Consider the following 91,498-nt stretch of genomic DNA (forward strand, 5'->3'; position numbering starts at 1 on the left):
ACTTGTCACGCCCGATCAACCTGGCCATCTCGACCTGGGTGACCCGTTGACCCTCACGCCGACGCTGCAGACACGAGGCGATCACGGCGCGGTCCTCACTCGTCAACTGCCGCCGACCCACCACGCCCGGATCTACGCCCAGATCTACGCCCGGAACCACACCCGGATCCACGCCCGCACGCAGCGTGAGACCACCGCTCCTGCCCTGAGTCAGCTCCAACGTCACCGGAGCAGACTGACCCCACCACTCCCACGCCGATTGCTTCGCCACGCCAACCTCGACCGCCGCCGCAGCCAACGACGACCCCGCACACACCAGATCGAAGAACCTCGACCGGACCACGTCCGGCACACGCTTCCTCGGCACCACAACACCTCCATCAGTCGGTGTTGCTTCGACCAGCTGAATCCGCCTTCCGGTGCCTGCAGGCTATGTCAGGGTTCTGACTTCGTCCGCTTGCGCCGCCTCAGGAGAAGAAGGCCGCTGGCCAAGGCGATCCCTGCGACTCCCGCGAAGCCCGCTCGACGCCAGGAGCGGCGTGGGTCGGTCGTTCCGGTCGGCTCGGCGGCGGTGGCCCGGCCTGGATCGGATGCAGCGGTCGGTCGAGAAGCTGCACGCCGTCAGCGGCGAACCGCGCGCACGACCTTCTTCAGGACGGTCTTGCCCGCGTCGACAAGACGAGGGATCAGACGGTGCGGCTTGCGGTTCGCCAGATCGACGACGGAATCGGCGATCCCCCAGGTGAGCTTGCCCTCGGACATCTCCACCAAGGTCTCCAGCGGAAGGCCGACGGTGAGGTCCTCCAATGCCTGCCGCTCCTCCTCGGTGGCTACCGGCGGGAGCTGGCGCACGATCACCGCCTTGAACGCGCGCCCGGGCAGTGTCGAGGCCAGGTCGAGCACGGTGGACTGGCGGGTGAAGGGCCGGACGATGGTCGACTGGCTCGGGTCGTGGGACATGAGGTCTCCTACTCAGGGCATGAAAACGCGGAGCGGCACCGCAACATACCGCGGGTATGCCCGGCGATTCCGCAAAATGGGCCGCGGCTGACACAACGGGGCCTACCGAGGAGCGGTCAGTCGGCTGACCGCGAGGTGGCGCGTCAGACTGGCCCGTCGATCAGGTGGGTGCCGGTGTGGTCGACGAGGCGTTGTAGTCCGTGGGGTGTGGTCCACAAGTAGGTCGTGCGGTCGAGCTGGTCGACGGTGTAGCCCAGGTGGGTCTTGGCGCGGTGATGTCGCCGGGCCAGTGGGGCGACGTTGTGGTCACCGGTCTGGCCGGGTGGTCCGCCGGGGTCGTACGGGACGGGATGGTCGAGGTCGACGCGTCGGGTCAGGGTCGTGGAGTGCGGGAACGCATCGGCCGGGACGAGGACGGCGGTGCGGTCGCGGACGCTGGCGGGGTGCTCGTAGGCGTCGACCGCGACAGTGTTGGCGAGGTCGAGGACCGGGCGGAGGGTGACGTTCGTGTGGGCGAGGAGCCGGGCGACCTGGTCGAGGAGCAGCGGGCCGAGCTCCTCCACCCGGGCCACGCCGATGCCGGCGTCCAGGGCGGCCTGGTGCAGATGGACGTGCAGCACCGCACCCGGACGACGGCGCTTCCGCTCCGCGCCCGATGCGTCCTCCGTCTCGGCGGCGTCGAGGAGGCCGAGGAGCTCGGCCAGGTCGTGGGGGCGGGCCAACCAGCCCAACGCCACCGCCCGCAGCTCGTCCTTGCCCACCTCGGCGGGCAGGTCGGGGTGGTGGGTGGCGCGCAGCTCGTCATCGCCGGCGAGGAGGTCCGCGACCCGGTCGATCATGGCGTCGACCCAGACCGCGTCGGCGGTCTCCAACCGGGCGATCAGCACCCGCAGACCGTGCTCGTCAGCGGGCGTCATCACGACACCGCGCGTGCGGCGCTGCTCGGCGACCCGCTCGGCGTGCGCCTGGGTGTCGGCCTCGATGATCTTGGCCTCGGCGATCCGCAGCACCCGCCCCGGCGCACACGCCACCGCGGCGGCGACCGCGGCGTCCACGACCGCGACCCGGCGGCGGTCCAGGCCGCGGGTCATCGAGGCGACCTTGCAGGCCACCCAGGTCTCGCAGGCCAGCTGCTGGACCTTCGCCCAGGTCAGCGGGAGCCGGTGGCGCAGGTCGAGCGCGTCGGCCATGACCGACCGGGTCGACAGCACGTGGGCCTGACGGGCGATGGCCAGCTCGCCCAGGCACAGGTCCTGCACCCACGGCGTCCCGTCACCACCGATCTCGACCAGCTGGTCGCCGCCGAACCGGACCGGCACCGCGCCGGGGGTCTGTTGCGGGTCGTGACCGTGGAGGTCGGCCCAGGCCAGCACCAGTGACAGGTCGTCGACCTGGGCCTGGCGGCGTTCCCGCACGGTCGTCTCGGCGGCCGCCAGAACGGCGGCGGCGTCGAGGATCTCGGGCGGGTTCATGCACCGATTCTACTCGAACTGGTGTTCGATTCGGGTGGGTCGGTGGGATCTGTGGATAGGCGTTGGGCGGGCTGGTGGGCGACTTCTGCTTGCTTGTCGGGTCGCCGGGTTTCGAGGCTCGGCGCTGGAGCGCCTCACACCTCAACCGGCGGTCGGCACCTGCAGGGACAGTCGACCGGCAGCCATCGACCGCTCCCCCAGGTGTACGCCGAAGCCCGCGAGCTCGAAGCACTCCGGCACCTCGGTGAGCAGCAGTACGTCGCAGTCCATGGTCGTCAGCAGGTCGCGATGGCGATCGCTCGGCGCCGCTTCTCGGCTCGCCGGGTTTCGAGGCTCGGCGCTGGGGCGCCTCGCACCTCAACCAGCGTGTAGCACCACCGCCGAGGCGCCTCACCCGACGCCGGTTGAGGTGCGAGCGAAGCGAGCCTCGAAACCCCCGCAGCCCGACAAGCACACCCGACCGACGCCACCGTACCGCTCACCGGGTTTCGAGGCTCGGCGCTGGAGCGCCTCACACCTCAACCAGCGTCAACCAGCGGTCGGGCTGTTTGTGACTCACGTCACAGGGAAGGGGACGTGATGGCCCGCATCGCCGGTGCGAGCGACTCGCAAGTGCGGAGGCAGACAAGTGAAGAGAATCGTGAGTGCAGCGATGGTCGCCGGGGCGTTGGCGGCCGGGACCCTGACGGCCACGAACGTGCTGGCCGACGGCGGAGGGGCGTCCGACGAGCGGGCGCTGGCGCCGGTCCGCGGCGCACCGGACAGGTCGGTCGAGCGGCGGGTGGACCGGCTGCTGGCGCGGATGACGACCGAGGAGAAGCTGCAGCAGGTGCAGCTGCTGTCCGACGGGCAGATCACCGACGAGGACGCGCGGGCCGGGGTGGGTGGCGTCTTCAGCCTCACCGACCCCGCGCGGATCGACGAGCTCCAACGGATCGCGATGACCGAGTCGCGGCTGAAGATCCCGATCCTGTTCGCCTTCGACACCATCCACGGCTACCGCACGATCTTCCCGGTGCCCCTCGGCGCGGCCAGCTCGTTCGACCCCGACGTGGCCCGGACCGACGCCAAGATCGGCGCCCGCGAGTCGACGACCGTGGGCATCAAGCAGATCTACAGCCCGATGGTCGACCTCTCCCACGAGCCCCGCTGGGGCCGGATCGTCGAGGGGAACGGCGAGGACCCCTACCTCGGCTCGGTCTTCGCGGCGGCCCGAGTGAAGGGCGCGCAGGGCGACGACTACAGCCGGCCCGACCGGGCGATCACCAGCGTCAAGCACTTCGTCGCGTACGGCGAGCCCGAGGGCGGTCGTGACTACGACACCACCGACCTCTCGGAGCAGCGGCTGCGCAACCTCTACCTGCCGCCGTTCAAGGCCGCGATCGAGGCGGGCGCCGACACGGTGATGTGCTCGTTCAACGCCATCAACGGCGTGCCGGGCTGCGCGAACCCGTACACCGAGACCGACATCCTGAAGAAGGAGTGGGGCTTCGACGGGTTCGTCGAGAGCGACTACACCGCGGTCACCGAGACCATCAACCACGGCACCGCCGCCGACGACGCCGAGGCGGGCGCGAACGCGCTGATGGCCGGCACCGACTCCGAGATGGTCAGCACGACGATCCGCGACCACGGCGAGGAGCTGCTCGCCGACGGCCGGATCACGATGAAGCGCCTCGACGACGCCGTACGGCGGATCTTGCGGGTCAAGTTCCGCGCCGGCCTGTTCGAGCGGCCGTACGTCGACCAGGCCAAGGCCGTCGATCCCGCCAGCTTCCTCACCCCCGCCGACCGCGAGGCAGCGCGCACCGCCGCCGGCCGCTCGATGGTGCTGCTGCAGAACGACGACCGGACCCTCCCCCTCGACCCCGCCAAGAACACCGCCGTCATCGGGCCGCTCGCCGACAGCCAGCACGACCTGCTCGGCCCCTGGTGGGGTCGCGGCGAGGACGCCGACGTCGTCAGCGTGCTGAGCGGCATCACGGCCGGCTCGACCGGGACCACGACGTACGCCCAGGGCTGTGCGCTGAGCAACGAGGAGCCGGCGGACTACGACCCGGCCGAGGACTGCCCGTCCGATGCGGGCTTCGCCGAGGCGGTGGCGGCCGCGAACGCCGCCGACCAGGTGGTGCTCGCCGTCGGCGAGACCCGCGAGATGAGCGGCGAGGCCGCGACCCGCTCGACCCTCGACCTGCCCGGACGGCAGGAGGAGCTGATCGACGCGATCGCGGCGACGGGCAAGCCGGTCGTGGTCGTGCTCCTCAACGGCCGTCCGCTCACCCTCGGCGACGTGGTCGACAGCGCGCCCGCCGTGCTCGAGGCGTGGTTCCCCGGCGTCGAGGGCGGCAACGCGGTCGCTGACGTCGTCTTCGGCGAGGTCAACCCGGGCGGCAAGCTCCCGGTGTCCTTCCCGCAGCGGCTCGGCCAGGTGCCGATCTACTACAACCACGAGCCGACCGGCCGGCCCTGCGACGTCACGCAGAAGTACAACTCGCGCTACCGCGACCTGCGCTCCTGCGACCCGCTCTTCCCGTTCGGCTTCGGGCTGAGCTACACGACGTTCGACATCTCCGACCTGCGGCTGAGCCGGAGCACCGTCTCCCGCAAGGGCCGGGTGGTCGCGTCGATGACGGTCACCAACACCGGCGACGTCGCCGGTGACGAGGTCGCCCAGCTCTACCTGCGCGACCCCGTCGCCAGCATCTCCCAACCGGTACGCCGCCTGCGCGGCTTCGAGCGGGTCACGCTCGAGCCGGGCGCATCGACCACGGTGCGGTTCACCCTCGATGCGAGCGACTTCGGCTTCTACGACAACCGCGGGAGGTTCGTGGTGGAGCCCGGGGAGATCCAGGTGTACGCCGGCGCCGACTCGACGGCGACGCTCACGAAGTCCTTCCAGGTGACCCGCTGAGGCGCCTGGGTCGGGGGCTCAGCGGAAGGTGTGCTCCATCTCGCCGATGCCCTCGACCCAGGTCCGCAGCGTCTCCCCCGACCGCACGTAGCGCGGCGGCTCCATCCCGAAGCCCACCCCGTCCGGGGTGCCGGTGAAGATGACGTCGCCGGGCTGCAGCGTGAGCACCTCGGTCAGCTTCGCGATCGTGCGCGGGATCGAGAAGATCAGCTTGGACGTGCGTCCGTCCTGCACCGTCTCGCCGTCGATGGCGCAGCCCAGGGCCAGGTCGTCGCGGTCCAGCCCGGCGGCCTCGAGCTCGTCGAGGGTGACCAGCCAGGGGCCGATCGGGGCGAACTTCGGGTACGACTTGGCGAACCCGAACTGCGGCGCCTGACCCACGAACTGCAGCACCCGCTCGGACAGGTCCTGTCCGATCGACAGCCCGGCGACGTACGACCAGGCGTCGGCCTCGGCGACCCGGTGCGCCGTACGCCCGATGACCGCGACGACCTCGACCTCCCAGTCGGTGTTGCCACCGGGCGGCAGGTCGATCTCCCCGAAGGCGCCCGTGATCGACGAGGCGAACTTCGTGAAGACCGGGGGCAGCTCCTGGGGCGCCTCGTAGCCGGTCTCGGCGGCGTGGTCGGCGTAGTTGAGGCCGATCGCGACCACCTGGGACGGGCGCGGGGACGGCGACTCCAGGGCGGCCCGCTCGAGGGTGACGTCCGCCACGGGATCGACGGTGGCCGCCCAGGCCGTGAACTCCTCCCACCGCTCGTAGATGCCGGGGAGGTCGGGGCCGAAGGCGCCCTCGGAGACGGTGGCGATGTCGGCGGCCTGGTCGTCGCCGAGGACGAGCACGGCCCGGCCGGCGTGGTTGGCGATGCGCATGGATCTACTCTCTCCGGTGGTCAGCGGTGGCCGTCGACGAGGCCCACCAGGAGCCGCTCGAAGGCCTCCGGGTGCTCGATCTGGGTCCAGTGCCCGCACTGCCCGAGGACGTAGAGGTCGGCGTTGGGCAGGTGCTCGGCGAAGTAGCGGCTCGCCTCCACCGGGATGATCCGGTCCTCGCGGCCGTGCACGCAGAGCACGTCGACGTCGATCGTCGCGAGCTCCTCCGGCGTGAAGAACCGCCGGGGCGGGGCCATGTCGAACGACGCCTCGTGCGAGCGGCGTACGTCGTCGCGCTCGACGTACGCCATCCGCTCGCCGACGACGCGGTCGACGGTGCCCTTCAGCGAGTCGACGTCGTACACGAACTCGGTGAGCAGGCCCTCCAGGGACGCGGCCGTCGGGTCGGCGTAGAAGCTGCGCAGGTGGGTCAGTCCGGGGCTGGCCGGCAGGTCGGGCGCGCCGCCGCTGCCCATCAGCAGCATCGTCGCGGCGAGGCCCGGGCGGTCCAGCGCCATGATCAGCGCCAGCTGGCCGCCCATCGAGTTGCCGACCAGGTGCACCCGCTCGAGCCCGAGCTCGTCGACGAGCGCGAGCAGCGCCTCGGCCCGCAGCTCGTTGAAGGGCGCCATCCCCCGCGGCGGGTCGAGCGGGTGCGTGGAGTCGCCGAACCCGATCTGGTCCGGCGCCAGGCACCAGTACCGGTCGCCCAGGTCGGCGATGACCCGCTCCCAGTTCGAGAGGCCGGTGGCTCCCGGGCCGGAGCCGTGCAGGAAGAGGATCGCCTCTCCCCCGCGCTCGCCCGACTCGTGCAGCCGGAAGGTCAGCTCCTGGCCCCGCACGCTCACCGCGACATCGCCGGAGCGCACGCTCACAGGTGCACCGCCTCGAGCCGCTCGGCGCCGAGGTGGCGCCCGCCCCAGGCCTTCGCGAGCACGTCGTCGAAGAGGAAGGCGTGGCTGCTGGCGGCCATCACGTCCTGGAACTTCGCCTGCAGTGGGTGGTCGAGGAACGCCGAGCGGCCCGACGAGACCCGCATCAGGTCCTGGACGGCGTCGACGGCGGCGTTAGCCGAGCGCGCGACGTCCCAGCGCCAGAACGCGCGCTGCTCCTGGGTGGGGATCTCGCGGAGCTCGGCGTGCTCCATCAGCTCGTCGGCCGCACGCTTGATCTTCAGCACGGCGGCGTCGAGCTGCCAGGCCGCCTCGGCCAGGTGGTTCTGGACCACCGGCTCCTCGCGGAGCAGCTGGCCGTAGTTGGTCCGGCGGCTGCGCGTCTCGTCGACCCAGCGGTCGTAGAAGCCGAGCGCGGCACCGACCGCGCCCGCGGCGATGATCAGGTTGAAGGTGACCGCCCACGGCGCCCGGAAGAGCGGCCCGTCGTTGAGCTCCTGGCCGGGCAGCGGCGTACCGAGGCCGTGGGTGTAGAGCAGGTGCGACTGGCCGCGACGCTCGGGGACGAAGACGTCGTCGACGACGATGTCGTTCGACCCGGTGCCGCGCAGGCCCGCGACGTCCCAGGTGTCCTCGATGCGGTAGTCGGAGTCGTCGAGGATCACCGAGGTGAAGTCGGGGTACTCCGTGCCGTTCACCTCGGCCGAGCCGGCGATGCCGCCGAGGATCACACCGGAGCAGATCCCGCTGCCCGAGGAGAAGCGCCAGCGCCCGGAGACCCGGAACCCGCCGGGGACCTTCTCGATCCGCCCCGTCGGGGTGTACGACGACGCGATCCGCCGCGCCGGGTCGTCCCCCCAGAGCTCGGCCTGGGTCTCCTCGGGGAACAGCGCGATCTGCCAGGGGTGCACGCCGACGACCGACGCGACCCAGCCGGCGGAGGCCGAGGCCCGCCCGACCTCCATCACGGTCTCGGCGTACTCGGCGAGGTGGACCTCGCCCCCGCCCCAGCGCTGCGGCTGCAGGCCGCGCAGCACGCCGATCGAGTCGAGCGCGGCGACCGCCTCGTCGGTGAGCCGGCCCGCGGCCGCGCTCTCCGGGTCGCTGGCCGCCAGGACCGGAGCGGCCGCGCGCGCCCGCTCCACCATGCTCGTGCTCATCGCACTCGTCCTTCCACGAAGTCGCGCAGCACCGACGAGAACCGCTCGGCCTGCTCGATCTGGGTCCAGTGACCGCACTTGTTGATGACGTACAGGTCGGCCTGCGGCAGGTGCTCGCTCAGGTAGTGGCTGCACTCCAGCGGCACGATGACGTCGTTGCGCCCGTGCACGACGAGCGCCGGCACGTCCAGCCGCGCGAGGTCGGCGGGCTCGAAGCTCAGCATCTCCGGGGCGAACATCGCCCGGTGCCCGGCCTCGATCCACGGCCGCCGCACGACCGGCATCCGCTCCGCGGCGACGTCGGCGACCCGGTCGCCGAACGCCTCCTTGTCGTGGACGAACTCCAGGAGCAGCTCGGCCATGGCCTCCACGGTCGGGTCGTCGAAGTACGTGACCAGCTTGACCAGGCCGGGGGTCGGCTCCAGGCCGGGCATGCCGCCCGAGCCCATCAGCACCAGGCCGGCGACCAGCTCGGGGCGCAGCTGGGCCATGCGCAGGGAGTACATCCCGCCCATCGAGTTGCCGACCAGCACGACCCGCTCCAGACCGAGGGTGTCGATCAGCGCGAAGAGCGCGTCGATGCGGACCTCGGCCTGGGCCTTGAAGCCCTGCGGCTGCGGGTCGGGGTACGACGAGTCGCCGAAGCCGAGGATGTCCGGGGCGATGCCGTGGTAGCCCTCGCCGAGCGCGTCGAGGACGCCGCGCCAGTTGCTGCCCGCGGTGACGCCGGGGCCGGAGCCGTGCAGGAACAGCAGCGCCGGCTGGCCCGGCTCGCCGGTCTGCAGGACCCGCAGGTGGCGGCCGGCGCCGATGGCGACGTCCTCCTCGCGGATCCGGGAGGCGGTAGTCACGGTCACCGGCCGTCCTCCGGCACGTCGAGCATGCGGAAGATTCCGGGAGGACCGTCGAGGTAGGCCTGCGAGCGGTGGTGACCCCAGATGCTCGGGAGGTCGTGGGTGCCGGCGACCCAGGTGAGGTCGTCGACGTGGATGCCGCCGTGGCCGTACTCGATCTGCATCGACGACGGGGTCTGCACGTAGATCGAGGTCATCAGGTCGTTGGTGTGGCGGCCGAGGGAGAGCAGGATCTCGCGGTCCGCGTCCTCGGCGAAGAGGTCCACCGCCGTCCCGAGGTCGTCGAAGCTCTCGACCTCCAGCATCAGGTGGTTGATCCCGGTCATGCCCGGGATCTCGGCGACGGCGAGCGAGTGGTGCCGGCCGTTGCAGTGGTAGAAGCGCAGGTTGAAGATGTCGCTCTTGACCCGGTCGGAGAGCTTGAAGCCCAGCTTCTCGGCGTAGAAGGCGTCGGCCTCCTCCAGGTTCGGCACGATCATCACGATGTGGCCGAGGCCGAGGTCGCCGGTGACGAAGCGGCCGCGCATCGGGCGGCCCGGGAAGAACGAGTTGGGGTGGGCGTACTGGCCCCAGACGAACTCGTGCCGGTTGCCCCACGGGTCCTGGGTCCAGTAGAGCTCGGCGACCTGGCGCTCCTTGAGCTCCTCCTCGGTGCCCTCGTGGACGTCGAGACCCTGAGCGCGCAGGTGCGCGACGTACTCACGCAGCTCGGTCTCGTTGTGGCAGGCCCAGCCGGCGTAGCGGAACTCGTCGTTCTCGCTGGGGTGGATCGCGATCCGGTAGCCCTTGTCGTCCACCTTGACCCGGACGGCGCCGTCGGGGCCGTCCTCCGCGATCACGGCGCCGAGCAGGCGGGTGGAGTAGTCGCGCCACTCCTCGGAGCGGGGCGACGCGATGCCGAGGTAGGCGAGTTGGGTGATCACAGCATGACCTCCGGTGCTGAGGAGTTGAGGAGAGAGGCGCCGTAGTACTGACCGACGGCGTCGGAGACGAGGAAGGCGTGGCCGAGCTCGGCGGCCACGTCCTGGTAGATCCGGTGGAGCGGGTGGTCGACGAAGACCGTGCGGCCGGAGGCGACGCGCATCAGCTTGTTGACGGCGAAGCCGACCTCCTGGCAGCCCTTGGTGATGTTCCAGCGCATCCGCGCGCGGGCCTGTTTGTCGAGGAACACCCCGGCCTCGGCGGCCTCGGTGATCGTGTCGATCGCGTCGTACATCTTCATGACGGCGGCGTCGTGGACCCACTCGGCCTCGGCGAGGTGCATCTGCATCAGCGCGTCGTCGGCGTACGAGCCGCCCCAGTTGGCCTTGCGGGTCGCGGTGTCCGCGGTCCAGTCGTCGAGGAAGCGGCGGCCGAGGCCGAGCATCGGTGCGACCAGGACGAGGTTGAACATGACCGCCCACGGCAGCCGGTAGAGCGCGCCGGGGTTGGTCAGCTGGCCCGGGGCGGGCCGCTCGGGGTTGTACTCGTGGAGCGGGCTGGAGAGGAACCGGCGGGCGGGGATGAAGGCGCCGTCCACGACGACGTCCTTGCTGCCCGTGCCGCGCGAGCCGCGCACGTGCCAGGTGTCCTCGATGACGTACTGGTCGCGGAACAGCAGCGCGGAGCCGTAGTTCGGCACCTCGACGCCCGGCGCGACCTCGACCGCGCCGGCGAAGCCGCCCAGGATGACGCCCTGCGCGTGGTCGCAGCCGGAGGAGAAGGACCAGCGTCCGGAGACCCGGTAGCCGCCGTCGACCGGCTCGATCTTCCCGGTCGGGGCGTACGACGAGGACGCGTTCCAGGACGGGTCCTCGGCCCAGATCTCCTGCTGCGTCTCCTCGTCGTACAGCGCGAGCTGCCAGGGGTGCGAGCCGACGACGCCGGCGACCCAGCCCGCGGACGGGGCGATCCGGCCGAGCTCGTAGACGCCGGCCAGGTGCTCGCGCAGGCTCAGCTCGCCGCCGCCCCAGCGCTGCGGCTGCAGACCGCGCATCAGCCCGGTCTCCTGCATGTACTTGAAGGTCCGGTCGGTCAGCGAGCGCTGCTCGGCCGACAGGTCCTCCTCGGCTCGGAACTCGGGTTCCAGCCGGCGGATCTCGTCCAGGACGGTCATCGGGCGTAGTCCTTCGGTGAGGCGGCACGGGTGCGGATGTGGCTGCCATCTCTGTAGCGACCACTACAGCGACCATAGAGCGGTCACTCCGGAGATCGCAAGGGTTCCGCCGAGAAAGTTGTGACTGCCGCCACCGGGTTGCGTGAGACCGATGGCCGGTGTCACAGTTCGACCTGTAGCGATCACTACATGGACGAAGGAGCGATCGATGGCGTCACCTCCCGCCTCCGGCATCACCGACGTGCTTGCCGGTGCCGGTGCGAGCCCGCACGAGAAGCGGCTCGCGCTGCGCGCCGCCCTGGCCCGCACGGTCAGTGGCGCGGCTCCGATCGAGCCGCTGGTGCTGCCCGGGGCCACCGACGCGATGGGGGCCCGACTCGTGCAGCAGGCCGGGTTCGGCGCGGTCTACGCGACCGGGGCCGGGCTGGCCAACGCCGGCTACGGCATCCCCGACCTCGGTCTCGTCTCCCAGACCGAGGTGGTCGAGCACGCGGCCCGGCTGGCCGACGCCGTCGACCTCCCGCTGATCACCGACGCCGACACCGGGTACGGCGGCCCGCTGGCCGCGATGCGCACGGTGCGGCTCCTGGAGCGCGCCGGCGTCGCCGGCCTGCAGCTGGAGGACCAGGAGATGCCGAAGCGCTGCGGGCACTTCGACTCCCACGCGCTGATCCCGGCCGGGCACATGCAGACCAAGATCGCGGCCGCGTGCGAGGCCCGGACCGACGAGTCCCTGGTCATCGTCGCGCGCACCGACGCGCGGTCGGCGTACGGCATCGAGGAGGCGATCGAGCGCGGCCGCGCCTACGTCGAGGCGGGGGCCGACATGCTGTTCGTCGAGGCGCCCCGCACGGTCGAGGAGCTCGAGCTCGTGGGCCGCGAGCTGGCCGGCGTACCCCTGGTCGTGAACGTGGTCGAAGGCGGCAAGACGCCCCAGCTCGGCCTGCAGGAGTACGTCGACCTCGGGTTCGGCGTGGTGCTCTTCGCCAACTACCTGATGCGCTCGATGCACCTGGCCGGCCGCGAGGCACTCGCCCACCTGCGCGAGCACGGGGAGACGGCCAGCCGGGCGGACCGGATGGCCAGCTGGACCGAGCGGCAGACCCTCTTCCGGCTCCCGGAGTTCAGTGCCGCCGAGACCCTGCTGGACCGACCGTTCGGGGACCTCCGGTGAGCGAGACGCTGCCCAGCGGCCTGCCGGTCGACACCGAGCTGCCCGACCAGGTCGGCGTCCTCGTCCTCGGCGCCGGGCTCGCCGGCTGCGCGGCGCTGCTGGCCGCCGCCGAGGCGGGCCAGTACGCCGTCCTGCTGGAGAAGACCGGCACGATCGGCGGCTCGACGGTGAAGTCCGCGGGGCTCTCGGCCTTCGCCGGCACCGACGAGCAAGCAGCGCAGGGCATCGCCGACTCGGTGGACCTGCTGCGCCAGGACCTCCTCGAGGTCGGGAAGCACCGCAACGAGCCCGCGCTGGTGGACCTCTACTGCGAGCACCAGCTGGAGACCTACCGGTGGCTGAAGGGCCACGGCGCCGAGTACGGCGAGATCCACGCCGCCTCCGGCCAGTCGGCGCCGCGCAGCCACCCCTCCGACACCACCGCGATGCTGGTGCACCTGCTGAAGGCCGCCGGTCGGCTGGGCGCGCGGATCGTCCTCGACACCGCGGCCGAGCGGCTGGTGCACGACGGCACCCGGGTCACCGGCGTGGACGTCCTCCGGGCCGACGGCACCCGGCACCGGATCGAGGCCGACGCGGTCGTGCTCGGCACCGGCGGGTTCTCGATGAGCCCCGACCTGCTCGCCCGCTTCGCCCCGCAGATGGAGCACGCGCTGCGCCAGGGCGGGGCCGGCAACACCGGCGACGGCCTGCTGATGGCCCTGGCGCACGGAGCGGGCCTGCGGGACACGCCGTACGTCAAGGGGACCTACGGGCACTTCCACACCGAGCACCCCGACGAGGACGGCACCGGGATCCTCGCCGTCTACAAGGGCGCGATCGCCGTCAACCGCGAGGGCCGCCGCTTCGTCGACGAGTCGCGCAACTACAAGGAGATCGGCGACGCCGCCCTGGTCCAGCCGGGCGTGACGACCTGGCAGGTCTTCGACAGCCGCACCATGGCCGCCTCGAACGACGAGGTGCCGATCTACGAGTTCGCCGGCCGTCGGCGCGCGGGGATGCTGCTGGAGGCCGAGACCATCGCCGAGCTGGAGCGCCGGATCGGGCTGCCCGAGGGGTCGCTGCAGGGCACGGTGGAGGAGTACAACGCCGCGATCCGCGAGGGCCGGCCCGACCCTCTCGGACGCGAGCACCTCTCCGGCGCGGTCGGTGAGCGGTCCGCGATCGCCGAGCCGCCGTTCTTCGCCCACCCGTCCGGCACGGTCGTGCTGGCGACGTACTGCGGGCTCACCGTCGACACCCGGATGCGGGTCCTCGACTGGTGGGGCGCCCCGATCGAGCGGCTGTACGCCGCCGGCGAGGTCGTCGGCGGCTTCCACGGAGCCGGCTACATGACCGGCACGTCCATCGGCAAGGCCGGCATCTTCGGCCGCCTCGCCGGCACCCACGCCGCCGCCGAGGAGAGTGCGCTGACATGGTGACCGCCCTGTTCGACCTGACCGGGCAGGTCGCCCTGGTCGTCGGCGCCGCCGCCGGCGGTCTCGGCGAGCGCGCCGCCACCGCCCTGGCCGCGGCCGGCGCCACGGTCGCCGTCGCCGACGTACCCGCGCGCACCGACGACCTCGCCACCACGGCCGCGGCGGCGAGCGCCAGCGTCCACGAGGTCGACGTCACCGACGAGGCCGCGGTCGGCGCCCTCGTCGAGGGCGTGATCGCCCGGCACGGTCGGCTCGACGTGGTCGTCAACGCCGCCGGGATCATGCTGCGCAAGGCGTACGACGAGACCACGGTCGAGGAGTTCGAGCGGGTCGTCCGGGTGAACCTCACCGGGTGCTGGCTCGTGGGCCGCGAGGCCGGCAAGGCGCTGACCCGGCAGGGCACCGGCGGCCGGATCGTCAACCTCACCACCGTGTACGCCGAGCGCGTCGGCCCGGTCCCGGAGTCGGCGTACTACGCGTCGAAGGCGGGCGTCGTGAACGTGACCCGCTCGCTGGCCAGCGAGCTGGGCCGGCACGGCGTCACCGTGAACTGCCTCGCCCCCGGCGTCTTCTACCCCACCCAGATGACCGCCGCGCTCGGCGCCGACCCCGAGCGGCTGCGCTGGTTCGGCGAGCGCACCATGCTCGGCCGGCTCGGCGACCCCGACGCCGACTTCGCCGGCCCCCTCCTGCTCCTGGCGAGCCCCGCGTCGTCGTACATGACCGGCCAGGTCGTGTACGTCGACGGCGGCTGGTCCGCCTGGTAGTTCAAGCGACTCGGACTCCGCGAGGCACGAGCGGAGACCGAACGGAGACGAGGTCGAGCGAGCGCACGGCCGAGCTCGCGAGGCCGTGACCGCGTGTCGAGACCCACCGACCTATCCACCCACACCCGAAGGAACACGATGACCAAGCAGGCACTGCTCATGCTCGACTACCAGGTCGGCCTCTGCGAGGACGGCCCGCACCTGAAGGCGCCGCCGCTGCAGGCGCAGATCGCCGAGCGCGACGTGCTCGCCACCGCCGAGCGGGTGCTGACCCGGGCGCGCGAGGCCGGCGTCCTGGTCGTGCACGTGCGGCTGGCGTTCGACCCGTCGTACAAGCTGCGCACGAACCGGCTGCCGCGCTTCGACCCCTACGAGACCAACCGGGTCATGCTGGCCGACTCCCCCGAGGCGCAGTTCGTGAAGGCGCTCGCGCCCGTCGACGGCGAGCCCGTGGTCGACAAGGGCTGCGTGGACCCGTTCGTCGGCACCGCGCTGCGCACCATGCTGGCGGCCGAGGGCGTCACCGAGGTCGTCCTCGGCGGCGTCGCGACCAACCTGGTCGTCGAGTCGGCCGCGCGGCACGCCTCCGACGCCGGCCTGCAGGTCACGATCGTCGAGGACATGTGCGCCTCGCTCGCGCCCGACCTGCACACCTTCGCCATGGAGCGGGTGCTGCCCCTGTTCGGCACCGTCACCACCTCCGCCGACCTGACCTTCTGACCCGGGCTGCGAGAGAGGACCTGCGATGAGCGAGAAGACGTACGACGTGGTGGTGGTCGGCGGCGGCGTCGCCGGCCTCGCCGCCGCGGTCTCGGCGGCGGAGGCGGGCGCGCGGGTGGCCGTGCTGGAGCGGTCCACGGAGGCCGAGACCGGCGGGAACACGCGCTACACCGAGGCGTTCCTGCGGATGCGGTCGATCGAGGAGGTGGCCGAGGGCTTCGAGGAGATCCTGGTCGACGACTTCATGGGCCACCCCGACCCGTCGGTGGTCAACGACGCCGCGCTCCCCGCCGGCCGCCAGGGTCCGCTGTGGCGGGCCACGCACACGGTGAACCCCGACTACGTCGCGACCCTCGCCGAGCAGGCGCCGCAGGCGCTGCAGTGGATGGCCGAGCACGGCGTGCGCTTCGACTTCGTCCCGACGCCGTTCCTGACCCAGTCGACCACGCGGATGGCGCCGGTCGGCGGCGGGCTGGCGATCATCGAGACGATGGGCCGCGCGGCCCGGGACCTCGGCGTGGAGTTCCACTTCCGTACGACGGCCCGGCGGCTGACCCACTCCCCGTCGGGCATCGACGGTGTCCTCGCGCACACCCCCGACGGGCCGGTGACCTTCACCGGTGCCGTGGTCCTCGCCTGCGGTGGCTACCAGGGCAACTTCGAGCTGATGGCCCGCTACCACGGCCCGAACGCGATGACCTCGCGCCCGGTCGCCCAGGGCGGCAACTACAACAAGGGCGAGGGGCTGGAGATGGCCCTCGCCCTGGGCGCGGCCACCGCCGGGAACTTCTCGCTCTTCCACGCCGAGCCGGTCGACCCGCGCAGCGGCGAGCCGGAGGCGGCGATCTTCTGCTTCCCGTACGGCGTCCTGGTCAACGCCGAGGGGCAGCGGTTCGTCGACGAGGCCCGCGGCACCGTCGACGCCTGGTACGAGCGCACCACCCGGGCGATCCAGGCCCAGACCGACGGGATCGCCTGGGTGGTCCTGGACCAGCATGGCCTCGCGGTGCCGAACATCATGGCCGGGGTGCGCACCGACATCGCACCGGTCACCGCTCCCACGATCGGCGCGCTCGCGACCCGGCTGGGACTGCCGGTGGCGGCGCTCGAGGCCACGGTGGCGGCGTACAACGCGGCCTGCCCGGGGCCCGAGGGCTTCGACCCGCTGGTCGTGGACGGGCTGGCCACCACCGGCCTCGTGCCGCCGAAGTCGAACTGGTCGCGCCCGCTGACGCAGGGGCCGTTCACGGCGTACCCGATCATGGCGGCCAACGTGTTCACCTTCGGAGGCCTCAAGACCACGCCCGAGGCCGAGGTCGTCGACCGCGACGGGAACCCCATGACCGGCCTGTACGCCGCGGGCGAGATGACCGGGCTGTACTACTCCAACTACACCGGGTCGACCTCGGTGCTGCGGGGCGCGACGTTCGGCCGGATCGCGGGCCGGAACGCGGCCCGGGTGCGGGCGGGGGTCTGAGCATGCGGATCTGGCACCAGTCGTTCACCGTGCTCGACGACGTCCCGCACTACCGCGACGCGCTGGCCCGGCACCTGCGGGCGCAGGCACGGCCCGACACGGTCGTGGACCTGCACGGGATGAAGGCGGGCACCTACCCGTCGGACTACCCCGGCACCCACATCGGCTACGCCTACCTCGCCGGGCTGCACAAGGAGCAGTTCGTGCAGGCCGCGCTGTGCGCCCAGGATGAGGGGTACGACGCGTTCCTCATCGCGACCATCCCCGACACCGGCTTCGAGGAGGTCCGCACCCTGGTCGACATCCCCGTCGTCACCTTCGGGCAGACCTCCGTGCTGGCCGCCGCGCAGCTCGGCGACCGGGTCGGCATCGTCAACTTCATCGCCGCGCTCGAGCCGCAGCTGCGCCGCAACCTGCGCAACTACCGGCTCGAGGACCTGGTCGGCCCGATCGTGCAGGTCGAGGCCGAGTTCCACGACGTGATGGCGGCGTACGCCTCGCCGAGCGGGCTGGTCGAGGCCTTCGAGCGGGCCGCGCGCCGGGCGATCGCCGCGGGCGCGACGGTGATCGTGCCCGGCGAGGGACCGCTCAACGTGTTCCTCGCCGACCAGGGGATCTCCCGGGTCGACGACGTGCCGGTCCTGGACTCGCTCGGCACCTGCGTGCGGACGGCCGAGCTGCGGGCCGCGCAGTTCCGCGCGACCGGGCTGCGGCCGTCCCGGGTCGGGTTCTACGGCGCCGGGCCGGAGCGCGCGCTGGTCGACGCGGCCCGGGCGTTCTACGGGGTTCCCGAGGCACTCCGGTGACCGGCTGGGACGACGAGGTCGACGTCGCGGTCGTGGGCGGCGGGGCGTGCGGCCTGATGACCGCGCTCCGCGCCGCCCGAGACCCCGACCTGGTCGTGGCCGTCTTCGAGAAGTCCGACCGGGAGGGCTGCAACGCGGCGATCTCGTCGGGCTCGCTGGCCGCGGGCGGCACCCGCTTCCAGGCCGCGGCGGGCATCGCCGACTCCCCGCAGGCCCACGCCGACGACATCCTGCGCGCCACCGGCGACGAGGGGTGGCGACCCGTGGTCGAGGCGCTGTGCGCGGCCGCCCCGGCGTACGTCGAGTGGATCGCCGACAGCGGCTACCCGATCGAGATCGGCGCGGACATGCCCCGCGCCGGCATGTCGGTGCCGCGGCTGCACACCGACACCGGACGGCTCGGCGGCGCGCGGCTGATGCGCCACCTGCGCGACCTGCTCGACGGCTGCGAGAACGTCGCGTTCGTCGACGAGGCGCCCGTCGTCGACCTGGTCGTCGAGGACGGCACGGTCGCCGGCGTGGTCGTCTCCCAGAACGGCTCGCTGCTACGGGTGCGGGCCGGCAGCGTCGTGCTGGCCGCCGACGGGTTCGCCAACAACCCCGCCCTCGTGAAGGAGCACCTCGCCCACCTGGGCAACCCGTTCTACGGCGGCGTGTCGACCTCGACCGGCGACGCGCTCGCGTGGGTGCTGCCGCTCGGCGCACAGCTGCGCAACATGGGCGCCGGGCTTCGCTCGGGCCTGGTCGTGGTCGACCACGGCACCCGGGTCTCCCCCGCCCTGCAGTTCAACGGCGCCGTGCTCGTGGACCGCACCGGCAGGAGGTTCGTCGACGAGGAGTCCAAGGGCTACTCGTCGCTGGCCGGGATCCTGCAGGCCCAGGACGGCGAGCGGGCCGTGATGATCTGGGACGCCGCCGCGATGGCCGCCACCCGCGAGTCCGAGATGATGCGCGAGTGCCTCGACGCCGGGGCGATCCGCGACGCGGACTCCGTCGAGGAGCTCGCGGACGCTCTCGGTCTCTCGGTCGAGGCGACCCGCATGGCGATCGCTCCGCTGCCCGGCCGCCGCGCGCTCGAGGCGCCGTACCACCTCGCCTGGGTGACGCACGGGCTGCTCACCACCCAGGGCGGCCTGGTCGTCTCCCCCGCCGGTGAGGTGCTCGACGGCTCGGGCACCCCGATCCCGCACCTGTACGCCGGCGGCGGCACCGCCTGCGGCCTCGCCGGGGAGTCCTCCGACGGCTACCTGTCCGGCAACGGGCTGCTCACCGCGCTCGGCATGGGCTGGATCATCGGCAACCGGCTGGCCGGCGGTCTGGACCACCCCTCCGGGTGAGCGTCGTTTTCAGGACAGGCACTCAGAGCGGCGTTTAAAGTAGTCCTCGAAGCCCGCTGGTGACCCGAGACACCAGCGGGCTTCTTCCATTTCTCCCGGCTCCGCTACGGCTGGTCGAGGGTCTCGAAGCGGATCCCCGCCGCGCGCAGCCTGGTCAGCAGGTTCGGGCCCATCGCCTGGGCGGTGGTCACCGAGCCCGCGGTCGGCGGGTTGTCGTCGAAGGCCAGGCAGAGCGCGGACTCGGCGAGCATCTTCGCCGTCTCGTCGTAGCCTGGGTCGCCGCCGGAGACCCGGGTGTGGACCGTGCGGCCGTCGCCCTCGCCCACGAGGTCGACGGTGAACCAGGCGCGCTCGCGGCGCCGCTCGTCCGGACCCTCCCCGCGCGGCAGCCGGTCGAGCAGCAGGTTGCGCAGCGGCCCGACCTGGGCGGCCAGCGCGATCGCGCCCGCGCCGAGCGCCCCGCCCGCGGCGTACCGCAACGTCTTGGTGCCGGCGTAGTGGGAGTAGCGGAACTCCGGGCCGTACGACGGCAGCGCGGCTCCGCTGCGCGCCACGACCATCGGGTCGATCGTGGGCAGCGGCACCAGCCAGAACCCCAGCAGCGGGTCCCGGTGCGGCGTGCCGCGCACCGCCCGCGACGAGCGGCCGTCGGGCCGCGGCTCGACCCGGCGGCGGGCCGCGACCGCCTCACGCATCTGGCGGGCGCGCGCGAACTGGTTGAGGGCGGAGTGGAAGGTGCCACCGGAGAAGGTGCCGCCGGCCCGGACGACCCCGCGCACGGTGACCGGTCCGCCCGCGGCGAGCTCCTGCACGGTGTGCAGCACGCCGAGGTCGTGCGGGATCGAGTCGAAGCCGCACGCGTGCACGATCCGGGCGCCGGTGCGCTCGGCGGTGGCGTGGTGGGCGACGTACATCCGGTCCACGAACTCGGGCTCACCGGTGAGGTCGACGTAGTCGGTGCCGGCCTCCGCGCAGGCCGCGACCAGCGGCTCGCCGTACTCCAGGTAGGGGCCGACGGTGGTGATCACGACCTTGGTGCGCGCGGCGAGGTCGGCCAGCGACGCCGGGTCCGTCACGTCGGCGTGCAGGAGCTCCACCTCGAGACCGAGCCGGTCGCGCACCGCGGCCAGCTTCTCGGGGTTCCGTCCCGCGATCGCCCAGCGGAGTCCGGTAGGGGCGTTCTCGGCGAAGTACGCGGCGGTGAGCGCGCCGGTGAAGCCGGTGGCGCCGAACAGCACCAGGTCCAGGTCGGGGGCAGCCATGGCCGCCATGCTGCCAGCCGCCCCCGAACCCGGGCGGGAACCGCTCGGGCGGTCCCGACGTCCGAGGTCCCATGCCTCGCTCGCGCCCGCTCCTCATTCTCGGTGCCACCGCCGCCCTCGTCGGCGCCTTCCTCGCCGGGACGGCGGTGAACGGATCCGACACCTCACGGGGACAGAGCGTCGCCGCCGGCCCCGGGCCGGTGCCCGCCGCCGCCACGGGCGCGCCGGTGGACTTCGCCGACGACTGCGGCGAGCTGCTGGACGCCTACGTCGACCGGGCGGTCGACCTGGTCGGACCGTGGGGCTGGGGCGGCGGGGAGCTGATGCGCGGGTTCGGCATCGCCGCCGACGGCGCGATGGCGTTCTCGGCGAACCTCTCCGCCACCACCTCCCGGGCGCTCAAGGCTCCCTCCGCGCAGCGCGCCACCAGCGAGGAGAGCGGCACCAACGTCCAGGAGTCGGGGGTCGACGAGCCCGACGTGGTCAAGACCGACGGGGAGCTGCTCGTGCGGCTCGACGACGGCGTGCTGACGACGTACGACGTCAGCGGCGGGAGCGCCCCGGTCACGCTGGGACGTCTCGTCGTGGCCAGGTCACGCGCCGGGGAGCTGCTGCTCTCCGAGAGCACCGCCACGATCCTCGCCGGACGCGACGACGGGTCCACCGTCGTCCACACCGTCGACCTGACCGACCCGGCCGAGCCCGTCCTCACCGCGACGACCGAGTACGACGCCCGGCTGGTCGCCGCGCGCCTGCACGGCAGCGTGGTCCGGGTCGTGCTCGCGGCCGGGCTGCCCGAGCTGCCGTTCGTCGAGCCGCGCCGCGGCCGGACCACGCGGGCGGCGACCCGGGCGAACCGGAAGCTGGTCCGGGCGACGACGATCGAGGACTGGCTGCCGACCGTCGCCGACGGGGACGGCGCGGCGGAACCGCTCCTCGACTGCTCCGACGTCGCGCTGCCCGAGGAGTCCGCCGGGCTCGACACCCTGGCCGTCGTCGGCTTCGAGTCGGGCGCGTCAGGCGATCCGGACGCGCGGAGCGTCCAGGGCCTGGCCGCTACCGCCGACGTCGCGTACTTCTCGACCGACCACCTCTACCTCGCGGCCGGCCACAGCACCGGCCCGTGGGGCTGCTGCTTCTGGGCCGACGACCGGATCCGACCGGAGCCGGCGTACGACGACGAGCTCGCCGGCACCACGACGGTGCACGACCTGGCCCTCGACGGCACCGGCACGACGTACCTCGCCAGCGGACGCGTCGACGGGCAGGTCGCCGACCGCTGGGCGATGGACGAGCAGGACGGCGTGCTCCGGCTCGCGGTCGGCCCGAGCGAGCGGACCGGCAACTTCAACTCGGTCGTCACCCTGGAGCAGGACGGTCCGGCCCTGGTCGAGACCGGCCGCCTCGACAAGCTCGGCGTCGGCGAGCAGATCCGGTCCGTGCGCTGGTTCGACGGGCTGGCGATCGTGGTGACCTTCCGGCAGGTCGACCCGCTGTACGCCGTCGACCTGACCACCGAGCGCCCGACGCTGATCGGCGAGCTGAAGATCCCCGGGTTCTCGGAGTACCTCCACCCGCTCGGCAAGAACCGGATGATCGGCATCGGTCAGGGACCCGCGAACGACGGGCGGCGGGGCTGGGGCGCCCAGGTCGGCTTCTTCAACGTCACGGACCTCGCCGACGTCCAGCGTCTCGACGTGCTCTCCTACGGCCGCAACACCCAGGCGCTGGCCGGCACGGACCCACGGCAGCTGACCTGGCTGCCGGAGCAGCGCACCGCCCTCACCGTGGTGGAGCGATGGGGCCGCGCCGGCCGCACCGGCTACGTCTCCGTGCTGAACTTCGCGCACCGGCGGATCGCCAACCGGATGGTCGAGGTCGAGCACGGCTCCGACGTCGACCAGGTCCGCACCGTCCCCCTCCCCGACGGCCGGGTGGTGCTGGTGACCGGGTCCGAGGTGTCGTACTTCGCGCTGTGAGGGGAGCTCGACCCGCTCCCGGCGTACGCTCGAACCATGTGCCGCAACATCCGTCCGCTCAACAACTTCGAGCCGCCGGCGACCCGCAGCGAGGTCACGGCGGCGGCGCTCCAGTACGTCCGCAAGGTCAGCGGTACGACGAAGCCGTCGCAGGCCAACCAGGCCGCGTTCGACCGGGCCGTCGCGGAGATCGCGCACCTGACCGAGCACCTGCTGGACTCGCTGGTGACGACCGCGCCGCCGAAGAACCGGGAGGTCGAGGCGGAGAAGGCGCGCGCCCGGGCCGCCCTCCGGTACGCACGTTGACGGTCTCGGCCGGCTCGACCGCCGACGCGGCCCTCGCGCTGCTGGCCGACCGCCCGCTGGTGGTGCTCACCGGCGCGGGGCTCTCGACCGACTCCGGCATCCCCGACTACCGCAGCCCGGGATCGCCGGCGCGGATGCCGATGACGTACGGCGAGTTCGTCTCCGGCGAGCCCGCCCGCCGGCGCTACTGGGCGCGCAGCCACCTGGGCTGGAGCCGGATGCGCCGGGCCGACCCGAACGCCGGTCACCGGGCGCTGGCCGCCCTCGACCCCGGGCTGCTGATCACCCAGAACGTCGACGGCCTGCACGAGCGCGCGGGCAGCCGGAGCCTGGTGGCGCTGCACGGCCGGATCGCCGACGTCGTCTGCCTGGACTGCCGGACCACCTCGACGCGCACCGCACTGCAGGAGCGCCTGGCCGCGGCGAACCCCGGTTGGCTCGACCGGCACGCGACGGTCGAGGTGCGCCCCGACGGCGACGTCGACCTCGAGGAGACGGCCGGGTTCGTGGTCCCCGGCTGCGAGACGTGCGACGGGGTGCTCAAACCGGACGTGGTCTTCTTCGGCGAGAACGTCCCGGCCGAGCGGGTCGCGCGGTGCTACGCCGCGGTCGACGGGCTGGCGGAGACCGGCGGGGTGCTACTGGTGGCGGGTTCGAGCCTGACGGTGATGAGCGGGTTCCGGTTCGTCCGGCGGGCGGCCAAGGCGGGCATCCCCGTGGTGATCGTCAACCGCGGGACGACGCGAGGCGACGAGCTGGCGACGTACCGGCTCGACGTGGGGTGCAGCGAGTTCCTCAGCGCGCTCGCGTCATGATCGCCGCGAGCTCGCGGAGCATCTCGACGACGTCGTCGACCTCCACGGGTCGGGCGGACGCGGGCGGGGCGGGGACGAGCGACAGGTGCATGCCCCCTCAACGGGGCCGTGGCGAGGAGGTCACCCGCAGGCCTCGACCGGTCTGGACCGGTCCAGACCGGCGAGGGCAGGTCACATCCGCTTGACGAAGATGTGGTCGGCCGCCTCGGGCACGATCTCGGCGGTCTCGCCGCCGGAGCCGACCAGCACGCCCTCGGGCGTCGAGACGACGGTGACGGTCTTGTCCGGCAGCGCGCCGACCCGCCGCATCGCGCTCATCAGGACCTCGTCCTTCTGCATCTCCTCGGAGATGCGGCGGACCAGCACCCGACCCTCCATCGAGCCCGCGGCCTTCGACAGCGGCTCGACGTCGGCCATGAACTCCTCGGCCACCTCGCGCTGACCGAGCTCGTCGAGCCCCGGGATCGGGTTGCCGTACGGCGACTCCGTCGGGTGGTCGAGCAGCTCGAGCAGACGCCGCTCGACGGTCTCGGACATGACGTGCTCCCCGCGGCACGCCTCCTCGTGGACCAGCTCCCAGTCGAGGCCGATGACGTCGGTGAGCAGGCGCTCGGCGAGCCGGTGCTTGCGCATCACCCGGGTCGCGAGCCGGTTTCCCTGCTCGGTGAGTTCGAGGTGCCGGTCGCCCTCGACGGTGAGCAGGCCGTCGCGCTCCATCCGGGCCACGGTCTGGGAGACCGTCGGTCCGCTCTGGTGGAGCCGCTCGGCGATCCGGGCACGCAGCGGGACGATCCCCTCCTCGACCAGCTCGTAGATGGTCCGCAGGTACATCTCGGTGGTGTCGATCAGGTCGCTCACCCGGCCATTCTGTCCTATCGGAGGACCCCCGCACAATTGACTCGTTCAAGATTGAGTCCGTCACCACCGTGCTGGCATCGTGAACACGATGGCCGAGACGACGAGTGCCGTGATGTGGTTCCGCCGCGACCTGCGGCTCGCGGACAACCCCGCCCTCGTCGAGGCCGCGGGCGCGGGCGCGGTGCTGCCACTGTTCGTGCTCGACCCGGCGCTGTGGGTGCCCGCCGGCCCGAGCCGCCGCGCCTACCTCGGCGCCTCGCTCCGCTCGCTCGACGCGTCCCTGCGCCAGCGCGGCGCCGGACTGAGCGTCGTGCGCGGCGACCCGGTCCGCCGCGTCGTGCTGGCCGCGCGGGCCGTCGGCGCCACCCGGGTGCACGTCGCCGCCGACTTCGGCCCGTACGGCCGCCGGCGGGACGCCGCGGTCGAGGAGGCGCTCGGCGAGGCGGGGATCGAGCTCGTGCGCACCGGCTCGCCGTACGCCGTGGCGCCGGGCCGGGTCACCAAGGGCGACGGGTCGCCGTACCAGGTGTTCACGCCGTTCTCGAAGGCCTGGGCCGACCACGGCTGGCGGCCCCCGGTCGAGGCGCCGACCGGCGCGACCTGGCTCGCGCTCGACGAGGGCACGACCGAGATCCCGGAGCCGGCGGTGCCCGCCGGGCTGACCCTGCCCGAGGCCGGCGAGCGCGCGGCACTGCGCCGGTGGGCGGACTTCCTCGACCACGTCGACGCGTACGCCGACGAGCGCGACCGGCCCGGCGTCGACGGGACCTCGAGGATGTCGGTGCACCTGAAGTACGGCGAGGTGCACCCCCGCACACTCCTCGCCGACCTGGCCCGGCGGCGCAGCCAGGGAGCCCGGACCTACCGCGCCGAGCTGGCCTGGCGGGAGTTCTACGCCGACGTGCTCGGCCACCGGCCCGAGACCGCGCGGGAGTACCTCCGCCCCGAGCACGCCCGGATGCCGTACGACGACCCGGGCGAGCAGCTCGAGGACTGGAAGCACGGCCGCACCGGCTTCCCGATCGTCGACGCCGGGATGCGCCAGCTGCGCGAGGTCGGCTGGATGCACAACCGGGTCCGGATGATCGTCGCGAGCTTCCTGGTCAAGGACCTGCACGTCGAGTGGCAGCACGGCGCCCGGCACTTCATGCACTGGCTGGTCGACGGCGACCTCGCCTCCAACCAGCACGGCTGGCAGTGGACGGCCGGCTGCGGCACCGACGCGGCGCCGTACTTCCGGGTCTTCAACCCGACCTCGCAGGGGCGGAAGTTCGACCCCGCCGGCGACTACGTGCGGCGCTTCGTCCCCGAGCTGGCCGACGTCTCCGACCCGCACGACCCGTCGGCCGACGACCGCGACCGGGTCGGCTACCCGCTGCCGATCGTCGACCACGCCGAGGAGCGGCGCGAGGCGCTGGCGCGATGGGAGACGATCAGGCGATGAGCACCCTCACCGTCCCGGCCCGGTTCTGCGGCCCGGCCCGCTCCGGCAACGGCGGCTGGAGCGCCGGCGCGCTCGCGGCCCACCTCGACGCGCCGGTCGTGACCGTGCGCCTGCAGCGACCGCCGCCGCTCGACGCGTCCCTGCGGATCGACGAGCACGACGGCTGGACCCGGGCGCTCGACGGGGACACGACCGTGCTGCAGGCCCGCCCGGCCGAGGACGACCTCACCCCGGTCGCACCGGTCGACGCGGCGACCGCCCGGGCCGCGGAGGCGACGTACGCCGGCCTGGCGAGCCACCCGTTCCCGACCTGCTTCACCTGCGGCACCGGGCGCGAGCCGGGCGACGCGCTCCGGATCTTCTCCGGGCCGGTCGGCCCCGACCGGGTCGCCGCCACCTGGACCCCGGCCCCCTCGGTCGGCGAGGACGGCCTCGCGACGCTGCCGGTCACCTGGGCCGCCCTGGACTGCCCGGGCGCCTGGGCGGCGGGGGTCGCGGACCGGCCGATGGTGCTCGGGCAGATCACCGCGCGGGTCGACCGGCGCCCCGTCGTCGGCGAGGAGCACGTCGTGCTGGGCGAGCTGCGCGGCACCGAGGGGCGCAAGGTGTTCACGGCGACATCGGCGTACGCCGCGGACGGCGGGCTGGTCGGCACCGCCGAGGCGACCTGGATCGTCGTCGACCCCGACGCCTTCAACTGACCCATCGACCGCCTGGTTACCTGGGAGCCATGACTTCCCCCGAGTGGTGGCGGCACGCCGTCACCTACCAGGTCTACGTCCGCAGCTTCGCCGACAGCGACGGCGACGGCGTCGGCGACCTGCCCGGCATCACCGGGCGCCTCCCCCACCTGCGCGACCTCGGCGTCGACGCGCTGTGGATCACGCCGTTCTACACCTCGCCGCAGAAGGACCACGGGTACGACGTCGCCGACTACACCGACGTCGACCCGCTCTTCGGCAGCCTGGCGGACGCCGACGCGCTCACGACCCGCGCACACGAGCTGGGGCTGAAGGTGATCGTCGACCTGGTGCCCAACCACACCTCGTCGGAGCACGCGTGGTTCGCCGCGGCCCTGGCCGCCGGGCCGGGCAGCCCCGAGCGCGCCCGCTACCTGTTCCGCGACGGCCGCGGCCCCGACGGCGCCGAGCCGCCGAACAACTGGCAGTCGGTCTTCGGCGGGCCGGCCTGGACCCGCGTGGACGACGGGCAGTGGTACCTCCACCTCTTCGACTCCACCCAGCCCGACCTCGACTGGCGCCACCCGGAGGTCGGCGACCTGTTCGAGGGCGTGCTGCGCTTCTGGCTCGACCGCGGCGTCGACGGCTTCCGCATCGACGTCGCCCACGGGCTCGTCAAGGAGGAGTCGCTGCGCGACCAGGTGGTCGGCGAGGGCGAGTCGCTCGGCAGCGGGGCGCCGACCGGCGAGTCGATGGTCGAGCGCACCCTGCGCGACGAGCCGATGTGGGACCAGCCCGAGGTGCACGACGTCTACCGCCGCTGGCGCCGGGTGCTGGACTCCTACGACGGCGACCGGATGCTCGTCGCGGAGGCCTGGACCCAGACCGCGGAGTCGATGGCACGGTTCGTCCGGCCCGACGAGATGCACCAGGCGTTCAACTTCTCCTGGCTGCTCGCCCCCTGGTCGGCCAAGGCGTTCGCCGACGTCGTCACCGGCACCCTGGAGGCCGTCGCGCCCGTCGGCGCCTCCCCCACGTGGGTGCTGTCCAACCACGACGTCGTCCGGCACCCCACCCGGTACGGCGGTGGCCCGGTCGGGCTCGCGCGCGCCCGGGCGGCGACGCTGACCATGCTGGCGCTGCCCGGGTCGGCGTACCTCTACCAGGGCGAGGAGCTGGGCCTGGAGCAGGTCGACGTGGCGCCGGAGCACCGCCAGGACCCCTCCTGGTTCCGGACCGGAGAGGTGGGCCGGGACGGCTGCCGGGTGCCGATGCCGTGGGGCGGCACGCGGCCGCCGTACGACTTCGGGCCGAGTGGTGAGCCGTGGATCCCGCAGCCCGCGGACTGGGCGCCGCTCACCGTGGCCGCCCAGAGCGGCGACCCGGACTCGACGCTGGAGTTCTACCGGGCCGCGCTCGCGGCCCGGCGGACCTTCGCGACCACCGCCGGCGAGGACGTCGAGGTGATCGGCAGCGACGCCGACGTGCTCGTCCTGCGCCGCGGACCGGTGACGGTGGTGCTCAACTGCGGCACCGAGTCGGTCCCGCTGCCCGCCGGCGAGGTGATCATCGCCAGCGGGCCGCTGGCCGGCGGGCTGCCGCCCGACACCGCGGTCTGGCTGGGCTGAGCCGCCGACCGGGGAAGCTCAGTTGCCGAGCGTCTCGTTGTAGCGCCGCAGCATCGCGGCGAACTCGCCGAGCTCGCTCTCGGTCCAGTCGCCGAGCCGCTCGTCGAGCCAGCGACGACGATCCGCCGCGACCTCGTCGAAGCGGCGGGTCGCCTCGGCGCTGGCCGAGACGAGCGACGCGCGGCCGTCAGCGGGGTCGGGGGTGCGGTCGACCAGCCCCAGCTCCTCCAGGTGCTGGATCTGGCGGCTGATCGCCCCCTTGTCGATGTCGAAGACCTCGGCCAACGCGGACGCCCGCAGCGGCCCGTGGTTGATCAGGTAGCCGAGCATCAGGTACGCGCCGTACTGCAGCTGCGGGTGCACCAGCTCGGAGCGCTGGCCGATCACCCGTCGTACACGACGGATCAGCACCCCGACCTCCTGCTCCAGGCTGTGCAGGTGCTCGACGCGTCGGGTGTCCTGCTCGGTGGCGATCATCGTGTGTGAAGCTCCTCCGTCGCCTCGGGGGCGACCTCCTCGGCCAGGGACACCGTAGTCCGCAGGGGGACCTCCTTGATGAACAGCACGCACAGGAACGCCAGGAGGGCAGCCGGGGCGGCGATGAGGTACAGCTCGCCGATCGAGGCGCCGAAGCCGTGCTCCCAGATCTGTGCCTCCCACGGAGCCAGGCTCGCCAGGTCGGGGATCGCGTGCGACCCGAAGTCCCCGCTCGGCATCTGCTGCGCGGCCTGGTAGCCGGCGGCCACCTTGTCGGCGACCTGGGTGCCCAGGATCGCGCCCAGCACCGAGACGCCCGCGGAGCCGCCCATCGAGCGGAAGAAGGCGACCACGGAGCTCGCCGCCCCGAGCTCGCTCAGGGGGACGTTGTTCTGCACGGCCAGCACGAGGTTCTGCATCGTGGCGCCCATGCCGAAGCCGAGCAGCGCCATGAACACACCGACCAGGACCAGGTGCGTGCTCTCGTCGATGGTGCCGAGCAGGGCGAGCGCCGCGACGACGAGGGCCATGCCACCGACCAGCCAGCGCTTCCACACGCCGGTGCGGGTGATGATCTTGCCGCTGACCAGGCTGGAGAGCATCAGCGGGACGACCATGGCGACCGTCATCAGCCCGGCCTTCGTCGGGGACATGCCCCGGGCGAGCTGGAAGTACTGGCTCAGGTAGACCGTGGAGCCGAACATCGCGACGCCGACCAGCGCCGAGGCCACGGTCGCGAGGCTCATCGTGCGGTCGCGGAACAGGTACATCGGGATCACCGGCTCGGCGGCGACCTTGGCCTCGTAGACGACCGCAGCGGCGGTCACGAGGACGCCCACCGCGACCAGGACGAAGCTGGTGGTCGAGGCCCAGTCGTACTGGTTGCCGGCCAGCGAGACCCAGACCAGCAGGATCGAGACGCCCGCCATGATCAGCGTGGCGCCGACGTAGTCGATCTTGACCTCGCGCTTGATCACCGGCAGCTTCAGGGTCTTCTGCAGCAGCACGAACGCCGCGACCGCGAACGGGAGCCCGAGGGCGAAGCAGCCGCGCCAGCCGGCGGGGCTGTCCACGATCAGGCCGCCGATGAGCGGGCCGCTGACGGTGGCGGCCGCGAAGGTGGCGCCGATGTAGCCGGAGTAGCGGCCGCGCTCGCGCGGGCTCACCATGCTGGCGATGACGACCTGCACCAGCGCGGTCAGGCCGCCGACGCCGAGGCCCTGGACGACCCGGGCACCGATCAGCACCTCCATGCTGGTGGCGAAGGTGGCGATCACGGACCCGACCGAGAAGATGACCAGCGCCGTCTGGACGAGCAGCTTCTTGCTGAACAGGTCGGCGAGCTTGCCCCAGATCGGGGTGGTCGCGGTCATGGCCAGCAGGGTCGAGACGACGACCCAGGTGTAGCCGGTCTGGCTGCCCTCGAGGTCGGTGACGATGCGGGGCAGCGCGTTGCTGACGACGGTGCTGGACAGCATCGCCACGAACATCGCCAGCAGGAGGCCGCTGAGGGCCTCCATGATCTGGCGGTGGGACATCTGGCCCGGCTGCTCGACAGCCGGGGTGGTCGCGGGTTCGACCTGGGTCACGGAGGGAGCTCGATTCATATCCGACTAAAGGTTGCTTTCCGCAACTTTATTCCGGACTCGTTGCCGTGGTCAACCAAACGTGACCGCGCCCACCACAACGCGAAAGTCCCTGACGTTCGGCACGGTCGAGTCGTGCGGAACGTCAGGGACTATCGGGTACGGCGGAGGGTCAGTCCTCGGTGGAGCGGTCCTTCAGCGCCTGGGTCAGCGACGCCACGGTCTCCTCGCTGGGCGAGGCGGCGGTGCGGTTGCTGTCCTCGAGCTCGCGCAGCAGCTCGGCCCGGTTGACGGACACCGACCGCGGCGCGTCGATACCGATCCGGACGACGTCGCCACGGACCTCGAGCACCGTGATCGTGACGTCGTCGCCCACCACGACGCTCTCGCCGACTCGGCGACTGAGGACCAACATGGGGTCAACGCTACGCGACGAGCGGAGCGCTCACCGACAGAGTGGGGTCATCCAAGATGACCTGGGCCGCTCGACGGGTGCGCCGGTTGACCACCACGGGCGCCAGCAGGTTCGCCGTGGTGGCCGCGAGGGAGTCCCCGGCCTTCAGCACGAGCAGCACCAGCGCCTCCTCCGCGGAGCCGATCTCCAGCTCGCTCACCACGCTGTCGCCGACCTCCGGGGCGTAGTCCGGGAAGAACGGAGCGGGCGGGACGACGAGGAAGCGCAGCTCCGGGTCGTCCAGCGAGCGGAGGGCACACAGCAGGCTGTCGTCGTCCAGGGTGACCAGGGCGAACTGCCGGCGGTCCGGGAAGCCCGGCATGGGATGCACGAGCTCGATGACCGGGAGGTCGACCGACTCGTCCACCGTCTCCACGAGCGTGGCGCTCATCGCAGGAAGTCCACGAGGCTCGGCTGCATGACGCGCGACGTCGCGGCCAGGGCCGCCTGGTAGGCGACCTCCTGCAGCTGCAGGTCGACGATCGTCTGGGGCAGGTCGGCGTTCTCGATGGTCGACAGCTCCGTGGTCAGGGTCAGCATCGAGGCGGCGCCCGCGTCGACGGCCTTCTCCGCGCGCAGGTAGCGGGTACCCACGTCGGCCTGCACGTTGCTGACCGTCTCCAGCCGGCCGGAGAGCTTGCCGAGGCTGGCCTGGACGGTGGCCTCGTCCCCCGTGCGCAGCGCGGTGGAGAGCGCCGTGAGGTGGTCGAAGAGCGAGTCGCCGTTCGGGCCGAAGACGTCCGTCCCGGCCACGTCGACGCGGATCTCGACGTTGGTCGCGATGGTGCGGGTCACCTCGCCGGTCGTGGACCCGATGTAGGCACCCGTGGCGGGGTCGAACGCCTGGTTGCCGGCGGTGATGCCACCGAAGAGCGGGCGGTTCAGGTAGGTCCCGTTCGCGTTGGCGATCAGCCCGTCGCGGATCTGGTCGATCTCGGTGGCCAGCGCCTCGCGGGAGCTCGTCGACATGCTGCCGGTGCTGGCGCCCTGCAGCGCCAGGTCGTGCGCCCGACGTACGTCGGCCGTCACGGTGGACAGCGTCGTGTCGATGGTCCCGAGCCAGGCCAGGCCGTCCTGGGCGTTGCGGGTGAACTGCTTCTGGTCGGCCATCTGCTCGCGCAGCCGCATCGCGATGGTGCTGTCGGTCGGCGAGTCGGAGGGCCGGTTCAGGATCCGGCCGGTCGTCAGGTGCTCCTGGGTCGCGGCGAGCCGCGCCAGGCCGGTCTGCACGCCGGCCAGCGAGCGCTGGCTGAGCATGCTCTGGGTCACACGTACGGAAGACATCAGCGCAGCAGTCCTGTCCGGTTGATGAGGGTGTCGAGCACGGAGTCCACGACGGTCATGACCCGCGAGGCGGCCTCGTAGGCACGCTGCGAGGCGAGCATGCCGACCATCTCCTCGTCGAGGCTGACGCCGGAGATCTGGTCGCGGGCACCGTCGACCTGGCTGGTCAGCAGGCGCTGGGTGGCCGCGAGGCCCTTGGCCGAGTTCACCTGCGAGCCGAAGCCGTTGACCAGGCTCTGGTACGCCGCGCCGGCGTCGTTGGCCGCGGCGAGCTGGGTGGCGATCGAGCCGTCGAGGTCCGCGCCGCTGGAGGAGACGGCCAGCTTGCGCGGGTCGGTGATCGCGACCGCGATCGAACCGGACGGGTCGGCGGGATCGTAGGAGAAGAACGGCGTGCCGGCGTCCCCGTTGAGGTCGAAGCCCGTGACGTGCAGGCCGTTGACCTGGTCGGCCAGCGTCTTGACGACCGCGTCGAGACCGGCCTTGTACGCCGGCAGCGTGACGTTGATCAGGTCCTGGACCGCGCCCAGCTCGCCGCTCAGCCCGGTGGGCAGCGCGGCGGCGTCCAGCGGCGTGGCGACGTCCAGGGCGACCAGGCTGTGGCCGCCGACGGAGACGTCGGCGGTGCCGTTGGCCTGGATGGTGACCGTGCCGCCGGCCAGCTCGGAGAGCTGGAGGGCGAGCGCGTCGCGCTGGTCGAGCAGGGCGGTCGTGTCGACCCCGTTGAGGGTCGCGGAGACCACGTTGCGGTTGGTCTCGGCCAGCTGCTCGGCGATGGTGTTCACCGCGGTGACCGTGCTGTCGAGCCGGGTCTGCTGGTCGGCGATCTCGCCGTCCACGTTGGCGACCTGGGCCGTGATCGCGCCGACCAGCGTCTGGGCCTTGGCGATCACCTGGCTGCGCGCGGCCTCGCTGCTCGGGTTGTTCTTGACGTCGGCCCAGCTGGTCCGGAAGTCCGACATCGCCGCGGCGACGCCGGTGTCGCTGGGCTCGCCGATGCCGGTCTCGACCCGGGCCAGCGCGCTGGCGCGCAGGTCGAGGTAGGCCTGCGAGGCGTGCTCCTTGCGCGCCCGGGCGTCCAGGATCGCGTCGGTCATCCGCTCGATGTTGGTGGCCTTCACGCCGGACCCGGTCAGGCTCTGGCGCGACCACAGGGCCGGCGTCGAGGAGGGGCCGAGCGTCTCGCCGTTGACCCGGCGCCGGGTGTAGCCCTCGGTCGTCGCGTTGGCGACGTTCGAGGCGGCGACGTCGAGCGCGTTGCGCTGGTACTGCAGTGCCGTCAGCGCGGTGTTGAGGGAGGAGAGGGTTCCCGACATCACAGGCTCCGATCCACGAGCCGATGCCCGTTCGTTCCGACGACGGCCGAGCCGTCCTGGCTGTAGCTGTCCACCGGACCGCCGAGGGAGAGCAGGGCCTCCCGGGCGGAGCGGTAGCCGCTGGTGATCAGGTGGCGGTTCGCGTCCGCCAGGGCGGAGACCTGCTCGGTGATCGCGAGGAACGCGTCCCGGTGGTCGACGAGGATGGAGCGCCACGGCTCCTCGACGGCGTCGGCCAGTGCGCGCAGCGACGGGTTCGTCGAGAGCCCGATGGCGGTCGCGGCCTCGTCGGCGGCGACGGCGCGCAGGAGCTCGGTCTCGCGCAGCTGCTGGAGGATGCTCTCGACGTCCTTCGCCGAGCGCATCAGCCAGCGGGATCGTCCTCCGGCAAGCACGAGCTGCTCCACCTCGAGTCGGTAGAGCAACGTCTCGAGGAGCTCGCGCTCGCGCCAGAGGATGAGGGACAGCTTCTCCACGAAAAGCCTCCTAGCCCAGTGGTCTGGATGGTGTGCGGTGTACACCGGACCCATCGCCCGACCCCGTTCGGACCTGAGCGGTTCGTGGGCTCGATCACCACGCCGTCACACGGTCCAGCTCCGTACCTTCGTGCACCGCCGCGCGGACCTGAACACTCCGGTCCGCATCTTGAGAAGTTCTTGATGCAGGCGCCCGATCGGTCTAGTCGGTACGCCCGAAATCCACGGTCCGCCTAGGTGAAACGCTCCATTTCTGCCCATCCTGGAGGGGCAGGACCGGTCCAGTGGGGGGTCGTCCTGACCGAGAAGACCAGAGGAACGATGAACTACGACGACGACGTGCTGACGCACGACGCCCAGGAGCAGGCGCCTCTTCCCGACGGCGCACGGACCCAGCAGGAGCGCGACGAGCTGGTCGTCCAGCACATGGGCCTGGTGGGCCACATCGTGCGCGAGACGATGAGCCGGGTGCCCTCGCACGTGAACCGCGACGACCTGCACTCCGCCGGCCTGGTCGCGCTGGTCAAGGCCGGTCGCTCCTTCTCCGACGACCGCGGCGTCCCCTTCGTGCGGTACGCCGCCAGCCGGATCCGCGGCGCCATCCTCGACGAGCTGCGCAGCATCGACTGGGCCTCCCGGTCGGTGCGCCGCCGCGGCCGCGAGCTGGACCAGACCCGCACCCGGCTGGCCAGCGCCCTGGGCCGCGCGCCCGAGAACGCCGAGGTCGCCGCCGAGCTCGGCCTGAGCCTGGCCGAGGTGGCCGGCAACGACGAGGACGTGGCCCGCGCCAACGTGCTGTCCTTGCAGGGCTCGAGCACCGAGACCTCCTTCGCCGAGGTGCTCGCCAGCTCCGACCCGACCCCGGAGGCCCTGGTCGAGCACCAGGAGCGCCTGGAGTACCTGGGCGACGCGATCGCCGAGCTGCCCGACCGGCTGCAGGCGGTCGTCCAGGGCTACTTCCTCGCCGAGCGGCCGATGGCCGAGCTCGCCGCCGAGCTCGGCGTCTCGGAGTCGCGGATCTCGCAGATGCGGGCCGAGGCGCTGGTGCTGCTGCGCGACGCCATGAACTCGGCGCTCGACCCGGAACTGGTCCCCGCACACCCCCGTCCCGACGGCTGCGCCGCGCAGCGCCGGGACGCCTACTTCCGGGCGGTCGCCGCCCGGCACTCCGCCACCCGGCGGAGCGTGTCTGTCGGCTTCGAAGCGGCAGGCTGAGAAAGCACCATCCCCCCGAAGAAAAAGTCCGCCTGATCACTCAGGTGGCGTCCGCCCCGACCGATGTGTCGGGTGTTGGAGCCCACGGACGGGCTCCTCGGACTCACACCCCAGGAAGGGAATCATCATGAGCCTCCGCATCAACCAGAACATCGACGCCATGAACTCGTACCGGAACCTCACGGTGACGCAGAGCCAGATGTCGAAGTCCCTCGAGAAGCTGTCCAGCGGCTTCCGGATCAACCGCGCGGCCGACGACGCCGCCGGCCTCGCGATCTCCGAGGGCCTGCGCTCGCAGGTCTCCGGCCTCAAGGTCGCGGTGCGCAACGCCCAGGACGGCGTCTCGGTCGTCCAGACCGCTGAAGGTGCGCTGACCGAGACCCACTCCATCCTGCAGCGGATGCGTGACCTCGCGGTGCAGGCCTCCAACGACGGTGGTCTGAACGGCGACGCCAAGGGCAACATCCAGTCGGAGATGACCCAGCTCAAGAGCGAGCTGACCCGCATCTCGGACACCACCAAGTTCAACGGCACCGCGCTGCTGAACGGCTCCTACGACGGCACCTTCCAGGTGGGCGCCAACGGTGGCGAGACCATCAAGGTCGCGGTCGCCACCGACCTCGACTCGGTCGGCCTCGGTGTCGACGGCATCGACGTCACCACCGGTGGTCCGCAGTGGAAGTCCACGGTGAACTTCGCCGCGGGCGCCGCTCCGGCCGCGGGCGCGTTCGACATCACCTTCGGTGGCAACACCTACGGCGTCTCCGTCGCCGCCTGGGACACCACCGGCACCGCCGCCGCCGCGGAGTCGAACTACCAGGCCCTGAAGTCCAGCCTGGACACGCAGCTCAGCAACACCGGGCTGTCGGCGACCGTCGACGAGTTCGGCAACGTCGCGATCTCGGGTCCGTCGGGCGCGGTCGCGGGCGACATCACCGTGGGTGCCGGCTTCGTCGGCAACGCTTTCTCCAACACGGGCTCGGGTGCCTCGGCGGCGCTGGGCGCCATCGACGCCGCGATCAAGACGGTGTCGAACGTCCGTGCCGACCTCGGTGCGGTGCAGAACCGGTTCGAGCACACCATCAACAACCTGAACGTGACCGCGGAGAACCTCTCGGCTTCCGAGAGCCGCATCCGGGACACGGACATGGCCCAGGAGATGCTGAGCTTCACCCGGTCGCAGATCCTGTCGCAGGCCGGTACGGCCATGCTCGCGCAGGCCAAGTCGGCCCCGCAGAGCGTGCTGCAGCTCCTGCAGTGATCCCGATGACGGGGGTGAGGGCGCTTGCGCGCCCTCACCCCCGTCACCGTCCCTGACCACACCCCGGCCGCCGTAGGTCCACCCGGCGAGCCGTTCCCAAGGAGGAGTCGTGGCCACCAGCAGCATCAGCGGTCTCGTGAGCGGGCTCAACACCGCCGAGATCATCGAGCAGCTCATGGCGCTCGAGGCCGTGCCGCAGTCCAAGCTCAAGACCAAGGTGAGCACGCAGCAGTCGGCCATCACCGCCATGCAGACCCTCAACACCAAGGTCTCGCTGATCTCGAGCCGGGCCGAGGCCCTCGCCAAGGCGTCCGCCTGGTCCCCCGTCGTGGCGACCTCCTCGAACAACGCCGTCACCGTCAAGGCGGGCCCGACGGCCTCGCCGACCTCGCTCAACGTCACGGTCGTGCAGACCGCGCTCACCCACCAGGTCGCCTCCCAGACCCCCGCGAAGCTCACCGACAGCATCGTCGGCGGGTCGGGCACGGTCCGGATCGACCGCTTCGACGGCACCACCGTGGACATCGAGAGCGACGGCACGCTCAAGGGCGTCGTCGACGCCATCAACGCCAAGCCCGACTCCGGCCTGCGCGCCAGCGCCATCAAGGTGGGCGAGGTGGGCGGCGTCCCGCAGTACCAGCTGTTCGTGGAGTCCACGAAGACCGGACTGGCCGAGGACTTCCAGCTCACCGACGACCAGAGCGTCGCGCTGTCGGGCTTCACCGCCCGGGCCGGCCGGGACGCGGAGATCAGCCTCGGGCTCGGAGTCACGGTCCGCTCGAGCAGCAACACCTTCACCGGCGTGGTCGACGGCGTGGACATCACCCTCGGCGACCAGGCCACCGGCACCGCGACCATCGCGGTCAACCGCGACACCGCCTCCCTCACCTCCCAGGTCCAGGGCCTGGTGGACACCCTCAACGCGGCGCTCGACGAGATCGCGACCCAGACGGCGTACAACGGCAACGGGGCCACCGCGGGCAAGCTCATGGGTGACGCGGGGGTCCGCTCGCTGCGCGACCAGCTGCTGAACGCGGTCTTCCCGACGGACGGCACCTCGATGGCGTCGCTGGGCATCCAGACCGACCGCTACGGGAAGGTGGTCTTCGACGCGACGAAGTTCAAGGAGGCGTACGCCGCCGACCCCGTCGGCGTCGCCGAGAAGTTCACCACCGAGAACAACGGCTTCGCCGCCCGGCTCGAGGCGGTGGCCAAGACCGCCAGCAACAGCACCACCGGCACGATCACCATGGCGATCACCGGCCGCAAGAGCGAGATCACCCGCCTCGAGGAGAGCATCACGGCCTGGGACACGCGCCTGGCCATGCGCCGGACCACCCTGGAGCGGCAGTACACCGCGCTCGAGACCGCGATGTCGCAGCTCAACAGCCAGTCCAGCTGGCTCAGCGCCCAGGTCGAGTCGATGAACAACTCGTCCAAGTAGTCGACCGCAGCACTGTCGGAAGCCAAGGAAGGCACCCACATGTTCAGCAACCCCCGGACCGCATACATGGATGCATCGGTCGCGACGGCCAGCCCCGCTCGGCTGCTGGTGATGCTGTGCGAGCGTCTCGTCCTCGACGTGACCCGCGGCCGCAACGCCCAGGCCGAGGGCGACCATGCCGAGGCGCACCGCCAGCTCGTGCACGCCCAGGAGATCGTGCTGGAGCTGCGGATGTCGCTGGACGTCGACGCCTGGGACGGCGGTCCGGCGCTCGCCTCGATCTACGACTTCCTCTACTCCGAGCTGATTCGCGCGAACGTCGCCAAGGACCTGGCCCGCACCGAGTCCTGCCTGCAGATCGTGACCGACCTGGGCGCGACCTGGCGCGAGGCGGCGCTGCAGGTCGTCACCGCCCAGACGGTGGCCTGAGATGACCGGCTTCGTGGACCGCGGCGGCCTCGACCTCGCCAGCACCGACTCCCGCCACGACGCCTGGCAGGTCGACCTCGACCGCATCGAGCTCGACGTACTCCTCGCCGAGCGGGCCCTCGACAGCGGCGCCGAGCTGCGGGTCGACGCCTGGGACGTGCCGGGCGACCACGGACCCCTCCCGGCCGACCTCGCGGAGCGGGCGGCGGGCATCCTGGCCCGTCAGCGCGACGTGATGGAGCGCATCGCCGACCGGCTGGGGGTCACGCTCCGCCACCAGGTCGTCCTGGACCGGCTCGGCCTCGGCTCCGGTCTCGACAACGTCCCGATCTACCTCGACGTGTCCGCCTAGCGCCTGCGCTGGCCGACCAGCCGGACCCGGGTCCGGTTTCCCCCCACCACCGCGACCCCCTGGCGATCGACCCCGATCGTCCGGGGGTCGCGGTGAATCCGGGGTGCAGCACCCCCTCGAATCCGACCCTGGACCGCTCAGGATCCGTCCGCCGGACCCGATGGACCAGCAGACCGACCGCCCCTGCGACTGGAGCCTCACCTATGCACGCGCTGATCATCGACGACTCGCGCACGATGCGTTCCATCCTGCGCCGCATCGTGACCGAGCTCGGCTTCGAGACCACCGAGGCCGGCAACGGCCAGGAGGCTCTCGACGCGCTCGAGGGCGGGCTCGTCCCGTCCATCTGCCTGATCGACTGGAACATGCCGCTGATGGACGGCTACACCTTCGTCACCCGGGTCCGCGCCGACCCGCGCTGGCGCGACGTCACGCTGATGATGGTGACGACGGAGAGCGAGCACGGCCAGATCGTGCGGGCGCTCGCCGCCGGCGCGCACGAGTACGTCATCAAGCCCTTCACCCCCGAGGCGATCGTCGACAAGCTCGAGCTCCTCGGTCTGACCGTGAGCGAGGTCCCCGCATGAGCATCACCCACGAGCCCGCCCTGGCCGACCTGCAGTCGATCATGGACGACTGCTGGGCCACCTTCCTCGGCAACGTCGAGCCGCTCGAGCAGGTCGCCCCGTCGTCCGTCGAGCACGCCTGGACCGCCGCGATCACCATCAGCGGCGGCTGGCAGGCCCTGGTCCTGATGCAGTTCAGCGACGTCGCCGCCACCGAGGTCGCGCACCGGATGCTGGGCATGGGCCCCGACGAGCAGCCGGTCGCCGAGGACCTGACCGACTCCCTCGGCGAGCTGGTCAACGTCATCGGGGGCAACGTGAAGAGCCTGATGCCCGGTCCCAGCCAGCTCTCGCTGCCGCTCGTCGCCCAGGGCACGGTCACCGCGTCGGTGCCCGGCCCCGCCGAGCTCGTCGAGACCACCCGCCTGGACATCAGCTGGCTCGGCCAGCCCGTCCGGCTCTCGATCTCGGCCGCCGCGGCCGAGGTCGACCTCGCGCCCTGACCGCGCACCGTTCCACCCGCTGACTCCCACCACCCGCAGCACCCGAAGGAGACCCCCCGTGAAGATCGTCGTCGTCGACGACAGCCGCGTGATGCGGCAGATCGTCATCCGCACCCTGCGCCAGGCCGGCTACGGCCACCACGACATCGTGGAGGCGGAGAACGGCAAGGAGGGCTTCGACGTCGTCGTCGCCCAGAGCCCCGACCTGGTGCTCTCCGACTGGAACATGCCCGAGATGACCGGCATCGACATGCTGTGCGCGCTGCGCGCCGCCGGCAACGACGTCACCTTCGGGTTCGTCACCTCGGAGGGCTCCGAGGAGATGCGCACCCGCGCCGCCAAGTCCGGCGCGGCGTTCCTGATCGCCAAGCCGTTCACCCCCGAAGCCTTCGAGGAGGCCCTCACCGCGGTCGGCGTACCGGCATGAGCGTCGTCCACCCGGGGATGACCTACCTGCCGGCGACCAAGGAGATCCGCGACCTCCTCGGGGACCTGCTCGACAAGGGCGTCGACGTCCGGCCGGGGCCGCCGTTCGCCATCACCGACCGCAACCCCGCGAGCGTCGCCGTGTACGTCGACGACTCGCTGCTCATCCGCGCCGTGATCTGCTTCGACCTGGCGCTCTCGGCGTACGCCGGAGCCGCGCTGGCGCTGGTCCCCGCGACCCTCGCCGAGCAGGCCGTCGAGGAGCGCAACCTCCCCGCGCAGATCACCGAGACCCTGCACGAGGTGCTGAACATCGCCGCCGCGCTGTTCAACGCCGACGGCGCGCCGCACATGAAACTGCACGCCGTGCACCCGGTGGGCACCCCGATGCCGCCCGACATCCGGGCGCGCAGCCAGGTGCTGGGCCGCCGCATCGACCTGTGGGTCGACGTCGCGGGCTACGGCACCGGCCGCCTGGCGGTCGTCCTCACCTGACCCACCCCTCCCCCGTTCCTCGCGCCCCCGGCCCTTCCGGCCGGGGGCGCGAGGTGCTCGAGGGGAGACCTCCAGACAACTCCAGAGAACTGACGGAAGTTCGCTCAGGTCGGGTTCGCCCCGACCGAAGGACCCCATGAGCAAGGAACGCTCACGCAGATGCCGACGGACCGGCGACCCCACACCCACGGGGCTCCACACGAGCCCAGGAGGTCTGATCCGTGTCCGTTCCTGCCTACGCGGCGTCCGACGCCGTCTCGGCGGTCCTCGGCTTCGCGCTCGACGGGCTCTCGCTCCGTCAGCGCACGATCGCCGACAACCTCGCCAACGTCGACACTCCTCACTTCCGCGCCTCGGTCATCGACTTCGAGAGCGCGTTGAGCTCGGCCATCGACTCCCGCGACACCGGCTCCCTGCGCAGCGGCCAGGTCAGCAGCCTCGCGGTGGACACCCCGGTCGGCGCCAACGGCAACAACGTGGACCTCCGCAAGGAGACCCTCGCCGCGATGCAGTCGCAGTTCCAGTACCAGATGGTGTCCCGGGCCGTGACCGACCGCTTCGACCTGGTCAAGACCGTCGCGGGGGCCATGTGATGGGCGCCTTCGACCTGCTGGACATCGCGAGCTCCGGCCTCGGCATGCACCAGACGTGGCTCGACGCGCTGGGCCGCAACATCGCCAACGCGAACACGATCCGCTCGACCGACGACACGGCCTTCCAGGCGCAGATGATCATCGCCGAGGCCGACCCGCGCGGCGGCGTCGACGTCGCCGGCGTCGCGCTCTCCGACCCCGAGGGGACGCTGGTCCACGACCCGGACCACCCGCTCGCCGACGAGGAGGGCTACGTCCGCGCTCCCGCGATGGACATGACCAAGCAGATGAGTGAGCTGATCATGGCGCAGCGCGGCTTCCAGGCCTCCGCCCAGGTGACCAAGTTCGCCCAGGACAGCTACTCCACCGCGATCCAGATCGGGGCCCGCTGATGAGCGTCAACGGCATCGAGGCCATCGAGGGTCTGGCCGGCACCGGGAGCACCGGCTTCACGCCGTACGTCGCCCCGACCGTCCCCTCCTCGTCGGTGACCGCCGGGTCCGGCTCCGCCGCGGCCGCCGGCCCCGACTTCGGCAACCTCGTCATGGAGGGCCTCGACCGGCTCGACGGCGTCCAGCGCAACGCGGACAGCCTCGCGGTCCAGGCCGCCACCGGGAACCTCGACAACCTCCACGACTACACCATCGCGGCCACCCAGGCCCAGGTGACCACCCAGGTGACCGTCGCCGTCCGGAACAAGGCGATCGAGGCGTTCACCGAGATCATGCGGATGCAGGTCTGAGATGAAGGAGACGATCACCCGCACGCTCGACCGCTACCGCCGCACCTTCGTCGACTTCACCACCGGCCAGAAGGTCGTCGCGGTGCTCGGCACCCTCGCCCTGCTGCTCGGCGGCTTCATGATCTTCCGCTGGGCCGCCGCGCCGACGTACGCGCCGCTGTACTCGAACCTCTCGGCCGAGGACGCCTCCGCCGTCGTCGAGCAACTCGACGCCTCCGGTGTCGCCTACGAGCTGGCCGGCGACGGCAGCACCGTGATGGTGCCGCGCGACCTGGTCTACTCGACCCGCATCGACCTCAGCGGCGAGGGCCTCCCGTCCAGCTCCGCCAGCGGCTACTCGATCCTGGACGACACCGGCCTGTCGACCTCGCAGGACCAGTGGGACACCAGCTTCAAGCGGGCCATGGAGGGCGAGCTGTCCTCCACCGTCGGCGCCCTCAAGGACGTCAAGAACGCCGTCGTCCACCTGGCGCTGCCCAAGAAGCAGGTCTTCGCCGACGAGCAGGACCCGTCGACGGCCTCGGTGCTCGTCGAGACCAAGCCGGGCCGCACGCTCAGCAGCGAGCAGGTCCAGGCCGTCGTGCACCTGGTCGCCTCCAGCATCGACGGCATGGACCCCGCCAACGTCACCGTCGCCGACTCCTCCGGGAAGGTGCTGACCACCCCCGACGGGCCCGGCGGCGCCTCCTCGGCCCGCGCCGAGCAGACCTCGGCCGTGCAGGGCGACATGCAGAAGCGGCTCCAGACGATGCTCGACCAGGTCGTCGGCGCCGGCAACTCCACCGTCCAGGTGACCGCCGACCTCGACTTCGACCAGACCGTCACCGAGACCACCGACTACAACCAGGCCGAGCAGCCGGTCCCGCTCTCCTCGCGCACCTCCGAGGAGACCTACACCGGTCCGGCCGCCGCCGGCGCCGCCGGCGGCGTGGTCGGGGTCGACGGGCAGATGGACCCCACCGCCGGCGGTGGCGGGGACTCGGCGTACGAGAAGCGCGACACCACCACCGACAACGGCGTCGACAAGACCGTCACCCAGCGCCAGAGCGCGCCGGGCGCGGTCACGGCGTACAACGTCGGCGTCATGCTCGACTCCGACACGACGGGCAACATCGACCCGGCGATGATCCAGGCGCAGGTCGCCGCGATCACCGGCGGCACCGGAGCCATCGAGGTCTCCTCGATGCCCTTCGACCGCAGCTTCGAGGAGTCCGCCGCCGAGGAGCTCGCCGCCGCCGAGGCCGCCGAGGCCGCCGCGGCCCGGGCCGACCTGATCCGCAACGCCGGCATCGCCGGCGGGGTGCTGCTCATCCTGCTGCTCGCCTGGATCCGGGCGCGCCGCCGGGCCAAGGCCCGCGCCCAGGCCACGTCGTACGTCGTCGAGCAGCTGAAGGCCGACCAGGCCCGCGCCGCCGCGCTGGAGGCGCCCGCCGCCCTCGCCCTGGAGCAGGCCGAGGAGTCCGAGGAGGACGCGATGCAGAACGAGCTCGACGCGCTCATCGAGCGTCAGCCCGAGGACGTCGCCACCCTGCTGCGCGGTTGGCTGGTGGAGTCGCGATGAGCACCGCCACCCTGGCCACCCTGGGCACCCGCAAGGCAGCGATCCTGCTGATGCGCCTGGGCAAGGAGAAGTCCGCCGAGATCCTCAACCACCTCGGCGAGTCCGAGGTCGAGGCCATCATGGGCGAGGTCGCCCGGCTCGAGACGGTCTCCGTCGCCGAGACCCAGGCCGTCGTCAAGGAGGCCGCCGACATGCTGGCCGCGCGCAGCGCGATCAGCCGGGGCGGTCTGCACTACGCCCAGCAGCTGCTGGAGCAGTCGCTCGGCAAGGAGCGCGCGGCGGAGATCATGGAGCGGCTGCACGCGGCCGCCGTCCAGATGCCGTTCCAGTTCCTGCACCAGGCCGACCCGGCCCAGCTGCGCTCCTTCATCGTCGACGAGCACCCGCAGGTCATCGCGCTGGTACTCGCCCACATGACGCCCGACAAGGCCTCGCTGCTGCTCTCGGGCCTCCCGTCGGACCAGCAGGCCCAGGTCGCGCACCGGATCGCCGTCATGGACCGCACCTCCCCCGACATCGTCCGCGCCGTCGAGGCCACCCTCGAGCGGAAGCTGTCGTCGATGCTGCAGCCGCAGGAGCACTCCAAGGTCGGCGGCCTCGACCCGCTGGTCAACATCATCAACCGGTCCGACCGGTCGACCGAGCGGCAGATCGTCGAGGGCCTCGAGGCGCTCGACCAGGCCCTCGCCGACGAGGTCAAGAGCCGGATGTTCATGTTCGAGGACGTCGTCCAGCTCGACGACCGCTCGGTCCAGCAGGTGCTCCGCCAGGTCGACACCGCGCAGCTGGCCCTCGCCCTCAAGGGCGTCCCGGACAACGTCCGCGACAAGATCACCCGCAACCTGTCGTCGCGTGCCGGCGAGAGCCTGGTCGAGGAGATCGAGCTGATGGGCCCGGTCCGCCTGACCCAGGTCGAGGAGGCCCAGCAGGGCATCATCCGCACGATCCGCCAGCTCGAGGAGCAGGGCCAGATCATGGTGCGCCGAGGAGGCGACGATGAGTTCGTCGACTGACGCCCCCGGCCTGTGGGCCAGCGACGACGACGTCACCGGAGTCCTGGACACCCCGGAGCTCCGGGGCGGCACCTGGACCCGGCTCGGAGACCGCACCGTCCTCGGGGACCGGGTCACCGAGGGCGCGCTGGACCGGCTCGCCCGGAGCACGGTCGAGGCCGCCCGCTCGCAGGGCTACGCCGTGGGCTGGGCGCAGGGCCGCCGTGACGCGGCCGCCGAGGCGGCCGACGAGGCCGCCGCGGTCGCCGCCCGCAACGCCGAGACCGAGGCACGCCGCGACGCGGCGCACGCCGAGACGATGGCCGCCCTGGAGCAGGCCGTCGCCGCCTTCGACGCCTCGGTCGCCGACCTCGCCGTCCAGCTCGAGGAGCAGGCCCTGCGCCTGGCCCGCGAGCTGACCACGGTGCTGCTCGGCCGCGAGCTCGCGCTGGCCACCGACCCGGCGGGCGACGTCGTCCGCCGCGCGCTGGACGTGCTGCCCGAGGGCGGCGTGCCGACCCGGGTCCGCGTGCACCCCGACGTCCGCAACGCGGCCGCCTCCGAGGCGCTGACCGCCCGCGGCGTCACCGTCGTCGCCGATCCCGACCTCGACGTCCACGACGCCGTCGTCGAGACCGACACGACGTACGTCGACCGTGGCGTGGACGCCGCGCTGGCCCGGGTGCGGGAGGTGCTCTCGTGAGCGCCGGGGTCCTCGGGCTCGCCGAGTCCGTCCTCGCGCCCGTCGCCGTACGCCGTCCGGCCGCCCTGGCGGCCGCCGCGCCGCAGCGGCTGGGCCGGGTGTCGGAGCTGCTCGGCCTCAACCTGCAGGTGGTCGGCGTCCGCGCCGCCGTCGGCGACCTCCTCGAGGTGCTCGGCCCGACGCCGCTGCTCGCCGAGGTCGTCGCCAGCAGCCACGACCACCTGGTCTGCCTGCCGCTGGGCCGCACCGACGGCGTGCACGTCGGCGCCCCCGTGCGCAGCACCGGCGGACCGCTGTCGATCAAGGTCGGCGACGCGCTGCGCGGACGGGTCCTGGACGGCCTCGGCCGCCCGGCGGACGGCGGCCCGGCCCTCGACACCCTCCCCGGGCTCGAGGACGCCGTCGTCGAGAAATCGGCACCCGACGCCTTCACCCGCCCCCGCATCCAGCAGCAGCTCGGCCTCGGCGTGCGCGCCCTCGACTCGCTGGTGCCGTGCGGCTCCGGCCAGCGCATCGGCATCATGGCCGGCTCCGGGGTCGGCAAGTCCAGCCTGCTCTCGATGGTCGCCCGCGGCACCGAGGCCGAGGTCTCGGTCATCGCCCTGGTCGGCGAGCGCGGGCGCGAGGTCCGCGAGTTCATCGAGAACGACCTCGGTCCCGAGGGGCTGGCCCGCTCGGTCGTCGTCGTCGCGACCTCCGACGCCCCGCCGGTCGAGCGGCTGCGCGCCGCGTTCGTGGCCACCCGGATCGCCGAGTGGTTCCGCGACGACGGCCGCGACGTCGTGCTGATGATGGACAGCCTCACCCGCGTCGCCATGGCGCAGCGCGAGATCGGGCTGTCCGCCGGCGAGCCGCCCGCCACCCGCGGCTACCCGCCCAGCGTCTTCGCCCTCCTCCCCCGCCTGCTCGAGCGCGCCGGCACCTCGCCGACCGGCTCGATCACCGGGCTGTACACCGTCCTCATCGAGGGTGACGACCTGCAGGACCCGATCGGCGACACCGCGCGCTCCATCCTCGACGGCCACGTCGTGCTCTCGCGCCGGCTCGCCACCTCGGGCCACTTCCCCGCCATCGACGTCCTCGAGTCCATCTCGCGGGTCAACTCCGCGGTCACGACCCCCGAGCAGCGCGCCGACGCCGGCCTGCTGCGCCGGATGCTGGCCGCCCACCGCAACGTCCGCGAGCTCGTCGAGATCGGCGCGTACGTCGCGGGCAGCGACCCCGACGCCGACGCCGCGATCGCCCGCCGCCACGACATCGACGCCTTCCTGCGCCAGGACATGGACGACGCCACGACGACCGCGACCACCTGGTCGCAGCTCGCCGGGCTGGTGGCCTCGTGAGCGCCCGTCACGACCGTGGCCTGCGGGCCGTCGCGCGGGTGCGCGACGTCCGAGAGCGCGACAGCCGGATCGGCCTGCAGCAGGCGTTGCAGGAGGAGACCGCGTTGCAGACCCGGCTCGAGGTGCTGGAGGAGTCGATGCGCAGCCACGGCGCCTTCGCGTCCGGCGACATGCGCCAGTTCGTCGCCCTGCAGCAGTCCCTGGAGGTGCTGCGCACCTCGGTCCAGGAGACCCGTGCGGAGGCCGCGACCGCGGCCGTCGTCAGCGCCAGCGCCCGCGCCCACTGGCACCACGACAAGACCCGGCTCTCCGCCGTCGAGGGCCTCCTCGAGCGCCGCGCCGACGAGCGCCGCGCCGAGGCCCAGACCCGCGAGACCCACGAGACCGACGACGTGGCCGGCCGCCTCTGGCTGCGCCGCACCACCGCCCGGACCCGGAAGGAGGACGTCCGATGAGCGTCAGCGAGATCACCTCGCGGATCTCCCAGATCCAGACCCAGCTCGCGCTGCTGTCGCCCGCGACGCGCACCACCTCGTCCTCGTTCTCCCGCTCGCTCGCAGGTGCGTCGACGAGCACGAGCGACACCACGTCGGCGACGTACGCGACCCCCGCGTCGGGCAGCACCGCGGTGACCGGCGAGGACGTCGTCGCCGAGGCCCGCAAGTACCTCGGCGTGCCCTACGTCTGGGGCGGCACCAGCCCCGACGGCATGGACTGCTCCGGGCTGGTCAAGCTGGTCTACGAGAAGTTCGGCATCGAGCTGCCCCGGGTGTCGTACCAGCAGGCCGAGGCCGGACGGCCGGTCGCGAGCATGGCCGAGGCCCAGCCCGGCGACCTCATCGCCTGGGACAACTCCAGCCGCAACAACGGCGTGGACCACATCGCCATCTACATCGGCAACGGCCAGATGATCGAGGCGCCGCGCACCGGGCTCGACGTCCGGATCATCGACGTGCCCTCCACGCCGGACGTGATCCGGCGGGTGCTGCCGGAGGGCGGCACCGCGGCCCTCGGTCGCGCCACCTCGGGCGGCGCCGGCGGGATCTCCCCCGACGTCCCCTACGCGAACCTGTTCACCGCCGCCGCCGAACGGTACGGCGTCCAGGCGGACCTGCTCGCCGCCGTGGCGCGCCAGGAGTCGGGCTTCGACCCGAAGGCCGTCTCCCACGCGGGTGCCCAGGGGCTGATGCAGCTGATGCCGGCCACCGCGAAGGGTCTCGGGGTCACCGACTCCTTCGACCCCGCCCAGGCCGTCGACGGCGCCGCCCGGCTGCTGCGCGACCTGCTCGACCGCTTCGGCCGCACCGACCTCGCCCTCGCCGGCTACAACGCCGGGCCGGGCGCGGTGATGCGCTACCAGGGCATCCCGCCCTACCCCGAGACCCAGAACTACGTGCGCTCCATCCTCGCGATGGTGGAAGGCAACTGATGGCCACCGTGACCGCCACTCCCAGCGCCGGCCGCACCGCCGGCCAGCCCGGCCCGGCCGGTGCCGGCGACGCCACCGGCGACACCGGGTTCGGCGACCTGCTCGCCGCGCTCGTCCCCGGCAACCCTGCCGACCTCACGCCCGCCACCTCGACGCCTCCCGGCGTCTGCGGCGCGGGACCCGAGGTGCTCGTCCAGCAGGAGGACGCGGTCGTGGGGGCCGCCGACTCCGCACCGGTGGTCGTGGGGGCCGCCGAGGACGGCACTCCCGGGTCCCGCACCGGAGACCCCGGCGGCGTCGTACCCGCGGTGGACGGCGCGCCGGAGGCCGCGGAGGGCGTCGTGCCCGCCGAGGTCCTCCCGGACGCCGACCCGGTGCCGACGGCCGACGCGGCGCTGCTCGCGCAGGCCCAGCTGGCCGCGCTCCCGCTGCTGACGCCCGTCGTGGCCGTGCCGGTCGCCGACACCGCCGTCGACGCGTCGGCCACGGTCGTCGAGCCGTCGCTCGACACCACGGCGGCCCCGGCCGGCGGCGACACCGCCGACGGGCTGCCCGACGTGGCCGGCGCTGTCCCCGGCCCGTCCACGACCGACGCCGGCGGCGGCGACCAGCCGGCCGACCAGCAGGGCGACCGTCCGACCGGTCCCGCGGCGACGCCGACCGCGGCGCCCGCCACCACCGGCTCCGCCCCTGCGGCCGACACACCGACCCCGGTGGCCGTCGTCGGCCCGGGCACCGTCACCGCTCCGGCGCCCGCCGCCGCGGCCGCCACGGCCCGCCCGGCCGACGCCGTCCCCGGCCAGGTGTTCCCCGAGGTCGTCCGCCTCTCGCAGGCCGGTCCCGGCACCCACCGGGTCACGCTGCGCCTGGACCCCGGCACCCTCGGCGAGGTCCGGGTCACCCTGACCGTCCGCGACGGCGAGGTGCAGGTGCGCCTCGCCGCCCAGCACGACGCCCGCGAGGTCCTCGCCCTGGCCGCCCCCGACCTGCGTCGCCTGCTCGAGCAGCCCGGCATCGAGGCCCGGGTGTCCGTCGCCGACCTGACGTCCGGCACCACCACCGCCACCTCCACCGACCAGGGCGGCGACGGTCCGTTCGGCGGCGGTCGCGGCACCGGCGCCGACCCGGACCCCGGCCGCCCCGGCGGCCCGTACGACCAGCAGCCACGCCGTACGCCGACGCCCGCGACCGGTGCGATGCCCGGAACCGAGACGGCGACGCCCACCCACGCCCGGTCCGGCCTCGACCTGGCCCTCTGACCGACCCCGTCCCGCACCACCCGAGAAGGGAACCGACGATGCCCGTCGACAGCACCCAGGCCGCCGCCAACGCCGGCCTCGCCAACATGGTCACCAACCCGACGGCGACCGCGAGCAACGCCGACAAGGACATGTTCCTGCAGCTCATGGTCGCGCAGCTGCGCTACCAGGACCCGATGAACCCCGCGGACTCCGGCGAGTTCCTCGCCCAGAACGCCCAGTTCACGGCGCTGGAGAAGATGCAGGCCGTCGCCGACCAGACCGCGTTGGTCCTCGGTGCCCAGATGGCCTTCGGCGCCAGCAGCCTGATCGGCCGCCAGGTGACCTACACCGACACCGCCGGCAAGGACATCACCGGGACGGTCCAGGGCGTGACCTTCGAGAACACCGGCCCGGTGCTCGACGTCGACGGCACCCAGGTACCGCTCGTCGAGGTGCTCTCCGTCAAGAACGGTGCCGCGGCCACGCCCACCACCACCGCCTGATCCCGCTCGACCCGACACCCGATCCCCGCACCACCCGACCCAAAGGACAGTCCCGTGCTCCGTTCGCTCTTCGCCGGCATCAGCGGCCTCCGCGTGAACCAGACGATGCTCGACGTCACCGGCAACAACATCGCCAACGCCAACACCACCGGCTACAAGGCCAGCACCACCGTCTTCCAGGACACCCTGAGCCAGATGCTGACCAACGCCTCCGGCGCCAGCGCCACCCGCGGCGGCACCAACCCGATGCAGGTCGGGCTCGGCGTGCAGGTCGCGGGCATCGCGACCAACCTGGGCCAGGGTTCCTCGCAGATCACCGGCCGCGGCAGCGACCTGATGCTGCAGGGCGACGGCTTCTTCGTCGTCCGCCAGGGCGAGGAGACGCTCTACACCCGCGCCGGCGCGTTCACCTTCGACACCGAGGGCTCGCTGACCAGCCCGAACGGCAACCGGGTCCAGGGCTACGCCCTCGACGCCGCCGGGAACGCGACCGGCCCGCTCATCGACGTCACCCAGTCCACCGCCGGCCTGACCCCGGCCGTGCCCGCGGGCGTCGAGCTCACCTCGTGGGGCATCGGCAACGACGGCAAGCTGCGCGGTGTCTTCTCCGACGGCATCCAGCGCGACATGGTCCAGCTCGCCGTCGCCGACTTCACCAACCCGATGGGCCTGGAGAAGGCCGGCGAGACGTCGTACCGCGTGTCGGCCAACTCGGGCGACCCGCAGTACGGCGTCCCGGGTGAGGACGGCAACGGCAAGGTCCTCGCCGGCGCCCTGGAGATGTCGAACGTCGACCTCGCGGCCGAGTTCACCAACCTGATCCTGGCGCAGCGCGGCTTCCAGGCCAGCTCGCGGGTGATCACGACCTCGGACTCGGTGCTCGAGGACCTGGTCAACATCAAGCGGTAACGCCCCGGGACCGGTCGCCGCCTGAGCGGGGCGGCCGGTCCCCGGCAACGCAGACCTCGGGGGACGTCTCAGGTCGGGCAGCGCCCGGCCGATGATGCTCGTACGGCCATGGACGGCCGTTCCCCCCACGCACTAAGGATGGTGCCCCCATGATCCTGCTGACCCGTCTCTCGGGTTCGCCGTTCGTCCTGAACTCGGACCTCATCGAGCGCATCGACAGCGCTCCGGACACCATCGTCACGCTGGTCGACGGCTCCAAGTACGTCGTCTCGGAGAACCTCAGCGAGGTCGTGACCGCGGTCCGCCGTCACCGCGCCGAGGTCATCGCCCTCAGCGAGGCCGTGCAGATCGCGGCCGAGGCCGTGCAGGCGCCGCCGCCCCCGCCGGTCCACGAGCGCCCCAGCCTCAGCGTCGTCGCGCCCGACGAGCACCGCTCCGAGGTGAACCGCTGATGAAGGACGCGGCCACCCTCGTCGGCATGATCGGCGCGTTCGTGATCATCATCGTCGCGAACATCCTCGAAGGCGGTACGCCGTCCCACCTCATCCTGCTCCCGCCGATGCTGCTGGTCTTCGGCGGCACCCTGTTCGCCACCCTGGCCAGCGGCACCATGACCGACGCCAAGTCGGCCCTGGTCGCGGCGAAGACCGCCTTCGTCGGCGGCCCCAAGCCCGCCGGCGAGGTCGTCCCCGCGGTCGTCTCCCTCGCCGAGAAGGCCCGCCGCGAGGGTCTGCTGGCGCTGGAGGACCAGGTCAAGGAGCTCGACGACCCGTTCCTCGCCAAGGGCGTCACGATGGCCATCGACGGCACCGACCCCGAGGAGGTCCGCGAGATCCTCGAGGCCGAGGTGCACGCGAAGAAGAAGGCCGACAAGCAGGCCGCCAAGTTCTTCGCGGACGCCGGGGCGTACGCGCCGACGATCGGCATCGTCGGCACCGTGATGAGCCTGGTGCACGTGCTCGGCAACCTCGCGAACCCCGACGAGCTCGGGCACATGATCGCCGCCGCGTTCCTCGCGACCCTGTGGGGCGTGCTGTCGGCCAACGTCATGTGGCTGCCGATCGCCAGCAAGCTCAAGCGGGTCAGCGAGCTCGAGGCGACCCAGATGGAGATCGTCATCGAGGGCGTGGCCGCCATCCAGGCCGGCTCCAACCCGCGCATCATCGCCCAGAAGCTCACCTCGCTGCTCCCCGCCGGACAGCAGCCCGCCCAGGAGGCGGCGTGAGATGAGCCGGAGGAAGAAGCACGAGGAGCACGAGGAGCACGAGAACCACGAGCGCTGGCTGGTCTCGTACGCCGACATGGTCACCGTGCTGATGGCGCTGTTCATCGTGATGTTCGCGATGAGCTCGGTCGACCAGGAGAAGTACAACGCGCTCAAGAGCGGCCTCGCGGCCGGCTTCGGGCAGGAGTCGATCCTGCTCGGCAACGACTCGGTGCTGGCCGAGGCCAACGACGTGATGGGCGGTATCAGCCCCCAGCTCGCCACCGAGGACCTCACCGACAAGGAGGACCAGGCGGTCCAGGCCGCCCTGCGCTCGCACAGCACCCTCGCCGCCGGCCGGGCCAAGGCCGACGCCGAGGCCGAGGTGAGCCGGCTCGACGGCGTGTACGCGCGGCTCCAGGCGGCGCTGCGCAAGCGCGGGCTGCAGGACGACGTCACGGCGACGTACGACGACCGCGGCCTGGTCGTCAGCCTGGTCTCGCGGCACGTGGTGTTCGCCGCCGACCTGTCGTACCTCAGCAAGCGCGGCCGCCGGATCGTCGACACCCTCGCACCGGTCCTGCGCGACATCGCCGACCCGCTCCAGATCGACGGGCACACCAACCAGGCGGCCGGACCGCCCCGCTACTACGCCACCGACTGGGACCTCTCGGCGGCGCGGGCGATCACCGTGCTCCGCCGGCTCAACGAGCAGCAGCGGATCCCGGGCGAGCGGCTCACCCTCGCGGCCCACGGCCACGAACGGCCGCTCATGGACCCGGCCCGGCCCGGTTCGCAGGAGATCAACAAGCGCGTCGACATCGTGCTGGTCTCCGACGCCCCGGCCTCGACCCGGGCGCTGCTCGACGACGTCGCCGCGGAGCGCGCGGCGAAACGGGCGGCGGCCGCCAGGCCCGCCCCCGGCAGCACCCCCGACACCACCGACCACCAGACCAGCACGGAAGGAACGCACTGATGAGCGTCGCGACGATGCCCGCGGGCACGGAGACCGGGGCGGCCCCGGAGCAGAAGAAGAGCAGGAAGAAGCTGGTCATCATCGGCGTGGTGCTGGTGCTGGCGATCGCCGCGGCGGCGTACTGGTTCGTCCTCAAGCCGAAGGGACCCGAGCCGGCGCCCGAGCCCGGCGAGGTCGTCAGCATGGAGCCGATCCAGGTGAACCTCGCCGAGGGGCACTACCTGCGGATGGCGCTGGCCCTGCAGCTCACCACGACCGTCGCCCACGAGGCCGACGGCAGCAAGGCGCTCGACCTGGCCATCGCGACCTTCAGCGGACAGAGCGTCGACACCCTCGCCGCGCCCGAGAAGCGCGCGCAGCTGAAGGAGAAGCTGCTGTCCGAGATCGAGCACGCGTACCACGGCGACGTGATGGACGTGTACTTCACGGAGTTCGTCACGCAGTGACCTGACGCCGGCTGGGGAGCCCGGAGAAAAGTCTCCCCCTCGGATCCACTCAGGTGATCGCCCGCTGCGCCGATGCAGCGGGCGTGAGCCAGACGAACCCCACGTTCTCCGGCAGCTCCCCGGGGCGCCCGACGAGTCGATCGCGCCGTCGTACCCGGACCAGCGAGCCCGTGCCGTACGACTTCAAGCGACCCGTCCAGCTGTCCCGCGAGCACCAGCGCATCCTGCAGCTGGGCTTCGACGCGTTCGCGCGCCAGGCGATGACCGTCTTCACCTCGGCGCTGCGCAGCGTGTGCCACGTCGAGGTCACGAAGGTCGACCAGCGCACGTACGCCGAGTACATCGACTCGTTGCGCTCGACGACGTACATGACGATGTTCTCGACCGAGCCGATGCCCGGCATCGGCGTGATCGAGATCCCGCTGAACGCCGTGATGACCTGCATCGACCACATGCTCGGCGGTCCCGGGTCCGGTCGGCAGCCCGAGCGCCCGCTGACCGAGATCGAGAGCGGCGTCATCAAGGGCGTCGTCACCCGCCTCCTCGGCGAGATGCGCTACTCCCTCGCCGACATCGTCGCCCTCGACCCCGAGGTCACCGGCGTCGAGTACAGCCCCCAGTTCGCCCAGGTCGTCGGCCCGGCCGACACCGTCGTGGTGGTGCGCCTCGAGCTGCGCATCGGCGAGCGGTCGCACGAGATGACCGTGTGCCTGCCGTTCAACGGCCTGCTGCCGTTCCTCTCCTCCGCCGCCGCCCCCGCCCCCGTGTCCAACCGGGAGCGCGCCGAGCGCGAGCGGGCCGCCGGGCTGCTCCAGGGCAAGTTCCAGACCGTCCCGGTCGACGTCTCCGTCCGCTTCCGCAGCACGGTGCTGGACCCCGCCACGCTGACCGCGCTGCAGCCGGGCGACGTGCTCCGGCTGGCGCACCCCGCCTCCGCCCCGCTCGACGTCACCGTCGACGACACCGCCTTCGCCCACGCGACGGCCGGGGCCCAGGGGCCCCGGCTCGCCGCCCTGATCGTCGCCACCCCTGAGGAGACCCCGTGACCGACCTGCCCACCGACCAGCCCGCCGCCCTTGATGCCGCCCTCGATGCCGCCCTCGACCCGGCGATGGCGAGCCTGCTCGCCGCCGCCGCCGAGGCCGTCGCTCCGGTCCTGCCGGCCGCGGACCCGCTCGTGCCGGGCGACCCGCAGCCGGCCACCGAGCACGTCACGGGCCTGTTCGCCGGCGCCGCCGTCGCGAACCTGTCCGGCGGCCGGACCGGCCGGATCGCCGTCCTCGTCGGCGAGGACCTGGTCGAGGCGCTGAAGTCCAGCCCGCTCGGCAGCCTGGAGCTGGCCGCCGCCGTCCAGCCGGCGCTCGACGCCGCCGCCGCCGTCCTGGGCTCCGGCGCCGACGCCGCCCGCCAGGTCGACCTCGAGCTGGTCGAGGCCGAGCTCGGCACCGACCTGTACGCCGTGCCGCTGATCGGCATGACCATCTCCGGCGCGCTCCTCGTGCCCACCGCCCTGCTGGCGGCCGCCGCCGGCGTCGAGGTGCCGGCGACCGAGGCCGTGGACGTGGTCGAGGCCGCCGTGGTGGCCGAGGTCGAGACCGTCGAGGTCGAGACCGTCGAGTCCACCGAGGCCGCCGCGGCCCCCGAGACCGCTCCCGGCGCCCCGGCCCCCGCCGCGGCGTCGTCGTCCCTGCTCCCCTCCGCGCGGCTCCGGCCGATCGCGGGCGGGCGGGGCATCGAGATGCTGCACGGCGTCGAGATGGAGGTCACCGTCGAGCTGGGGCGCACCCGGATGCCGGTCCGCGACCTGCTCGCCCTGGCCCCCGGCGCCGTCCTCGAGCTCGACCGCGCCGCCGGCAGCCCGGCCGACCTGCTGGTCAACGGCCGCCTGATCGCCCGCGGCGAGGTCGTCGTGGTCGACGAGGACTTCGGGCTGCGCGTCACCGAGATCATCAACGACGAGAGCGCGGCGAGCTGACCCATGATCGAGCTCGCCGTCCGGATGGTCTTCTCGCTGGCCGTCGTGCTGGGCCTCCTGCTGCTCTGCGCCCGCCTGGGCGCCCGGCGCTTCAAGGGCCGCACCAGCTCGCCGCTGCAGGTCCTGCACCGCCAGTCGCTGAGCCGCGGCTCGGGCCTCGCCCTGGTCTCGGTCGGCGGCCGCGTGCTGCTGCTCGGCACCACCGACCAGCAGGTCCAGATGCTCACCGAGCTCGACCCGGCCACCGTCGACGTCCCGGCTCCGGCCGAGACGGACGAGGCCACCGAGGCCGCCGAGGCCGCTGATGCCGACGCCGGCCGGGACAGCCTGTTCGGCCGGACCGCGCGCCTCGTCGAGGAGCCGGTCCGCTGGCTCGAGCCGCGCCGGGCGTCGAAGCGCGGTCTCGCGGCCGCCGCCGTCGCGGCGAGCACGGCGCCCTGCGCCGACCCGGCCGGCAGCGCGTCGGCCGACCTGGCCCCGGTCCAGGAGGCGGAGGTCGCCTCCTTCGCCGCCACCTTGGAGGCCGAGCTGGAGGCCGAGCTGAAGGCGGCCGTCACGGCCCCCCGGCTCACCCCGGCCCAGGTGCTGCTCTCCGAGGAGCGGACCCCCGGCGCTCCGTCCGGCCCGCTGACCGGCTCGCTCCTCTCCCCCGACACCTGGCGCCTCGCGGCGCGTGCGGTCACCCGGCGCGCCTCGTGACCCGCCCGCTCCAGCGCCTCGGAATCCTCCTGGGCGCTCTCCTCGGCATGCTCGTGATCGGGGGCCTCGGCGCGCTCGCCCAGCCGGCCTCCGCGGCGGCTCCCGTCGCCGCGAGCACGTCGGTCGCGACGGTCGTCGTACCGGTCCTGGCCGACGAGGGGCCGTCTGGCCCCGGCGGCCCGGCCGGTCCGGCCGAGCCGGGCGACGGGTCGGTGGTGGTGGAGCTCGACGGGCTCACCGACGAGCCCAGCTCCTCGATCACGCTGCTGCTGACGATCACGCTGCTCTCGCTGGCACCGGCCATCCTGCTGACCTGCACCTGCTTCACCAAGATCCTGATCGTCCTGGGCCTGACCCGCAACGCGCTCGGGCTGCAGCAGACCCCGCCGAACCAGGTCCTGGCCGGGCTGGCGCTCTTCCTGAGCCTGTTCATCATGGCGCCGGTGCTCTCCGACATGAACGAGCAGGGCGTCCAGCCCTACCTCGACGGCGAGCTGACCAGCGCCCAGGCGTGGGACGCCGGCATCGACCCTCTGAAGACCTTCATGCTCCACCAGACCGGGGACGAGGAGATCGAGCTCCTCGCGAACGTCGCCCAGCGCGAGCTGCCCGGCGACCGCGCCGACACCCCGATGACCATGCTGGTGCCCGCCTTCGTGCTGAGCGAGCTCAAACAGGCGTTCATCATCGGGTTCATCATCTTCATCCCGTTCCTCGTCATCGACCTCGTCGTGAGCGGGGCGCTGATGGCGCTGGGCATGATGATGATGCCGCCGGTGATGGTCTCCCTCCCGTTCAAGCTGCTGCTCTTCGTCCTCGTCAACGGCTGGGGACTGGTGATCACGTCCCTGGTCGCCAGCTATCAGTAGGGACCCGTCATGTCCGACAACGACATCATCGACATCGCGATGCAGACCATGGTGGTCTCGCTGAAGCTCTCCGCCCCGATCCTGGTCACCGCCCTCGCGGTCGGGTTCCTGATCTCGCTGTTCCAGTCGATGACCCAGATCCAGGAGTTCACCCTGGCGTTCGTGCCGAAGGTCGTCGCCGTCGGCGGCGCCATCGTGCTCAGCGGCAACTGGATGCTGCACACCCTGATGACCTTCACCGAGCAGCTCTTCGAGCGCATCCCGTCGCTCCTCGGCTGACCCCGACCAGGACCCCCACGCCCATGACCGTCTCCATCGCCGGCGAGCCCGCGATCGCGTTCCTCCTCGCGTCGCTGCGCATCGTCGCGTGGATGGCCGTCGTACCGCCGTTCTCCTCGCGCGGCGTGCCGGCGGGCGCCAAGGTGGTGCTCAGCCTGGGCCTGGCCCTGGCGGTCGCGCCCGCGATGGCGCAGACCGAGATCCCCGTGGACACCTACGGGATGCTCCTCACCGCGCTGACCCAGGTGCTGATCGGTCTGGCGATGGGCTTCCTGACGTCGCTGCTGTTCGCCGCGATCGCCGCGGCAGGCAGCATGGTCGACGTCTTCGGCGGCTTCGCACTCGCCCAGGGCTTCGACCCGCTGGCGATGAACAACTCGACCGTCTTCGGCAAGTTCCACCAGATGCTGGCCACCATGCTGCTCTTCGCCAGCGGCGGCCACCTGCTGGTCATCGGCGGCCTGTTGACCACGTTCCGGCTGCTGCCCATCGGCGAGACGCCCGACCTCGACCGCAGCTCGGTGCTGCTCACCAAGGCCTTCGAGGTCTTCTTCGTGACCGCCGTGCAGATCGCGCTGCCGATGATCGCGGTGCTGTTCGTCGCCGACCTCGGCCTCGCCCTGATGACCAAGGTCGCGCCCGCACTGAACGCCCTCAACGTCATGTTCCCGGCCAAGATCGGGCTGACCCTGCTCCTCGTGGGGCTCTCCTTCCCGGTCCTGCCGGGCGTCATGGACCACCTCGTCGAACTGGCCCTGGAGGCCATGGCGACCTTCGCGGGAACGGGGTGATCGGCCCATGAGCGAGGAGAAGACCGAGCAGCCCACCGCCAAGCGCAAGAAGGAAGCGCGCAAGGAGGGACAGGTCGCGCGGACCCAGGAGCTCGGGGCGTGGTCGGCGCTGCTGCTGCTCACCCTGGCGCTCCCGAGCCTGGTCGGCTACGAGCTGGCGGAGCTGCGGGCGCTGATGATCCGGAGCCTGCGGCTCATCGAGGAGCCGACCGTGCCCGGGGCGCTGCAGCTCTTCGGCGACGCGGGCCTGCACACGTTGGTCGTCATCGTGGCGCTCGGGACCGGCATGATGCTCATCAGCGTCGCGGCCACGATCGCGCAGGGCGGCTTCTACGTCGCCAGCAAGGCGGTCAAGCCGAAGCTGTCCAAGCTCGACCCGATCCAGGGCGCCAAGCGGGTCTTCGGACCGCAGGCCCTCTGGGAGGGCGTGAAGATGCTGATCAAGTGCGCCATCGTGGCCGCGATGGTCTACTCGGCCGTCCGCGGCATGATGCCGCTGCTCGGCGGCATGGTGCCCTTCGACGTGGTCTTCGAGGCGCTCGCCGCGCACGCCATGTCGATGCTGCGCAGCGCCGCCCTCGCCGGCGTCGTGATGGCCGCGCTCGACTACCTGGTGCAGCGGCGCCGGACCGGCAAGCAGACCCGGATGAGCAAGCACGAGGTCAAGCAGGAGCACAAGCAGAGCGACGGCGACCCGCTGGTCAAGAGCGCCATCCGCTCCCGCCAGCTCGCCACCGCCCGGAACCGGATGATGGCCGACGTCCCCCAGGCCGACGTCGTCCTGGTCAACCCGACCCACGTCGCCGTCGCCCTGCGCTACCAGCCCGACCGGAACGCGCCGATCGTCGTCGCCCGCGGAGCAGGCGCGATCGCCGCGCGGATCCGCGAGGTCGCGTCGGAGGCCGACGTACCCCTGGTGCAGGACGTGCCGCTGGCCCGCGCCCTCTACACCTCCACCGAGGTGGGCCAGCAGATCCCCGCCGAGCTGTTCGCGGCGGTGGCGCAGGTGCTGGCCTTCGTCATCGGCCGCCGCAACACCGGCCGCACCGGCGGGCGCCACGACAGCCCCCGCCGCGTCGAGGTCCCGCAGGTCGCGCCGGCCGGGCACCGCCGGCGCCGCCCGATCACCTCAGGTCCCCTCCTCACCGGTCGATAGGGCAGCTGAGGCCAGGACGGCGTCACTCGTGGGCCACGGACGGCGACCACATCCGAACTCAGGAGACGACCCGTCCCATGGTCCTCAAGCGACTGACCCAGCTCGGCGTGCCCCTCGGCATCGTCCTGATCGTCGTGATGCTGGTCGTCCCGCTGCCCGCCGTCCTGCTGGACCTGCTGATCGCCGCGAACATCACCGGCGGGCTGCTGGTGCTGCTGACCGCCATGTTCGTGGTCCGGCCGCTGGACTTCGCGTCCTTCCCCGCCGTCCTGCTCGTGATGACGCTCTTCCGGCTGGCGTTGAACGTGAGCGCCACCCGGCTGGTGCTGGTCGACGGGTACGCCGGCAAGGTGATCGAGACCTTCGGCCACTTCGTCGTCGGCGGCTCGCTCATCGTCGGCCTGATCATCTTCGCGATCCTGCTGGTCATCCAGTTCATGGTGATCACCAAGGGCGCCGAGCGGGTCGCCGAGGTCGGCGCCCGCTTCACCCTCGACGCGATGCCCGGCAAGCAGATGGCCATCGACGCCGACCTGAACTCCGGCCTCATCGACGAGGACGAGGCACGCCGGCGCCGCCAGGAGGTGCACGCCGAGGCCGACTTCTACGGCGCCATGGACGGTGCCTCGAAGTTCGTCAAGGGCGACGCGATCGCCGCCATCATCATCACGGTCGTCAACCTGCTCGGCGGCTTCGCGATCGGCATGACCCAGATGGGGATGTCGGCGGGCGACGCGATCTCGACGTACAGCCTGCTCTCGGTCGGTGACGGCCTGGTCTCCCAGATCCCCGCCCTGCTGCTCTCGGTCGCCACCGGCCTGATCGTGACCCGCAGCGCGGGCGACGCCGACATGGGCTCCGACATCGTGCGGCAGCTGACCACCAACAAGATGCCGCTGCGCGTGGCCGGCTTCGCCTCGATGACGATCTGCCTGATCCCCGGCCTGCCGAAGATCCCCTTCCTGCTCACCGGCGGGGTCCTGCTGCTGATCTCGACCCGGGTCTCCGAGCCGCTGGCGGGCCAGGCCGATGCCGATGCCGCCGTCGCCGAGATCGCCGCGCGCCCCGACGACTCCCCCGAGGGACTCGCCGCCGAGATCCAGGTGGATCCGCTCGGCCTCGAGCTCTCCGCCGACCTGATCGACCTCGTCGACACCACCAGCGGCGGCGACCTGCTCGAACGGGTCAAGGCGCTGCGCCGGAAGGTGGCCGCCGAGATCGGCGTCGTCGTACCTCCGGTCCGCACCCGGGACAACCTCGAGCTGCCCGCCCGGACGTACGCCATCAAGCTCTTCGACATCGAGATCGCGCGCGGCGAGGCGCCCCAGGGCACCGTGCTCGCCATCGGCGACTTCCTCGGATCGCTGCCCGGCGAGCCCACCCGGGAGCCGGTCTTCGGCCTGGAGGCCAAGTGGATCCCGGCGGAGCTGCGCGGGCAGGCCGAGCTCAGCGGCGCCACCGTCGTGGACCGGGCGGCCGTGATCACCACGCACCTCGCCGAGATCGTCTCCACCCACGCCGGCCGGCTGCTCGGCCGCGAGGACGTCAAGATGCTCACCGAGGTCGTCAAGCGCAGCCACCCCAACGTCGTCGAGGAGCTCACCCCCGCCCTGCTCAGCCTCGGCGAGGTGCAGCGGGTCCTCGCGGCCCTGCTCGACGAGGGCGTCTCCATCCGCGACCTGGTCCGGATCTTCGAGGCCCTCTCCCTGCGCGCCCAGGCGACCAAGGAGCTCGACGCGCTCGTCGAGGCCGCCCGCACCGCGCTCGGCCCCGCCATCGTGGCCCCGCACGTCAGCGACGACACCGTGCACGTGATCAGCCTCGAGCCGCAGCTGGAGCAGCGGATGCTGGAGTCGCTGCGGCCCTCCGACCAGGGCGCGACCATCGCTCTCGACCCGGTCACCACGCACGCCGTGGTCGGCAGCGTCGCCCAGCTGATGCTGGACGCCGAGAACCGCGGCATCCACCCGATCCTGGTGTGCGCGCCGCAGCTGCGGGCCGCCGTACGACGACTCGTGCACACGACCGTCGACCGGCTGCCCGTGCTCGCCTACACCGAGCTGACCGGGACCGCCCAGGTCCGCTCCGCCGGCGTCGTGACAGGCGACGCCGACCGCACCCCGATGATGGAGGTCACCGCATGAGGATGCTGTCCGCCCCCGTGCTCGCCGGCGCCGTGCTCGCGTCGTCGCCCGCGCTCTACCAGGGCTTCATCACCCGGACCGTCCCGATGGAGGACGCCGGGAGCCGCTTCGCCGTGGCGCTCGTCATCGCCTGGCTGGCCATGTCGGCCGTCGCGATGCTCGTCGGCGAGCCGCCGAAGCCCGTCCCTGCGGCGGAGGGATCCTCCGCCGACGCGGCGGTCGACGCGGCGGTCGACGCGGCTCCGGCGACGGCCACCGTCGCCGACCCGGCCCCGATCGCCGACACCATGCCGCTCGGCGAGCCGATCGGCGAGCTGTCGGCCGGCCCCTCGGCCTCCGGCGGCGGGGCGACCCAGGCGGCCTGACGCCTCCTGGGGGCGGGCACTGGGCGGGTCCGGACATGCAGCGACCCGCAGGCGTGGCTTTTCGGACCGGAGTCCGAGCGCCGCACCGGAGGACGTGGTTCCGGTTCACCTGCGGGTCGGGTAGCTGCTTGGGATTCGCCAGCAGCTTCAGGGGTGCTTCCACCCCGTCGTCCTGCTGGGGCTGCTAGCGGGCAGCCACCTCACGCGTCCTGAAAGAACTCATTCTTCGGACCACCTCCTTTCCCGTGTACGACGAGGCTAGGTCGGCCGTTCGTGCCGCTCAAGGCATTTAGCCCCGGGCCGGTGGCCAGCGGCTCCCGGGGCCGCCCTACGGCCGCAATTGCGGCCGTAGGACAGGACGAACCGCCGCCGGGTCGACGTACCGCCGCAATTGCGGCCGTACGACAGGGTCAACCGTCGCGAGCCTGTCCAACGGCTGCAATTGCGGCCTCCGGACAGGCCGACCCGGCCCACCCCCGGCCCCGGCCCACCCCCCAGTCCCGGCCCAGCCCCGGCCTCACCCCGCCGCAGCCGCCGCGAACTGCGCGGCGTGCAGCCGCGCGTAGGCGCCCTCGGCGGCGATCAGCTCGGCGTGGGTGCCCTGCTCGACGATGGCGCCGTCCTCCATGACCAGGATCAGGTCGGCGTCGCGGATCGTGGAGAGCCGGTGGGCGATGACGAACGACGTGCGGTCGGTGCGCAGGGCGGCCATGGCCTGCTGCAGGAGCAGCTCGGTGCGGGTGTCGACGGAGCTGGTGGCCTCGTCGAGGATCAGCAGCGCCGGGTCGGTGAGGAACGCCCGCGCGATCGTGACCAGCTGCCGCTCCCCCGCGGACAGGTTCGAGCCGGACTCGTCGACGATCGTGTCGTAGCCGTCGGGCAGCGAGTGCACGAAGCGGTCGACGAAGGTCGCGCGCGCCGCCTCCAGCACCTCCTCCTCGCTCGCGCCGGGCCGGCCGTAGGCGATGTTGTCGCGGATCGTGCCCTCGAAGAGCCAGGTGTCCTGCAGCACCATGCCGATCTGACCCCGCAGCTGCGCCCGGGGTACGGCGGCGATGTCGACGCCGTCGATGGTGATCCGGCCGCCGTCCAGCTCGTAGAAGCGCATCACCAGGTTGACCAGGGTCGTCTTGCCCGCGCCGGTCGGGCCGACGATGGCGACGGTCTGCCCGGGGCGCGCGACCAGCGAGAGGTCGGTGATGAGCGGGCGCTCGGCGTCGTACGAGAAGGAGACGTGCTCGAAGGCCACCTCGCCCCGGCGCGCGGCCGGGACGCCGGAGCCCGCCTCCTCGACCGGCTCCTCGTCCGCGTCGAGCAGCTCGAAGACGCGCTCGGCCGAGGCCACGCCCGACTGCAGCAGGTTCGTCATCGAGGCCAGCGTCGTCAGCGGCTGGGTGAACTGCCGCGTGTACTGGATGAAGGCCTGGACCTCGCCGAGCGTGAGGGCGCCGCTGGAGACGCGCAGCGCGCCGATGACCGCCACCACCACGTAGTTGAGGTTGCCGATGAACATCATCGTCGGCATCACCAGGCCGCTGATGAACTGCGCCTTGAAGGAGACGTCGTACAGGCCCTCGTTGTGCTCCTCGAAGTCCTTCTCGACCTCGCGGGTGCGGCCGAAGACCTTGACCAGCGCGTGACCCGAGAACGACTCCTCGATGTGCGCGTTGAGCTGTCCGGTACGACGCCACTGCGCGACGAACTGACCTTGCGAGCGCTTCATGATCGCGCGGGTCGCGATCAGCGACACCGGCACGCTGACCAGCGCGACCAGGGCCAGTAGCGGGGAGATCCACAGCATCATCGCGAGCACGGCGACCAGGGTGAGCACCGACTGGAGGAGCTGGCTCATCGTCTGCTGCAGGGTCTGGCTGACGTTGTCGATGTCGTTGGTGACCCGGCTCAGCAGCTCCCCGCGCGGGGAGCGGTCGAAATAGCCGAGCGGCAGCCGGTGGATCTTGTCCTCGACGTCCTGGCGCATCCGGCGCACCGCCCGCTGCACGACGCCGTTGAGGACGTAGCCGGCCAGCCAGGACAGCAGCGAGGCGACGACGTACACGGCCAGCACGAGCAGCAGCCAGCGGCCGACCTGGGTGAAGTCGACGCCCTCGCCGGGGACGACCCCCTGGCCGCGTACGGCGTCGGGCAGCTCGGACTCCGGCGTGCCGGCCGGCAGCCGGCCGCCGATGAAGCCGCGGAAGACCAGGTCGGTGGCGTGCCCGAGCAGCCGCGGGCCGATCGACATCAGCAGCACCGAGACCACGACGAGGCCGACGACGAGCATCGCCCACCACCGGTCCGGTCGCAGTCCGGCGACGAGCCGCCGGGCGGACGGGCCGAAGTCCATCGCCTTCTGGCCGACCTGGCCGGCCGCCATCGGGCCGCGGCCCGGGCCGCCCTGGGGGGCCTGGATCCGCTCGGTGGCCTGGAAGGACTGAGTGGGCTTCTTGGTCTGCTCGCTCATGCGACGGCCTCCTCGGAGGTGAGCTGGGACGCGACGATCTCCTGGTAGGTGGGACAGTCCTCGAGGAGCTCGGCGTGCGTGCCGCGGCCGACGACCCGGCCGCCATCGAGGACGAGGATCGCGTCCGCGTCGCGGATGGTGGAGACCCGCTGGGCCACCACGACGACGGTGGCGTCGGTGGTGACCGGCTTCAGCGCGGCGCGCAGCCGGGCGTCGGTGGCCAGGTCGAGCGCCGAGAACGAGTCGTCGAACAGGTAGATCGACGGTCGTCGTACGACGGCGCGCGCGATGGCGAGCCGCTGACGCTGGCCGCCCGAGAAGTTGGTGCCGCCCTGCGCCACGGGCGCGTCGAGCCCCTCGGGCAGCGCCGCGACGAAGTCGCGCGCCTGCGCCACCTCGAGGGCCGACCACATGTCCTCGTCGCTCGCGTCCGGGTGACCGTGCTGGAGGTTGCTGCGGATCGTGCCGGAGAAGAGGTACGCCTGCTGCGGCACCAGGCCGATCTGCGACCAGAGCACGTCGGGATCGAGGTCGCGGACGTCGACGCCGGCGACCCGGACGGTCCCGCCGGTCGCGTCGAAGAGCCGCGGGACCAGGTTCACCAGGGTGGTCTTGCCGGCGCCCGTCGAGCCGACGACCGCGGTGGTGGTCCCGGGCCGGGCCTGCAGGGAGATCCCGTCGAGCACGGGGTCGTCGGCCCCGGGGTAGGCGAAGGTGACGTCCTCCAGGTCGAGCCGGCCCCGGTCGGCGGGATCCGGCGTCACCGGCTGCTCGGGCGGGCGCACGGACGTCTCGGTGTCGAGGACCTCGGCGATCCGCTCGCCGCAGACCGCCGAGCGCGGGACCTGCATGAGCATGAAGGTGCCCATCATCACCGACATCAGGATCTGCATCAGGTAGGAGAGGAACGCGGTCAGCGCCCCGACCTCCATCTGGCCGCTGTCGACGCGGTGGCCGCCGAACCAGATGACGGCGACGCTGGAGACGTTGACGACGAGCATCGCGAGCGGGAACAGCGTCGCCATCCACCGGCCGGCGCTCACGGCGACCTCGGTGAGCCGGTCGTTGGCCTCCCCGAAGCGCTCCCTCTCGTGCGGCTCGCGCACGAACGCGCGGACCACCCGGATGCCGCTGATCTGCTCGCGCAGCACGCGGTTGACCTCGTCGATGCGCTCCTGCATCGCCCGGAAGCTCGGCACCATCCGCGAGATCACGAAGCCGACGCTGGCGAACAGGGCGGGCACGACGACGGCCAGGATCCACCCGAGACCCATGTCCTCGCGCAGCGCCATCAGCACGCCGCCGACCATCATGATCGGGCTGGAGACCGCGATCAGGCAGGTCATCACGACCAGCATCTGCACCTGCTGGACGTCGTTCGTGGTGCGGGTGATCAGCGACGGGGCGCCGAAGTCCTGGACCTCCCGGGTCGAGAACGTCCCGACCCGCGCGAACAGGTCCCGTCGCACGTCGCGGCCGAAGGCGGTCGCGGTGCGGGCGCCGTACCAGGACGCTCCGACGGAGCAGGCGATCTGGACCACGGACACCGCGAGCATCAGCCCGCCGAGGCGCCAGATGGTGCCGGTGTCGCCGGTGACGACGCCGTCGTCGATGATCCGGGCGTTGAGGCTGGGCAGGTAGAGCATCGCGAGGACGCCGACGAACTGCAGGACGACGACCGCGGTGAGCCAGGCGCGGTACGGCGCGAGCCGCTCGCGGAGCAGGCGGACGAGCATCAGGACTCCTGGCTCTCGGGCGCGGGCGTGCGGAGCAGCCCGTACAGGACGGTGTGAACGGCGTCCTCGGCGGTGACCAGCCGGCCGTCGGACAGGTGGGGGTGGCTGCCGACGAAGACCAGCATCCGGAGACGGTGCACCAGGTCCTCCGCGGGCACCGAGAGCCGGTCGGCGTCGGCGCCGACGACCTCGACGAGCATCCGGGTCAACTGCGCGAGGTGCTCCTCGCGGTCGTGGGCGTGGCGGGTCGAAGGGGGTGGCTTGACCAGGCCGACCTTGGCCATCAGGTCGAAGGTCGCGCGGTAGCGCTGCTGGAGCACCGAGGCCGCCCGGACCAGCCGCTCCTCCAGGGGCAGCGCCGGGTCGATCTCGGCGAGCCGCTCGACCATCGCGCCCGGCACGAAGGCCCGCGCGATCGCCGCGTCGACCAGCTCGTCCTTGGTCGCGAAGACCCGGAAGATCGTCCCCTCGGCGACCCGCGCCTCCTCGGCGATCTGGCGGCTGGTCACCTGGCGGCCGTGCTCGCGCAGCAGCCGCAGGGTCGCGTCGACCAGCACCTCCCGGCGCTCCTCGCTCGACAGAGGCCGGGCCCGCGGGCGGCGGGGACGGTCGGTGTGGGTGCTCACCCGAGCAGCCTAAGTGAGTGAGCGCTCACTCACCATCGGTTTTCCTAGGGAGCCAGGCGCTCGGTCCGCCAGCCCTCGGGCGTACGGCGATAGACCAGCCGGTCGTGCATCCGTCCCGGGCGGCCCTGCCAGAACTCGACGGCCTCGGGACGGACGACGTACCCACCCCACTCGTCGGGGACCGGGACGTCGCGGCCGTCGTACCGCGCCTCGACCTCGGCGTACGACGCCGCCAGCTCCTCGCGGCCGGCGACCACCCGCGACTGGTGGGAGGCCCAGGCGCCGAGCTGCGAGCCGCGCGGGCGGACGGCGAAGTACGCCGCCACGTCGGCGGGCGGCAGCGCGGTGGCCAGCCCGTCGATGCGGACCTGGCGCTCCAGCGGGTGCCAGGGGAACAGCAGCGCGCAGCGCGGGTTCGCCGCGAGCTCGTCGCCCTTGCGGGAGCGGGTGTTGGTGAAGAAGACGAAGCCGTCCTCGTCCAGCCCCTTCAGCAGCACCATCCGCGAGGAGGGCGCGAGGTCGGCACCGACCGTCGCGACGACCATCGCGTTCGGCTCGTGCAGGCCGGCCGCCCGCACCTCGTCGAACCACCGGCGGAACATCGTGACCGGGTCCGCCTCGAGGTCCCCCTCGGCGAGTCCCGCGGCGGCGTACTCCTGGCGAAGCGCGCGAAGGTCCAGATCTGCGTCGGCCATACCGGCCAGCCTAGGGATGGGTACACAATGCCGGGGGCGCCGGAGGGGGCGCCATCCGAGACGCATCCGAGACGAAGGAGTCGCGCCGATGACCGAGGTACACCATGGCCTGGAGGGCGTCGTCGCCTTCGAGACGCAGATCGCGGAGCCCGACAAGGAGGGCTCGGCGCTGCGCTACCGCGGCGTGGACATCGAGGACATCGTCGGCCGGGTGCCGTTCGAGAACGTCTGGGGCCTGCTGATCGACGGCAAGTACAGCCCCGGGCTCGCGCCGGCCGAGCCCTACAACCTGCCCGTGCACACCGGCGACGTCCGCGTCGACGTGCAGGCGGCCGTGGCGATGCTGGCCCCGGCCTTCGGCTTCGGCCAGACCTACGACATCAGCGACGAGCAGGCCCGCGAGGACATCGGCCGGCTCGCCGTCATGGTGCTCTCGTACGCCGCCCAGTCGGCCCGCGGCCTGCACCAGCCCGTCGTCCCCCAGAAGGTCGTCGACGAGGGCGCGACCCTCGCCGAGAAGTTCCTGATCCGCTGGAAGGGCGAGGCCGACCCCAAGCACGTCAAGGCGATCGACGCCTACTGGAGCAGCGCGGCCGAGCACGGCATGAACGCCTCCACCTTCACCGCCCGCGTCATCACCTCCACCGGCGCCGACGTCGCGGCCGCCTTCTCCGGCGCCATCGGCGCGATGAGCGGCCCGCTGCACGGCGGCGCACCGTCCCGCGTGCTCGGCATGATCGAGGACGTCGAGAGGTCGGGCGACGCCCGCGCCTACGTCAAGGGCCTGCTCGACTCCGGCGAGCGGCTGATGGGCTTCGGCCACCGCGTCTACCGCGCCGAGGACCCGCGCGCCCGCGTGCTGCGTCGTACGGCGCGCGAGCTCGACGCTCCGCGCTACGCCGTCGCTGAGGCGCTCGAGCAGGCCGCGCTGGCCGAGCTCCGCGAGCGCCGGCCCGACCGGGTGCTGGAGACCAACGTGGAGTTCTGGGCGGCCATCGTCCTCGACTTCGCCGAGGTGCCCGCGCACATGTTCACCTCGATGTTCACCTGTGCGCGCACCGGCGGCTGGTCGGCGCACATCCTGGAGCAGAAGACCACCGGCCGGCTGATCCGCCCCTCGGCGATCTACACCGGCCCCGCCGCCCGCAAGGCCGACGAGGTCGAGGGCTGGCAGGGCGCCTGGCACTCCTGAGGTCAGGGCCGCCGCGCGGTCCGGGCCAGATAGGCCCGCCCGCGCGGCGAGACGCCGTACCCGACGTCGAAGCTCTGGGTCAGCCCGAGGTTCTTCAGCTTCCGTACGTCGATCTTGAACGGGTCGCGCTCGCGACCCAGCTCCGCGGCCAGGTCGGGCGCGCGGGTGTGCGGGCGCCGGCCGATCAGCTCGAGCGTGGCCATCGTCCACGGTCCGTGGCTGCTGGCGCGGTCCAGCCGCTCCAGCCGCCGGTCGATCTCGGCGACGTCCTCGTCGCCGAGGTCGGCGCTCTCGCGCAGCGCGATCCGCGGGTCGGGGCCGGCGTACCCCAGCACGACGCGGTACGTCGGCAGCTCGCCCTCGACCTTGTCGAGCTGGCGGCGCAGCCGGGTCGCGTCCGGCCAGCCGGCGGCGAGCGCGTCCTCGTCGGAGATCGTGCCGGCGTCGACGAGGTCCACCGCGTCGACGCGCACGACCCCGGCCGCCGTGCGGAACTGCGATCCCACCTTCACGTCGGGCCTCGCCCAGCGGCGGAAGGCCAGCGTCACCGACCCGTCGGCGACGCCGTGAGCGACCTTCGGCGGCAGCAGCATCAGTCGATCCGGCGGGCGAAGCAGCGGTTGACCGGCGAGTCCCGGTAGTAGCCGAAGCCGGGGATCGGCTCGTAGCCGGAGGAGGTGTACATCGCGATCGCCTCCGGCTGCCGGTCGCCGGTCTCCAGCACCATCGCCTCGAAGCCCGCCGCCCGGGCGGTCGCCTCCAGGTGGGCGAGCATCCGGCGCGCGTGGCCGGCCCGCTGGGCGCGGGGTACGACGTACATCCGCTTGACCTCGGCGGTCCGCGTGGTGCCGAGCGCCTCGACGCCCTCCTTGCGCCAGGCTCCGGTCGCGACCGCGTCGCCGTGCAGGTAGCCGACGAAGAAGCTGCCCTCCGGCGGCGCGAACATCAGCGGGTCGAGCGGAGTCTCGTCGCGGCCGCCGTACCGGGCGACGTACTCGGCCTGGACCTCCTCGATCAGGCGCATCGCGTCGGGGTGGCCGTAGTCCACCCGGACGATCTCCAGCGCCCGCACCTCTGCCGCAGTCACGCGTCCCATGATCGCTCACGTCCGGCCGCCGGCCACGATTTATCTCGCCGCAACGCGGCTGCAACAATGGCCAGCGCTGACAGCGTGGTCAGGGAAGTCGCACTCCTCGCCCTTCGGAAGGCAGCACATGACCGACCTGCAGATCCCCGCCGACCTGCTCCCCGCCGACGGCCGCTTCGGCGCCGGGCCGTCGAAGATCCAGACCAGCCACCTCGACGCGCTCGCCGCGACCGGCTCGTCGCTGATGGGCACCTCGCACCGCCAGGCCCCGGTGAAGAACACCGTCGGCCGGGTCCGCGAGGGCCTCGCCGAGCTGTTCTCGCTGCCCGAGGGCTACGAGGTCGTGCTCGGCAACGGCGGCGCGACGGCGTTCTGGGACATCGCGACCTTCGGCCTGATCGAGAAGAAGAGCCAGCACCTGTCGTTCGGCGAGTTCTCCTCGAAGTTCGCCAAGGCCGCCGCCGACGCCCCGTGGCTGGACGCCCCGAGCGTGATCAAGGCCGAGCCCGGTTCCGCGCCGGTCGCCGAGGCCGAGGCCGGCGTCGACGTCTACGCGTGGGCGCACAACGAGACCTCCACCGCGGTGATGGCGCCGGTCGTGCGCCCCGCCGGCGCCGACGAGGGCTCGCTGGTCCTCATCGACGCGACCTCGGGCGCGGGCGGCCTGCCCGTCGACCTGAACGACGTCGACGCCTACTACTTCGCCCCGCAGAAGTGCTTCGCCTCCGACGGCGGCCTGTGGATCGCGCTCATGTCGCCCGCCGCCCTGGAGCGGGCCGCCCGGATCGCCGCGACCGACCGCCACATCCCGGCCTTCTTCGACCTGCCGACCGCGATCGACAACTCCTCGAAGAACCAGACCTACAACACCCCGTCGGTCGCCACGCTGTTCCTGATGGCCGAGCAGCTGGACTGGATGAACGCCAACGGCGGCCTGGCCGGCATGGTCGAGCGCACCACCCGCTCCTCCGACGCGCTCTACGGCTGGGCCGAGAAGACGTCGTACACGTTCCCGTACGTCGCCGAGGCCGCCCACCGCTCGCTGGTGATCGGGACCGTGGACTTCCAGGACGACGTCGACGCCGCCGCCATCGCCAAGACCCTGCGCGCCAACGGCGTCGTCGACACCGAGCCGTACCGCAAGCTCGGCCGCAACCAGCTGCGGATCGCGATGTACCCCGCCGTCGACCCGTCGGATGTCGAGAAGCTGACCGCCTGCATCGACTGGGTCGTCGAGAACTCCTGAGTTCGTCGGTCGAGTAGCCGCGAGGGACGAGCGGACGTATCGAGACCCGCGCGACGAGGTCTCGATACGCTCGCTGGCGCTCGCTACTCGACCAACGAGGGAGCCATCTCGCCGGTCGAGTAGCCCGCGAGGAACGAGCGGGCGTATCGAGACCCGCCGCAGCCAGCTACTCGGCCAACGCGGCGGCCACCTGCTCGTACGTCGGCCCGTCGAACGCCACGATCCGCGCCTCGTCCACCTTGGTGGGCGAGGCGCGGATCGTCTCGAGGGCACAGGCGATCGCGTCGTCCTTGGGCCAGCCGTAGACACCGGCGCTGACCAGGGGGAAGGCGACGGTGCGGGCGCCGAGCTCGTCCGCGACCTCGAGCGCGCGGGCGTAGCAGGACGTCAGTAGCGAGCGGTCGGTCTCACCGGCGTTCCGGTTCGGGCCGACGACGTGGATCACCCAACGCGCCGGCAGGTCGCCCGCGGTCGTCCAGCCCGCGTCGCCGGTCGCCAGCCCGTCGGGGAAGCGCGCGACGCAGTCGGCGAGCACCGCGGGACCGCCCGCCCGATGGATCGCGCCGTCGACTCCCCCGCCGCCCCGCATCGCGCGGTTCGCCGCGTTGACGATCGCGTCGACCTCCTGGGTCGTGATGTCGCCCTGCACCGCCGTGATCCGCATCAGGCCTCCTCGATCAGCCTCAGGGTCGCACGCTCGAGCGCCGCCTGGCGCTCGTCGGTGCTGTCGTAGCTGCGCCGGGTCGCGCGCTCGATGGTGCGGCCCTCGTCGTACGCGTCGACCACCCGCGGATCGACGTACGACGAGCGGGCCAGCGTCGGGGTGTTGCCCAGGAAGGAGGCGACCTCCTTCATGGCGCCGGCGACGGCCCGCTTCCGCGACGCCTTGGACTGCCCCGGCTCCGGCGTCTCCGCCAGGGCCGCGGCGGCCAGCACGGTCGCGTGCCAGGTGCGGAAGTCCTTGGCCGTGACCTCCAGCCCGGTCGAGGTGCGGATGTACTCGTTGACCAGCGCCGGCAGCAGGTCGCGCCACGACCGCCCGTCCTTGTACGACAGCAGCCGGTCGGTCGTGCCACGGCGCCGGCGCATCGCCTCGATGGTCTCGATCACGACCGCGTCGTCGATCTCGATGCGGTGGTCGACCCCCGACTTGCCGGTGAACGCGAACACCAGCCGGTCCTGCCGGCGGCGTACGTGCCGGCGCTCCAGCGTGGTGAGGCCGAAGCTGCCGTTCGCGTCGGCGTACACGTCGTTGCCGATCCGGAAGTACCCCAGGTCCAGCAGCCGTACGGCGGCCGCGCACGCCCGCTCCAGCGGCAGGCCCTCCCGTCCGAGGTCGGTGATGATCAGCTCGCGCGCCCGGGCCAGGGCGTGCCCGAAGGCCAGCATCCGGTCGAACTTCTCCGCGTCGCGCCGTTCCCGCCAGGCCGGGTGGTAGAGGTACTGCCGTCGCCCGGCGTCGTCGGTGCCGACGGCCTGCAGGTGTCCGTTCTCGTACGGCGTCACCCACACGTCGCGCCACGCGGGCGGGATGACGAGGTCGCGCACCCGCTGGGCGTCCTCCTCGGGCAGCCGCTCCCCGTGCTGGTCGAGGTAGACGAAGCCGCGACCGGCCCGGCGCCGGGTCCAGCCCGGTTGGGCGGGAGAGGTACGTCGCAGTCGGGGCACGGGACGTGAGTAGCCGCCGGCGACCCCCGGCAAACTCGCCCGAGCGGGTGCTCAGCCGCGCCGACGACGCGCGGCAGCCCCCGCGGTGGCGACCAGCAGGACCAGGAGCAGGCCGAGCACCACGGCCCCGCCGACGAGCAACGCCGGCCAGGACCCGTCCTCGTCGCCGGACTCCGCCTCGCCCACCACCTCGTCGGAGGTCGTCGACGGGCTCGCACTCGAGGTCGGCGTGGGGTCGGGCGTGGGACTCGGACTCGCCATCGCCGCCTCGATCGCGCGCGGCACCCGCACGCTCTGCACCTCGCTGAACGCACCCTCGGTGCCGACGAGCACCTGCCCGCGCTCGTCGACGGCGATGCTCTCGCCCTGCTCCTGGGGCGGGAGGTCGAAGGAGCCGAGCTCCTCCAGCCGCGGCCAGGTCAGCACGGCGGCCCGCCCGTAGTTGCGCACCACCAGGTGACGCCCGTCGGGGAAGAACGAGCCATCGGTCGCGAGTCCGAGCGTCGTACCGATCTCCTCCAGCCGGTTCGGCCGGCCCGGGTCGAGGCGCGCGGGCGCGCGGTAGACCGTGCCCCCGAAGACGCCCTTGCTCACCACGACCAGGCGCCCGGTGCCGGGCTCGGTCATCAGCGTCTCGGCGTCGGTGGCGCCGTCGGGGTAGACGAGCTCGAACCGCTCCGGCTCGGCCGTCCGGTCCCCGCGCCCGACCGGCACCCGCAGCACCTCGATCGAGTCGCGGACGTGGCGGTTGTCGCCGATGTCGCCCACCCAGACCTCGCCCGGGCCGGCGGGGGCGACGGCCTCGACGTCACGCGGGTCGGTGTCCCAGCGGGTGACGCCGACGGTCTCGCCGCTGGTCGGGTCGACGACGAAGACCCGGCCCGGGTCGCCCGAGTCGTTGACCGTGACGGCGAGGCCGTCCCGGACGACCAGGCCGCTCGACTCCACGATCTCGGGATCCTGGAACGCGAACAGGACCTCGCCTGCGGCCGGGGCGGGAGCGCGGGCCGCACCGAGGAGGAACGGCAGGGCGACCAGGGCGGCCAGCGCCCCCTCAGGCGCGCGCGGCATCCAGCAGCTCCGCCAACCGCGGGCGGACCGACCAGGTCGCGACGAGGTCGTCGTACTCGGTGCGGACGGAGTCCTCGACCGGGGCTCCGGTGCGGACGGCGCGGAGCATCGTGTTGCGCGGCGTGTGGCGGCTCTCGACGAACTGGACGACGTCGACCCGGTAGCCCTCGCCGCGCATCAGGGCCGCGCGGATGCCGTCGGTGAGGGTGTCGGCCAGCCGCTCGCGCAGGATGCCGTCCCGGGTCAGCAGCGAGTACGGCGCGGGCGTGGGCGACTTCCGCAGCTGGGCGGCGATGTCGTGGTGGCAGCAGGGCGCGGCGAGCACGACCTGCGCGCCCCAGCCGACCGCCTGCGCGAGCGCCTCGTCCGTCGCGGTGTCGCACGCGTGCAGGGCGAGGACCACCTCCGGCGCGGGGTCCAGCTCGACGCCGCCGATGGTGCCGACGACGAACTCGGAGTCCACACCGAGCGCGGCCGCCACCTCGCTGTTGTGCTCGCGCGACTGCTCCTTGACGTCGACCCCGGTGACCACGACCGGGAGCCCCCGCACCGAGGTGAGGTAGCGCTGGGCCGCGAACGTGAGGTACGCGTTCCCGCAGCCCAGGTCGACGATCCGCAGCGGGTCCTCGGCGGTGGGCTTGCGCAGGTGGCCCTTCGCCCGGGCCTCGGAGATCGTCTTGTCGAGGAGCCGGAGGAACTCCTCGACCTGGCGATACTTCGCCTGCCGACTCGGCTTCATCCGGCCCTGCGCGTCGGTCAGTCCGAGCGCCCGGAAGACCGGGTCGTCCTCGGGGAGCAAGCGGTCCTTGGCCCGGTCGTGGCCGCGGGTCGCCTCGACCGGCGCGGTCCGGTTCTGGCTGTGCAGGACGCCCTCGAGCTTCTTGGTGACCCGGAGCTGGTGGCTCTGGGTCGTGGTGTCGACGTGCCAGTTGCCGAAGGGGAGCTCGAGCAGGCGGTCGACCTCCTCCCGGGCGGCGTCACCGACGGCGTGGTTGGCGGTGTGCGCCTGGGTCTGGTCGTACGACGTCACCTGCAGGTGCCGCCCCGACTTCAGGTCGACGTAGCGCAGCTCGACGCGCCGCCACGGGGGCTCGCTGCCGCGCCGGCGCCCGGTGGCCACGGCCTTGACCAGGGTGTCCGGGTCGAGCAGGTGGCCGCGGACGGTGCCGAGCGCGCGCTGCAGGGACTCCGAGGTCACCTACTTCACCACCGCGGCGATCACCACGATCACCAGCAGCGCCACGAGTGCGGCCGGGATGATCAGGCGACGGTGCTGGGGCTTCACCCGTCGAGTCTAGAAGCGAGCAGCTCGGCCAGGTGCATCGCCGGGACGCCCACGAGGTCCTCGAGCTGGTGCCGGCACGAGAGACCGTCGGCGAGGACCACCGCGCCGGCGTTCGCCCGCACCGCCGGCAGGAGGTGGGTCTCGGCGACGGCGACCGACGTCTCGTAGTGGTCCGGCTCCATCCCCCAGCTGCCCGCGAGCCCGCAGCAGCCCGGCACCCGGGTCACCGTCGCGCCCGCGCCGGTCAGCAGCCGTTCGTCGGCGGCCCAGCCGAGCACCGACGACTGGTGGCAGTGCGGCTGCGCGACCACCTCGACGCCGCTCAGGTCCGGCACCGGCACGTCGAGCCGCTCGACGAGCTCGGCGAAGGTGAGCACGCCTCGGGCGACCTGCTCCGCGCGCGGGTCGTCGACCAGCTGGACCGCGTCGCTGCGCAGCGTCGCCAGGCAGGACGGCTCCAGCCCGACGACCGGCACCCCGCTCGCGACGTACGGCGCCAGCGTCCGGACCGCACCCGCCATCGTCGAACGGGCGCGCTCGAGCTGCCCCGTCGTCAGCCAGGTGAGCCCGCAGCAGGCGTCGTCGGCGATCACGCAGACGCTCAGCCCCGCCGCCTCCAGGACCCGGACCGCCGCCCGGGCGGAGCCCGGGAGGAAGTGGTCCGTGAAGGTGTCCGCCCAGATCCACACGTCCGGGACCCGGTCGGGCACGCCCGCCGAGCGACGCAGCGACCGAGGCGCGATCGCGGGCAGCGTCCGGCGTCGGTCCACGCCGGCGAGCACGCCGGCGATCCGGCCGAGCAGCGGCAGTCGCTGCGCGCGGGACAGCACCGGGGCGACCGGCGCCGCGAGCGCCACCCAGCGCGGCAGCCCGCCGAGGGTGTGGTGGGTGCGCGGCCGGCGGCGGCCGTCGTACTGCTGGTGCAGCACCTCGGCCTTGTACGTCGCCATGTCGACCCCGGTCGGGCAGTCCGACGAGCAGCCCTTGCAGGCCAGGCACAGGTCGAGCGCCTCGGACACCGCCGGGGCCGCGAGACCCTCGACCAGCGAGCCGTCGAGCGCCTCCTGGAGGACGCGCGCCCGGCCCCGGGTGGAGTCCTTCTCCTCGCGGGTGGCGAGGTAGGAGGGGCACATCACCCCGGCCGTGGTGGGCGCGACGCAGCGCCCGACGCCGGTGCAGCGGTGCACCGCGTCGCCCAGCGACCCGGCGTCCTCGGCCAGCCGCAGCAGCGGACGCACCGGCAGTCGCGGCCGCACCGCACGCAGGTCCGCGTCGAGCGGCGCGGGATCGACGAGCACGCCCGGGTTGAGCACGCCGGCCGGGTCGCAGATCGCCTTGACCGCGCCGAAGAGCCGCAGCGACTCCGCGTCGTACATCAGCGGCAGCAGCTCCGAGCGCGCGCGCCCGTCACCGTGCTCACCCGACAGCGAGCCGCCGTGGTCGCGCAGGCGGAGCGCGCTCGCGGTGAGGAAGTCGCGGAACCGGCCGGTGGCGCCTCCCGTCAGGTCGAAGTCGATGCGCACGTGCACGCAGCCGTCGCCGAAGTGGCCGTAGGGCACGCCGTCCAGCCCGTGCTCGCGCAGCAGCTCGTCGAAGTCGCGCAGCCAGGCGCCGAGCCGCGCGGGCGGGACGGCGGCGTCCTCCCAGCCGGAGTACGCCGGCCGGCTCAGGCTCCGCGCCGCCAGGCCCGCTCCGTCCTCGCGGATCCGCCACAGCGCCGCCGCCTCCGCGGCCGAGCCCACCCGCCGGTGGGCCAGCGCCCCCGAGACGGCGACCAGCGACGACACGAGCGAAGGCGCGTCGGGCCCGACGACCTCCACGAAGAGCCATCCCGAGCCACGCGGCAGCTCGGGCACGGAGCCGCCGCGGCCCCGCACCAGATCGACGATCCGCGCGTCCAGTCCTTCGCATGCGACGAGTCGAGCACCGCCCGCCGACGGTCCGGACCCGCTCTCCACAGCCGCCGCCAGCAGCGCCGGCACCGCATCGGCCGCCTCCGGCATCGACGGGTAGCCGAGCACGACGAGCTCGCGCCCCGGCTCGTCCGGCACCAGGCGCACGATCGCGCCGAGCACCACCGCCAGGGTGCCCTCGGAGCCGACCAGGAAGCGGTCGACGGACCGGCGCTCGGGCAGCAGGTGCTCGAGGGAGTAGCCGCTGACCTGACGGGAGAACCGGCCGAAGCCCGTCCGGACGTGCGCCAGGTGGCCCGCCACCAGGTCGGCCAGCGCGCCGGGCACGTCCCCGTCCGCGGCGTACGCCGCGTCCAGCGCCACCACGTTGTCGGCGGTGCGCCCGTAGCCGAGCGCCCGCGACCCGCAGGCGTTGTTCCCGATCATGCCGCCGACGGTGCACCGCGAGTGCGTCGAGGGGTCCGGACCGAAGCGCAGGCCGTGCGCGGCCGCCGCCCGCTGCAGGGTGGCGTGCACCGTGCCGGGCTCGACGACCGCGGTCCGGGACTCGGGGTCGACCGACAGCACCCGCCCGAGGTGCCGGACGGTGTCCACGACGATGCCGGTGCCGACCGCGTTGCCGGCGATCGACGTACCGGCCCCGCGCATCGTGAGCGGTACGCCGCTCACCCGCGCCAGGTCGAGGATCGCGAGCAGCTCCTCGCGCGAGCGCGGCCGGGCCACGACCTGCGGTACGACGCGGTAGAGCGAGGCGTCGGAGGAGTAGAGCGCCCGCGTCAGGACGGAGTCGTCGACGTCCGTGACCCCGCGGCGATGGAGCTCGGCGAGCAGGTCCGCCCGGTCGCTCACGGATTCACGATAGCCCGCCGGGTGGGTGCCCGTACGATGCGTCCTCGAGGGAGAGGGGGCCTTCGTGCGCCGACGCGTGCGCGCTCTGCTGGCGACCGGGGTCGTCCTGCTGCTGGGCACCGCCGCCGTGCTCTCCGTCGAGCGCTCCGGCCTGCTGGGCGACGACGCCGACCCCGCCGCCTCGCCCACCGGGGCGCCGCAGCCGCGGGTCGACGGCAACCGCCTCGTCGACGCCCGTGACGGCAGCACCTTCGTGCCCCGCGGCGTGAACTGGTCGAGCTTCGAGTACGCCTGCGCCCAGGGCTGGGGGCTCAGCTCGCTGGACACCCTCGGCCCCGAGCCGCACGAGGCGCAGGCCGTCGCCGTCGCCGCCTGGGGCGCGAACACCGTCCGCCTCCCCCTCAACCAGGACTGCTGGCTCGGGAGCCGCGGGGCGCCCGTGAGCGACCAGTACGAGGACCGGACCGCCCAGGACTACCGCGACGAGATCGCCCGGTTCGTCGCGGCCCTGAACCGCCACGGCCTCGTGGTCGTCCTCGACCTGCACAGCCGCAAGCGGGCCACGGTGCCCGAGTTCGGCAACCTGGCCATGCCCGACGCCGAGTCCCTGGACTTCTGGCGCAGCGTCGCGACGGCGTACCAGCACAACCCGTCGGTCATGTTCGACGCGTTCAACGAGCCCTACTCGCGCTACGACGCCACCGACGACCTGGTCTTCGACCTGACCTGGGAGTGCTGGCGCGACGGCGGGTGCGACGCCCCGGCCGTCGACGACCAGACCACCCCCGACCCGCAGGACACCTACCCGGTCGAGGGGATGGCCGCGGTCGTCGGTGCCATCCGCGACAGCGGCGCCGCCCAGCCGATCCTGCTCGGTGGCCTCGACTACGCCAACGACCTGAGCCAGTGGCACGCGTACGCCCCCGACGACGACCAGCTCGTCGCCGCGTTCCACGGCTACGACTTCAAGACCTGCTCGACCCGCGAGTGCTGGGACTCCGTGCTCGCGCCGCTCGCCGAGAGCGTGCCGGTGCTCACCGCCGAGCTGGGGGCCACCGACCCGCTCGACGGCTACGTCGCCGACTACCTGGACTGGGCGGACGGGCACGGCATCGGGGCGCTCTTCTGGGTCTGGGCGGCCCACGCCGACGACCCGATGTCGCTCCTCGTCGAGCAGGGCGGCACCCCCACCGAGTACGGCGCCCGCGCGCGGGCCTGGCTCTCCGGCGATCCCTTCCCGACCGGGGCGACGACGACCCCCACCCCGTGAGTGACCACATTCACAACATAAGAACGGGTTTTTGACGTGCTGTTACTGCGCTGAGGAAGTTCAGTGGGAGCCCGCCCGCGAGGATCGAGCCGTCAAGCCCCACCGGACCCGAGACGGGCCGTGGGACATCGATGGGGAGAAGAGTGATGTCGGTCCAAGCAACGTCGTCGCGTCCGGGCGGGAAGAGCGCGGGAGCCGCGGGCCTCGGTGCCCTGATGCAGCTCGGCGTGTTCCTCGTGGTCGTCGTGGCCTTCCTGGTGGCGCCGCTGCTCGCGCTCGCGATCGCCTTCCTCGTCTACACCGTCATGCGCGCCCGGGGCGAGGCCAAGCGCCGCTCCGCCGGCTCCGCCGAGGTGCCCACCACGGGCTTCGGGTCGGGTGCCCAGTGACCGCCACCATCGTCGCCGCCGCGACCCGGCTCACCGACGGCATCGACCCCGAGCTCGGCCTGCTGCTGCCCGAGGGCTTCTGCCGCACGTTCCGGGTGCTGCCGTACGCCGAGGTCGACGGCGAGCTGCTGATCGCGACCGCCGACCTCTCCGACCCGATCGTCGAGCGCGTCGTCGCGGATCGGTTCTCCCGCCCGTTCGTCCTCGTCCGGCACACCGTCAACGAGATCAACGGCGCCATCGATGCCGTCTACCCCGCCCAGGAGGAGGCTCTCGAGTCCCCCGAGGAGCGCCGGGCCCGGGTCCAGATGGCCCGGATGCTGACCCGCAGCGGCCTGGTGACCGAGGACCAGCTGCAGGCGGCCACCCTGGAGTACTCCCGCACCGGCGACCCGCTCGGCGACATCCTGGTCGCGCACGGCGCGATCTCCGAGGACGTGCTGGTCGCGGCCCTCTCGGAGCTGCACCAGCTGCAGCGGGTCGGCCTCACCGACTTCGAGCCGGACGACGAGGTCACCCGCGCGCTGCCCGAGGCGCTCGCCCAGGAGCTGCAGATCATGCCCGTCGCCCGCACGGCCGACGAGTTCCTGGTCGCGGTCGCCCGCCCGCTCGGCCACGAGGACCTGGACCGGGTCGAGACCGCCCTGGGCCGTCCGGTCCGCCAGCTGCTCGCCAACCGCATCGACCTCGACCAGCTCATCCAGCGGGTCCACTCGCACCACTATGCCGAGGTCGCGACCCGGCTGATCATGGAGAACCGGCCCGAGCAGTCCGCCCACGTGGTCGTCTCCCCGACCCAGAAGGCCTTCTTCGTCTGCGCGGTCATCCTCGCCGTACTCGTCGGCATCGTGTGGCCGATGAAGACCCTGATCGGCCTGGTCGCGCTGTGCAGCATCGCCTACCTCGCGGTGTCGGTCTACAAGTTCCGACTCACCCTGCGCGCCCTCGGCACGCACCTCGAGTACGACGTGACCGAGGAGGAGCTCGCCGAGCTCGACGAGCGGATCCTGCCGATCTACACGATCCTGGTCCCGCTCTACAAGGAGGCCGGCATCGTGCCGCGGCTGGTCCGCGACATGAACGCGCTCGACTACCCGAAGACCCGGCTGGACGTGAAGCTCCTCTGCGAGGAGGACGACGTCGAGACCATCGAGAAGATCCGCTCGATGAACCTCCCGCCGCACTTCCACCTCGTGGTCGTCCCCGACAGCCTGCCGAAGACCAAGCCCAAGGCGTGCAACTACGGCCTGCAGCTGTCCAAGGGCAAGTACTGCGTCATCTTCGACGCCGAGGACCGCCCGGACCCGAACCAGCTGAAGAAGGCGTTCGTCACCTTCACCCGGGTCGACCGCAACGTGGCCTGCGTCCAGGCCAAGCTGAACCACTTCAACCAGGACCAGAACATGCTGACGGCCTGGTTCGCCAACGAGTACTCCATGCACTTCGAGCTGATCCTGCCCGCCATGGGCGCCTCGGAGTCCCCGATCCCGCTCGGCGGCACCTCCAACCACTTCGTGAGCTCGACGCTGCGCGAGCTGGGCGGCTGGGACCCCTTCAACGTGACTGAGGACGCCGACCTCGGCATCCGGCTGCACCGCGAGGGCTACCGCACCGCGATGATCGACTCCACCACCCTGGAGGAGGCCAACTCGGTCGTCCCGAACTGGATCCGGCAGCGCAGCCGCTGGAACAAGGGCTACTTCCAGACCTGGCTCGTGCACATGCGCAACCCGCTGCAGCTGCTCTCGCAGACCGGCCTGCGCGGCTTCATGAGCTTCAACCTGACGATGGGCAGCGCCTTCGTGCTGCTGCTCAACCCGATCTTCTGGGGCCTGACCACGCTGTACTTCTTCACCCAGGCCGGCTTCATCGAGCAGCTCTTCCCGGGCATCGTCTTCTACGCCGCCAGCGCGATGCTGTTCGTCGGGAACTTCGTCTTCATCTACCTCAACGTCGCGGGCAGCCTGCAGCGCGGCGAGTTCGGGATCACCGGCACCGCCCTGCTCTCGCCCCTGTACTGGGGCCTGATGAGCCTGGCGGCCTGGAAGGGCTTCATCCAGCTCTTCACCAACCCGTTCTACTGGGAGAAGACCGAGCACGGCCTGGACGAGGAGCACTGATGAGCACGTCCGTCACCGAGCCGAGCCCGGCCGAGCCGACGCCCGCCGCGACCACCACGCTCGACAGCGCCCAGGTCGAGAAGGACCAGGTCGTCCGCCGCGCCAAGGAGAAGCTGGCCGGCACCATCCAGGCCGTCGGCCACCGCCCGCACGACATCCCCCGCCGCCGGTGGGAGAGCCTGGCGATCTTCGCGTTCTTCGCCGTCGCCTACATCTGGTTCGGCTACTGGCTGGTCGTCCAGATGCACGTCGTGAGCTTCGAGACCCTGGACCGGCTGAACCGCTCGCTCATGGTCTGGCACAACGACCCGGCGAAGCTCTCCGCCATCGGCTTCGACTTCCCGCCGCTGACCACGCTGCTGATCTCGCCGCTGACTCTGATCCCCGCGCTGGCCCGCTCGCTGGCCATCGTCCCGGTGGCCTCGGCGCTGTTCGCCGCCGCGACCATGGTGCTGCTCAACAGCATGCTGCGCCGCGCGCAGGTGCAGACCGCGCTGCGGTACGCCGTCCTGCTCGCCGTCGGCGCCAACCCGCTGGTGCTGCTGTACGGCGCGGGCGGGTCGCGGCACTTCATCTGGATCTCGCTCGTCATGGCCGCGGTCGGCGCGCTGTTCGCCTGGTACGTCACCGCCGACATCCGCTTCGTGATGATCTCCGGCCTGGCGTTCTCGATCGCGACCCTGGCCGGCTACTCCAGCCTGATCTGGTTCGCCATCGGCGCGCTGATGATCGGCTCCGTGCTGAGCCGCCTCGGCGCTCGCGGCGAGGAGATCGAGGGCACGACGGTCGGCTTCGCCGCGCCCACGGCGTACGTCATCGCGCTGTGGACGGCCTTCAACCTGATCCTGCTGTCGAACCCGTTCGCCTGGATCACCAACAGCAACGACGCGGCCGGCGCCGCCGAGCACTTCAGCCTGCTGGAGCTGGCTCAGTACACCGGACAGCTCGTCCTGTACGGCGCCCCGCTGGCCATCGTCGTCCTGCCCGCGCTGATCTTCGCGGGCTTCAAGAACAACGCGTTCGCGCTGTGGCTCGCGGTGATGCTCGGCGCCGCGATCCTCTCCCCCGCGGTCTCGGTCGCCCTCGGCCTCGCCGACGCGCCGATGATGCGCAACGCGCTGCCCATCCTGCTGTTCGCGGTGGTCGGCGCGATCTGGTTGGCCCGCTCCCTCGGCACCCAGAACGCCGCGGTCAGCGCGATCCTGGTGGCCATCCTGGTCGTGAGCATCCCCTGGACGTTCCACGCGATGAAGTCCTACCGCTACCAGAACCTCGAGTCCGCCTTCGCCGCCGCGCTGAGCACCGGCGAGAGCCAGGAGGGCGCCAAGGCGGTCGGCGGCGGCACCATCGGCGTGGTCTCCGAGCAGGCGATGGCCGACTACATCCGCGCCAACATCGACGAGGACCACTCGATCCTCACCGACAACGCGCAGACGTACGCCGTGATGCTGCTGACCGGCGACCCCGCGCTCTTCTTCGACCGGGTCGACCGCTCCGACGGTCCGTGGCAGGAGGCGGCGAAGGACCCGGCCGGCGCCGACGTGAAGTACCTGCTGCTGTCGACCGACACCTCGGACGACCTGCTCAGCCAGCTCTACACCGAGGCCGTCGACGGCACCGACCCGATGCTGCCCGAGCTGTTCTCCACCCCGCGCTACCGGCTGGTCGGGGTCCCCGCCGCCTACCAGCGCGAGGACGCCGCCGACTCCGGCGACTCCGACTCTTCCGACGATTCCACCAGCACCCCGGCCCCGCCGTCCGGCGGCAGCCTAGGAGGTCCGGTCCAGTGATCGACCACGACAAGATCGCCCCGCCCCCGTCCCTCGCCGACATCCTGTCCGGGGGTGAGACCCTCATCGGCCGCGTCGACTTCGACTCGCGCCTGGTGACCGAGCAGCCCGCCGACGGCGAGCCCGCGGAGGCCGCACCGGTCAAGCCCGCCAAGCAGGTCAAGCCGGCCAAGCAGGTCGCGCAGACCGAGCCGGTCGAGGCGGCGGAGAAGCCCGCCCCCGCCGAGCCGGTCGACGAGGCGCCCGAGGCACCCGCGGAGGACGTCGAGCACGGCACCGACGAGCTCGAGGACCACGAGGAGTTCGCCGACCTGGACGAGTTCGACGACCTCACCGATCTCGACGACCTCGACCACCTCGACGGGACCGGCGCCGAGCAGTTCGACGAGTACGCCGACGCCTACGCCGACCCGCTCGCCCGGGCCAACCGCGAGCACCGCGAGCACCACCCGCGCCGGGAGCCGACGCTGACCAAGCCGTCGATGCGGCCCGAGGAGGACGTCGCCTACCTCGGCCTGTCGCTCGAGGAGGTCGCCGAGTCCGCGCGGGTCCGGATGCGCGCGGCCGAGGTCGCCCACCTGCGCCACCTGGAGGCTATCGAGAACGAGGCCGCCCGGCGCCTGGAGCTGCTCACCGCGCAGGCCGAGCTCGACGCGGAGCTGATCCGCCTGCACGCCCGCCGCGAGGCGCACGCCATCGTCACGGCCGCGCGCACCCGCACGGGGAGCCGCACCGTCAAGACGCCCGCCGAGCGGCGCCTCGCCGACGTGGGCGGCACGTTCTCGCGGTTCGCCGAGACCCTGGAGTCCAGCATCGAGTCCTCCGTGGCTCCCGACCACCGGAGCCACCCGTGAACGCGCGCCGCAACGGGCTCGTCGTCCTCACCGCCGTGACGGCCCTGGTGCTCGCGGGGTGTGGCGGCGACGACCCGAAGCCCGCCGAGCCGGACCTGCAGATCTCCGCGGAGGGCACCGACGCCGCGGACACCCTGACCTCGGCCGAGACCCGCTTCTTCTCCGACACCTCCCCGTGGAACACCCGGGCCGACGACCTCGGCATCGACCCCGACTCCGCCGAGATGATGGACCTGGCCCAGGAGCGGGTCGGCGTCGTCGAGAACGGCGACCGGATCCGCACCGAGCCGCGCCGGATCACCGACCCGGTATACATCAACACCGAGGCCTGGACGACGCCGGTCGTCGCGGGCGGCGTACCCACCGCGGTCGTGTGCCGGCAGATCGTGTGCGGCGACGGCGAGGACAGCATGGTCCTCGACGTCCCGACCGACATCGACCCGGACCCGCGCTACGACGGCTGGTACACCATCTTCGACCCCAGCAAGTCGATCGCCTACGACCTGTGGCGCGCCCGCCGCGAGGACGACGGCAGCATCTCCTACCACTTCATGCGGATCTGGGAGCTGAAGGGCGAGGGCTTCAGCGACCCGCAGGTCGTCGGTGCCCGCGGCTCCGGCCTCCCGCTGTTCGCCGGGCTGATCCGTCCGGGCGAGCTCAACGCCGGGCGGATCGAGCACGCGCTCGCGATCAGCGTGCCCGGCCCCGCCACGAGCTCGTTCGTCCAGCCCGCGTCGTCGACCGACGGCAACGGCCGGCCCCAGTCGCTGCCCGAGGGGGCGCGGATCCGTCTCAAGGGCGACGTGACGCTCGCCGAGCCGGTCGACCCGGAGACCGGCGAGCCGATCCCGATGACCGCCCAGCAGCGCCGGTACGCCGACGCGATCGTGCTGGCCCTGCGCACCTACGGCGCGATCGTCGTCGACCGCGCCGCCGTCCCCACGCTGTACGCCCAGCGCGACGTCACCGGCGACATGCTGCGCGGCAACGAGCTGCAGGGCCTGCACCTCGACGACTTCGAGGTCGTCGAGCTCGGCATCCGCCACCAGTACCCGCCCGACGAGACGGACGCCGGCGACGGCGCCCGCACGTCCGGCACCGCCCCGACCACCGAGGGAGCCCCGTGATGCGCCGTCCCACGCGCAGCGCCGGCGTACGACGTCTCACCGCCGGTGTCGCGGTCCTGCTCGCCGCGGGCCTGCTCGCCTCGTGCAGCTCCGACGAGCCGGACAGCGTCGACCTGGTCGCCGAGGCCCAGGACGTGCAGGAGCGCAGCGAGCTCGCCGAGCAGCAGGAGATCGCCCGCCGGGCGGCGCAGCTGCCCGACCGGCGGGCCGGCACGGTCATCGTCGACGGCAACACCCAGAGCTCCCTGACCCGCGACCTCACCGACGCCTACCTGCGCGACGGCGCGTCGACGACCGTCGCCGTCGACGCCAACGGCGAGGACCGCGCGTTCCAGCGGCTGTGCGCCGGCGAGATCGACGTGGCCGACTCCGACCGCGAGATCACCCGGGCCGAGTGGGAGGCCTGCCGGGCCGTCGGTCTCGACGTGGTCCAGTTCCAGGTCGGCGCGGACGCCGTCGTCGTGGCGATCAAGTCCGAGTCCGACGTCGGCGGCGACTGCCTCGACACCCAGCAGGTCCAGGACATCTACCGGGCCGGCTCCCCCGTCACCAGCTGGGCGCAGGTCGGTCTCGACGACGTACCCCTCAGCGTCGGCGGTCCCGACCAGGACAACCAGGCCTTCGGGTTCTTCGGCCGGGTCGTGCTCGACGCGCCGCAGCCGTCGCTGGTCAACCTGCGCTCCGACTACCGCGCCTTCGACAACGACCGGGGCTCCCGGACGTTCGTCGTCGGCAGCACCCGCGACAAGCGGCTCGCCGCCGCCAACGCCGACCGGCTGCGCGTCCGCGAGGAGCTCCGCAGCGAGCTCGCCGGCAAGCGCCAGGTCGTGGACGACGCGTACGACGAGGTCCAGAAGGCCGAGGCCGAGGTGGCCAAGGGCATCCGCGACCGGCGGCCCGCCGACCAGCAGGCGGCCGACCAGGCCCGCCTGGACCAGGCGCAGGCCGACTGGCGCGCCGCCCGGGCCGAGATGCGCGAGCTCCGCACCCGCTGGGTGCGCGCCCGCGACCGTGCGGCGGCCACCACGGCGGCGCACCGGCGCAACGAGGAGGTCCGCGGCCACGTCGCGTACTTCCGGTTCAGCTACTACGAGCTCTTCGAGGACCAGCTCCGCCCGTTCGAGATCACCCTGCCCGACGGCCAGCGCAACTGCGTGTTCCCGAGCCAGCGCACCATCGTCTCGGGCGAGTACCCGCTCGCGCAGCGCCTGCTGCTCACGACGACCACCCGCTCGCTGGAGCGCGAGAGCCTGCGCGACCTGTTGGAGTTCGCCCTCGAGCACGCCGTCGAGGCGGCCGACGAGGCCCGACTGGTCCCGCTGCCCGACGCCACCGTCGCCCAGCAGCTGGCGGTCGTCCGCGGTGAGCAGGCTCCCGAGCTGGTGGTCCCGGACGTCGACCCCGCGACGGCGAAGGCCTCCGAGGACGCCGCGCCCACCGACGAGCCGGCCGAGTGATGTCCCCGTCGCGCAGTCGCCGACGGGGCGGCGTACCCCTGCTCCTCGCGCTCGCGCTGGCGACCGCGGGGCTGGGTGCCGTCGCGCCCGCTGCTCCGGCGGCCGCGGCCTCCGGCGGCGCCGCGCGCGTCGTACCGCTGGACCCGAGCCGGGCCGGCACCGTGACCCGCGCCCCGGCGACCATGCGGACGGCCGCGCGGAAGAAGTCGGACCGCCGGGTCCAGCACGTCACGGTCTCCTGGAAGGGCACCAAGAAGCGCCGGGTCTACAGCAAGTCGGCGGTGATCCCCGGGATCGGGCGACTGGCGATGACCTGCCGCCCGAACGCGACGTACATCCGGCTGCGGGTCGAGGACCGCTCGGCGGAGACGCAGCTGTGGATGGCGAAGTACGAGACCAAGAACAACCGCGCCGTGGTCGCGACCAAGACCGCGCGCGTCTACCGGTACGCCCACGCGGGCGACGACGGCACCGGCGGCAGCGGCGCCACCGCCAGCGAGGGCCTCAACCAGCGCGGCCGGATCGAGAACTTCTCCAGCGGCTACCTCGACGGCGTGATCAGCCAGCGTCCCGGCCGGAACCAGTCGGTGGCGGGCTCGGCCCCGAAGCCCGTCACCTCGGTCAAGCTGAACTGGTGGTGGACCGGCTTCCGGCACCCGATGTCGTGGCGCTCGTGCAAGATCGACGCCGTCTTCACGACCCGCTACTCGCAGCGGATGGGCGTGAACTGGCACGGCGACGCCGACGCCGCGACCACCCAGCACGCGAACTACGCCATCTCCCGGCTCGGCACCCTGCAGCTGCGCTGCGAGCCCGACGTCAACGGCATCGAGGGACGACGCACCATCGCCCTGGCCCCCGTCGTCCGCAACCGCAGCGCGCGGGTCTGGGCGGAGACCGTCACCGGCGAGGGCCGCGTGGACCAGCACGTCGACGGCGAGAGCATCGGCTACGACTCCGAGACCGGCCTCGTCGGCAGCATCGACCTCCCCCGCAACGGCATGCTCCGGCTGTTCTTCGAGGTCGGCCGGGTCAAGCGCAGCTTCATCGTCTCGTCGTACCTGGTCACCAACAACCGCGCCCACCCCGAGCTGAACGTCTGCGAGACCGCGGTCGCCGCCTACTGACCCGTCCGCCGACCCGTCACCTTCTCGGCGGAAATCGCGGTGTGTCGTTGCAGGATCGACGGGTCGGCGAGCTGCTCAGGCCCCCGAGGTACGGCGGGCTGCCGCGTCGAGCGCGGCCCGGACGACGTCGAGGACCTCGATCGAGCCGGCGCGGACGTCGGCGACCGGGACCCAGGCGGCGCGGTCGGTGGTGCCGTCGAGCTCGGTGACCCGCGGCTCGGCGCCGTCGGGGACGGTGGCGGCGAAGACCAGGTGGACGGCGTGGAAGTCCTCGTGGCGGCCGGAGGGCGCCGTACCCCCGAAGTGCACGTCGTGCACCTCCAGGACCTCGCCGACCTCGCAGTCGACGCCGCACTCCTCGCGGACCTCGCGCACGAGCGCCTCCCGGGGCGCCTCGCCGTGGTCGATACCGCCGCCGGGCAGGGTCCAGGCGCCGGCATGGAAGCCACGCTCGGAGATCCGGGTGAGCAGCACGTCGTCGCCGCGGCACACGAGTGCGTACGCCGCGACCCGCTGCATCCGGAACGGCTCGTGGCTGCCCAGCGCGGAGCGGACCAGCGCCGAGGTCGGCACGGTGCCGTCCAGCACCGCCGCGACGGGATGCCAGGCGGCGTCCATCGTCGAGCCGTCGACCTCGACCACTCGCGGCGGAGGCGCGTCGCGGGGCACCCAGCCGTCGTACACCAGCCGTACGGCGTGGGCGTCGACCCGGCGACCGTCCCGCCGGGCCGCGGGCTGGTGGAAGGAGTCGACCCGCGCCTCCTCCCCCACCCGCACGTCGAGCCCGGTCTCCTCGTACACCTCGCGCACGACCGCGTCCCGCGGGTCCTCGCCGTGCTCGACCCCGCCGCCGGGCAGCGTCCACAGCTCCTGCGCGCTCACGCGCGGGGCGAGGCGGCTGAGCAGTACCTGCTCGTCCCGCAGGACCACGGCGTACGCCGCCAGCCGGCGCTCCTGCGGAAGCTCGTCCATCAGGAGAACGGCGGCCGGGAGTCGCGGGCGATCGAGCGCCGGCCGGCCCAGCGCCACACCCGTGCGGCCCGGTCGCGATCCTCGTCGGTCACCAGGTTGCCCATCCAGCGCAGCGCCAGGGTCATCAGCCAGTCCGAGCGCATGCCCACCGGGCCGAGGGCGGGGAGCAGCCGCGGGACGGTGACCAGGCCCGCGAGGCGGCGGGCGATCGAGAACGCCTCGCCGTAGTGCTCGGTCAGCAGCGCCGGCCAGGCCCGGTCGAGGGCCGCGCCGTCGGCGATCAGCTCGGCCACCAGGCGACCGGTCTCGAGCCCGTAGTCGATGCCCTCGCCGTTGAGCGGGTTCACGCACCCGGCGGCGTCGCCGATCAGCGCCCAGTTGGCGCCCGCGACGTTCGAGACCGCGCCGCCCATCGGCAGCAGCGCCGAGGTCGGTGCCCGCAGGTCGTCACCGAGCCGGAACTCCTCCCGGCGCTGCTCGGCGTAGTGCGCCATCAGCGGGCGTACGGCGATGTCGGTCGGCCGCTTCGCGGTCGCGAGCGTGCCGACGCCGAGGTTCACCTCGCCGGTGCCCAGCGGGAAGATCCAGCCGTACCCGCTGAGGATGTCGCCGTCGGCCCCGCGCAGCTCCAGGTGCGAGCTGATCCACGGGTCGTCGCTGAGCTCGGAGGCGACGTACGAGCGCCCGGCGACGCCGTACACGGTGTCGCGGTGCCACTCGCGGCCCAGCACCTTGCCGAGCGGCGAACGGACCCCGTCGGCGACGACGAGGGTGTCGCACTCGATCTCGACGGTGCCGCTGTCGGTCCTGAACACCACTGCGGCGACCCGCTCGCCGTCCCGTCGTACGTCGACCGCCCGGGCGCCGTCGACACCGGTGGCGCCGGACTTCAGCGCGGTGGTGCGCAGGTGGTCGTCGAGCTCCGTGCGGGCGACGGCCGAGCCCCAGTCGGGCAGCGACCCTCCGGGCCAGGGCAGCAGGAGGGTCTGGCCGAAGCCGTGCGCGCGCAGGCCCTGGTTGACGGTGTGGGCGCGCAGCCAGTCCTCGAGGCCGAGGCGCTGCAGCTCGCCGATCGCGCGGGGGGTGAGTCCGTCGCCGCAGGTCTTGTCCCGCGGGAAGACCGCCGCGTCCGCGAGCACGACGTCGGCGCCGCCGCGCGCGGCCCAGGCCGCAGCAGCGGCACCGGCGGGGCCGGCGCCGACGACCAGGACGTCGGTCCTCGCGGGGATGCTCACCCGCCGATTGTCCCATCGGCCCGGCTGTTCGGGGCATCCGGCCCTCGTGGCCGGGACTCCTGCGGCAGGATGATCGATCATGCCCACCGCACTCCGATCCCTCGGCGTCGCGCGTGGGAGTGCGGTGCTCCTCGGCGTCGTCTCGACGGCGGTCGGGCTCGCGTCGGTGGTGCTCGCCCTGGTCAACGCCTCGACGGCCGATCCCCCGTTCGAGGTGCACCGCGAGTTCTTCGTCTCCGACGTCCTCCTGGCCCTCCTGTACGGCGCGTTCGGCGCCCTGGTCGTGGCTCGCGGCCACGTCGTCGGCTGGCCGTTGCTGGGGGTGGGGATCGGGTTCTCGCTCACCAGCTTCGGGATCCAGTACTCCGTCCTCGGCGTGGCCCACCCCGACCTCCCGGCGTACGCCGTGGTCTCGCAGCTGGTCGTCTCCGGATGGGTCGCCGGCACCCTGTCGGCGATCCTGGTGCTGCCGTGGCTGATCGAGCGCGCCCCGCCGACCGGCCTGCGCCTCTCCGCCGCCGTCGCCGGTGCCCTGCTGGCGCTCAGCGCCGGGGTGAGCCGCTTCCTGATCCAGATCGAGGGCGCGCCCGACCACCCGCTGGCCTCCGCGCGGGTCTCCGACCTCGCCTTCCGCTACGACGAGTGGATCGTCCCGGTGTACGTCGCCGCGGGGGTGCTGGGCGCGCTGCGCCTCGCCCTGCGCGCGCGCCGGGCCGAGCCCTCGGAGCGCCGGGCGCTGCGCTGGCTGATGGTGAGCCTGCTCGCGCTCTCGCTGTCCTACCTGGCCTTCGAGGCGGGCCTGGCCTCCGCCGGTCCGTCCGTCGCGCTCGGCGCGTTCCTGCTCTCCGCGGCGATGGTCATGCTGCCGGCCGCGGTGTTCGTGCTCGTGGTGCGGGAGCCGTCGTACCGCGTCGACCTGGCGGTCTCCCGCGCCCTCGTCGGCGCGCTGCTGACGATCGCGGTCGTGGGCGCCTACCTGGTGCTGGTCTGGTTCGGCGGGCGCTACCTGCCCTGGGGCCGCGAGTCCGCGGGCCTGGTGGCCGTGGCCGGGCTGGCGCTCGCGGTGATGCCGCTGCGGACCTGGCTGCAGCTGCGCGTCGACCGCCTGGTCTTCGGCTCCGGCGCCGACGCCGGGCGGCTGCTCGACCGGCTCGGCGCGGACATCGAGCGCGGGCACGGCGACATGTCCATCCTGGAGGGGCTCGTCGACGGGCTGCGACGCGGTCTGCGCCTCCGGGCGGTCGTGGTGGAGGACGTCGACGGCCGGCTGCGCGTCGGCGCCGGCCCGCAGCCGATGTTCGTGCCCGTCGACGTACCGCTGCGCAGCCGGGGCCGCGAGGTCGGGCGGCTGGTCCTGGAGGCGCCGCTGGGCGAGCGGCTGGACCTGCGTACCCGCGAGCTGGTCGAACGGCTGGCCGCGCTCGTCGCCGTCGCGCTCGACCTCGCGCTCGTGAACGCGGAGCTGGAGGGCGCCCGCACCCGGCTGGTCGACGTCCGGCAGGAGGAGCGCCGGCTGTTGCGCCGCGAGCTGCACGACAGCCTCGGCCCGTCGCTGGCCGGTACGTCGCTCGCGCTCGCCGCCATCAGCCGCAGCTCCGGCCTCGCGCCCGCGCACACCGACATGCTGGCCCAGCTCCAGGGTGAGCTCGCCCAGCGCTCGGAGGACGTGCGCCAGATGTCGCGGCACCTGCTGCCGCCTCCCCTGGAGGACGGCCGTCTCGGCGAGGCGCTCGGGCAGCTCGTCGAGCGCTTCGACCAGGGCAGGTTCGCGGTCGCCGTACGCGCCGAGGACGCCGACCGCATCGACAGCCGCCGCCAGATCGCGCTGTACCACGTCGCCGCCGAGGCGGTCCTGAACGCCCACCGGCACGCCGGCGCGGCGCATTGCCGGGTCACCCTCGACCGGTACGACGACGGCGTCCGCCTGGTCGTCGAGGACGACGGCACCGGCGTGCCCACCGGCGCCCGGCCGGGCATCGGCCTGCGCTCGATGCAGGAGCGCACCGCCGAGCTCGGCGGCACCTTCTCCCTGGAGCCCACCTCCCCCGGCACCCGGATCACCGTCACCCTCCCCGACTGACCGCTTGTGCCGAGTCGGGCTCTTGTGCTGAATGTGTGGGTCAGGCTCGGCCTGGGAGGGCGGGGGTGTGGCCGCTGAGGGTCAGCATGAGGAGGCTGATGAGGGCGTCGGGGTCTTTGATGCCGAAGGCGATGCGGTTGCGTAGTCGGATG

90 protein-coding genes and 1 pseudogene are annotated in these 91,498 nt (G+C 72.5%); 59 read left to right on the forward strand and 32 right to left on the reverse strand.

Features of this window, described 5'->3' with window-relative positions:
* From VMF51_RS01250 to VMF51_RS01265, 4 genes and pseudogenes are all read right to left on the reverse strand, one after another.
* A pseudogene (locus VMF51_RS01250) lies at nt 1-352 on the reverse strand (IS30 family transposase); the annotation flags it as partial.
* A gap of 269 nt (nt 353-621) precedes the next feature.
* On the reverse strand, nt 622-960 hold the full coding sequence (locus VMF51_RS01255) for a hypothetical protein (protein WP_325472564.1): 339 nt from the start codon (nt 958-960) through the stop codon (nt 622-624).
* A 143-nt stretch (nt 961-1,103) separates the two neighbouring features.
* Nucleotides 1,104-2,432 (reverse strand): hypothetical protein, encoded by a 1,329-nt coding sequence (locus VMF51_RS01260; protein ID WP_325472565.1) that lies wholly within the window; start codon nt 2,430-2,432, stop codon nt 1,104-1,106.
* A 141-nt stretch (nt 2,433-2,573) separates the two neighbouring features.
* The gene (locus tag VMF51_RS01265) at nt 2,574-2,702 is read right to left on the reverse strand and encodes a hypothetical protein (RefSeq protein ID WP_325472566.1); all 129 of its coding nucleotides are present in this window, start codon (nt 2,700-2,702) and stop codon (nt 2,574-2,576) included.
* Nucleotides 2,703-3,072: 370 nt separating this feature from the next.
* Here VMF51_RS01265 and bglX point away from each other — a divergent pair, with 370 nt between their 5' ends.
* On the forward strand, nt 3,073-5,343 hold the full coding sequence (bglX, locus tag VMF51_RS01270; protein WP_325472567.1) for a beta-glucosidase BglX: 2,271 nt from the start codon (nt 3,073-3,075) through the stop codon (nt 5,341-5,343).
* Between the two features lie 18 nt (nt 5,344-5,361).
* Here the strand turns inward: bglX and VMF51_RS01275 are convergent, their stop codons facing one another.
* Genes VMF51_RS01275 through VMF51_RS01300 form a run of 6 tightly spaced genes read right to left on the reverse strand, consistent with a single transcriptional unit; the run spans nt 5,362 to nt 11,218 of the window.
* Nucleotides 5,362-6,216: a fumarylacetoacetate hydrolase family protein gene (locus VMF51_RS01275; protein WP_325472568.1), complete on the reverse strand. Its 855-nt coding sequence runs from the start codon at nt 6,214-6,216 to the stop codon at nt 5,362-5,364.
* A gap of 20 nt (nt 6,217-6,236) precedes the next feature.
* A complete protein-coding gene (locus tag VMF51_RS01280) occupies nt 6,237-7,091 on the reverse strand; it encodes an alpha/beta hydrolase (protein WP_325472569.1) in 855 nt (284 codons plus the stop codon).
* Nucleotides 7,088-8,269, reverse strand: a complete 1,182-nt coding sequence (locus VMF51_RS01285; protein WP_325472570.1) for an acyl-CoA dehydrogenase family protein — start codon at nt 8,267-8,269, stop codon at nt 7,088-7,090. The genes VMF51_RS01280 and VMF51_RS01285 overlap by 4 nt, the downstream gene beginning before the upstream one ends.
* Nucleotides 8,266-9,126: an alpha/beta hydrolase gene (locus VMF51_RS01290; protein ID WP_325472571.1), complete on the reverse strand. Its 861-nt coding sequence runs from the start codon at nt 9,124-9,126 to the stop codon at nt 8,266-8,268. The genes VMF51_RS01285 and VMF51_RS01290 overlap by 4 nt, the downstream gene beginning before the upstream one ends.
* Nucleotides 9,123-10,046 (reverse strand): VOC family protein, encoded by a 924-nt coding sequence (locus VMF51_RS01295; protein WP_325472572.1) that lies wholly within the window; start codon nt 10,044-10,046, stop codon nt 9,123-9,125. The genes VMF51_RS01290 and VMF51_RS01295 overlap by 4 nt, the downstream gene beginning before the upstream one ends.
* Nucleotides 10,043-11,218 carry an acyl-CoA dehydrogenase gene (locus VMF51_RS01300; protein WP_325472573.1) on the reverse strand — a complete coding sequence of 392 codons (1,176 nt, stop codon included), beginning with the start codon at nt 11,216-11,218 and terminating at the stop codon, nt 10,043-10,045. The genes VMF51_RS01295 and VMF51_RS01300 overlap by 4 nt, the downstream gene beginning before the upstream one ends.
* Before the next feature lie 208 nt (nt 11,219-11,426).
* Between VMF51_RS01300 and VMF51_RS01305 the strand changes: the two genes are divergently transcribed.
* The 7 genes from VMF51_RS01305 (at nt 11,427) to VMF51_RS01335 (ending at nt 18,917) form a co-directional block, all read left to right on the forward strand.
* A complete protein-coding gene (locus VMF51_RS01305; RefSeq protein ID WP_325472574.1) occupies nt 11,427-12,392 on the forward strand; it encodes an oxaloacetate decarboxylase in 966 nt (321 codons plus the stop codon).
* On the forward strand, nt 12,389-13,813 hold the full coding sequence (locus tag VMF51_RS01310) for an FAD-dependent oxidoreductase (protein WP_325472575.1): 1,425 nt from the start codon (nt 12,389-12,391) through the stop codon (nt 13,811-13,813). The genes VMF51_RS01305 and VMF51_RS01310 overlap by 4 nt, the downstream gene beginning before the upstream one ends.
* On the forward strand, nt 13,807-14,577 hold the full coding sequence (locus tag VMF51_RS01315) for an SDR family oxidoreductase (protein ID WP_325472576.1): 771 nt from the start codon (nt 13,807-13,809) through the stop codon (nt 14,575-14,577). The genes VMF51_RS01310 and VMF51_RS01315 overlap by 7 nt, the downstream gene beginning before the upstream one ends.
* Before the next feature lie 138 nt (nt 14,578-14,715).
* The gene (locus VMF51_RS01320; RefSeq protein WP_325472577.1) at nt 14,716-15,297 is read left to right on the forward strand and encodes an isochorismatase family cysteine hydrolase; all 582 of its coding nucleotides are present in this window, start codon (nt 14,716-14,718) and stop codon (nt 15,295-15,297) included.
* 25 nt (nt 15,298-15,322) lie between these two features.
* Entirely contained in the window at nt 15,323-16,774 is a 1,452-nt protein-coding gene (locus VMF51_RS01325; RefSeq protein ID WP_325472578.1) for an FAD-dependent oxidoreductase, read from the forward strand.
* 2 nt (nt 16,775-16,776) lie between these two features.
* Complete coding sequence (locus VMF51_RS01330; protein ID WP_325472579.1) at nt 16,777-17,580, forward strand: aspartate/glutamate racemase family protein; 804 nt, start codon at nt 16,777-16,779, stop codon at nt 17,578-17,580.
* Nucleotides 17,577-18,917, forward strand: a complete 1,341-nt coding sequence (locus VMF51_RS01335; RefSeq protein ID WP_325472580.1) for an FAD-dependent oxidoreductase — start codon at nt 17,577-17,579, stop codon at nt 18,915-18,917. The genes VMF51_RS01330 and VMF51_RS01335 overlap by 4 nt, the downstream gene beginning before the upstream one ends.
* A 104-nt stretch (nt 18,918-19,021) precedes the next feature.
* Here the strand turns inward: VMF51_RS01335 and VMF51_RS01340 are convergent, their stop codons facing one another.
* Nucleotides 19,022-20,179, reverse strand: a complete 1,158-nt coding sequence (locus VMF51_RS01340; RefSeq protein WP_325472581.1) for a saccharopine dehydrogenase family protein — start codon at nt 20,177-20,179, stop codon at nt 19,022-19,024.
* A 71-nt stretch (nt 20,180-20,250) separates the two neighbouring features.
* On the opposite strand from VMF51_RS01340, the gene VMF51_RS01345 reads away from it, so the two are divergent.
* From VMF51_RS01345 to VMF51_RS01355, 3 genes are read left to right on the forward strand one after another with little or no spacing between them, the layout of a single operon-like run.
* On the forward strand, nt 20,251-22,158 hold the full coding sequence (locus VMF51_RS01345) for a beta-propeller domain-containing protein (protein ID WP_325472582.1): 1,908 nt from the start codon (nt 20,251-20,253) through the stop codon (nt 22,156-22,158).
* Between the two features lie 36 nt (nt 22,159-22,194).
* Nucleotides 22,195-22,464, forward strand: a complete 270-nt coding sequence (locus VMF51_RS01350) for a DUF2277 domain-containing protein (RefSeq protein ID WP_325472583.1) — start codon at nt 22,195-22,197, stop codon at nt 22,462-22,464.
* Nucleotides 22,461-23,279: an NAD-dependent protein deacetylase gene (locus VMF51_RS01355; protein WP_325472584.1), complete on the forward strand. Its 819-nt coding sequence runs from the start codon at nt 22,461-22,463 to the stop codon at nt 23,277-23,279. The genes VMF51_RS01350 and VMF51_RS01355 overlap by 4 nt, the downstream gene beginning before the upstream one ends.
* A gap of 171 nt (nt 23,280-23,450) precedes the next feature.
* On the opposite strand, the gene VMF51_RS01360 is transcribed toward VMF51_RS01355, so the two are convergent.
* Nucleotides 23,451-24,137, reverse strand: a complete 687-nt coding sequence (locus VMF51_RS01360; RefSeq protein ID WP_325472585.1) for a metal-dependent transcriptional regulator — start codon at nt 24,135-24,137, stop codon at nt 23,451-23,453.
* A gap of 88 nt (nt 24,138-24,225) precedes the next feature.
* Here VMF51_RS01360 and VMF51_RS01365 point away from each other — a divergent pair, with 88 nt between their 5' ends.
* The 3 genes from VMF51_RS01365 to VMF51_RS01375 are packed head-to-tail and all read left to right on the forward strand — an operon-like array spanning nt 24,226 to nt 27,889.
* Nucleotides 24,226-25,581 (forward strand): deoxyribodipyrimidine photo-lyase, encoded by a 1,356-nt coding sequence (locus tag VMF51_RS01365; RefSeq protein WP_325472586.1) that lies wholly within the window; start codon nt 24,226-24,228, stop codon nt 25,579-25,581.
* Nucleotides 25,578-26,282: a hypothetical protein gene (locus VMF51_RS01370; protein ID WP_325472587.1), complete on the forward strand. Its 705-nt coding sequence runs from the start codon at nt 25,578-25,580 to the stop codon at nt 26,280-26,282. Before VMF51_RS01365 ends, VMF51_RS01370 begins: the two co-directional genes overlap by 4 nt.
* Nucleotides 26,283-26,311: 29 nt before the next feature.
* Nucleotides 26,312-27,889 (forward strand): glycoside hydrolase family 13 protein, encoded by a 1,578-nt coding sequence (locus VMF51_RS01375; RefSeq protein ID WP_325472588.1) that lies wholly within the window; start codon nt 26,312-26,314, stop codon nt 27,887-27,889.
* Nucleotides 27,890-27,907: 18 nt separating this feature from the next.
* On the opposite strand, the gene VMF51_RS01380 is transcribed toward VMF51_RS01375, so the two are convergent.
* The 7 genes from VMF51_RS01380 to flgN form a co-directional block, all read right to left on the reverse strand.
* Nucleotides 27,908-28,366: a MarR family winged helix-turn-helix transcriptional regulator gene (locus VMF51_RS01380; RefSeq protein WP_325472589.1), complete on the reverse strand. Its 459-nt coding sequence runs from the start codon at nt 28,364-28,366 to the stop codon at nt 27,908-27,910.
* Complete coding sequence (locus VMF51_RS01385; protein ID WP_325472590.1) at nt 28,363-29,955, reverse strand: MDR family MFS transporter; 1,593 nt, start codon at nt 29,953-29,955, stop codon at nt 28,363-28,365. The genes VMF51_RS01380 and VMF51_RS01385 overlap by 4 nt, the downstream gene beginning before the upstream one ends.
* 169 nt (nt 29,956-30,124) lie before the next feature.
* Nucleotides 30,125-30,367 (reverse strand): carbon storage regulator CsrA, encoded by a 243-nt coding sequence (csrA, locus tag VMF51_RS01390; RefSeq protein ID WP_325472591.1) that lies wholly within the window; start codon nt 30,365-30,367, stop codon nt 30,125-30,127.
* Between the two features lie 10 nt (nt 30,368-30,377).
* Entirely contained in the window at nt 30,378-30,797 is a 420-nt protein-coding gene (gene fliW / locus VMF51_RS01395; protein ID WP_325472592.1) for a flagellar assembly protein FliW, read from the reverse strand.
* Nucleotides 30,794-31,690, reverse strand: coding sequence for a hypothetical protein (locus tag VMF51_RS01400; RefSeq protein WP_325472593.1), 897 nt, complete (start codon nt 31,688-31,690; stop codon nt 30,794-30,796). Before VMF51_RS01400 ends, fliW begins: the two co-directional genes overlap by 4 nt.
* Nucleotides 31,690-33,006: a flagellar hook-associated protein FlgK gene (gene flgK / locus VMF51_RS01405; RefSeq protein WP_325472594.1), complete on the reverse strand. Its 1,317-nt coding sequence runs from the start codon at nt 33,004-33,006 to the stop codon at nt 31,690-31,692. Before flgK ends, VMF51_RS01400 begins: the two co-directional genes overlap by 1 nt.
* Entirely contained in the window at nt 33,006-33,482 is a 477-nt protein-coding gene (gene flgN / locus VMF51_RS01410) for a flagellar export chaperone FlgN (RefSeq protein ID WP_325472595.1), read from the reverse strand. Before flgN ends, flgK begins: the two co-directional genes overlap by 1 nt.
* Before the next feature lie 321 nt (nt 33,483-33,803).
* On the opposite strand from flgN, the gene VMF51_RS01415 reads away from it, so the two are divergent.
* The 34 genes from VMF51_RS01415 (at nt 33,804) to VMF51_RS01580 (ending at nt 61,093) form a co-directional block, all read left to right on the forward strand.
* Nucleotides 33,804-34,697, forward strand: a complete 894-nt coding sequence (locus VMF51_RS01415) for a sigma-70 family RNA polymerase sigma factor (protein WP_325472596.1) — start codon at nt 33,804-33,806, stop codon at nt 34,695-34,697.
* Nucleotides 34,698-34,824: 127 nt separating this feature from the next.
* Nucleotides 34,825-35,958 carry a flagellin gene (locus tag VMF51_RS01420; RefSeq protein WP_325472597.1) on the forward strand — a complete coding sequence of 378 codons (1,134 nt, stop codon included), beginning with the start codon at nt 34,825-34,827 and terminating at the stop codon, nt 35,956-35,958.
* 109 nt (nt 35,959-36,067) lie between these two features.
* Nucleotides 36,068-37,402 carry a flagellar filament capping protein FliD gene (gene fliD, locus VMF51_RS01425; RefSeq protein ID WP_325472598.1) on the forward strand — a complete coding sequence of 445 codons (1,335 nt, stop codon included), beginning with the start codon at nt 36,068-36,070 and terminating at the stop codon, nt 37,400-37,402.
* Nucleotides 37,403-37,441: 39 nt separating this feature from the next.
* On the forward strand, nt 37,442-37,831 hold the full coding sequence (fliS, locus tag VMF51_RS01430; protein WP_325472599.1) for a flagellar export chaperone FliS: 390 nt from the start codon (nt 37,442-37,444) through the stop codon (nt 37,829-37,831).
* Between the two features lies 1 nt (nt 37,832).
* Nucleotides 37,833-38,183: a hypothetical protein gene (locus tag VMF51_RS01435; protein ID WP_325472600.1), complete on the forward strand. Its 351-nt coding sequence runs from the start codon at nt 37,833-37,835 to the stop codon at nt 38,181-38,183.
* A gap of 203 nt (nt 38,184-38,386) precedes the next feature.
* On the forward strand, nt 38,387-38,770 hold the full coding sequence (locus VMF51_RS01440; RefSeq protein WP_325472601.1) for a response regulator: 384 nt from the start codon (nt 38,387-38,389) through the stop codon (nt 38,768-38,770).
* Nucleotides 38,767-39,252, forward strand: a complete 486-nt coding sequence (locus VMF51_RS01445; protein ID WP_325472602.1) for a chemotaxis protein CheX — start codon at nt 38,767-38,769, stop codon at nt 39,250-39,252. Before VMF51_RS01440 ends, VMF51_RS01445 begins: the two co-directional genes overlap by 4 nt.
* Before the next feature lie 58 nt (nt 39,253-39,310).
* A complete protein-coding gene (locus tag VMF51_RS01450; protein WP_325472603.1) occupies nt 39,311-39,679 on the forward strand; it encodes a response regulator in 369 nt (122 codons plus the stop codon).
* A complete protein-coding gene (locus tag VMF51_RS01455; RefSeq protein ID WP_325472604.1) occupies nt 39,676-40,173 on the forward strand; it encodes a hypothetical protein in 498 nt (165 codons plus the stop codon). The genes VMF51_RS01450 and VMF51_RS01455 overlap by 4 nt, the downstream gene beginning before the upstream one ends.
* 221 nt (nt 40,174-40,394) lie before the next feature.
* Complete coding sequence (flgB, locus tag VMF51_RS01460; protein ID WP_325472605.1) at nt 40,395-40,766, forward strand: flagellar basal body rod protein FlgB; 372 nt, start codon at nt 40,395-40,397, stop codon at nt 40,764-40,766.
* The gene (locus VMF51_RS01465) at nt 40,766-41,158 is read left to right on the forward strand and encodes a flagellar basal body rod protein FlgC (RefSeq protein ID WP_325472606.1); all 393 of its coding nucleotides are present in this window, start codon (nt 40,766-40,768) and stop codon (nt 41,156-41,158) included. Before flgB ends, VMF51_RS01465 begins: the two co-directional genes overlap by 1 nt.
* Nucleotides 41,158-41,508, forward strand: a complete 351-nt coding sequence (fliE, locus tag VMF51_RS01470) for a flagellar hook-basal body complex protein FliE (RefSeq protein ID WP_325472607.1) — start codon at nt 41,158-41,160, stop codon at nt 41,506-41,508. The genes VMF51_RS01465 and fliE overlap by 1 nt, the downstream gene beginning before the upstream one ends.
* 1 nt (nt 41,509) lies before the next feature.
* On the forward strand, nt 41,510-43,069 hold the full coding sequence (gene fliF / locus VMF51_RS01475; RefSeq protein ID WP_325472608.1) for a flagellar basal-body MS-ring/collar protein FliF: 1,560 nt from the start codon (nt 41,510-41,512) through the stop codon (nt 43,067-43,069).
* On the forward strand, nt 43,066-44,082 hold the full coding sequence (gene fliG / locus VMF51_RS01480) for a flagellar motor switch protein FliG (protein ID WP_325472609.1): 1,017 nt from the start codon (nt 43,066-43,068) through the stop codon (nt 44,080-44,082). The genes fliF and fliG overlap by 4 nt, the downstream gene beginning before the upstream one ends.
* Nucleotides 44,066-44,764, forward strand: coding sequence for a FliH/SctL family protein (locus VMF51_RS01485; RefSeq protein WP_325472610.1), 699 nt, complete (start codon nt 44,066-44,068; stop codon nt 44,762-44,764). Before fliG ends, VMF51_RS01485 begins: the two co-directional genes overlap by 17 nt.
* On the forward strand, nt 44,761-46,107 hold the full coding sequence (locus VMF51_RS01490; protein ID WP_325472611.1) for a FliI/YscN family ATPase: 1,347 nt from the start codon (nt 44,761-44,763) through the stop codon (nt 46,105-46,107). Before VMF51_RS01485 ends, VMF51_RS01490 begins: the two co-directional genes overlap by 4 nt.
* Nucleotides 46,104-46,562: a flagellar FliJ family protein gene (locus VMF51_RS01495; protein WP_325472612.1), complete on the forward strand. Its 459-nt coding sequence runs from the start codon at nt 46,104-46,106 to the stop codon at nt 46,560-46,562. Before VMF51_RS01490 ends, VMF51_RS01495 begins: the two co-directional genes overlap by 4 nt.
* Nucleotides 46,559-47,536 (forward strand): transglycosylase SLT domain-containing protein, encoded by a 978-nt coding sequence (locus VMF51_RS01500; RefSeq protein WP_325472613.1) that lies wholly within the window; start codon nt 46,559-46,561, stop codon nt 47,534-47,536. The genes VMF51_RS01495 and VMF51_RS01500 overlap by 4 nt, the downstream gene beginning before the upstream one ends.
* Nucleotides 47,536-48,795 (forward strand): flagellar hook-length control protein FliK, encoded by a 1,260-nt coding sequence (locus VMF51_RS01505; protein ID WP_325472614.1) that lies wholly within the window; start codon nt 47,536-47,538, stop codon nt 48,793-48,795. The genes VMF51_RS01500 and VMF51_RS01505 overlap by 1 nt, the downstream gene beginning before the upstream one ends.
* Before the next feature lie 38 nt (nt 48,796-48,833).
* Complete coding sequence (locus VMF51_RS01510; RefSeq protein WP_325472615.1) at nt 48,834-49,280, forward strand: flagellar hook capping FlgD N-terminal domain-containing protein; 447 nt, start codon at nt 48,834-48,836, stop codon at nt 49,278-49,280.
* A 54-nt stretch (nt 49,281-49,334) separates the two neighbouring features.
* Entirely contained in the window at nt 49,335-50,189 is an 855-nt protein-coding gene (locus VMF51_RS01515) for a flagellar hook-basal body complex protein (RefSeq protein ID WP_325472616.1), read from the forward strand.
* Nucleotides 50,190-50,338: 149 nt separating this feature from the next.
* Nucleotides 50,339-50,641: a flagellar FlbD family protein gene (locus VMF51_RS01520; protein ID WP_325472617.1), complete on the forward strand. Its 303-nt coding sequence runs from the start codon at nt 50,339-50,341 to the stop codon at nt 50,639-50,641.
* On the forward strand, nt 50,641-51,414 hold the full coding sequence (locus tag VMF51_RS01525; RefSeq protein WP_325472618.1) for a flagellar motor protein: 774 nt from the start codon (nt 50,641-50,643) through the stop codon (nt 51,412-51,414). The genes VMF51_RS01520 and VMF51_RS01525 overlap by 1 nt, the downstream gene beginning before the upstream one ends.
* 1 nt (nt 51,415) lies before the next feature.
* Nucleotides 51,416-52,369: a flagellar motor protein MotB gene (locus VMF51_RS01530; protein WP_325472619.1), complete on the forward strand. Its 954-nt coding sequence runs from the start codon at nt 51,416-51,418 to the stop codon at nt 52,367-52,369.
* Complete coding sequence (locus tag VMF51_RS01535) at nt 52,369-52,815, forward strand: flagellar basal body-associated FliL family protein (protein WP_325472620.1); 447 nt, start codon at nt 52,369-52,371, stop codon at nt 52,813-52,815. The genes VMF51_RS01530 and VMF51_RS01535 overlap by 1 nt, the downstream gene beginning before the upstream one ends.
* A gap of 83 nt (nt 52,816-52,898) precedes the next feature.
* A complete protein-coding gene (locus VMF51_RS01540) occupies nt 52,899-53,861 on the forward strand; it encodes a flagellar motor switch protein FliM (RefSeq protein ID WP_325472621.1) in 963 nt (320 codons plus the stop codon).
* A complete protein-coding gene (gene fliN, locus VMF51_RS01545) occupies nt 53,858-54,790 on the forward strand; it encodes a flagellar motor switch protein FliN (RefSeq protein WP_325472622.1) in 933 nt (310 codons plus the stop codon). Before VMF51_RS01540 ends, fliN begins: the two co-directional genes overlap by 4 nt.
* Before the next feature lie 3 nt (nt 54,791-54,793).
* Nucleotides 54,794-55,489 carry a flagellar biosynthetic protein FliO gene (locus tag VMF51_RS01550; protein ID WP_325472623.1) on the forward strand — a complete coding sequence of 232 codons (696 nt, stop codon included), beginning with the start codon at nt 54,794-54,796 and terminating at the stop codon, nt 55,487-55,489.
* A complete protein-coding gene (gene fliP, locus VMF51_RS01555) occupies nt 55,486-56,358 on the forward strand; it encodes a flagellar type III secretion system pore protein FliP (RefSeq protein WP_325472624.1) in 873 nt (290 codons plus the stop codon). Before VMF51_RS01550 ends, fliP begins: the two co-directional genes overlap by 4 nt.
* A gap of 9 nt (nt 56,359-56,367) precedes the next feature.
* The gene (gene fliQ / locus VMF51_RS01560) at nt 56,368-56,637 is read left to right on the forward strand and encodes a flagellar biosynthesis protein FliQ (RefSeq protein WP_325472625.1); all 270 of its coding nucleotides are present in this window, start codon (nt 56,368-56,370) and stop codon (nt 56,635-56,637) included.
* Between the two features lie 23 nt (nt 56,638-56,660).
* Nucleotides 56,661-57,428: a flagellar biosynthetic protein FliR gene (locus VMF51_RS01565; protein WP_325472626.1), complete on the forward strand. Its 768-nt coding sequence runs from the start codon at nt 56,661-56,663 to the stop codon at nt 57,426-57,428.
* A gap of 7 nt (nt 57,429-57,435) precedes the next feature.
* Complete coding sequence (locus tag VMF51_RS01570; RefSeq protein ID WP_325472627.1) at nt 57,436-58,584, forward strand: EscU/YscU/HrcU family type III secretion system export apparatus switch protein; 1,149 nt, start codon at nt 57,436-57,438, stop codon at nt 58,582-58,584.
* A 77-nt stretch (nt 58,585-58,661) separates the two neighbouring features.
* Nucleotides 58,662-60,728 (forward strand): flagellar biosynthesis protein FlhA, encoded by a 2,067-nt coding sequence (gene flhA / locus VMF51_RS01575; protein WP_325472628.1) that lies wholly within the window; start codon nt 58,662-58,664, stop codon nt 60,726-60,728.
* Nucleotides 60,725-61,093 carry a hypothetical protein gene (locus VMF51_RS01580; RefSeq protein ID WP_325472629.1) on the forward strand — a complete coding sequence of 123 codons (369 nt, stop codon included), beginning with the start codon at nt 60,725-60,727 and terminating at the stop codon, nt 61,091-61,093. The genes flhA and VMF51_RS01580 overlap by 4 nt, the downstream gene beginning before the upstream one ends.
* Nucleotides 61,094-61,610: 517 nt before the next feature.
* Here the strand turns inward: VMF51_RS01580 and VMF51_RS01585 are convergent.
* The 4 genes from VMF51_RS01585 to pdxH form a co-directional block, all read right to left on the reverse strand.
* Complete coding sequence (locus tag VMF51_RS01585) at nt 61,611-63,470, reverse strand: ABC transporter ATP-binding protein (protein WP_325472652.1); 1,860 nt, start codon at nt 63,468-63,470, stop codon at nt 61,611-61,613.
* Between the two features lie 83 nt (nt 63,471-63,553).
* The gene (locus VMF51_RS01590) at nt 63,554-65,293 is read right to left on the reverse strand and encodes an ABC transporter ATP-binding protein (protein WP_325472630.1); all 1,740 of its coding nucleotides are present in this window, start codon (nt 65,291-65,293) and stop codon (nt 63,554-63,556) included.
* Complete coding sequence (locus VMF51_RS01595; RefSeq protein WP_325472631.1) at nt 65,293-65,919, reverse strand: helix-turn-helix domain-containing protein; 627 nt, start codon at nt 65,917-65,919, stop codon at nt 65,293-65,295. Before VMF51_RS01595 ends, VMF51_RS01590 begins: the two co-directional genes overlap by 1 nt.
* A 44-nt stretch (nt 65,920-65,963) precedes the next feature.
* Nucleotides 65,964-66,614 carry a pyridoxamine 5'-phosphate oxidase gene (gene pdxH, locus VMF51_RS01600; RefSeq protein ID WP_325472632.1) on the reverse strand — a complete coding sequence of 217 codons (651 nt, stop codon included), beginning with the start codon at nt 66,612-66,614 and terminating at the stop codon, nt 65,964-65,966.
* Nucleotides 66,615-66,702: 88 nt separating this feature from the next.
* Between pdxH and VMF51_RS01605 the strand changes: the two genes are divergently transcribed.
* Nucleotides 66,703-67,806: a citrate synthase 2 gene (locus VMF51_RS01605; RefSeq protein ID WP_325472633.1), complete on the forward strand. Its 1,104-nt coding sequence runs from the start codon at nt 66,703-66,705 to the stop codon at nt 67,804-67,806.
* Nucleotides 67,807-67,808: 2 nt separating this feature from the next.
* Here the strand turns inward: VMF51_RS01605 and VMF51_RS01610 are convergent, their stop codons facing one another.
* On the reverse strand, nt 67,809-68,399 hold the full coding sequence (locus VMF51_RS01610; protein WP_325472634.1) for a hypothetical protein: 591 nt from the start codon (nt 68,397-68,399) through the stop codon (nt 67,809-67,811).
* Nucleotides 68,399-68,893 carry a GNAT family N-acetyltransferase gene (locus VMF51_RS01615; RefSeq protein ID WP_325472635.1) on the reverse strand — a complete coding sequence of 165 codons (495 nt, stop codon included), beginning with the start codon at nt 68,891-68,893 and terminating at the stop codon, nt 68,399-68,401. The genes VMF51_RS01610 and VMF51_RS01615 overlap by 1 nt, the downstream gene beginning before the upstream one ends.
* Before the next feature lie 127 nt (nt 68,894-69,020).
* Here VMF51_RS01615 and serC point away from each other — a divergent pair, with 127 nt between their 5' ends.
* On the forward strand, nt 69,021-70,139 hold the full coding sequence (gene serC / locus VMF51_RS01620; RefSeq protein ID WP_325472636.1) for a phosphoserine transaminase: 1,119 nt from the start codon (nt 69,021-69,023) through the stop codon (nt 70,137-70,139).
* Between the two features lie 166 nt (nt 70,140-70,305).
* Here the strand turns inward: serC and VMF51_RS01625 are convergent, their stop codons facing one another.
* From VMF51_RS01625 to VMF51_RS01645, 5 genes are all read right to left on the reverse strand, one after another.
* Nucleotides 70,306-70,806, reverse strand: coding sequence for an O-acetyl-ADP-ribose deacetylase (locus VMF51_RS01625; RefSeq protein WP_325472653.1), 501 nt, complete (start codon nt 70,804-70,806; stop codon nt 70,306-70,308).
* Complete coding sequence (locus tag VMF51_RS01630) at nt 70,803-71,807, reverse strand: DNA topoisomerase IB (protein ID WP_325472637.1); 1,005 nt, start codon at nt 71,805-71,807, stop codon at nt 70,803-70,805. The genes VMF51_RS01625 and VMF51_RS01630 overlap by 4 nt, the downstream gene beginning before the upstream one ends.
* A gap of 51 nt (nt 71,808-71,858) precedes the next feature.
* Nucleotides 71,859-72,878: a hypothetical protein gene (locus tag VMF51_RS01635; RefSeq protein WP_325472638.1), complete on the reverse strand. Its 1,020-nt coding sequence runs from the start codon at nt 72,876-72,878 to the stop codon at nt 71,859-71,861.
* Nucleotides 72,862-74,076 carry an SAM-dependent methyltransferase gene (locus tag VMF51_RS01640; RefSeq protein ID WP_325472639.1) on the reverse strand — a complete coding sequence of 405 codons (1,215 nt, stop codon included), beginning with the start codon at nt 74,074-74,076 and terminating at the stop codon, nt 72,862-72,864. Before VMF51_RS01640 ends, VMF51_RS01635 begins: the two co-directional genes overlap by 17 nt.
* An 83-nt stretch (nt 74,077-74,159) precedes the next feature.
* On the reverse strand, nt 74,160-76,925 hold the full coding sequence (locus tag VMF51_RS01645; RefSeq protein WP_325472640.1) for an FAD-binding and (Fe-S)-binding domain-containing protein: 2,766 nt from the start codon (nt 76,923-76,925) through the stop codon (nt 74,160-74,162).
* Between the two features lie 64 nt (nt 76,926-76,989).
* Between VMF51_RS01645 and VMF51_RS01650 the strand changes: the two genes are divergently transcribed.
* The 8 genes from VMF51_RS01650 (at nt 76,990) to VMF51_RS01685 (ending at nt 87,059) form a co-directional block, all read left to right on the forward strand.
* The gene (locus tag VMF51_RS01650) at nt 76,990-78,195 is read left to right on the forward strand and encodes a glycoside hydrolase family 5 protein (RefSeq protein ID WP_325472641.1); all 1,206 of its coding nucleotides are present in this window, start codon (nt 76,990-76,992) and stop codon (nt 78,193-78,195) included.
* A 146-nt stretch (nt 78,196-78,341) separates the two neighbouring features.
* Entirely contained in the window at nt 78,342-78,584 is a 243-nt protein-coding gene (locus tag VMF51_RS01655; protein WP_325472642.1) for a hypothetical protein, read from the forward strand.
* Nucleotides 78,581-80,704, forward strand: coding sequence for a glycosyltransferase family 2 protein (locus VMF51_RS01660; RefSeq protein WP_325472643.1), 2,124 nt, complete (start codon nt 78,581-78,583; stop codon nt 80,702-80,704). Before VMF51_RS01655 ends, VMF51_RS01660 begins: the two co-directional genes overlap by 4 nt.
* Nucleotides 80,704-82,494, forward strand: a complete 1,791-nt coding sequence (locus VMF51_RS01665) for a hypothetical protein (protein WP_325472644.1) — start codon at nt 80,704-80,706, stop codon at nt 82,492-82,494. Before VMF51_RS01660 ends, VMF51_RS01665 begins: the two co-directional genes overlap by 1 nt.
* Nucleotides 82,491-83,348: a hypothetical protein gene (locus VMF51_RS01670; protein WP_325472645.1), complete on the forward strand. Its 858-nt coding sequence runs from the start codon at nt 82,491-82,493 to the stop codon at nt 83,346-83,348. The genes VMF51_RS01665 and VMF51_RS01670 overlap by 4 nt, the downstream gene beginning before the upstream one ends.
* Nucleotides 83,345-84,475: a hypothetical protein gene (locus tag VMF51_RS01675; protein WP_325472646.1), complete on the forward strand. Its 1,131-nt coding sequence runs from the start codon at nt 83,345-83,347 to the stop codon at nt 84,473-84,475. The genes VMF51_RS01670 and VMF51_RS01675 overlap by 4 nt, the downstream gene beginning before the upstream one ends.
* Nucleotides 84,475-85,932 (forward strand): substrate-binding domain-containing protein, encoded by a 1,458-nt coding sequence (locus tag VMF51_RS01680; RefSeq protein WP_325472647.1) that lies wholly within the window; start codon nt 84,475-84,477, stop codon nt 85,930-85,932. Before VMF51_RS01675 ends, VMF51_RS01680 begins: the two co-directional genes overlap by 1 nt.
* Complete coding sequence (locus VMF51_RS01685) at nt 85,932-87,059, forward strand: hypothetical protein (RefSeq protein ID WP_325472648.1); 1,128 nt, start codon at nt 85,932-85,934, stop codon at nt 87,057-87,059. The genes VMF51_RS01680 and VMF51_RS01685 overlap by 1 nt, the downstream gene beginning before the upstream one ends.
* Before the next feature lie 75 nt (nt 87,060-87,134).
* On the opposite strand, the gene VMF51_RS01690 is transcribed toward VMF51_RS01685, so the two are convergent.
* Both VMF51_RS01690 and VMF51_RS01695 read right to left on the reverse strand, forming a co-directional pair.
* Nucleotides 87,135-88,031 carry an NUDIX domain-containing protein gene (locus VMF51_RS01690; RefSeq protein WP_325472649.1) on the reverse strand — a complete coding sequence of 299 codons (897 nt, stop codon included), beginning with the start codon at nt 88,029-88,031 and terminating at the stop codon, nt 87,135-87,137.
* Nucleotides 88,031-89,266 carry a geranylgeranyl reductase family protein gene (locus VMF51_RS01695; RefSeq protein ID WP_325472650.1) on the reverse strand — a complete coding sequence of 412 codons (1,236 nt, stop codon included), beginning with the start codon at nt 89,264-89,266 and terminating at the stop codon, nt 88,031-88,033. Before VMF51_RS01695 ends, VMF51_RS01690 begins: the two co-directional genes overlap by 1 nt.
* 79 nt (nt 89,267-89,345) lie before the next feature.
* On the opposite strand from VMF51_RS01695, the gene VMF51_RS01700 reads away from it, so the two are divergent.
* Nucleotides 89,346-91,346 (forward strand): sensor histidine kinase, encoded by a 2,001-nt coding sequence (locus VMF51_RS01700; RefSeq protein ID WP_325472651.1) that lies wholly within the window; start codon nt 89,346-89,348, stop codon nt 91,344-91,346.
* Nucleotides 91,347-91,498 lie beyond the last annotated feature (152 nt).

Source organism: Nocardioides sp., from assembly GCF_035503875.1.
In the GTDB taxonomy this organism is placed as follows: Bacteria; Actinomycetota; Actinomycetes; order Propionibacteriales; family Nocardioidaceae; genus Nocardioides.

What these genes read in the sequence shown, in the direction of transcription:
- VMF51_RS01255 (WP_325472564.1), bottom strand. Translation starts at nt 960, where the DNA reads ATGTCCCACGACCCGAGCCAGTCGACCATCGTCCGGCCCTTCACCCGC.
- VMF51_RS01260 (WP_325472565.1), bottom strand. Translation starts at nt 2,432, where the DNA reads ATGAACCCGCCCGAGATCCTCGACGCCGCCGCCGTTCTGGCGGCCGCC.
- VMF51_RS01265 (WP_325472566.1), bottom strand. Translation starts at nt 2,702, where the DNA reads ATGGACTGCGACGTACTGCTGCTCACCGAGGTGCCGGAGTGCTTCGAG.
- VMF51_RS01275 (WP_325472568.1), bottom strand. Translation starts at nt 6,216, where the DNA reads ATGCGCATCGCCAACCACGCCGGCCGGGCCGTGCTCGTCCTCGGCGAC.
- VMF51_RS01285 (WP_325472570.1), bottom strand. Translation starts at nt 8,269, where the DNA reads ATGAGCACGAGCATGGTGGAGCGGGCGCGCGCGGCCGCTCCGGTCCTG.
- VMF51_RS01300 (WP_325472573.1), bottom strand. Translation starts at nt 11,218, where the DNA reads ATGACCGTCCTGGACGAGATCCGCCGGCTGGAACCCGAGTTCCGAGCC.
- VMF51_RS01305 (WP_325472574.1), top strand. Translation starts at nt 11,427, where the DNA reads ATGGCGTCACCTCCCGCCTCCGGCATCACCGACGTGCTTGCCGGTGCC.
- VMF51_RS01315 (WP_325472576.1), top strand. Translation starts at nt 13,807, where the DNA reads ATGGTGACCGCCCTGTTCGACCTGACCGGGCAGGTCGCCCTGGTCGTC.
- VMF51_RS01320 (WP_325472577.1), top strand. Translation starts at nt 14,716, where the DNA reads ATGACCAAGCAGGCACTGCTCATGCTCGACTACCAGGTCGGCCTCTGC.
- VMF51_RS01325 (WP_325472578.1), top strand. Translation starts at nt 15,323, where the DNA reads ATGAGCGAGAAGACGTACGACGTGGTGGTGGTCGGCGGCGGCGTCGCC.
- VMF51_RS01330 (WP_325472579.1), top strand. Translation starts at nt 16,777, where the DNA reads ATGCGGATCTGGCACCAGTCGTTCACCGTGCTCGACGACGTCCCGCAC.
- VMF51_RS01340 (WP_325472581.1), bottom strand. Translation starts at nt 20,179, where the DNA reads ATGGCTGCCCCCGACCTGGACCTGGTGCTGTTCGGCGCCACCGGCTTC.
- VMF51_RS01345 (WP_325472582.1), top strand. Translation starts at nt 20,251, where the DNA reads ATGCCTCGCTCGCGCCCGCTCCTCATTCTCGGTGCCACCGCCGCCCTC.
- VMF51_RS01350 (WP_325472583.1), top strand. Translation starts at nt 22,195, where the DNA reads ATGTGCCGCAACATCCGTCCGCTCAACAACTTCGAGCCGCCGGCGACC.
- VMF51_RS01365 (WP_325472586.1), top strand. Translation starts at nt 24,226, where the DNA reads ATGGCCGAGACGACGAGTGCCGTGATGTGGTTCCGCCGCGACCTGCGG.
- VMF51_RS01370 (WP_325472587.1), top strand. Translation starts at nt 25,578, where the DNA reads ATGAGCACCCTCACCGTCCCGGCCCGGTTCTGCGGCCCGGCCCGCTCC.
- VMF51_RS01375 (WP_325472588.1), top strand. Translation starts at nt 26,312, where the DNA reads ATGACTTCCCCCGAGTGGTGGCGGCACGCCGTCACCTACCAGGTCTAC.
- VMF51_RS01380 (WP_325472589.1), bottom strand. Translation starts at nt 28,366, where the DNA reads ATGATCGCCACCGAGCAGGACACCCGACGCGTCGAGCACCTGCACAGC.
- csrA (WP_325472591.1), bottom strand. Translation starts at nt 30,367, where the DNA reads ATGTTGGTCCTCAGTCGCCGAGTCGGCGAGAGCGTCGTGGTGGGCGAC.
- fliW (WP_325472592.1), bottom strand. Translation starts at nt 30,797, where the DNA reads ATGAGCGCCACGCTCGTGGAGACGGTGGACGAGTCGGTCGACCTCCCG.
- VMF51_RS01400 (WP_325472593.1), bottom strand. Translation starts at nt 31,690, where the DNA reads ATGTCTTCCGTACGTGTGACCCAGAGCATGCTCAGCCAGCGCTCGCTG.
- flgK (WP_325472594.1), bottom strand. Translation starts at nt 33,006, where the DNA reads ATGTCGGGAACCCTCTCCTCCCTCAACACCGCGCTGACGGCACTGCAG.
- VMF51_RS01415 (WP_325472596.1), top strand. Translation starts at nt 33,804, where the DNA reads ATGAACTACGACGACGACGTGCTGACGCACGACGCCCAGGAGCAGGCG.
- VMF51_RS01420 (WP_325472597.1), top strand. Translation starts at nt 34,825, where the DNA reads ATGAGCCTCCGCATCAACCAGAACATCGACGCCATGAACTCGTACCGG.
- fliS (WP_325472599.1), top strand. Translation starts at nt 37,442, where the DNA reads ATGTTCAGCAACCCCCGGACCGCATACATGGATGCATCGGTCGCGACG.
- VMF51_RS01435 (WP_325472600.1), top strand. Translation starts at nt 37,833, where the DNA reads ATGACCGGCTTCGTGGACCGCGGCGGCCTCGACCTCGCCAGCACCGAC.
- VMF51_RS01440 (WP_325472601.1), top strand. Translation starts at nt 38,387, where the DNA reads ATGCACGCGCTGATCATCGACGACTCGCGCACGATGCGTTCCATCCTG.
- VMF51_RS01445 (WP_325472602.1), top strand. Translation starts at nt 38,767, where the DNA reads ATGAGCATCACCCACGAGCCCGCCCTGGCCGACCTGCAGTCGATCATG.
- VMF51_RS01455 (WP_325472604.1), top strand. Translation starts at nt 39,676, where the DNA reads ATGAGCGTCGTCCACCCGGGGATGACCTACCTGCCGGCGACCAAGGAG.
- VMF51_RS01465 (WP_325472606.1), top strand. Translation starts at nt 40,766, where the DNA reads ATGGGCGCCTTCGACCTGCTGGACATCGCGAGCTCCGGCCTCGGCATG.
- fliE (WP_325472607.1), top strand. Translation starts at nt 41,158, where the DNA reads ATGAGCGTCAACGGCATCGAGGCCATCGAGGGTCTGGCCGGCACCGGG.
- fliF (WP_325472608.1), top strand. Translation starts at nt 41,510, where the DNA reads ATGAAGGAGACGATCACCCGCACGCTCGACCGCTACCGCCGCACCTTC.
- fliG (WP_325472609.1), top strand. Translation starts at nt 43,066, where the DNA reads ATGAGCACCGCCACCCTGGCCACCCTGGGCACCCGCAAGGCAGCGATC.
- VMF51_RS01485 (WP_325472610.1), top strand. Translation starts at nt 44,066, where the DNA reads ATGAGTTCGTCGACTGACGCCCCCGGCCTGTGGGCCAGCGACGACGAC.
- VMF51_RS01500 (WP_325472613.1), top strand. Translation starts at nt 46,559, where the DNA reads ATGAGCGTCAGCGAGATCACCTCGCGGATCTCCCAGATCCAGACCCAG.
- VMF51_RS01505 (WP_325472614.1), top strand. Translation starts at nt 47,536, where the DNA reads ATGGCCACCGTGACCGCCACTCCCAGCGCCGGCCGCACCGCCGGCCAG.
- VMF51_RS01510 (WP_325472615.1), top strand. Translation starts at nt 48,834, where the DNA reads ATGCCCGTCGACAGCACCCAGGCCGCCGCCAACGCCGGCCTCGCCAAC.
- VMF51_RS01520 (WP_325472617.1), top strand. Translation starts at nt 50,339, where the DNA reads ATGATCCTGCTGACCCGTCTCTCGGGTTCGCCGTTCGTCCTGAACTCG.
- VMF51_RS01525 (WP_325472618.1), top strand. Translation starts at nt 50,641, where the DNA reads ATGAAGGACGCGGCCACCCTCGTCGGCATGATCGGCGCGTTCGTGATC.
- VMF51_RS01530 (WP_325472619.1), top strand. Translation starts at nt 51,416, where the DNA reads ATGAGCCGGAGGAAGAAGCACGAGGAGCACGAGGAGCACGAGAACCAC.
- VMF51_RS01535 (WP_325472620.1), top strand. Translation starts at nt 52,369, where the DNA reads ATGAGCGTCGCGACGATGCCCGCGGGCACGGAGACCGGGGCGGCCCCG.
- VMF51_RS01550 (WP_325472623.1), top strand. Translation starts at nt 54,794, where the DNA reads ATGATCGAGCTCGCCGTCCGGATGGTCTTCTCGCTGGCCGTCGTGCTG.
- fliQ (WP_325472625.1), top strand. Translation starts at nt 56,368, where the DNA reads ATGTCCGACAACGACATCATCGACATCGCGATGCAGACCATGGTGGTC.
- VMF51_RS01565 (WP_325472626.1), top strand. Translation starts at nt 56,661, where the DNA reads ATGACCGTCTCCATCGCCGGCGAGCCCGCGATCGCGTTCCTCCTCGCG.
- VMF51_RS01570 (WP_325472627.1), top strand. Translation starts at nt 57,436, where the DNA reads ATGAGCGAGGAGAAGACCGAGCAGCCCACCGCCAAGCGCAAGAAGGAA.
- flhA (WP_325472628.1), top strand. Translation starts at nt 58,662, where the DNA reads ATGGTCCTCAAGCGACTGACCCAGCTCGGCGTGCCCCTCGGCATCGTC.
- VMF51_RS01580 (WP_325472629.1), top strand. Translation starts at nt 60,725, where the DNA reads ATGAGGATGCTGTCCGCCCCCGTGCTCGCCGGCGCCGTGCTCGCGTCG.
- VMF51_RS01585 (WP_325472652.1), bottom strand. Translation starts at nt 63,470, where the DNA reads ATGGCGGCCGGCCAGGTCGGCCAGAAGGCGATGGACTTCGGCCCGTCC.
- VMF51_RS01590 (WP_325472630.1), bottom strand. Translation starts at nt 65,293, where the DNA reads ATGCTCGTCCGCCTGCTCCGCGAGCGGCTCGCGCCGTACCGCGCCTGG.
- pdxH (WP_325472632.1), bottom strand. Translation starts at nt 66,614, where the DNA reads ATGGCCGACGCAGATCTGGACCTTCGCGCGCTTCGCCAGGAGTACGCC.
- VMF51_RS01605 (WP_325472633.1), top strand. Translation starts at nt 66,703, where the DNA reads ATGACCGAGGTACACCATGGCCTGGAGGGCGTCGTCGCCTTCGAGACG.
- VMF51_RS01610 (WP_325472634.1), bottom strand. Translation starts at nt 68,399, where the DNA reads ATGCTGCTGCCGCCGAAGGTCGCTCACGGCGTCGCCGACGGGTCGGTG.
- serC (WP_325472636.1), top strand. Translation starts at nt 69,021, where the DNA reads ATGACCGACCTGCAGATCCCCGCCGACCTGCTCCCCGCCGACGGCCGC.
- VMF51_RS01635 (WP_325472638.1), bottom strand. Translation starts at nt 72,878, where the DNA reads ATGCCGCGCGCGCCTGAGGGGGCGCTGGCCGCCCTGGTCGCCCTGCCG.
- VMF51_RS01655 (WP_325472642.1), top strand. Translation starts at nt 78,342, where the DNA reads ATGTCGGTCCAAGCAACGTCGTCGCGTCCGGGCGGGAAGAGCGCGGGA.
- VMF51_RS01665 (WP_325472644.1), top strand. Translation starts at nt 80,704, where the DNA reads ATGAGCACGTCCGTCACCGAGCCGAGCCCGGCCGAGCCGACGCCCGCC.
- VMF51_RS01680 (WP_325472647.1), top strand. Translation starts at nt 84,475, where the DNA reads ATGCGCCGTCCCACGCGCAGCGCCGGCGTACGACGTCTCACCGCCGGT.
- VMF51_RS01685 (WP_325472648.1), top strand. Translation starts at nt 85,932, where the DNA reads ATGTCCCCGTCGCGCAGTCGCCGACGGGGCGGCGTACCCCTGCTCCTC.
- VMF51_RS01690 (WP_325472649.1), bottom strand. Translation starts at nt 88,031, where the DNA reads ATGGACGAGCTTCCGCAGGAGCGCCGGCTGGCGGCGTACGCCGTGGTC.
- VMF51_RS01700 (WP_325472651.1), top strand. Translation starts at nt 89,346, where the DNA reads ATGCCCACCGCACTCCGATCCCTCGGCGTCGCGCGTGGGAGTGCGGTG.